Below are 115343 nucleotides of genomic sequence, written 5' to 3' on the forward strand. Positions count from 1 at the left end.
CGTACCCAACCCCTCCGACGTCGTCGGCGAACTCGCCCTGCTGGACGCCGAGCTGTTCGTGATCGTCGAACAGGACCTGTACCCCTGCGCACCCGAGGTACCGCTGCCCATCGCGCTGAGCACCCGTGAGCACCTGGCCGGCTGCGGCCTGACCGGAACCCGGCGCCCGACCCTCACCACCCCCGAACGGTGAGCCCGGTATGAGCATCGTGCGCATAGGGGTGATCGGCGCGGGCAACATGGGCGCCGACCATGTGAACACCCTGCACCGCCATGTCTCCGGCGCCGTGGTCACCATGGTCGCCGACCTCGACGAGGAGCGCGCCGCCGGCGTCGCCGGGGCCCTCCCCGACGCCCGCGCCACCGGTGATCCGTATGCCGTGATCGCCGACCCGGAGGTCGACGCCGTGGTCGTCGCCTCGCACGACACCACTCACGCCGATCTGTCCGTCGCGGCCGTACGGGCCGCGAAGGCCGTGCTGTGCGAGAAGCCCCTCGCCCCCACGCTGAGCGAATGCGTCCGCGTCGTACAAGAGGAGCGGCAGGCCGGCCAAGGCCTGATCTCGCTGGGCTTCATGCGCCGCTTCGATCCCGCGTACGTGGAGCTGAAGGAGGCCCTGGCCGCCGGTGTCTGCGGGGCACCGCTGCTGCTGCGCTGTGTCAGCCGAGGTGTCTCCTCCGCCCCCGGCGCCACCGACGAGTTCAGCATCACGGGGTCGGCCATCCATGAGTTCGACACCGTGCCCTGGCTGCTCGACTCCCCGATCACCGAGGTCAGTTGGCACGCGCCCCGCTCCACGACGGCGACCGGTCTGCGGGATCCGCAACTGATGCTGCTGCGCACCGCCGACGGCGCGCTGACCACCGTGGAGGTGTTCCTCAACGCCGGCTACGGCTACGACGTCCGCTGCGAGGTGGCCGGCGAGCGCGGCACGCTCGCCCTCACCAACCCCGCCCGCCTGGTCACCGACTCGGCGCGGGCCCGCTCCCTCGGTTACCCCGCCGACTGGCGTCCCCGGTTCGCCGACGCCTATCGCCTCGAACTCCAGGCGTGGATCGACGCCGTCGCCACCGGGAGTGCGTCTCCGCTGGCCACGGCACACGACGGCCTGGTGGCGGGCGCGGTGGCCAAGGCCGTCATCGTGTCCATGAAGAACGGGGGCCGGACGATCGCCGTCCAGGTCCCGGAGGTCTGAGCATGTCCGCCTTCCCCACCGCCCTGCCCGCCCCGCGCACCCCGGACCCGATGGCCGCTCCCGCACTGCGCTGGGGTGTTCTGGGCACCGGTTGGATCGCCGAACGCTTCGTGCGCTCCGTGCAGGGCCACACCGGCCAGCGCTTCACCGCCGGCCACCGCATCCTCCGCCCCGACCTGGCCGGCGGCCCCCTCCTCGACCTCGGCACCTACCGTTCCTATGGACTGAGCGGAAGTGAGCCCGCTCAGTCGCACGCCCCGAACGGTCTTGGGCGTACTGGTCCCCGGCGTACTCGACCCCGGGGCGGCGACACGGATCCTGTCCGTGGTCCGGGCCCGGGAGGCCAGTTCCCTGTACGACCTGGCCATGTGGGTACGGCCAGAGGCGACGGGGAGGCCCCGAACCATCACTCCGGTGGAGCAGGGGCCCCGCACGCTGACACCGCACCCGGCGTCCCAGATCGCACGATCACGCTGCCCCGGACGGCCCAGGACACCGCAAGCCCGGAAGCCGACCATCACACGATCGAGTTAAACCACCCCCGTGCACGCTCCCCGGCAAGCAGCTGACGCCCCTCTGTCCCTCATCACCTGGATCCTCGGCGCGCCGGCCGAAGTCCTGGCCTCCGCCCAGCCGCATCCCGCGGGCGTCAACGGCCAGACCTCCGCCCTGCTCCGCTACGCCGACGGCAGTCAGGGCATCGTCACCACCCTCTTCAGTGACACCCCCACCACGGCCACCATCGCCGGGACCCACGCCACCCTGAGCCTGCCCGGCCCCTTCTACCAGCCCGGCGACATCGTCCTCACCCTGACGGGAAGCGGCACACGACTGACGTACACCGAGCCGCACACCGCACACGACGCCCTGCACTTCGAGGCCGCGGAGGCGGCCAGGTGCATCACCGCCGGCCGGCTCCAGTCCCCGCTCCGCCCGCTGGACGACTCGCTGACCACACTCCGAGCGATGGACGAAATCCGCCGCCAGTGCGCCATCGCCTTTCCCGGAGAGACGGCACAGCACGTCGGTACCACCTGATCGCTGCCCCGGACGGCACTTGATCCGTCCGGGGCCGCAACGCCCTTCAGCCGTCCAGCGACGTCATCACGTGCTTGATCCGCGTGTAGTCATCGAACCCGTACGCCGAAAGGTCCTTGCCGTACCCGGACTTCTTGAACCCGCCGTGCGGCATCTCCGCAACCAGCGGAATGTGCGTGTTGATCCACACGCACCCGAAGTCCAGGGCCTTGGACATCCGCATCGCACGGGCGTGGTTCTTGGTCCACACCGACGACGCGAGCGCGTACTCGACACCGTTCGCCCACTCGACGGCCTGCGCCTCGTCCGAGAAGGACTGGACGGTGATGACCGGCCCGAAGACCTCCTTCTGGATGATCTCGTCGTCCTGCTTGACCCCGGAGACGACGGTCGGCGCGAAGAAGTAGCCCTTGTCACCGACCCGCTTGCCACCGGCCTCCACGCGCGCGTGCGCCGGCAGCCGCTCGATGAAGCCCTCGACCTGCTTGAGCTGGTTGGGGTTGTTGAGCGGTCCGTACAGCACGTCCTCGTCGTCCGGCTGCCCGGTCTTCGTGTCGGCGGCAGCCTTCGCGAGCGCGGCCACGAACTCGTCGTGGATCGCCTCGTGGACGAGCACGCGGCAGGCCGCCGTACAGTCCTGCCCGGCGTTGAAGTAGCCCGCCACGGAGATGTCCTCGACGGCCTTGGCGATGTCGGTGTCCTCGAAGACCACGACCGGCGCCTTGCCGCCCAGCTCCAGGTGGACCCGCTTGAGGTCCTTGGACGCGGATTCGGCGACCGACATGCCCGCACGCACGGAACCGGTGATGGACGCCATCGCCGGGGTCGGGTGCTCGACCATCAGCCGACCGGTGTCACGGTCGCCTGTGATGACGTTGAAGACGCCCTTCGGCAGGATCGCGCCGATGATCTCGGCCATCAGGACGGTCGACGCCGGGGTCGTGTCCGACGGCTTCAGCACCACGGTGTTGCCCGCCGCGATCGCCGGTGCGAACTTCCACACGGCCATCATCATCGGGTAGTTCCACGGCGCGACCTGCGCGCAGACACCGACCGGCTCACGGCGGACGATGGAGGTCAGCCCCTCCATGTACTCACCGGCCGAGCGCCCCTCGAGCATCCGCGCCGCACCCGCGAAGAAGCGGATCTGGTCCACCATCGGCGGGATCTCCTCGGAGCGGGTCAGCCCGATCGGCTTGCCCGTGTTCTCCACCTCGGCGGCGATGAGCTCCTCGGCACGCTCCTCGAACGCGTCCGCGATCTTCAGGAGGGCCTTCTGGCGCTCGGCGGGGGTCGTGTCACGCCAGGCCGGGAAGGCCGCGGCGGCGGCCGCCATCGCGGCGTCCACGTCCGCCTGTCCGGACAGCGGCGCGGTCGCGTACGCCTCGCCCGTCGCGGGGTTGACCACCTCGGTGGTCCGTCCGTCGGCGGCGTCCCGGAACTCACCATTGATGTAGTTGCGCAGACGACGCAGCTCGGTGCTCACTGCCGGCCTCCTGTCAGTCAGAACTGTCCATTCCTTGAGACATCCACCCTAGTCGGCCGTCCCACGTTTTCAACAGCCCTAATCGCGCCGCAGCTACGGAATCCGCAAGTCTCGACCACGTAAACAACGAATTTCATCAATTCGGCCTTGCGGAACTATCGAGACGTCGTGCACAGTGAGCCCGTGGCCAGTCGAAGCGCAGACCCCAAGGACTCCCGGGACTCCCGCGAGTCCAGGAACGGCACCACTCCGCATCTGGATGCCGTCTCCCTCGCCATCATCGAACAGCTCCAGGAGGACGGCCGCCGGCCGTACGCCGCCATCGGCAAGGCCGTCGGCCTCTCCGAGGCGGCCGTGCGCCAGCGCGTCCAGAAGCTGCTCGACCAGGGCGTGATGCAGATCGTCGCCGTCACGGACCCGCTCACCGTGGGCTTCCGCCGCCAGGCGATGGTCGGGATCAACGTCGAGGGCGACGTGGAGTCCGTGGCCGACGCGCTGACCGCCATGTCCGAATGCGAGTACGTGGTGATGACCGCCGGATCCTTCGACCTGATGGTGGAGATCGTCTGCGAGGACGACGACCACCTGCTGGAAGTCATCAACAGACGCATCCGGGCTCTCCCCGGAGTGCGCTCCACGGAGAGCTTCGTCTACCTCAAGCTCAAGAAGCAGACCTACATGTGGGGAACCCGATAACCGTGAGGACCCGATAACCGTGAGCAGCAAGGACCTCAGCCGCACCGCGTACGACCACCTGTGGATGCACTTCACCCGCATGTCCTCGTACGAGAACGCGCCCGTCCCCACCATCGTCCGGGGCGAGGGCACCTACATCTACGACGACAAGGGCAAGCGCTACCTCGACGGTCTCGCGGGCCTGTTCGTGGTCCAGGCGGGTCACGGCCGCACGGAGCTCGCCGAGACCGCCTTCAAGCAGGCGCAGGAGCTCGCGTTCTTCCCGGTGTGGTCCTACGCCCATCCCAAGGCCATCGAGCTCGCCGACCGCCTCGCGGACTACGCGCCCGGCGACCTGAACAAGGTCTTCTTCACCACCGGCGGCGGCGAGGCGGTGGAGACCGCCTGGAAGCTCGCCAAGCAGTACTTCAAGCTGGTCGGCAAGCCCACCAAGTACAAGGTCATCTCGCGCGCGGTCGCCTACCACGGCACCCCGCAGGGCGCCCTGTCCATCACCGGCCTGCCCGCCCTGAAGGCCCCCTTCGAGCCGCTGGTCCCCGGCGCCCACAAGGTCCCGAACACCAACACCTACCGCGCCCCGATCCACGGCGACGACCCGGAGGCCTTCGGCCGCTGGGCCGCCGACCAGATAGAGCAGCAGATCCTCTTCGAGGGCCCGGACACGGTCGCGGCGGTCTTCCTGGAGCCGGTACAGAACGCGGGCGGCTGCTTCCCGCCCCCGCCGGGCTACTTCCAGCGCGTCAGGGAGATCTGCGACCAGTACGACGTACTCCTCGTCTCCGACGAGGTCATCTGCGCCTTCGGCCGCCTCGGCACGATGTTCGCCTGCGACAAGTTCGGCTACGTCCCGGACATCATCACCTGCGCCAAGGGCATGACGTCGGGCTACTCCCCGATCGGCGCCTGCATCATCTCGGACCGGCTCGCCGAGCCGTTCTACAAGGGCGACAACACCTTCCTGCACGGCTACACGTTCGGCGGCCACCCGGTCTCCGCGGCCGTGGGCGTCGCCAACCTCGACCTGTTCGAGCGCGAGGGCCTCAACCAGCACGTCCTCGACAACGAGGGGGCGTTCCGGGCCACCCTGGAGAAGCTGTACGACCTGCCGATCGTCGGCGACGTCCGCGGCAACGGCTTCTTCTACGGCATCGAGCTGGTCAAGGACAAGGCGACGAAGGAGTCCTTCAACGCCGAGGAGACCGAGCGGATCCTCTACGGCTTCCTCTCCAAGAAGCTCTACGAGAACGGCCTGTACTGCCGTGCCGACGACCGCGGCGACCCGGTCATCCAGCTCGCGCCGCCGCTGATCTCCAACCAGGAGACCTTCGACGAGATCGAGCAGATCCTGCGGGAGACGCTGTCGGAGGCGTGGACGAAGCTGTAGCCCCGGCGGTTCGGCGGCCCGGGTACACCCCTCTCACCCGTACGAGTGAGAAGGGCGTACCCGGGCCGCGTACTGTCCGGCGTTCCCGCCCCGGATCCTTAGCGTGCCCTGTAACCGATCGGCCCTGCCTTCGTTCACCCGCACGGGGGATAGGCACAGGGAATTACGGATCTGAACGAGGTGTACGCCCATGGTGGCCCCGCCGGACAACGACGTGCTCTGGGCACGGTCGCTGCACTTCACCCACGACGACGGCTCGCCCGCCCTCGCCGGAGTCTCGCTCGGCGTCCGGGAGGGCGAGATCCTCACCGTCGGCGGCCCGCGCGGCAGTGGCAAGACGACCCTGCTGCGGTGCCTGTCCGGCCTGGCCCCCGCACAGCGCGGCGAGGTGTGGTTCAACAGCGTGCCGGTGCACACCATGGGCGCGACGGCCCGCGAACGGCTCCGCCGCGACCGCTTCGGCTGGATCGACCCGGCGCCGGTACTGGTCCCCGAGCTCAACGCCTGGGAGAACGCCGCGCTCCCCGTCATGCTGCGCGGCACGAGTCGCCGCCGCGCCAAGACCGCCGCCCTGGAGTGGCTGGAGCGCCTGGACATCGGCGAGGCCGCCCGCAAACGCCCGCACCAGCTGACTCAGTCCGAACGCCAGCGCGTCTGCGTCGCCCGGGCCCTGGCCCTCGCGCCGACCGTCCTCTTCGCCGACGAGCCGACGGCGCCCCTGCACCGCGCCGACCGCGCCCACGTCCTCCGTACGCTCACCACGGCGGCCCGCTCGCACGGCATCACGGTCGTGCTCGCCACCCACGACACGGACGCGGCAGCGCTCGCCGACCACACCATGACCCTCCTGGACGGACGGCGCGTCAACACCGTCCACCTCCCCCCGGTCACCGACACGGAAGGCCGGGCCGCGTGCTCGCTCTCCGTCTGACCCGCGGCGCCCACCCCGTCGTACAGCTGCGCCGCCTCCTGGTGGCAGCGGCGGCGGCAGGCACGGGCTTCCTGCTCCTGTGCGCCCTGGGCCACGCGATCGCCCACCCCGACTCCCCCGGCGGCTCGGTCCTCCGCCTGGCCTGGTGCCTCCCGCCGCTGGCCACCACGGTCTACTTCGCGGTGGCGGTGGCCCGCACGGACCCCGGTACCAGGCCACGCCCCGGCCTCTCCGCGATCGGCCTGGGCCCGGCCCGCGTCATGGCCTTCTCGGCCACGACAACGGCCCTGTCCTGCACCCTCGGCTCGATACTGGCCCTCCTCTTCTTCCTCCACCTCCGCGGCGACCTGACCGGCATGCCCTTCGACGGAGCAGCCGCGGATTTCCTCGCCGCGGACCGGCCCCTGCCACTCCCGGCAGCACTGACACTGCTGGGACTGCTCCCGGCGACTGCTTCGCTGGCGGTGGCGGTGGCACTGCGACCTCGGGAGGCGAGGCCCACTGGAGCGCGGACGGCGGCGAGGTCGTACGGCCGCTTCGGGGCGTATGGCAGGACGGGGGCGAGGGAGACGTACGGGAGGTTCGGGGCACAGCTACGGAACACCGCCGCGCCGTCTGCGGGCAGTCGTGCCGCTGGGGTGGCGCCCCTCCCACAAAGAGGCGGCACCCCGCAGGCACGGGCAAGCGACCCGACCCAGACGCCGGCCCCCACCCCGGGCACCCCTGAATCCAACTGGACCGAAGCCGTAGCCCACCACCCCACCCCGTCCCCGGACCCCACCCAACCCCCCACCCCCCGCACACCCCCCTCCGGCCTCCCCTGGAGCATCGCGGTTCTGACCGCAGGCCTGGCCGTAGAGGCCCACGCCAGCCGCGACACCACCGCCTCCGGCCTCACCATGCCCGCCGGCCTCGCAACCGGCCCCGCCACCGTCCTGGCCGGCTGGCTGCTCACCGCCCTCGGCCTCACCCTCGCCGCCCCCGGCCTCACCCACCTCTGCGGCCGCCTCCTCCAGTCCGTACGCCCCGGCGCCCGCCGCCTCCTCGCAGGCCGAGTCCTGATGGAAGAGGCAACCCGCATCGGCCGCCCCCTCGGCGTGGTCTGCGTGGTGGCCTCCGCGGCGTACGCCATGGCGACCCTGTCCTCCGGCACCACCGCCCCCTCCTTCGGCCCTCTCACCACCCTCGGCGCGACCTTGGTCACGGGCTGCACGGTGGCCACCCTCCTGACCGCCGCCGTGGAGGCGAAGCACGCGCGGGCCGACACCACTGCCGCCCTGCTCAGACTCGGCGCCCCGGCGACGATGCTCCGCAGTGCCGCCGCCCTGCGCGCAGGCGCGTTGCTGGCCATGTTCGGCCCGCTGACCCTGCTGGTGGCCGAGCTCGCGGCAGTGCCGCTGGCCCGCTGAAAAATCCGCACGAAAAAGACCACCGACCGGCGATGAGTTCCGCACGGAGCCCCGGTCTACCCCACCGAACAGCACGCACACCCGATGGGAGAGACCCCGATGACCTCGACGACGTACCAGCAGATGATCTTCGTGAACCTGCCCGTGAACGACCTCGACGCCTCGAAGAAGTTCTTCACGGAGCTCGGCTACACGATCAACCCGCAGTTCAGCAACGAGAACGCGGCCTCCGTGGTGATCAGCGACACCATCTTCGCGATGCTGCTCACCAAGCCGTTCTACTCGACGTTCACGGAGAAGGAGATCGCGGACGCCTCGAAGACCAGCGAGGTGCTGATCTGTCTGAGCGCCGAGAGCCGCGCGAAGGTGGACGAGCTGGTCGACAAGGCCGTCGCCGCCGGTGGCACCGCGTCGGACAAAGTCCAGGACATGGACTTCATGTACGGCCGCGCCTTCGACGACGTCGACGGCCACACCTGGGAGGTCGTGTGGATGGACCCGGCGGCCATCGAGGGCTGAGGTCCGCGTCGCGAAGTGGCGTGCCTAGCATGGGCGGGTGCAGACGATGCCCGCCCATGCGGCCCACCACAACGACCGTGAGATCGAGACACTCGAGGAGTTCGACGCGACCGTCTCGGCCCGCGGCACCCTCGCCGGATTCCGCGTCCAGGCCGTCGACCTGACGGACCGTACGCGCGAACTCCTCGCCACGGACACGGGCGGTGCCGTCTTCCTCGGCTGCCGGATGCGCGAGGACGCGGCCACGAAGGTCCGAGCGGACGGCGCCATGGTCTTCCCGCCGGTCCCGGACCTGCCCTTCGACCCGTACCGCGGCCTCGTCTACTCCCCTGACGAGCTCTTCGAGTCCTTGTCGGACGGCGGCTACGAGGCCACGCCCGACGCCCGCGCGTACGCCTGGTTCCAGCAGACCAAGGCCGACCACGACATATTCGCCTCGATGCTGCGCGCCGTCCACGACGACTCCGTCTCGGACGCGCTCGACGAACTCCTGCGCGGGGCACGGGTGGTGGGCGTGATGGGCGGCCACGCGATGGCCCGCGGCACGGAGGCGTACGCCGGTGCCGCGCGGCTCGGACGGGAGCTGGCCCGCGCCGGTTTCACGGTTGCCACCGGCGGCGGCCCGGGCGCGATGGAGGCGGCGAACCTCGGCGCGTACGCGGCCCCGTTCGACGACGAGATGCTGAGCGAGTCGCTCCAACTCCTCACCAAGGCAGCGAAGTTCACGCCCTCGATCACCGACTGGGCAACAGCCGCCTTCGAGGTGCGCTCCCGCTGGCCCAAAGGCGGCGCGTCCGTCGGCATCCCGACCTGGTTCTACGGCCACGAGCCGCCGAACGCGTTCGCCGGGCACATCGCCAAGTACTTCGCCAACGCCACCCGCGAGGACGGCCTGCTGGCCCGCTGCAACGCGGGCGTGGTCTTCCTGCCGGGCGCGGCCGGCACCGTACAGGAGATCTTCGACAACGCGACGCCGAACTACTACGAGTCGCGCGGCGAGCCCACGCCCATGGTCCTGGTCGACCGGGCGCACTGGACGGAGAAGCTGCCGACGTGGCCGCTGCTGCGGTCGCTGGCCCGGGACCGCTCGATGGAGTCCCATATCGCCCTGATCGACCGGATCGAGGAGGCGCCGGAGGCGTTGAAACGTCTCGGCGGTTAATAAGAGGGCAAAGCCAACGCCTGTAGGCTGCTTATGCGTTGACACTTCTTATGCGGCGCTTATAGACCTGTGAGACTCCCGGGGATGGTGATGTCCCATCGCCATCGCCTCAACCCCCCGCATTTGCGCAACTCGTAAAGGACAAACGTGTCCATAACTCGCCGTACTGCTGCACGTTCCGTGCGCATCCTCGGTGTTGCCACCGCCTCGGCCGCACTCTCGATCGCGCTCGCCGGCAACGCGCTCGCCTGCAACATCAATGAGTTCTCCGCCGAAGCCAAGTGCGACGGCGACAAGGGTGTCATCACGGTCACCGACGTGGACCCCACCGGCGTGCCGGCCACCGTCACCGTGTACCTGGAGAACAACGGCGCCGATGTGAAGAAGATCGGCGAGCAGGAGGTCAAGGGTTCGCGCGAGGGTGTCACCATCACCTTCGAGGAGAACTGGAAGCCCGACGCCGAGTACCGCGTCCACGTCAAGGCCGGCAACCAGGTCGACGAGGACATCAAGCCGAACCTGACCACGCCGTCCACGGCCTGCAAGAAGGAAGAGGAGAAGCCACCGGCCCCGTCGGACACCCCGACCCCGACGCCTTCCGACTCCGCCTCCACCCCGGCCGAGGACACCGACACCCCCACCCCCACCCCGTCGGAGACCAACGCCACCGCTCCGGCGGACAGCGCCCCGTCCCCGGCGGCCGGTGAGTCCAACCTCGCCGAGACCGGCGCGAGCTCCAAGACCGGCGTGATCGCCGGCATCGCGGTCGCCCTGGTCGCGATCGGCGGCGGCGCCGTGTTCTACGGCATGCGCCGCCGCGGCGCGAGCAACGACCGCTGACACACCGGACCGCCACGGCCCGTCCCCGTTCGCCGGGGGCGGGCCGTGACTCGTAGGGCAGGCGCGCTGAAGGGTGGACGCCAACCCGAACGACGGCCCCCGCCCCGGCTGCCGTCAGTCATACCGCTGGCGGCGCCCGTCCCAAAGAGAGCGGCACCCCGCCAGCGCGGGTGAGCGAACGCCCCTCGACCCCAGCCCCAACGCCGGGCACCTACAAGCCGACGGATGCCCCCCCTCAGCGCAGGGCACCCCCACCCCACGGTCCACCCACTCACCCCAGCACAACAATCTCCGCCCCGTCGAACTCCACCCCCACCACATCCCCCACGCCCGGCGCCTCCCGCAACGCACAAGCCGCCTCCAACCGCGGCGCCCCCTCCGCCTCCAACTGCACGGCGACATGCGTGCCCTTGAACGTCCGCGCCACCACCACACACCGCAGCCCCGAGTCGGCGGACACCAGCCGCACACCCGCAGGCCGCACAAGCAGCATCCGCACCCCCTGCACAGCCCCCGCAGGCACCGGCACCTTCCCCCACGGCGTATCCGCCGCCTCCCCCACGACCGTCCCCTCGACCACGTTGTCGAACCCGAGGAACCGCGCCACGAACTCGTCCGCAGGCCGCTGCCACACCTCCAGCGGCGTCCCGGACTGCGCGATCCGCCCGTCCCGCATCACCACCACCCGGTCGGCAAGCGCGAAGGCCTCACCCTGGTCGTGCGTCACGGCCAGCACAGTCGTCCCCAACCGCCCGAAGAGCTCCCGCAGTTCGACGACGAGCCGTTCCCGAAGCGACCGGTCGAGCTGCCCGAGCGGCTCGTCCAGCATCAGCAGCCGCGGCCGGGGAGCCAGCGCCCGCGCCAACGCCACCCGCTGCTGCTCACCCCCGGACAAGGAGGCGACGGCCCGCCTCCCAGCCCCCGGCAGCCCAACAAGGTCGAGCAACTCCCGTACCTGCCCGTCCTGTTCACCGCGCGAGGCGGCGCCGCGCATCCGCAGCCCGAACGCCACGTTCCCGCCCACATCCCGCTGCGGGAACAGCTGATGGTCCTGGAACATCAGCCCGACCCCCCGCCGATGCGCGGGCACCCCGCCCTGGTCCCGCCCGTCGAGCAACACCCGCCCGGCATCCAGGTGTTGCAGCCCGGCCACCGCCCGCAACAGCGTCGACTTACCGCTGCCGCTGGGCCCGAGCACACAGACGATCTCGTGCTCGGCGACCCCGAGGTCGACGGCACCAAGCACGGCCCGCCCCCCGAACCGCACCGTCGCGCCCTCAAGGCTCAGCAGCATCAGAACTCCCCCGTCCGATCGGTCCGCAGCCGCTCCAGCACCAGCAGGGCCACCGCACACACCACCATCAGCACCGTCGAAAGGGCCATCGCCTGCCCGTAGTTGAGCTCACCCGCCCGCCCCAGCAGCCGCGCCACGGCGACCGGCAGCGTCGGATTGTCGGGCCGTGCGATGAACACGGTCGCCCCGAACTCACCCAGCGACACCGCGAAGGCGAACCCGGCCGCGATCAGCAGCGCCCGCCGCACCATCGGCAGATCCACCTCCCGCCACACCCGCCACGGCGACGCCCCGAGCACGGCCGCCGCCTCCCGCAACCGCTCGTCCACGGCCCGCAGCACGGGCAGCATGGTCCGGACGACGAACGGCACCCCGACCAGCGCCTGCGCGAGCGGCACCAGGATCCAGGTCGCCCGCAGATCGAGCGGCGGCTCGTCGAGGGCGATCAGGAACCCGAACCCGACGGTCACCGCGGACACCCCGAGCGGCAGCATCAGCAGCGCGTCGAAGCCCCGTACGAACCGCCCCGCGTCCCGCCGGGTCAGCGCGGCCGCCGCGAGCCCGCCGATCAGCACGGCGATGACGGTGGCGACGACGGCGTACTCCAGCGAGTTGCCGATCGCCTCGATGGGCGCGACGAGGAAGACCCCGCCGTCCGCGTCGGTCAGCGCCCGGTAGTAGCCGAAGTCGGGCGCGTCCAGGGACCGTTGGACCAGGACGGCGAGGGGCAGCGCCAGGAGTACGACGATGCAGCCGACCACCCCCGCCAGCAGCCCCCACTGCCCCGCCCCGCGCGGCCGCCGGGCCGTCACGGAGGCGTCCACCAGCCGCAGGGCGGTCTCCCGCCGCCGTACGGTCCAGGCGTGCACGGCGAGGATCGCCCCCACCGCCACGAACTGGATGACCGTCAGCACGGCGGCCGTGGCCAGGTCGAAGATCTCGGACGTCTGCCGGTAGATCTCGACCTCCAGGGTCGAGAAGGTCGGCCCGCCGAGGATCTGCACCACACCGAAGGAGGTGAAGGTGAAGAGGAAGACCATGAGCGCGGCGGCCGCGACGGCCGGTGCCAGCGCGGGCAGCGTGACCTTCCGCCAGGCCGCCCACCGCGAAGAGCCCAGCATCCGCGCCGCCTCCTCCTGCCGCGGGTCGAGCTGCGCCCAGAGCCCACCGACCGTCCGTACGACGACCGCGTAGTTGAAGAAGACGTGCGCCAGCAGAATCGCCCACACGGTGGTGTCCAGCCGTACGCCCCACAGCTCGTCGAGCAGCCCGCCGCGCCCGACGAGCGCCAGGAACGCCGTACCGACGACGACCGTCGGCAGTACGAACGGCACGGTCACCACAGCGCGCAGGAACTGCTTGCCGGGGAAGTCGAAGCGGGCGAAGACATACGCGGCCGGCAACGCGACGAGCAGCGTCAGCCCGGTGGAGGCCAGCGCCTGCCAGCTCGTGAACCACAGGACGTGCCGGATGTCGGACTGCCCGAGCACGTCCGCGATCCGCCCGAACTGCCACACCCCGTCGACCTTCAGACCGCGCGCGACGATCGCGGCGACGGGGTAGGCGAAGAAGAGCGCGAAGAACGCGACGGGCACGGCCATGAGCCCGAGCCGCGCCGCCACGCCGCCACCTCTCTTCCTGGCGGCTACTTCAGTACGAGCGAGGTCCACGACTTGACCCAGTCGTCACGGTTGGCGGCGATCTTCGCCGGGTCCATGATCTCGGGGTTCTCGGCCTGCGGACCGTACTTCGTGAACTCCTCGGGCACCTGGGCGCCCTCCACCACCGGGTAGACGAACATGTTGAGCGGCATGTCGTCCTGGAACGTCCTGGTCAGCAGGAAGTCGAGCAGCGCCTTGCCACCCTCGGCGTTCTTGGCGTTGCTGAGCAGGCCCGCGTACTCGACCTGCCGGAAGCAGGTGCCGGTCGCCACGCCGGTCGGGGCGGTCGTCGGCTTCGGGTCGCCGTAGATCACCTCGGCGGGCGGCGAGGAGGCGTACGACACGACGAGCGGCCGGTCGGCCTTGGCCTGCTTGCCGCCGGCGGAACCGGAGAACTCCTCGTTGTAGGCCTGCTCCCAGCCGTCGACGACCTTGACGCCGTTGGCCTTCAGCTTCTTCCAGTAGTCCTGCCAGCCGTCGTCGCCGTACTTGCCGGCGGTGGCGAGGAGGAAGCCGAGGCCGGGCGAGGAGGTGGAGGCGTTCTCGGTGACGAGGAGGTTCTTGTACGCGGGCTTGACCAGATCGTCGAAGGAGGTGGGCGGGGTCAGCTTGCGCTCGCTGAAGTACGCCTTGTCATAGTTGACGCAGATGTCACCGGTGTCGACCGGCGTGACGCGGTCCTTGTCCTCGTCGGCCAGGTACTCAGCTTTGATCTTGTCGGCGCCCTTCGCCTCGTACGACTGGAAGAGCCCGTTGTCGAGCGCCCGCGACAGCAGGGTGTTGTCGACGCCGAAGAAGACGTCGCCCTGCGGGTTGTCCTTGGTGAGGATGGCCTTGTTGACGGCCTGCCCGGCGTCGCCGTCCTCGAGGACCTTGACCTTGTAGCCGGACTCCTTCTCGAAGGCGGCGAGGACGTCCTTCGAGACGGCCCACGAGTCATGGCTGACCAGGGTCACGGTCTTGGACCCGCCGGAGCCGGACGACTGATCGTCGTCGGACGATCCACACGCGGACAGCACTGGCAGCGTGACCAGGCCGAGCCCGACGGCCACGGCAAGGAACTTCTTGGTGGTGCTCACTGACTTTCCTCCTGGGATGGACCAGGAAGAGACGCGGCCCTGCCCGGGGGCTTCGGAACGTCCGACGGCTCCCGGGCAGGGCGCAACAGCTCGAGTGGTGACCGATCTCCCTACCCAGAATGACCTGGGCGAGGTTCAGAGGGTCTGCGGCCCGTGCCGCACTCTCAGCGCTGTGGCGCTCCCCTGTCGGAATATGAAGATGTAGGTACGGAGCTCAGACTACCGCTCGGTCGCCGCGAGCTGTCCGCAGGCCCCGTCGATCTCCTGACCACGGGTGTCCCGGACGGTGACCGGCACACCGTGGGCGGCGATGGCCTCCACGAACGCCTTCTCGTCCTCGGGCCGGGATGCGGTCCACTTCGACCCGGGCGTCGGGTTGAGCGGAATGAGGTTGACGTGCACGGGCTTGCCCTTGAGCAGCCGCCCGAGCCGGTCACCGCGCCATGCCTGGTCGTTGATGTCCCGGATCAGCGCGTACTCGATGGACAGCCGGCGCCCGGACCTGGCGGCGTACTCGAGCCCGGCGTCGAGCACCTCGCGCACCTTCCACCGTGTGTTCACCGGTACGAGGGTGTCGCGCAGTTCGTCGTCGGGCGCGTGCAGCGAGATCGCGAGTCGGCATTTGAAGCCCTCGTCGGCGAACCGGTGGATGGCCGGGACGAGTCCGACGGTCGAGACGGTGATCCCGCGCTGGGACAGCCCGAGCCCGTCCGGCTCCGGGTCGGTGAGCCGGCGGATGGAGCCGACGACCCGGTTGTAGTTGGCGAGGGGCTCGCCCATGCCCATGAAGACGATGTTGCTCAGCCGCGCCGGCCCGCCGGGGACCTCGCCGTCCCGGAGCGCGCGCATGCCGTCGACGATCTGGTGCACGATCTCGGCGGTGGACAGGTTCCGGTCGAGACCCGCCTGCCCGGTCGCGCAGAACGGGCAGTTCATGCCGCAGCCCGCCTGCGAGCTGATGCACATGGTCACCCGGTCCGGATAGCGCATGAGCACCGACTCGACGAGCGTCCCGTCGAACAGCCGCCACAGCGTCTTGCGCGTGGTGCCCTGGTCCGTCGACAGATGCCGTACGACGGTCATCAGCTCGGGGAACAGCTCCTCCCGGAGCCGGTCACGGGAACCGGCGGGGATGTCGGTCCACTGCTCCGGCGCGTGCGCGTACCGCGCGAAGTAGTGCTGCGAGAGCTGCTTGGCACGAAACGGCTTCTCACCGATCGCGGCGACGGCGTCCTTGCGCTCGGCGGGCGTGAGATCGGCAAGGTGCCGCGGCGGCTTCTTGGCTCCGCGGGGGGCGACGAAAGTGAGTTCTCCGGGCTTAGGCATGGCCGTACCAGTGTCGCAGATCTTTTGCTCGAACCTGTGCTCGAATAGCGGCCGGTGCACCGGGCACGCGGAAAGGCGCCGCCCTTTCCGCAGCGCCCGTCCGGAGAAAGGTTCCGCGCCTGGCCCTAGCCGCCGGTCCGCTCCAGCAGGTCCTTGAGCAGCTGTTCGTCGCGCGGCAGCTCCTTGCGCATCTGGGGGCGGACGACGAGAGGCACCAGGGCCCTGCCGAGGCCGTGCCCTTCGAAGTCGAGCTCTATCGTCACGCGGGAGCGCCGCCCGTCGTCGAGCGGCTCGATCTCACCGTGGGCGCGTGCCCTGACGGGGCCTTCGATGCCGTGCAGACCCCAGCTGTGCGGCGGGTCGAGTTCGGTGAACTCAACGGTCATCGGAATCTCCCTGGCACCGATGCGCCGGGTGACCCGGACGCGGGAACCGGGATGGATGGGCCCCTCGTCGAGCACCTCCGTGGCGACGGCACTCAACTGCCATTCCGGCAGATGAGAGGGGTCCGTGACATACGCGTAGACGTCTTCGGGAGTGCGGTCGACGTCGATGACTTCTCGGATGGTTGACATGGTGACCCCCTAGAAGGGCTTACACCCGAATCGTCCCACCAGACGGGCCAGGACACCATCGGCGGAAAGCCGAGGAGCCCCCGTCCTCGGAAGGGCAGGGGCTCCCACGCACTACAACAGCCAGGTCAGCCCACGAACAACACCAGCAGCAACCACACCACCGGCGCCGTCGGCAACAGCGAATCCAACCGGTCCATGATCCCGCCATGTCCCGGCAGCAGCGTGCCCATGTCCTTGATGCCCAGGTCCCGCTTGATCATCGACTCGCCGAGGTCGCCCAGCGTGGCGCTGGCCGCGACCGCGAGGCCGAGGAGCAGTCCCTGCCACCAGGTGCCGTCGTCGATCAGGAACTGCATGCACAGCGCGCCCGCCACCATCGCGAAGCTCACCGCGCCGAGCAGGCCCTCGCGGGTCTTGCCGGGGCTGATGCGCGGGGCGAGCTTGTGCTTGCCGAAGCGCCAGCCGACGGCGTACGCCCCGGTGTCGCTGACGACCGTCAGGAGCAGGAACGTCAGCACGCGCTGCGCACCGTCGTCGGCGGTGAGCATCATCGCGACGAACGTCGCCAGGAACGGCACGTAGAACGCCGCGAAGACGCCGGCCGTGACGTCCTTGAGGTAGCCCTCCGGCGGTTCCGTCATCCGCCAGACCAGGACGGCCAGCGCGGTCAACGCCATCGTCACCCAGGCGCCCTCGGCACCCCGGACGTATCCGGCGACGACCATCGCCGCACCGCCGAGCGCGAGCGGGACGAGGGGCGCCTTGATGCCCTTGCGCTCCTCGAGCCGACTGGTCAGCTCCCACAGCCCCACGACGACCGCGACCGCTATGACGCCGACGAACACGGCCTTGACGACGAACAGCGACGCGACGATGACCACGCCGAGCCCGACGCCGACCCCTATGGCCGCACCCAGGTCGCGCCCCGCGCTCTTCTTCTTCGGCTGGGGCGCCGGGTGCGGGACGTCGGGCATGGGCTCCGGATTCTGCGGCACCGCCCCGTAGGGCCGCGCCTGCGGCGTGTCGTAGGTCTGCGCCTGCGGCGTCTCGTCGCGGAACAAGGGACCGCTCAGCCGAGCGGCCCCCCGGTCGTCATCCTGGTCGTCGCCGTACTCAGGTACATCGGCTACGTGGGGAACGACGGGCATGGGGCGAGTCTGCCGCGCCTCAGGCGCATCGTACGCGGGGCCCGCCGGGGCAGACCCCTGGACAGGCCCCTGGTCGGACGGCCCCCAGTACCCGGTATGTGGCGGCGCGCCCCAGGAAGAGTCGTTCATCAGACCTCGAGCAGCTCCGCTTCCTTGTGCTTCAGGAGCTCGTCCACCTGGGCGACGTACTTGTGCGTCGCGTCGTCGAGATCCTTCTCCGCACGGCGGCCCTCGTCCTCGCCGACCTCGCCGTCCTTGATCAGCTTGTCGATGGCGTCCTTGGCCTTGCGGCGCACGGAGCGGATGGACACCTTGGCGTCCTCGCCCTTGCCCTTGGCGACCTTGATGTACTCGCGGCGGCGCTCCTCGGTGAGTTCGGGGAACACCACTCGGATGATGTTGCCGTCGTTGCTCGGGTTGACGCCCAGGTCGGAGTCGCGGATCGCCTGTTCGATGTTGCGCAGTGCGCTCTTGTCGAACGGGGTCACGACCGCCATGCGCGGCTCCGGCACGGAGAACGAAGCCAGCTGGTTGATCGGCGTCGGCGCGCCGTAGTAGTCGGCCACGATCTTGTTGAACATCGCCGGGTGCGCACGGCCGGTGCGGATCGCGGCGAAGTCCTCCTTGGCGACCACGACGGCCTTCTCCATCTTCTCCTCGGCCTCGAGGAGGGTCTCTTCGATCACCACTTGCTCCTGCGTGTCTTGAGTAGGCCCGGCTGCGGTTCCTTGGTGGGGGCGGCGGCCGGCTGCGTCGCGTCTTCTTCCTGCACGGTTCCCGACCGTCAGGACATTGTCCATCCCCCGGTCAGGGTCCGTCCCGTCCGTCCCCCGGACGGGGTTGTTGTCGGGTCGTCAGTTCCGGCTGCCCTGGTCACCCACAAGCGTGCCGATCTTCTCACCCCTGACGGCGCGGGCGATATTGCCCTCCGCCAGAAGCTCGAACACCAGGATCGGGAGCTTGTTGTCGCGGCACAGGGTGATCGCGGTCATGTCGGCGACCTTGAGGTCGCGGGTGATGACCTCGCCGTAGCTGAGCGAGTCGAACTTGACGGCCTCGGGGTTGGTCTTCGGGTCGGAGTCGTAGACCCCGTCCACGCCGTTCTTGCCCATCAGCAGGGCCTCGGCGTCGATCTCCAGGGCGCGCTGTGCGGCGGTGGTGTCGGTGGAGAAGTACGGCATGCCCATACCGGCGCCGAAGATGACCACGCGGCCCTTCTCCAGGTGCCGTACGGCGCGCAGCGGGATGTACGGCTCGGCGACCTGGCCCATGGTGATGGCCGTCTGGACGCGCGAGTCGATGCCCTCCTTCTCCAGGAAGTCCTGGAGGGCGAGGCAGTTCATCACGGTGCCGAGCATGCCCATGTAGTCGGAGCGGGCCCGGTCCATGCCGCGCTGCTGCAGTTCGGCGCCGCGGAAGAAGTTGCCGCCGCCGATGACGACGGCGACCTCCGCGCCGTCCCGCACGACGGCCGCGATCTCGCGGGCGATCTTGTGCACCACGTCGGGGTCGACGCCCAGACCCCCGCCACCGGAGAAGGCCTCTCCGGACAGCTTCAACAGAAACCGGCCGCGTACTTTGCCGTCGTCGCTCTTCTGGGCCTTGGTGGTCATGGGTTCTCGCCTCTTTAACGTGTCGCACATACGAAGAAGGCCATTGCCGCAGGGTGTTCGCATCCCATGCTCGGCAATGGCCTCCTCGTCAGATCTGCTGTCGTCCGCCACACGCGTGCGCAGCGGCGTCCGCGGAAGACTGCTGTCGACCTTATCGGGGTCGAGCGTCGATCGCGGTACGGACTCAGATGCCGACCTTGATGCGCGTGAAGCGCTTCAGGGTGACACCGGCCTCGTCCAGGACCTTCTGGACCGACTTCTTGTTGTCCAGCGCGTACGGCTGGCCGAGCAGCGTGGCGTCCTTGAAGAAGCCGTTGAGGCGACCCTCGACGATCTTCGGCAGGGCGGCCTCGGGCTTGCCCTCGGCGCGGGTGGTCTCCTCGGCGACGCGGCGCTCGGTCTCGACGACCTCGGCCGGCACGTCCTCCTTGGAGAGGTACTTGGGCGCGAAGGCGGCGATGTGCTGGGCAACGCCCTTGGCCAGGTCGGCGTCGGCCTTGTCCAGCTCGACCAGGACACCGATCTGCGGGGGCAGGTCGGGCATGGTGCGGTGCATGTAGGCGAAGACGAAACCGTCGGCGAACTGCGCGAAGCGGTCCAGGACGATCTTCTCGCCGAGGTTGGCGTTGGCCTCGTCCACGAACGCCTGGACGGTCTTGCCGGGCTCGATCTCGGAGGCGAGCAGGGCCTCGAGGTCGGCCGGGGCGCTCTTGGCGACGTGCTCGGCGATCGTGTTGGCGGCGGCCTGGAACTTCTCGCCCTTGGCGACGAAGTCCGTCTCGCACTTCAGCTCGACCAGGACACCAGAGGTGTTGTCGTCGGCGATGACGGAGACCACGGCGCCGTTCTCGGCGGAGCGGCCCTCGCGCTTGGCGACGCCCTTCTGGCCCTTGATGCGCAGGGCCTCGACGGCCTTGTCGACGTTGCCCTCGGCCTCGTCCAGCGCCTTCTTGCAGTCCATCATGCCGGCGCCGGTGAGCTCGCGGAGCTTCTTGACGTCAGCGGCGGTGTAGTTCGCCATGATCTGTGAATCTCTTCTCGGAGTTCGAAGTCTCGGAGGCGGCGGCCGCCGCCGCTCGTGGGGCGGGCGTCCGCCGAAGATCTACGGGCTACGAAGATCTAGGGGCTGTGGGTGAACGGCGGGTGGCGTGCTCGGCGCCACCCGCCGTCATCTCAGCCGTACGACCGTGAAGGTCAGGCCTGCTCGGCGTCCGCGGCCGGAGCCTCGGCAGCGGGGGCTTCGGCGGCAGGGGCCTCGGCGGCGGGCTCGGCGGGGGCTTCGGCGGCAGCCGGAGCCTCAGCGGCGGCCGGGGCTGCGTCCTCGGTGTCCGCCTTCTTCTCACCCTCGAGCAGGTCGCGCTCCCACTCGGCCAGCGGCTCGCCCGCGGCCTTCTCGCCCTTGCCCTCGGTGGCGACACCGGAGCGGGAGATGAGGCCCTCGGCGACCGCGTCGGCGATCACACGGGTGAGCAGGGTGACGGAGCGGATCGCGTCGTCGTTGCCCGGGATCTTGTAGTCGACCTCGTCGGGGTCGCAGTTGGTGTCGAGGATGGCGACGACCGGGATGTTGAGCTTCCGGGCCTCGCCGACCGCGATGTGCTCCTTCTTGGTGTCCACGATCCAGACGGCGCTGGGCACCTTCTGCATCTCGCGGATACCACCGAGGGTCTTCTCCAGCTTGGCCTTCTCACGCGAGAGGACCAGGAGCTCCTTCTTGGTCAGACCCGACGCGGCGACGTCCTCGAAGTCGATCTGCTCGAGCTCCTTGAGGCGCTGCAGACGCTTGTAGACGGTCGAGAAGTTGGTGAGCATGCCGCCCAGCCAGCGCTGGTTGACGTAGGGCATACCGACGCGGGTGGCCTGCTCGGCGATGGCCTCCTGCGCCTGCTTCTTCGTGCCGACGAACATGACCGTGCCACCGTGGGCGACGGTCTCCTTGACGAACTCGTAGGCACGGTCGATGTACGACAGCGACTGGAGCAGGTCGATGATGTAGATGCCGTTGCGCTCGGTGAAGATGAAGCGCTTCATCTTCGGGTTCCAGCGACGGGTCTGGTGACCGAAGTGGACGCCGCTTTCCAGCAGCTCCCGCATCGTGACGACGGCCATGGCCGTTCTCCTTGATTTCTCGGTTGTGCCGCGGAAGCCGGACGGCTTCCGCGCCTGACGCCCACATGCGCCGTGCCACGAAGGACCGAGGAGCGCTGACACCGGCCGGATAGCGGCCCGGTGTCGGGGCGTGCGAAGTCGACCCGGTGACCCGGATCGCCAGAAGAAGTGTACGGGACCCACAAGGCACCGGGTGACGCCGCTGTCCACAACCCGGGAGTTATCCACAGATCCCGGCCATGATCGCCGGGTGTGCGGCACGGTTCTCGCATGCGAGCGAAGCGATGCGTGGCTACGACGGTGGGGTGGCTGCTGGTCCTGACGGCAGCGGTGTCGATGCGACCCGGGTTCCGGGACATCCCGGCAGGCACAGAGGTACCCGCCTCAGTGCCGGCCATCGCCCGCTCCTGGCCCGTGGGCACACACCCCGGGGTCCTGCGCGGCTGGGATCCCCCGCCGACCCCCTACGCCCGCGGCCACCGAGGCGTGGACCTGGCAGCACCCCCGGGCACACCTGTACGGGCGGTGGCCCCGGGCCGGGTGTCGTTCGCGGGCCGGGTGGCGGGAAAGGGGGTCGTCTCACTGGAACTGCGAGAGACGGGCGACCCACCCCTGCGCACGACATACGAGCCAGTACGCCCGTCTGTGAAGAAGGGCGAGGAGGTGGAGGCGGGCGAGGTGGTGGGCATGGTGGAGCCGACGGCCACACACTGTCCCACGAGCTGCCTGCACTGGGGCCTGCTCAGAGGCAGGACGTACCTGGACCCACTGTCCCTACTGCCCCCGTGGCTCCTGCACAGGGGGCCGTCGAGGCTCCTGCCGGTACTGGGCGTGCCGTTGCCTGCCAAGTCGCCGTAGCTGCGGGCAGACGTGCGCTGGTGCTGCGCACTCAGGCGAACGCCACCGCGCAGCCCGCCCGGCCACGCCGACGTCAGCCCCGCACCCCCCGCAGAGCCATGGCCACAGCCGCATCGGTAATCGCCGAGGGCTCCTCCGCCGCCCCCAGCTCAATCCTCCGCACGGCCGCGTCAACAACCCCCTGAAGCAGCATCGCCGCCAGCCGGGGCTCCGCGTGCCCCATCTCCCCCAACGCCTCGACGATCATCGCCACCAGCCCGCCGTGCGCCGCCCGGATCTTCTCCCGGGCCCCGGCATCCAGCTCACTCGCCGAGATCGCCACCACGGCCCGATGCCGCCGGTCCCCGACCAGCGCCAGCTGCTTGCGCACATACGCCTCGACCTTGCCCTCGGCCGTGGACGCCTGCTCCATCGCCGCCGAGACCTCCGCCGCCCACACGGGGAAGTCGACCTCGCACAGCTCCTCGACCACGGCGGCCCGCGACCGGAAGTACTCGTACACGGACGACCGCGCGAGCCCCGTCCGTTCGGCGAGGGCCGGGAAGGTCAGTGCCTCCGTCCCACCCTCGGACAACAGGGAACGAGCCGCGTCCAGCAGGGCGGCTCGCTGCATCGACCGGTGCTCGGCCACGGAGGCCGCTCGAATCCTTGGCACGTCACCACTTTACGGACGCGCCACCCCCGGCGGGAGTCATCCCGCCGGACGGCTCCCCATTCGGCCAGGTCACCGACCGAAGCCGGCCAGTTTCGCCCGCAACTGAAGCACGGACTTGGTGTGGATCTGACTGACCCGGCTCTCGGTCACCCCGAGCACGTTGCCGATCTCGGCGAGCGTGAGCCCCTCGTAGTAGTACAGCGTGACCACGGTCTTCTCCCGCTCGGGCAAGGTGTTGATCGCCCGCGCCAGAAACCGCCGCAGTTCCCGGTCCTCGGCCACCTCCACCGGGTTGTCGGCGGCGGTGTCCTCCAGCGTGTCCATCAGGCTGAGCCGGTCCCCGCCCTCACCCCCGACGTGCAGCAGCTCCTCCAGCGCCACCACGTTCGCCAGCGACAACTGGCTGAAGACCGCGTGGAGCTCGTCCACCGCGATGCCCATCTCAGCGGCCACCTCCCCCTCCGACGGCGTGCGCCTGAGCCGCGCCTCGAGCGTTGCGTACGCCCGCTCCACGTTCCGCGCCTTCTGCCGCACCGAGCGCGGAATCCAGTCCAGCGCCCGGAGCTCGTCGATCATCGCGCCCCGGATCCGGGTGATCGCGTACGTCTCGAACTTGATCTCCCGCTCGATGTCGAACTTCTCGATCGCGTCGATCAGCCCGAACACCCCCGACGACACGAAGTCCGCCTGCTCCACATTGGGCGGCAGCCCGACACTCACCCGGCCGGCCACGTACTTCACGAGCGGCGAGTAGTGCAGGATCAGCTGCTCGCGCAGCCGCTCGTCACCCGTCGCCTTGTACGACCGCCACAGCTCGTCGAGCGTCGAGGGAGCGGAGGGCCGCACGCTGCCACCGTCGCGGGCGGCTGGGGGGATCGCCGCCCGGTCGGACCCGGAGGTGTGCTGGGGCATTCGTCGCCTTGTGCCGTTCTGCCGTGAAGTGGGGGCGCCTGGGGGAGCTGCCGGCCTGATGTCGGTGATATCGGTGATGTCGGTCTGGTGTCGCTGGTGGCGGTCTGCGTCGTAATCCTCGTGAGCGTAGCGTGACTGGAAGGTCGCGGTGCGCGAAGGGCGGAGCCCGGACCATGCGCAGATACGTTCCGCTGGACGCCCCGCCGGGTCACGATGATCGCTCTGCGTGATCACCGAAACCCGCCAACTGCGGGAATTCCCAAGGGCGTCCGGGTTCCCCCGGACGGCCGAACACGCTGGGTCAGCATCGACTCCGACCACCGCGAACGGAGATCATCGCCTGGCGTGTCAACTTCCAGCCGTCGCCGTGTCGTTCGACGTAACCAAGTGCTCGGAGTTCGTACAGTCTCGCGATCGCGTCGTCCTCGGCGGTCTGCGCGCCCCGCGCGATCTCGCCCACGGTGGCCGCCCGGCGCCCGGGCAACGCGGCCAGCACCCTTCGGGCGTCCGCCTCCAGCAGGTCCCGCGGCAGCACGGGCCCACGCCGGTCGGGCGCCAGCTCCCCCATGTCTCCCACCAGTTCGACGACCTCTGCGGCATCGGTGACCAGCACGGCCTCGCCCCGCAGGAGTTCATGCACCCCCGCGGAGAGCCCACTGGTCGCCGGTCCGGGCACCCCTATCGTGTGACGCCCCAGCCGCTGCGCCGCCCGGGCCGTGACCAGCGAGCCGCTCCGATGGGCGGCCTCGATGACCACGGTGCCCCGGGTCAGCGCGGCGATGACCCTGTTCCGCACGATGAACCGGCTGGGCGTCGGATGGTCCCCGGGCGGCAACTCCCCGACCACCAGCCCCTGTTCCGCGATCCGGCTGATCAACTGGGTGTGTCCGCGGGGATAGGGCCGGTCGACCCCGCAGGCGAGCACGGCGACGGTCGCCCCGCCGGCCCCGAGGGCGCCCCGATGGGCGGCCCCGTCGACCCCGTAGGCGCCGCCGGACACGACGACCCACCCCCGCTCGGCCAGCCCGCCGCCCAGCACGGCCGCCATGTGCGCCCCGTACTCGGTGCAGGCCCGTGCGCCGACGACGGCCACGGACCGGAGCGCCCACATCCGCAGACTGGGCCGCCCCCGAACCCACAGCCCCAGTGGCCGGGCATCCCCGAGATCATCGAGCTGCCCGGGCCACTCCCCGTCGTCGGGCCCCACGAACCGCACCCCGGCCTCCCGGGCAACGGCGAGATCCCTCTCCGGTTCGGCGAGCCGGGACCGCGCCGTCAGCCCCTCCCACCGCTTGTAACTCACCCCGGGCAAGGGCTCCGCCCCCGCCCGCAAGCGCCGTACCACTTCCCGGACCCCGTACTCCCTCAGCCAGCGCCCGCCGACCTCGTCGCCGGGTTCGACGACCCGGGTGAGGAAGACACGGTCGAGCAGCTCGTCCTCCGGATCGTCGCCGCCGTTCACGTCAGCGCCCCGATGGCCATGGGCACGCCGCGCGGTACGCCGGTGCGCAGTTGCAGGGCGAGGGCGACGTCCGTCGCGTCGGGCCGGTCGTGACCGACGAGGTCGGCGACGGTCCAGGCGACGCGCAGGACCCGGTCCAGCCCACGGGCGGTCAGGACGCCCCGTTCGAGGTTCCGTTCCGCCTCGTCCATGGCGCCGGTCGCCGCGTACCAACGGCTGCGCAGCTCCCGTCCGGGGATCTCACTGTTGGTGAGCCACGGTGTGCCGGCGAGGCGGGCCGCCGCCCGTTCCCGGGCCGCCCGCACCCGGTCGGCCACCGTCCGGGTGGACTCGCCCCGGGCGCCGCGCCCGGTCAGCTGGGCGCGGGTGACGCGGTCCACCTCGACGCGGAGGTCGACCCGGTCGAGCAGCGGACCGGACAGCCTGGCCTGGTAGCGGCGGATCGCCGAGGGCGGGCATTCGCACAGGTCGTCCGCCAGGGAGAAGCGGCCGCACGGACAGGGGTTGGCCGCCAGGACCATCAGGAACTTCGCCGGGAAGCGCACGACGCCCGCGCTGCGCGCGATCACGACATGCCCCGCCTCCAGGGGTTGCCGCAGGGCGTCCAGTGCCTGGCTGTTGAACTCGGGCGTCTCGTCGAGGAAGAGGACACCCCGGTGGGAGAGCGACACCGCGCCGGGCCGCGCGATGCCGGGGCCGCCGCCGACGAGTGCCTGCATCGTCGCCGAGTGGTGCGGGGCGCAGTAGGGGGCGACATCGATCAGAGGCTTGCCCGGTGGCAGCAGGCCCGCCACCGAGTGCACCGCCGTGACCTCCAGGGACTCCCCCCGGCTGAGGCGGGGCAGGATGGCCGGCAGCCGTTCCGCGAGCATCGTCTTGCCGGCGCCGGGCGGCCCCTCCAGGAACAGGTGATGTCCGCCCGCTGCGGCGACCTCCGCCGCGGTGCGCGCCGAGATCTGGCCCACGACGTCGGCGAGGTCATGGCCGCGGTCGGGATGTGCGGCGCCCATGCTGTGCATCCCCGTGGCCGCGCCGGTTCCCGGCACGCGCAGCCCGGCGAGGAGCGGGTCCGGCCGGCTCTGGTCGTCCGGTTCCTCGTCGGGTACCGGTTCGTCCGCGAGGACGGCGATCAGCTGGCGCAGACTGCGCACGCCCAGCACGGACACGCCCGGCACCAGCGAGGCCTCGGCCGCGGCGCACTCGGGCACGACCACCTGCTCATAGCCGGCCTCCGCCGCGGCCAGCACGCCGGGCAGGATGCCCCGGACGGGCCGCACCCGCCCGTCCAGGCCCAGCTCCCCGATCATCACGATGTCGGCGAGCACGCGCGGATCGATCCGCTCGGCGGCGCCGAGCACGGCGCACGCGACGGCCAGGTCGAAGCCGCTGCCGGCCTTCGGCACCGAGGCCGGGCTCAGCCCCACCGTCAGCTTCTTCGCCGGCCAGGCGGTCCCGGAATTGACCACCGCGGCCCGGACCCGGTCCCGGCTCTCCGTCAGGCTCTTGTCCGGCAACCCCACCAGCGTGAACGCCGCGACCCCCGGTTCGAGGTCCGCCTGGACCTCGACCACCACACCTTCGACGCCCACCAGCGCCACCGAGCACGTCCGAGCGAACCCCATTCAGGCCACCCCCCGCACGTGCTCGACCACGGGTGCGCCGCGCTGTGGCAGCACTACGCCGACCAGGTCGATACGGACGCCTCCCGGGGGTGCCCCGCCATGGGCGTGGAGCCAGCCCTCGGCCAGGCTCCGCAGGCGCTCCGCCTTCTCCGGTGTCACGGCCGCCATCGGATGCTCGAAGGCACCCGCCCGCCGCGTCTTGACCTCGCAGACCACCAGGACGTCCCCGTCCCGCGCCACGATGTCGATCTCTCCGGTCCTGCCGCAGCGCCAGTTGCGCTCCAGGACCGTCATCCCGGCCTCGACCAGCCGCCGCGCGGCCAGTGTCTCTCCGTACCTGCCGAGTGCGCTGCGTTGTGCGTTGCGGGTGTTCATGTCGGCACCACCTCCGGCGCCAACCGTCACGCACCCGCCGCCAAGAAGTGGATCTCGGTGGACTACTCAGCGGTTGTGGACAACTCCGTCACCCCTGCGGGTGACCATCGGTCGCCCGTCAGCTGCCCGGCAGCTCCAGGTCGCTCTTGTTCAGCTCCTCGATGTTCACGTCCTTGAACGTAAGCACTCGAACCTGCTTCACGAAGCGGGCCGGCCGGTACATGTCCCACACCCAGGCATCCGCCATGGACACCTCGAAGAACACCTCACCCTGGACCGAGTGCACCTGCATCTCGTAGTCATTGGTCAGGTAGAAGCGCCGCTCGGTCTCGATCACATACTTGAACAGACCGACGACATCGCGGTACTCCCGATAGAGCTTGAGCTCCATCTCGGTCTCGTACTTCTCGAGATCCTCGGCGCTCATGGCATGTTCCCCTTCAGCCGTGCGATCCCACCATTGTGCGCCAGTCCCGTCAGCCCCTAGACGATTTCCGGGTCAAGGGTCACGGGTCCGGCCGGGGGACCTTCGTCGAGCAGAGTACGCAGCAGCTCGGCGAGTCTGGTCGGATACACCGTCTCATGTGCCCGGGTCAGTTCCCGACACGTCCACCAGCGCGCTCCGGCGACACTGCGCCGCTCCAGCTCGGTGAGGCCCGTCGCCCGGGTCGCCGTCTGTGTCGTACGGGCCAGGTAGTACCACTCGTCCTGGTCCCAGCGGCGGCCCGCGAACGGGAACGAGCAGATCCGCCGCCACAGCACCGGCCCGAGCTCGACCTCGGTGATTCCGGTCTCCTCCGCGAGTTCCCGCAGCGCGGCCTCCTCGCGTGTCTCGTCGCCCTCGAGGCCGCCGCCCGGTGTGAACCACCAGTCGTCCGCCGGATCGTCCGGCTCATGGCCGTGCAGCAGCAGGACCCGGTCCTCCGGGTCGAGCAGCACGACCCGGGCGACCCTGCGCAACCCGCCCACATACGTGTCCGCCTCAGCGGCCACCCGCGGGCTCCGTCCCTGTACGGGACCGCCCGCCGAGCCGCTTGGCGACCGGACCGTACGCCCCGCCGCCCATCACCAGCACCGCACCGACGACGATCAGCGCCACGACCGTACGCAGCGGCCCCGGCGAGGACAGCGCGCCGAGCTCCTCGAAGCCCTCCGCACGCTCCAGCATGCCGTCCATGGGCCATACGACGGCGTCCACCCGGGCCGAAACAGCGCTGCGCGCCACCGTGCCGCTCGCGGCGTCCGCGAGGTGGGCAGTGGAGTCCAGGGAGCCGGACCGCTCGTCACCGAGCAGGAACAGCCGGCCCTTCGGGACGGTCACGGACGGGAAGTTCTGGATCTCGGCCAGGCTGTCCTTGGCGAGATACGGTTCGTCGATCTTCTTGCCGTTGACGGTCAGCTGGCCATCCGTGCAGCAGGCGACGGTGTCCCCGCCGACGGCGACCACGCGCTTGACCACGGGCGCGTTGGTCACCCAGGTCCTGTCGGTGAACACGACGACGTCACCCCGGCGCACTTCCCCGCCGTCGACGCGCTGCGCCAGCACCCGCTGCCCCGCGTCGATCGTCGGCGCCATCGAACTGGTAGGCACGGTGTACGGCCGGTAGACCACCGCTCCCCAGGCGAAGCCCCCGAGGAACAGCACGAGGCCCAGTGCGACGGCCAGTCCGGACAACCGCTCTCCGGTCCGGCTGCCCACCGGGCCCTTTCCTGCGCCGCCGCTCCGCGGGGCCGTACGTGTCGTGCTCTCGCCGCCCATGGGCACGCACCCTACCCGGCGGTACCTGACCCGGTCAGCCCTTCCACTGCGACCAAGGTCACAAGCTTTACCAGGGCATCAACAAGTCAAGACGTACGCCGGACAAGGTGCGTCCCGCACCGCCTCAGCGGGTCTCGGCCGCCGCGATCCGGCGCCGCCGCCACAGTGCCACCGGCAGGACGCCGGCGAGGGCGAGTCCCTGCGGCGCGACCGTCAGGGCGGCGGCCTTGGCGTTCAGGTTCTGGTCGAAGGTGTCCGGGACCGGCAGGGTGTCCCAGCGGTTGATCGGCCAGGCGATCACGATGGCGCGCCCGACGACCTTGTCCACGGGAACCATGCCGTTGTTCGCGTCGGACTGGTTGTAGCGCGAGTCCCGCGAGTTCTGCCGGTGGTCGCCCATGACCCAGATCTGGCCCTCGGGGACCTTCACCTTGAACTGGCCGCCCTGGTCGTCGACGCTGCACGGCGTGTTGCCGGGGTAGACGTACGACGTCTCGTTCAGCGCCTTGCCGTTGACCTTCAGCGGGCCCGTGCCCTTGCACTCGATCGTGTCGCCGCCGACGCCGACGACGCGCTTGATGAGGTCCTTCTCCTCCGCGGACGGCATCAGGCCGATCCAACTGAGGAAGGTCTGCAGGGCGTTCGGGTCGGTCGTGGGCTCGCCGGCCAGCCAGCTGTCGGGGTCGTGGAAGACGACGACCTCGCCGCGCTCGGGCTCGGAGCCGAACCAGGGGGTGAGCTTGTCGACCAGGACGCGGTCACCCTGCTGGAGGGTGTTCTGCATCGAGTCGGAGGGGATCGAGAACGCCTGCACCAGGAACGTCTTGATCAGCAGCGCGAGTACCAGCGCGATGCCGATCAGGATGGGCAGCTCCTTCCAGAAGGAGCGCGGCTTCTTCGGTGCGGGCTCCGCGTCGCCCGGCCCGTGGTCGTCGGGCCTCGTGCCGTCGTCCGCCCCTCCGGAGTCACTCCCGGAGGTCACGGCGCTGTCCGCGGCCGGGTCGGCTGCTCCCACGGGGTGTCCGCGGTGCTCCTCGCCGTCGTGCCCGGACCGTGCGCCAACCGCCACATCCCCCACGCCAACTCCTTATTCTGTGCCGCCGCCTGCCCCATACACGGCGCAGGCCCACTACTCCCATAACGAGCGGGAGTTCCGCAGGGCTCGGGAGCTGAACAGGTCCATTCGGATCGTCGGAGGCAACCCTATGCGACAGCTGGGGAGCAGCGGTCGACCCCGTCGCCGAGTCGGACACGGAAGCGTAGGTTTTCGGCTCGTCCAGGGTGTTCCAGTGGCCGAACGGCCAGGCGATGATCATGGCCTTGCCCACCACCTCCTCCTCGGAGACGGTGCCGCCGTAGTCGGTGTTCTGGTGTGCGCGGGAGTCCGCGGAGTTGGCCCGGTGGTCGCCCATCACCCACAGCCGTCCCTGCGGGACGGTGATGTCGAAGTCCGTCTGGGAGGGGGCGTTTCCGGGATACAGGTAGTCCTCTTGCAGGGGAACGCCGTTGACGGTGACCCGCCCTTGCGCGTCACAGCACTTGACCCGGTCGCCGCCGACGCCGACGACCCGCTTGATGAGGTCCTTCTCGTCGTCGGACGGCAGCAGGCCGATGAAGGTGAGCCCTTCCTTGACCTGTTTGACGACGATGGGGTCTTCCTTCTTGACGGTGGTCTGCTCGTCCTGCAGCCAGCCGCCGGGGTCCTTGAAGACGACGACGTCCCCGCGCTGGGGCTTGGAGCCGAACCACGGGGTGAACTTGTCGACCAGGACGCGGTCGCCGATCTGGATCGTCTGCTCCATGGAACCGGACGGGATCACGAAGGCCTGGACGAGGAAGGTCTTCAGGACGAGGGCTATCAGGACCGCGACACCGACGAGGAGGGGTATCTCCTTGATCGCGGAACGCCTGCGGCGCCGCTTGACCTTGCGCTGGAGCTTGCGCCGCTCCGCGCGCGTGCGCCCGCTGCCGGCCGCACCGGAGGCGCGCCGGGAGCCGGTGGGCAGCAGGTTTTCGGCCGCGCTGGAGGCGGCACCGCGCGGTTTACCACGGTTACCCATGGGCACCGTCCGCCGAGGGCACGCGCGCGTAGGCGCCGGAACGGTGCAGACGGGTGAGGTGGGCGGTGGGCCAGACGATCCAGTCGGCGCGGCCGATGACGTCGTCGACGGGAATCATGCCGCCGCCGGGCGAGCCCAGGTGGTCGCGCGAGTCGCTGGAGCGGCCGCGGTGGTCGCCGAGGACGAACAGGGTGCCGTCGGGCACGGAGACGTCGAAGGGCACCGTGGACGGGCTGTCACCGGGGTACAGGAAGGTCGACTCGTCGACCGACCGGCCGTTCACCTGGATCCTCCCCTCCCTGTCGCAGCAGACCACATGGTCTCCCCCCACACCCACGACGCGCTTGATGTAGTCGGCTTCTCCGAAATACCCAGTTCCGTCGAACACCACAACATCGCCGCGTTGCGGCTCGGCACCGAAACGGTACGCCAACCTATTTACGAGAACGCGGTCGCCGATCCTCAATCCACGCTCCATGGATCCGCTGGGAATCCGGAACGGCTGCAGCACGAAGGTGCTGAGCAGCAGGAGAAACAGCAGGCAGAGCAGCAGAGCCAGGGTGATGCGCCCGCCCGGGAGCCAGTCGGTGATCCGCGACACCAACGCGGAACGCGACCGTTCCTCCGGACCCTCTGTGTCCGGGGTGTCCCCGGATCCGGAAGGGTGGGAGGAGCGGTCGCGCTCCGTCGGCTGTGCTTCGGTGTCCATCGGGGCCAGATGTTATCCGGCCCCTCTGTGGGACCCCGCGCGCGATCAGTTGTCGCGCTTCTCCTTGATCTTCGCGGCCTTGCCGCGCAGGTCGCGCAGGTAGTACAGCTTGGCGCGACGCACGTCACCGCGGGTGACGAGCTCGATCTTCTCGACGATCGGGGTGTGCACCGGGAAGGTGCGCTCGACGCCGACGGAGAAGGAGACCTTGCGGACCGTGAAGGTCTCGCGGACACCGGCGCCCTGACGACGGATGACTACGCCCTTGAACTGCTGCACACGGGAGCGGTTGCCCTCGATGACGCGGACGTGGACGTTGACGGTGTCACCCGGGCGGAAGGCCGGGACGTCGCTGCGCAGCGACGCGGAGTCGACGGAGTCGAGCAGGTGAGACATTTCGTCTGCTTTCTTCGCTGATGCCACAGGTCATCAACGGGCGCTAGGTTTTCGAAAGGTTGCTGTCCGCGTCGGGGCGGGCGTCGTGTCCCCCTGTGGCAGGGGCGCACGCCGGACGGCGCACAACAGCGACCTATTCTTCCATGCCTTCTGGCCTGCACCAAAATCGGCCGTACGGTTCGCCCTCCGGATCGGGCGCCCAGCCCAGGATGGAGAGCATCTCGCGGTCCTTCTTGTCGAAGGCCTTGGGGTCGCAGCGCTCGATGAGGTCGGGCCGGTGCGCCGTCGTGCGCCGCAGTGCCTCGTCGCGCCGCCAGCGGGCGATCTTGCCATGATGGCCGCTGAGCAGTACGTCGGGGATCCCGCGGCCGCGCCACTCGGGCGGCTTGGTGTAGACGGGCCCCTCCAGGAGGCTGGCCATGGCGCCGGGCGCGAAGGAGTCGTCCCGGTGGGACTCGGCGTTGCCCAGGACGCCGGGCAGCAGCCGTGCCACGGCCTCCGTGACGACGAGTACGGCCGCCTCGCCGCCGGCGAGGACGTAGTCGCCGATGGACACCTCGTAGACCGGCATACGGGTCGCGTACTCGTCGATGACGCGCCGGTCGATGCCCTCGTACCGCGCCGGCGTGAAGATCAGCCAGGGCCGCTCGGAGAGCTCCACGGCGAGTTCCTGGGTGAAGGGGCGGCCGCTCGGGGTCGGGACGATGAGGGCGGGCGCGTGGGAGCTCGTCTCGTAGCCGTCGGCGAGGACCGAGTCCAGCGCGTCTCCCCAGGGGTCGGTCTTCATGACCATGCCGGGACCGCCGCCGTACGGAGTGTCGTCGACCGTGTTGTGGCGGTCGTACGTCCACTCGCGCAGGTCGTGCACATGGACGTTCAGCTGGCCACGCGCGCGTGCCTTGCCGACCAGGGAGACACTCAGGGGCTCCAGGTACTCGGGGAAGATCGTGACGACGTCGAGTCTCATGCGCTGTCGTCCCTCGACGAGGCACTGTGCCCTTCAGCGACTTCGTCGCGGGCCGCCTGGTCGTCGATCAGACCCGGCGGCGGGGTGATCACCGCGCGCTGCTCCTCGAGGTCGATCTCGGCGACGATCTCCTCGACGAACGGGATCAACACCTCGCTCCCGTCGGGCCGCTCGACGATGAAGAGGTCCTGGGAGGGCAGGTGCGAGATCTCGGTGATGCGGCCCACCGCCACGCCGTCCCTGGTCACGACGTCGAGGTCGATGAGCTGGTGGTCGTAGTACTCGTCCTCCTCCTCGGGCAGCTCGTCCGGGTCGATCTCGGCGATCAGGAGGGTGTTGCGCAGCGCCTCGGCGGCGGTGCGGTCGCGTACGCCCTCGAAACGCAGCAGGAGGCGGCCGCTGTGGACGCGGCCCGTCTCGATGGTCAGTGGACCGGCGGCGGCCGGTTCGGTGGCCAGGACGGCGCCGGGGGCGAGCCTGAGCTCCGGCTCGTCGGTACGTACCTCGACGGTGACCTCGCCCTTGATGCCATGGGCACGGCCGATCCGTGCGACTACCAGCTGCACTGTGCTTGCTCTCCTGTCATACGACTGCGGGCCGGGGACGGCCCAGTGGCCCTCCCCGGCCCGAGCCGGTGCTGCGTTTGACGTCAGCGGACGTGGTCGACGTCGACGAGGTCGACGCGGACACCGCGGCCGCCGATGGCGCCCACGACGGTCCGCAGAGCGCGTGCGGTACGGCCGTTGCGGCCGATCACCTTGCCGAGGTCGTCGGGGTGGACCCGGACCTCGAGCACACGCCCGCGACGCAGGTTGCGGGATGCGACCTGCACATCGTCAGGGTTGTCGACGATGCCCTTCACGAGGTGCTCGAGAGCCTCCTCGAGCATGCTCAGGCCTCGGTCGACTCGGACGCGGCGGCAGCCTCGTCCTTCTTCTCAGCCTTCTTCTTCTGGGTGATCGCCTCACCCTTGCCCTCGTCCTCGCCGCTGAGGGCCTCGAACGACGGGCGCGCGGCCTTCTCGGCCGGCTGCAGCAGCGGTGCCGGGGCGGGCTCGCCCTTGAACTTCTGCCAGTCGCCGGTCTTCTTCAGGATGGCGAGCACGGGCTCGGTCGGCTGGGCGCCGACGGAGAGCCAGTACGCCACACGGTCGGCGTCGACCTCCATGCGCGAGGGGTTCTGCACCGGGTGGTACAGGCCGATCTCCTCGATCGCACGGCCGTCACGACGGGTGCGGGAGTCGGCGACGACGATGCGGTAGTGAGGCGAACGGATCTTGCCCAGACGCTTCAGCTTGATCTTGACTGCCACGGGAGTGGGTTCTCCTGGAATTGACGTGGTTGGGCACGGCGAGATGGCCGCGTGGGGTTGCGGTACCCGAATGCCCGATGGACGCGTCAGCCGGAGGAGAGAGGGGTCCTATGCGGCTGTCGAGTACAGCTAGCCATTGTGCCACACCCCGCGGCTCACCTTGGACCGAGGCCGCGCCGAGGCATGCCTGATGGGCACCCGACGCCCACGGCCCGTACGTCGGGTGCGCCATCCGGCGTCAGCGCCCGGATGCGGCTGCCACGAGCAGCCGCATCCTCAGCTCGCCGCCGCGCCTACCACCTCGGGGATCCGGAACGGCTTCCCGCAGCCGCCGCACACGATCGGGGCCTGGGCCAGGACCGACGGGACGACCCGGACGTTGCGGCCGCAGTCGCACACGGCCTTCACGCGCACCCCTCCACCGGAGGAACCGTGGCGGGCCGCCGGGCCGCGGAAGGTGCGGCTGGTGTCCGCGGACGTCGCCGCGGTGTGGGCCTTCAGGGCGCGGTGGAGGCGGTCGATGGTCGGGCGGTAGCGGCGCTTGGCCTCGGGGTTGAGCGTGACCAGGGAGAAGCCGCTGCTGGGGTGCGGTTCCTCCGGGTGGTCCAGGCCCAGCTCCTCGGCGATCGCGAGGAATCTGCGGTTGTGGTAGCGGCCGGCACGGGAGGTGTCGCGGACGCCGCGCGCGGCGGCGATGCCATGGACTGCCTCATGCAGCAGTCGCTCGAAGGAGAGCTCGTGCCCGCACGCGGACGACGACTCTCCGATCAGGGACTCGGGCGCGGCAAGATCGGGCAGCTCGGGGTGGTACCGCTGAATGTCGGCCCACGCCTGCGCCAGCTCTGCGGCGAGAACAGGTGGTGTCTGTGTCGTGCTCACGTAATGACAACGAGCCGGAGTGCCCGTGTGTTCCGATTCCGGGCCATCCTAAATATTTTGCACGTACCCGTCAGTTGCGAATGATGCGCCCTGACGAGGGCGGGTGCGCTGATCTGCGGAGAAGCCTCACAGCTCGTACCAAGCTGGTGCGTAGTCCCACGTACGCCCCGGCATGTAGATCGTGTCCACGCGCCGGAACCCCTGTGGTCCGCCGGTGCACAAGGGGCGTTTCGGTCGCTCTCTCACCGGAGGGCGCTGCCTTGGTAAGCGCGCGCGACTACCGCGACGTTACCGGGCGCGTCGTCGGCGTCCGGCACCGACCCGTCCTCGGCGGCCAGACACCGTACGGTCACCGCCTGCTCGGCCGGTCGGGCCTCGCCTTCTCTTCGAGGATCGAGGGGAGCAGGTCTACAAGTGTGTCCAGGGCCGCCACCGGCTCCTTGTGCGGCCTGGATCTGGGCCAGCCGGGGCGGAACGCGGAGGCCGTCCCGGGCTCGCGGTGGTCACACATGGTGCGGGCCCATGTTGCGGGGATGTGAAATCTCTTCGCCCGCACAGGCAACCCACAAGCCGGGCCCCCGCAACCCCTGGACGCCGCGTCGGGTGCGGAGTTTCCTGGCATACGGGGGGAGTACGAGCGCACGTCACGGGGGCTATGGAATCGGGCACAGCGGCAACTCTCGGCGGATTGGGGCGCTTTACATGACACCTACGCTCGTGCGGCAGCACCTTCCTCACGCGGGCCATGCACCCCGCGTGGACCTGTGTGCACGCGCGCGTGACTGGTCCGAGATCCAGGAGCGGATGCTGGTCCCGCTCTACGAGGCCGTCTACGAGCGAGTGGAAGTGGGCCCAGGCACCCGGCTGCTGGGCCTCGGCTGCGGTTCCGGACTCGCCCTTGTGATGGCGGCCTCCAGAGGTGTCGCGGTCACCGGTGTCGATTCCACCTCTCCCGAACGGCTGGCGCTCGCACGGCAGCGCCTGCAGCCCGAGGCATGGGGTACACGCGCGCGTGCCGACACCCGGCTCGTCGACGGCTCGCCCGACGACCTGGCCGCCGCGGCCGACGCACAGCCACCCGCGTACAGCCTGGTGACCGCTTTCGAGCCCATCGGGTGCCTCGCAGGCGACTCGGAGGGGCTCGGCGAGCTGCTCATGGCAGCGACGCCGCTCGCCGAGCGGGGGGCGCCCGTGGTACTCGCCGGCTGGGGTCCGCCGGAACGCTGCACCACGTCGTCCGTGCTGCGGGTGGCCACGAAACTGGCCGATCCCTTACGTAGCACGGGCAGTTGGCGCCCCGCCCTTCGCGACGACCTGGAGGAGGTCGCCCAGCGCGCCGGCCTCAGGCCGGACGGCTCCGGGCGGGTCGCCTGCCCCTTCGGGTACGCCGACGCCGACAGCGCCGTACGCGGACTGCTGTCGACGGGCCTGTTCGACGCGGCGATCGCGGCCACGGACCAGGCACAGGTGGACAAGGAACTGGCGGAGTCCCTGCACCCGTATCAGCGGCGGGACGGAACGGTGTGGATGCCGAACGTCTTCCGGTACCTGATCGCACGCGTTCCCTAGACGTCCGCGTCCTTCGTCAAGCGCGTGACCCCCGCGATCCGGTACGCGTCCACCTCTTGCCAGTGCGTCCAACTGGCCGCGGTGGTCTTGGAGTTTGCGGCACGCCTCCTCGTGGCACTCGTCGACGATCCGCCGCGCATCTCCCCGTCGATCACATCCAGCGTCTGGGGAACCACGGCCAGCCCGTACGCCTGCCGGGGGTCATTGGGCAGCGCCGACAGCCGGCCCACCCGCTCACTCATCCCCCACCGCGCCACCAGGCCGAGCGCGATGTTGGTGACCTGCTCCAGGTCGTTCTCCGCACCGGTCGTGATCACGCCGTGCACCACCTGCTCGGCGGCCATCCCGCCCAGTGCGCCGATGATCCCTGCTCCGCAGGTACTCCTCCGTGCTTGCGCTTGACGGCGAGCAGGGCGGCCTCGTCGGCGAGGTTGGCCAGTTCCGCGCCGGTCATCCCCGGGGTCGTACGTGCCACCCGGCCCAGGTCCACGTCCTCCGCCAGCGGGATCTCCCGGGTGTGGATGGCCAGGATCGCCTCCCGCCCGCCCCGGTCCGGCGGCGACACGTTGACCACCCGGTCGAAGCGGCCCGGCCGGGCCAGTGCCGGATCCGGGACGTCCGCCCGGTTGGTGGCGGCGATCACGATCGACGGCGCCACCTTCCGCGCCTCCGCGACCAGTTCACGCACGCGTGAAGCGCCCACACCGACGATCATCTCGATGAACTCGGAGGCCGACGCCGAGAAGAACGGCACCCGCCTCCCCCGCGACCGCCGGCGCGAGCAGCGTCCTGCCGGTACTCGGCCGCCCCGCCAGCAGCACGCCCCGCGGCGTCCTCGCGCCCTTCCGCCGGTAGGCATCCGGGTTCTTCAGGAAGTCCACGACGTCGTTGGTGGCGTCACCCTCGGGTTGTCCTGGGCCTTCTTCAGCCGGCCCTGGATGGCGTCGCGCTTGGCGTAGATCTTGGTGACGTCGGCGTTGTCGACCTGCTTGCTGAACTCCGCGTACGAGATCGTCGTTTCCGCCCGCCCGACGGCGGCTTCGGCGGCTCCGCCGGGGTGCCCTCCGTACGCCAGGGCTGCTCGGGGGACTTGCGCGGCGGCGCAGGGTTGGCCATATCCGGACGTCACGACAGGAAAGACGTATCAGCATGTGCGCTTACGGCGCTGGGGGCGCCCCTCTCCGGAGGGGCGCCCCCAGCGCCGTACACGACGGATCGTCAGCCCATGAACTTCTTGAACTCGTCCGGCAGCTCGAAGTCCTGAGGAGCCTGCTGACCCGGCACGCCGAAGGCGTTACCGCCCTGGGCGGCGGCCTCGCGGCGGGCGGCCTCCTCCAGCTCCTGCTGCTTGCGCTTCATCGGGTTGCCGGAGCGCTGCTTGCCCTTGGCCTTCTTCGGCTGCTTCTTCGACCGGCCGGGGCCACCGCCCATGCCCGGGACGCCGGGCATCCCCGGCATGCCGCCGCCCTGAGCCATGCGGGACATCATCTTGCGGGCCTCGAAGAACCGCTCGACCAGGTTCTTCACCGCGCTGACCTCGACGCCGGAGCCCTTGGCGATACGGGCGCGGCGCGAGCCGTTGATGATCACCGGGTCCTGGCGCTCGCCCGGGGTCATCGACTTGATGATCGCGGCCGTGCGGTCGACGTCCCGCTCGTCGAGGTTGTTGATCTGGTCCTTGATCTGGCCCATGCCCGGGAGCATGCCGAGCAGCTTGGAGATGGAGCCCATCTTCCGGACCTGCTCCATCTGCGCCAGGAAGTCGTCGAGCGTGAACTCCTGGCCCTTCTTGGACGCCAGCTTGGAGGCCATCTTCTGGGCCTCTTCCTGGCTGAACGTCTTCTCCGCCTGCTCGATCAGGGTGAGCAGGTCACCCAGGTCGAGGATGCGGGAGGCCATCCGGTCCGGGTGGAACGCGTCGAAGTCGTCGAGCTTCTCGCCGTTCGACGCGAACATGATCGGCTTGCCGGTCACGGAGGCGATCGACAGGGCGGCACCACCGCGGGCGTCACCGTCGAGCTTGGAGAGGACCACGCCGTCGATGCCGACGCCGTCGCGGAACGCCTCGGCCGTGTTGACCGCGTCCTGGCCGATCATCGCGTCGATGACGAACAGGATCTCGTCCGGCGAGACCGCGTCCCGGATGTCCGCGGCCTGCTTCATCATCTCCTGGTCGATGCCCAGGCGGCCGGCGGTGTCCACGATCACGATGTCGTGGACCTTGGACTTCGCGTGCTCGATGGAGTCCCTGGCGACCTTGACCGGGTCACCGACGCCGTTGCCCGGCTCGGGCGCGTAGACCGCGACGCCCGCGCGGTCGGCGACGACGCTGAGCTGGTTGACGGCGTTCGGGCGCTGGAGGTCGGCGGCGACCAGCAGCGGCGAGTGGCCCTGTCCCTTCAGCCACGAGCCGAGCTTGCCCGCGAGGGTCGTCTTACCCGCACCCTGCAGACCCGCCAGCATGATCACGGTCGGCGGCTGCTTGGCGAAGCGCAGGCGCCGGGTCTCGCCGCCGAGGATCGTCACCAACTCTTCATTGACGATCTTCAGGACCTGCTGTGCCGGGTTCAGCGCCTTGGAGACCTCGGCGCCGAGGGCACGCTCCTTGACGTTCTTGATGAACGTCCGGACGACGGGCAGTGCCACGTCCGCCTCTAGCAGCGCGATGCGGATCTCGCGCGCGGTGGCGTCGATGTCCGCCTCGGAGAGCCGTCCCTTGCCGCGCAGGTTCTTGAAAGTCGCTGAGAGGCGATCGGAGAGAGTATCGAACACGGCGCTCGCGGTCCTCGGGGTCGGTGGCTGGCTGGTGAGTCGCCCTCCAGGGTATCTGGCCGCGTGTGGTTGGGTCTCCACCGCGTTCATACGAGGCCTCAGCCCCGCAGCGTCTCCTCCAGCTTCCGCGCCACGGAGGCCGCCTCCTCGCTGGGCAGCGGCGCGCCCTCCGGTCCGGTGACGTAGAAGGCGTCCACGGCGTTCGCGCCCAGCGTGCTGACGTGCGCACTCCGCATCCGCACCCCCGCGTCCTCCAGCGCCCGCCCGATCCGGAACAACAGCCCCGGGGCGTCCTGCGCGCGCACCTCGATCACCGTGGCCAGCCGGGACGCGGCCGGATGCACGGTCACCCTCGGCGGCGGCGCCACGACGCCCCGGCGGCGCGGATAGGCGGCGTCTCGCTCGGCGAGGCGGGCCGCGATGTCCAGAGAGCCGTCCAGGGCGCGTACGAGGTCGGCGCGCAGCCGGGCGGCCTGCGGCAGCGAGCCGTATTCCGCGGCCACCCGCCAGTTGAGCAGCAGCACCGAGCCCTCGACGCCGTCCGGGAGGTCCAGGGCGCGCAGCTCGGCGGTGCGGACGGTCAGACGGTGCATGGCCAGGACGCCGGCGACCGCGGGCAGCACGCCCGACTGGTCCGGTACGGCGATCAGCAGCTCGACGCCCAAGGGCTCCGGGTCGCCGGACGGCTGTTCCTCGGTCGGCGGCTCGGTCTGCGCGCGCAGCGCCAGCACGGGGCTGCCCGTGGCGACCGCCTCGATGGCGAGCCGTTCCTGCTCGGCGGTGGGCGCGGCGGCCTCGGGCTCGTCCGAGGCGTCTCCGGCGAGTACGGCTGCGACCCGCTTGACCAGGTCGGCGACCAGGGATCCACGCCAGGACGACCAGGCGGCCGGGCCGGTGGCCAGCGCGTCCGCCTCGGTCAGGGCGTGCAGCAGCTCCAGGGTGCTCTGTGAGCCGACCGCCTCGGCGACCGAGCGCACGGTGGCCGGGTCCTCCAGGTCACGCCGGGTGGCGGTGTCCACCAGCAGCAGGTGGTGGCGTACGAGGGTGGCGAGCACGGCCACGTCGTCACGGTCGAAGCCGATCCGGGCGGCGACGTCCTTGGCGATGATCTCGCCCGCGACGGAGTGGTCGCCGGGCCAGCCCTTGCCGATGTCGTGCAGCAGCGCGGAGACCAGGAGGAGGTCGGGGCGGTGGACACGCCGGGTGAACTCGGAGGCGCGCACGGCCGTCTCGATGAGATGCCGGTCGACAGTCCAGATGTGCACGGCGTTGCGCTGCGGGCGGCAGCGCACCCGTTCCCAGTCGGGGAGGAGACGAGTGATCAGACCCTCTGCCTCCAGTGCCTCCCACACCTCGACCGTCGGGTGGCCGGAACCCAGCAGCGTCACGAGCTGTTCGCGCGCCTCGGCGGGCCAGGGCGTGGGCAGGGGGCGCACGGTCGCCGCCAGGCGCCGTACGGCGTGCAGGGAGAGCGGAAGTCCGGCCTGTGCGGCGGCGGCCGCGGCGCGCAGGGGGAGTACGGGGTCGCGTTCAGGGCGCGCGGCACGGGCGAGCACCACCTCGCCGTCCTGCTCCACCACCCCTTCGGCCAGCGGGGAGCGCTCGGCGACGGGCTTCCCGCCCCCGAGCGCCCGCCCGTCGCCCACCACCGCCCTTCTAAGGAAGTCGCTTCGCTCCCCTACCAATTTGCGCAGACGCGGCCGCACGGCGCGCGATCGCAGCACGCGCCCCACTTCACGCCAGGTGACGTCGCTCGCATACGAAATGACGCGCGCCGCCTCGTACACCTGCCGCAGCAGCGTGTCGGCGTCGAGGAGTCCGAGCTCGGCGGCGACCTGGTCCTGCTCCTGGAGCGAGAGCCGGTCGGTCGCGCGCCCGGTCGTCAGGTGCAGGGCGTCGCGGACGTCGAGCAGCCGGCGCTTGGCGTCGTCGAGTCCTTCGCGCGGGGCGTCGGCCAGCCAGGAGGCGGCGACGGCACGCAGGATGGTGGCGTCGCGGAGACCGCCGCGGGCCTCCTTGAGGTCCGGCTCCAGCAGGTACTGCAGCTCGCCCTGGCGCTCGGCGCGCTCGGTGGAGAGCTCCTGGAGTTCGGGGAGGCGCTTGGGCGCCTGGTTGCGCCAGTCGGCCAGCACCGCCGTACGCAGTCCGGCCGTGAGGCCGAGGTCGCCCGCGATGTGGCGGGCGTCGAGGAGGCCGAGCTGGACCTTGAGGTCCTCACCGGCGGTCTTGCGGGCCTCGGCCGGTGTCCGCACGGAGTGGTCGAGGGCGAGGCCCAGGTCCCACACGGGGTACCACATGCGGTCGGCCAGGGCGGCCACCGCGCCGGAGTCGCCGCCGTCGTGCAGCAGGAGCAGGTCCAGGTCGCTGCGCGGGGACAGCTCACCGCGGCCGTAGCCGCCGACGGCGACCAGGGAGACCCCGCGCAGCCCGTCGGCGCCGGCCGCGAACAGGCCGGTCAGCCAGTCGTCCGTCAGTTCGGCGAGGGCCGCACGGCGCGGCGGCCCGGACCGCGCCCCCTCGGTGAGGAGGCGCAGCCGGGCCGCCGCGTAGCCGCTGGGTCCCGAGTCCTCTGCATCCTTGCGCACGTCCGTACTCGTCACCCAGCGACTCCTGTCCTTCTTCTTCTCTTAGAGCGCGTCCGGGCCGCGCTCGCCGGTCCGGACCCGTACGGCCGTCTCGACCGGCAGGGACCAGACCTTGCCGTCACCGATCTTGCCGGTGCGGGCGGCCTTGACGATGACGTCGATCAGCTGCTCCGCGTCGTCGTCCTCGGCCAGGACCTCGATGCGGATCTTCGGGACCAGGTCGACGGTGTACTCGGCACCGCGGTAGACCTCGGTGTGGCCCCGCTGACGACCGTAGCCGCTCGCCTCGGTGACCGTCAGGCCGTGCACTCCGAAGGCCTGGAGAGCCTCCTTGATCTCGTCGAGCCGGTGCGGCTTCACGACGGCAGTGATGAGCTTCATGCCTCCACCTTCTTGGCGTCAGCAGCCGGGCTGCTCTGGGCGGGTGAGATGTGCGAGGAGGCCGCGGAGCTGAAGTCGTATGCAGTCTCGGCGTGCGCGGCCTGGTCGATGCCGCTGATCTCGTCGTCCTCGGAGGCGCGGAAGCCGATCGTCTTCTGGATGGCGAAGGCGAGGATGTAGGTCACCACGAAGGTGTAGCCCATCACCGAGAAGGCACCGATGGCCTGCGACAGGAACTGGTCGCCGCCGCCCTTGCCGTCGATGGCGAGGAAACCGACCATCAGGGTGCCGAGGACACCGCCGACGAGGTGGACGCCCACGACGTCCAGGGAGTCGTCGTAACCGAGCTTGTACTTGAGGCTGACGGCCCAGGAGCAGACGGCACCGGCGACGACACCGATGAGCAGGGCGCCGAAGATGTTGACGTTGCCACCGGACGGGGTGATCGCGACGAGACCGGCGACGGCACCGGAGCAGGCGCCGAGCGTGGTGAACGCGCCGTGCCGGATGCGCTCGTAGATGAGCCAGCCGAGCATGGCGGCACCGGTCGCGACCTGCGTGTTGATCGCCATCTGGGCGGTGACGCCGTCGACGCCGAGCTCGGAGCCGGCGTTGAAGCCGAACCAGCCGAACCACAGCAGGGCGGTGCCGAGCAGGACCAGCGGCATGTTGTGCGGCCGCATCGGGTCCTTCTTGAAGCCGACACGCTTGCCGACCACGAGGACCACGGCGAGCGCGGCGATACCGGCGTTGATGTGGACCGCGGTACCACCGGCGAAGTCGATCACCGGGGTGTCGAGGCTGGCGAGCCAGCCGCCGCCCCAGACCCAGTGGGCGACCGGGAAGTAGACCACGGTGACCCACAGGCCGATGAAGATCATCCACGCGCCGAACTTGACGCGGTCGGCGATGGCGCCGCTGATCAGGGCCGCAGTGATGACGGCGAACAGCATCTGGAAGAGGGAGAAGGCGAACGTGGCGATCTGGTGCGCTTCGCCGTTCTCGTCCGTCACGAAGCTGGCCACCGTGCTGGCGGCGTCGACGCCCTTGAGCCCGATCATGTCCAGGTTGCCGATGAAGCCGCCTGAGTCACCACTGAAGGCGAGCGAGTGCCCGTACAGCACCCACAGCACGCTCACGATGCCCAGCGAGATGAAGGACATCATGAGCATGTTGAGCACGCTCTTGGAGCGGACCATGCCGCCGTAGAAGAGCGCCAGCCCAGGCGTCATCACCATGACGAGCGCTGCACTGATCAATACGAATCCGGTATCTGTGCCGTTCAATGCCGGTATCTCCTCGTCTTTGGTACGGCCCGTGCGGGCGAGCCCTGAGCGGATTTGAGGGGTGGGCCGGTTATGCGCCACGAGATTGACGCAGCACGGTTTCGGCAGACGCCCCTCGATGTTTCACCGCCGTGACGAAGACGCCTGGCAAGTTACACATCGATGAACTGCCTGATGTTCGGCAGTTGGATCGTTATCGTGGCGCAACCTTCCCCCGAGGGGAAGCAGACCGGCCGCGGGCGGCCTTCCGATGACCTGGCATGGGGGAGCCGAGTCGGGCAGTTCGCAAGGGCCGCCCGCGGCCGGGGTTCCGGGATTTCCGCGGGGCGTCAGACCGCGTCGGCGGTCTCGGGGAGCTCGATGGCGAGCTTGTCGGTGAGGTCGACGACCTCGGCCAGGTCCCCGAAGTCGCGCACGGCCGTGTCGACCGTCTTTCGAATACGAGTGTTGACACGCTCGGAGCGGACCTTCTTGGCGATCTGCATGGCCTGCTCGGCGAAGACCGTGCTCTGCTCGGGCTGGCGCTGGAGCAGGTGCACGGTGGCCATGCCGATCAGATTCAGTGCGTACGACCGCTGGTGCTCGTCGTCGTCGGCGAAGAGGTCCACGGCCTGCTGCATCACGGGCTCGGCCAGCGAGGCGTACGTCGGGCTGCGGCCGGCGACGTAGGCGAGGTCGCGGTAGGAGTGGCTGTTCTCACCGTAGAGCTCGGCTTCGGAGAAGAAGCGGTTCCAGTCGGGGTCCGGCTCGTCCCACTCGTCGGCCTCGCCGAAGGTGTCCTCGGCCATCCGGACCGCCCGCTTGCACTTGCCGGGCTGGCCCATGTTGGCGTACGCGCGGGCCTCCATGGCATACAGCATCGACTGGGTGCGCGGGCTCGCGCAGTCCCGGCTGCCGTACTGCGCGAGGTGCACCAGCTCCAGTGCGTCGTCGGGCCGGCCGAGGTGAATCATCTGGCGGCTCATGCTGGACAGGATGTACGAGCCGAGCGGCCGGTCCCCGGCCTCCTTGGCGGCGTGCAGCGCCAGGACGAAGTACTTCTGCGCGGTCGGCTGCAGACCGACGTCGTACGACATCCAGCCGGCCAGCTCGGCCAGCTCGGCGGCGACCTTGAACAGTCTGCGGTTGGTGGCCTCGGGCTGGGGCTCCTGGAGGAGGTCCGTCACCTCGTGCAGCTGGCCGACGACCGCCTTGCGGCGCAGGCCACCCCCGCACTGGGCGTCCCACTGCCGGAACATCACGGTGGTGGACTCGAGGAGGTCCAGCTCGGGCTTGGAGAGGCGGCCACGCGCGCGTGAGGACGGCGCCGGCTCGGGTTCGTGGTGCGGGGACTGGGGCGCCGGGACCAGCCAGCGCTGCATGGGCTCGATGAGGGACGGGCCCGCGGACAGGGCCAGCGAGGTCCCGAGGAAGCCGCGCCGCGCCAGCATCAGGTCGCTGCGCGAGAACTCGCTGAGCAGGGCCACCGTCTGCGGGCCCGTCCAGGGCAGGTCGACGCCGGACACGGACGGTGACTGGCGGGCGGCGCGCAGGCCGAGGTCCTCGACGGAGACGACACAGCCGAACCGCTCTGAGAACAGCTCGGACAGGATCCGCGGGATCGGCTCGCGGGGGTTCTCGCCGTCCAGCCAGCGGCGTACGCGCGAGGTGTCGGTGGAGATGTGGTTGGCGCCCAACTGGCGGGCGCGGCGGTTCACCTGGCGGGCGAGCTCGCCCTTCGACCAGCCGCTGCGCACGAACCAGGACGTGAGCAGCTCGTTCGGGCGCCTGTCAGCGTGCGCAGCGTTTCCACCAGCCGTCCCGCTTCCGCCGTTGCCGCTCACTGGAACGCCCCCATCCCTTGGACCACTTGTCACCGAGTGCGCCAAGCCCTATCAGAATGCCGGTGAGTACGGCCGCCCGTCCGGCAGTTCTCACCCTTAGGATGGAAAGCCGACTTGCCTCCGGCATACCCACAAGTGCATGTGCCCCCAGGACCAGTGAACTCAAAGTAATCCTACGATCACCCGTCCAGCCACGACGATCCCGAAATCGCCACCATTCGCCACCCCTTCGGATGAACTCACTGCGGCCTCCAGGCGATTCACTTGACATAGGACGACCGGGAGTGGGCGGACCGATGCACTCAGGGGCGCACACCACCGAGCGCACACCCCGGGGCGCTTCCGAGCGCCGTCTGGACCGCCCGGGGGCCGGGCAGTCCGGAACACACAGGGTCACGTTCCGCATCCGCGTCGTAACCACCGGCGCGTCGGACCCGTTGGAGGGGGCATGGGCTTCACGATCGGCGGCATCCGGGAGATCCGCTCCGGTACACGTCGGCGCGGCCGCTCCTCGGAGTGCACCGCCGTCGCCGAGTTCACCGGGCTGTGGGGCTGGGACGTGGTTCCCGGCGCGCGGGCCGCGGCGGGCGCCTGCTCGTGCGGCCGCTCGGACTGCCGCTCCCCCGGCGCCCACCCCCTCGGCTTCGCCCCCCAGGTCCCGGCCGGGGCCACGCTCGACGAGGTGACCAAGGCGTGGGCGGAGTTCCCCGGCGCCTCGGTGATGCTGCCGGTCGGCCAGGCGTTCGACGCGATCGAGGTGGCCGAGCCCGCAGGCCGCCGCGCCCTGGCCCGGCTGGAGCGCATGGGCCTCCCCCTCGGCCCGGTCACCGCCACCCCGGACGGCCGCGCCCACTTCTTCGTCGCCCCGGGTGCCGCAGCCGACCTCCCCGAACTCCTCTACCGCATGGGCTGGGACGACCCGACCTCCCTCGACCTGCGCGGCCTCGGCCCCGGCACCTACCTCACGGCACCGCCGTCCGACCGGGGCGGGCTGGGTCCGGTGCGCTGGCTGCGGCCGCCGGCCCTGGACACGGCGACGAAGCCGCCGGCGGCGCGGCTACTGCTGGGGACGCTGGCGTATGTGACGCACCGGTCGCGCGCATAGCCGTACATGACGAAGCGCCCGTCCCCCATTGCACCTCGGGGCGGGCGCTTCCTTGACCACATACGATTTTTCGTAGGTGGTGTCACTCTCCGATAAGGGCGTCAACGAACGCCTCCGGCTCGAACGGCGCCAGATCATCGGCACCCTCGCCGAGACCCACCAGCTTCACGGGTACGCCCAGCTCGCGCTGCACCGCGACGACGATGCCTCCCTTGGCCGTGCCGTCCAGCTTGGTCAGCACGATGCCGGTGATGTCGACGACCTCGGCGAAGACACGGGCCTGGACCAGGCCGTTCTGGCCCGTCGTGGCGTCCAGGACGAGCAGCACCTCGTCCAGCGGCGCGTGCTTCTCGACGACGCGCTTGACCTTGCCGAGCTCGTCCATGAGGCCGGTCTTGGTGTGCAGGCGTCCGGCGGTGTCGATGAGGACGACGTCGATGCCCATCTCCTTGCCCTCCTTCACCGCGTCGAAGGCGACGGAGGCGGGGTCGCCGCCCTCCGGCCCGCGCACGGTATAGGCGCCGACCCGCTCGCCCCAGGTCTGCAGCTGGTCGGCGGCGGCGGCACGGAAGGTGTCGGCGGCACCGAGGACCACGCTGCGGCCGTCGGCCACGAGGACGCGGGCGAGCTTGCCGGTGGTGGTGGTCTTGCCGGTGCCGTTGACGCCGACGACCATCACGATGCCGGGCTTGCTGGTCTCGGGCTCGGTCTTCACCGTGCGGTCGAAGTCGGTGCCGACCAGCTTGAGCAGCTCCTCGCGCAGCAGGCCGCGCAGCTCGTCCGGCGTGCGGGTGCCGAGCACCTTCACACGCTCGCGCAGCCCGTCGACCAGCTCCTGGGTGGGCTGCACGCCGACGTCGGCGGTGAGCAGGATGTCCTCGATCTCCTCCCAGGTTTCGTCGTCGAGGTGCTCCCGGGACAGGAGCGCGAGCAGGCCCTGGCCCAGGGCGCTCTGCGAGCGGGAGAGCCGGGCGCGCAGGCGGACCAGGCGGCCGGCGGTGGGCTCCGGGATCTCGATCTCGGTCGGCGGGAGCTCTTCGACGACGGGCGGTTCCTCGACGGCGACGGAGCCGTCGGGAAGGTCCACCTCCTCTATCGTGCGACGCGGTTCGTCGCGCGGTGTCTCGGCCTCGTCGCCGACGTGCGGCTCGGCCGGAGGGGCGGTGATGTCGGGCGCGGCGGGGGGCGGCGGGGGCAGCGACTTCTTGCGCCGGCTGCCGATCACGAGCCCGCCGAGCGCACCGAGCACGACCACGGCGATGACTACAGCAAGGATGAGGATTTCCATAACCCGTCCAGTATGCGCGACCCCTCCCCGCCGGGGCCGCCGCCCGCGCCTCCGAACGGGGCAGGCCGTACCCCTGGTTACCTGACGACCCGTCAGCTATGGTCCCTCCGCACCGGCACCCCACCCGCCCGGCGAAGGGGGCTCCCCCATGCCCGTCACGGTCGTCCGCTTCAACCTCGTCGAGCCCGGCGCGACCCCCGCCTCGCTCGGCGCCCGCTACCAGGCCGCCCTGGAGATGGCCGCGTACGCCGACCAGCACGGCGTCACCACCGTGCAGACCGAGGAGCACCACGGCGTCGCCAACAACTGGCTGCCGGCGCCGTTCGCCTTCGCGGGCGCGGTGTTCGGCGCGACCCGGCGCCTCGCGGTGACCGTCTCCGCGGTGATCGGCCCGCTGCACGATCCGCTGCGGCTGGCCGAGGAGATCGCCGTACTGGATCTGTTGAGCGGCGGACGGCTGGTGACCGTGGCCGGGATCGGGTACCGGCCCGAGGAGTACGCGCTGTTCGACGTGGCGTGGCGGCGGCGCGGGAAGCTCCAGGACGAGGTGCTGGAGACGCTGCTGAAGGCCTGGACGGGCGAGCCCTTCACCTACCGGGGCCGAACGGTACGGGTCACCCCTCGGCCGTATACCGAACCGCACCCCCTGCTCCTCGTCGGCGGCTCCTCCCAGGCTGCCGCCCGCCGGGCCGCCCGGCTCGGTCTGCCCTTCTTCCCCAGTGCGCATCTGCCGGAGCTGGAGGCCTACTACAAGGAACGGCTCGTCGAGTACGGCACCGAGGGCTGGACGATGATGCCCGCCGCGGAGACGCCGCTGCTGCACGTCGCCGAGGATCCCGACCGGATCTGGGCGCATTACGGCGAGCACTTCCTGCACGAGGCACGGACGTACGCCTCCTGGCAGTCCGGCGACATCCGGTCGGCGGTGAAGTCGGCGGCCACGACGGTGGCGGAGCTGCGCGCCGAGGGCGTGTACCGGATTCTGACGCCGGACGAGTGCGTGGGTCTTGGGCTGGACAACCTCGTACTGCATCCGCTGTCGGGCGGGATGCCGGTGGAGGAGGGATGGCGGAGTCTGCGGCTGTTCTGCGAAGGCGTGCTGCCCCGGCTCAGCGGGTGAGCCGGGGCAGCACGCCTTACGGGTGTCGAGGAGCGGGCAGCGGGGACTTGGCCCCGCTCCTCGAGTTCGAGGGCCTCTCTGCGAGGCTCAGCCCATCTCCTCCAGCGCCTTGCCCTTCGTCTCCGTCACGAACTTGAGGACGAACGGAATGGAGAGCGCGGCGAAGGCCGTGTAGATCACGTACGTCACGGAGAGGTTCCAGTCGGACAGCGACGGGAAGCTCGCGGTGATGGCCCAGTTGGCGATCCACTGTGCGGAGGCGGCCACGCCCAGGGCGGCGGCGCGGATCCTGTTCGGGAACATCTCGCCGAGGAAGACCCAGACGACCACGCCCCAGGACAGGGCGAAAAAGAGGACGAACACATGGGCGGCGACCAGGGCGATCCAGCCCTGGGTGGCCGGGAGCTTGCCGTCGACCAGGTCGAAGGAGAACGCCCAGGCCTCCAGCGCCAGGCCGATCACCATGCCGACGGAGCCGATGAGGGCCAGCGGCTTACGGCCGATGCGGTCGACAAAGATCATGGCGATCACGGTGCCGACGATGTTGATGATCGACGTCGTGAACGAGTAGAAGAAGGACTCCGTCGGGTCGACGCCGACCGACTGCCACAGGGCCGAGGAGTAGTAGAACGCGACGTTGATACCGACGAACTGCTGGAAGACCGAGAGGCCGATGCCGATCCAGACGATCGGCCTGAGGAAGAAGCTGCCGCCGAGCAGGTCCTTGAAGGTGGACTTGTGCTCGCTGTTCATGGCGTGCTCGATCTCGGCGACGCGGGCGTCGAGGTCGATGTCCTTGCCCTCGACCTCTTCGAGGATCTCGCGGGCACGCTCGTGCTTGCCTACGGAGATCAAAAAGCGCGGGGACTCGGGGATGGCGAAGGAGAGCAGGCCGTAGAGGACGGCCGGGACCACCATGACGCCGAGCATGACCTGCCAGGCCTCCAGGCCCATCAGGGTGCCGCGCTGGTCACCGCCGGCGGCGTTCAGCAGGCCCCAGTTGACCAGCTGCGACACGGCGATGCCGATGACGATCGCGGCCTGCTGGAAGGAACCGAGGCGGCCGCGGTAGGCCGGCGGGGCGACCTCGGCGATGTAGGCGGGGCCGATGACCGAGGCCATACCGATGGCGAAGCCACCGACGACGCGCCAGAGGGCGAGGTCCCACAGCGCGAAGGGGAGCGCCGACCCGACGGCGCTGGCCGTGAAGAGGACGGCCGATATCTGCATGCACCGGATACGGCCGATGCGGTCGGCGATGCGGCCGGCCGTCGCGGCGCCGACGGCACAGCCGATCAGGGCGACGGCGATGACCTGAGCCAGCGCCGCGGAGCCGATGTCGTAGCGGTCACGGATGGCCTCGACGGCGCCGTTGATCACAGAGCTGTCGTAGCCGAAGAGGAAACCGCCCATCGCGGCCGCCGCCGCGATGAAGATGACGTGCCCGAGATATTCGGGTTGAGCCGTCCTGGCTCCTGACTGGGGTCCCTGCGCTGTGCTGGTCACGTTCAACTCCTCGGGCCACGGATAACGTTGCAGACCCTATGCATTCAAGCTTCGAAGTCAACACGAGAGGAAGTACGAACATGCAACGCTTGTGTGCCCTAATTGTGTTCAAGAATTGAAGTGATCGACCGGAGCGCAGGTCAGAACAGAGTGCAGGTGGCACGCATTTAGCGCAGGCGCTGGGAGATGACCTTCGACACACCGTCGCCCTGCATGGAGACGCCGTACAGCGCGTCGGCGACCTCCATCGTGCGCTTCTGGTGGGTGATCACGATCAGCTGCGAGGCTTCCTGCAGCTCCTGCATGATGCGGATCAGCCGCTGCAGGTTGGTGTCGTCGAGGGCGGCCTCGACCTCGTCCATGACGTAGAACGGGCTGGGCCGGGCCTTGAAGATCGACACAAGCATGGCCACGGCGGTGAGTGAGCGCTCACCACCCGAGAGCAGCGACAGCCGCTTGACCTTCTTGCCGGGCGGACGCGCCTCGACGTCCACGCCGGTGGTGAGCATGTTGTCGGGGTCGGTCAGGATCAGTCGCCCTTCACCACCCGGGAACAGCCGGCTGAAGACGCCCTCGAACTCCCGGGCCGTGTCCCGGTAGGCCTCGGTGAAGACCTGTTCCACACGCTCGTCGACCTCCTTGACGACCTGGAGCAGGTCGGCGCGGGTCTTCTTCAGGTCTTCGAGCTGCTCGCTGAGGAACTGGTGCCGCTCCTCCAGCGCCGCGAACTCCTCCAGCGCGAGCGGGTTCACCTTGCCGAGCTGCTGGTACGCCCGTTCGGCGGCCTTGAGCCGCTTCTCCTGCTCGGCCCGGTGGAACTGCTTCGGCTGGTTGCGCGGATGCTCGGGGTCCTCCGGCAGCTCCTCGCCCTCGGCGGGCGGTGAGGGCGGTACGAGCTGATGCGGGCCGTACTCGGAGACCAGCCCCGCCGGTTCGACGCCGAGCTCCTCAAGCGCCTTGGTCTCCAGCTGCTCAATCCGGAGCCGCTTCTCGGCGCCGAGGACCTCACCGCGGTGGACCGAGTCGGTCAGCTTGTCGAGCTCGGCCTTGAGGTCGCGGCCGGTGCCGCGGGCGGCGGTCAGCTCCTGCTCGCGGCGGGCCTTGGCGGCCTCGGCGGCGCCGCGCTCCTCTTCCGCCCGGCCGAGCGAGACCTCGACGTGCGCGAGCAGCTGCCGCGCACCGGAGGCGACGGCTTCCGCCACGGCCGCCTCGTGCCGCAGCCGCGCCCGCCGCTGTTCCGCACGCGCGCGTGCCTCGCGTTCGGCGCGGGCGGCGCGGTCCAGCGAGTCGGCGCGTCCGGCGAGTCCCTTGACGCGTTCCTCGTGCGTACGGACCTGAAGCCGGGCCTCCATCTCGGTCTGCCGCGCGTTGGCGCCATCGGCGGCGAGACGGTCCCGTACAGACGTGTCGGGTTCCTCCTCGACCGGCATCTCCTCGGCGACGGCCAGCCGCTCGGCCAGCTCCTCCACGTCCTGCAGCGCCTTGTCGAGCGCCTCCTGGGCCCGCGCGGCCGCGGCGACGGACCGCTCGGCCTCACCGGCGGCACCCCGCGCCTGCCCCGCGAGCCGACCGAGCTGCTGGGCAACGGCCGACTTCTCCCGGTCGGCGGCCCGCCTCCGCTCCCCCAGCTCCTCGACGAGCGCGGCACACTCCTTGCGCCGCTCACCGGCCGCGTGCTGCGCCTCGGTGAGTTCCTCGCACCGCACGGCCAGCTCCTCCAGCTCGGCGGCGGCCTCGTCCACGGAGGCCTGCACCTCGAGCAGACTGGGCGCCCCGGCGGACCCACCGTGCGCGAAGTGCGCACCGAGCAGATCGCCGTCGGCGGTGACGGCGGTGAGCTCGGGCCGGGCGTATACGACATCCTCGGCGTCCTCGAGGCTGCCGACGACGACGATCCCGTGCAGGAGGCGTCGCACGGCGGGCATGAGCTCGGAGGGACCGCGGACGAGATCGGCGGCGAAGGGATGACCGCCGGCACAGCTCCTCGACGGGGTGCCGGCCGGGGCTTGGTCGTACGAGGCACCGGGCCCGTCCGCATGGGCCTCGGAGGTGGGTGCGCCAGAGGTGGGTGCGCCAGAGGTGGGTGCGCCAGAGGTGGGTGCGCCAGAGGTGGGTGCGCCAGAGACAACCGCTCCGGAATCGGGTGCGCCAGAATCGGGTCCGGCCGGGGCGGATGCGCTGGAGGCGGGTGTGCCCGGGGCGGGCACGCTGGAAGCTGCCGCGCCGAAGGCATGCGCGCCGGAATTCGGTGTGCCTGAATCGGGTCCGCCAGACGCAGGCACGCCCGAGGTGGGCACGCCAGACGCAGCCGCGCCGGAACCGGGCGTGCCCGAAACCAGTCCCTCGGGCCGCGGCCCACCACGGAAGACGCCCGCGGTCTCCAGCGAACCAGCACCGGCACCAGCACCAGCACCAGCACCAGCACCAGCACCAGCACCAGCACCAGCACCAGCACCAGCACCAGCACCAGCACCAGCACCAGCACCAGCACCAGCCGAGTTTGCCGTGCCCTCTGCCCGCGTCTCCTCCGGCGCCCCCGCCAACAGCAGCGCCGCCCGCCCCCCGTCCTGCTTGCGCAGGAGTCGGATGGCGCCGGCGGCGGCGGTCGGGCTCGTCACGGCGATCGCGTCCGCCGCCGCGCCGAAGGCGGCCGCCAGGGCGACCTCGTGGCCGGGCGTCACCGTCAGCAGTTCGGCGGCCGGGCCCAGGAGCCCGCTGAGACGATCCTTCGCTCCGAGCAGCGCGCCCGAGCCGTCCTTACGGCGCAGGCCCAGCGCCAGCGCCTCGTGGCGGGCCTGGGTCGCCGCGCGCCTGCGTTCCGTCGCGGTGGCCGCCTCGCGGGCCGCGGACAGGGCGGCCTCCGCCTCGGTGAGCTGCTGTTTCGCGGCTTCGTGCCGGCCGGCGAGTTCGGCGTCGCCGGCGTCGAGGCCGTCGACCTCCGCCTTCAGCACCTCGTACTCCTCCTGCGCGGCGAAGGCCCGCTCCTGGGCCTCGTCCCGGGCGGCGGCCAGCCGGTCGATCTCGGCCTGGGCGGACGCGGCACGCGAACGAGCCGCGTTGACCTGCCCGTTCAGCCGGGCCAGGCCCTCGCGGCGGTCGGCGATGGCGCGGGCCACGTCCTTCAGCCGACGTTCTTCGAGGGCGAGTTCGCGCTCCAGCTCGGCGCGGTGGGCGACCGTGTCCTCCAGGGCACGCTCGGCCGCCTCCAGGGCCGCTTCGAGCTCGGCCTCCTGCTCCCGGATCCGGGCGGCCTCGCGCTCCATGTCCTCGGGGTCGCGGCCCCGGCGCTCCTCCGGCGGCGCCGAAGTCGCGCTCTTCACGCGCGCGTCGGCGAGCGAGATCGTGCCCCGCACGCGTTCGGCGAGCTGGGAGAGCTCGTACCAGGTCTGCTGGGCGCGCTGGAGGCGCGGCGTGAGCTGCCGTACCTCGTCCTCCAGCAGGGCCTCCCGCTGGAGTGCCTTCTTGAGCTCCTGCTCAGCGGCTTCCTTGCGTTCCTTGAGGGCGGCCTCGTCGGCGATCTCGGCTGTGAGCGCCTCACGCATCCGTACGAGATCGTCGGCTAGGAGGCGCAGGCGGGCGTCCCGGAGGTCGGCCTGGATGACAGCGGCCCTTCTGGCGACCGCGGCCTGGCGGCCCAGTGGCTTGAGCTGCCTGCGGAGTTCGTCCGTCAGGTCCTGCACGCGCGCGAGGTTGGCCTGCATCGCGTCCAGCTTGCGGAGCGCCTTCTCCTTGCGCTTGCGGTGCTTGAGGACACCGGCCGCCTCCTCGATGAAGGCACGGCGGCCCATGGGGTCGGCGTGCAGGACGGAGTCGAGCTGGCCCTGGCCGACGATGACGTGCATCTCGCGGCCGATGCCGGAGTCGGACAACAGCTCCTGGATGTCCAGCAACCGGCACGTATCACCATTGATCTGGTACTCGCTGCCGCCGTTGCGGAACATGATCCGCGTGATGGTGACCTCGGCGTACTCGATGGGCAGTGCCCCGTCGGAGTTGTCGATGGTCAGGGACACCTCGGCGCGGCCCAGCGGGGGCCGCCCGGTGGTGCCGGCGAAGATGACGTCCTCCATCTTGCCGCCGCGCAACGACTTGGCGCCCTGCTCGCCCATGACCCAGCTGAGCGCGTCCACCACATTGGACTTGCCCGAGCCGTTCGGGCCGACGACGCACGTGATCCCCGGCTCGAACCGGAGCGTGGTCGCCGAGGCGAACGACTTGAACCCGCGGAGGGTCAGGGCCTTGAGGTGCACGCCGCTGGACTCTACCTTCCGCGGGTATCTCACTCCATGAACCCGCGGTTTCACCCTTGAACGTGCAGGGCACACCATTCGTTAAAGAGGGTGAAAAGATGCGGGGACAAGAAAGAAGGGACGCCGAAGCGTCCCTTGCAACTCTGACAACTTAGCGGTTGATACGGGCAGCCCAACCGCTGCATGTGCTGTCGCGGAGCGGTGCAGCGATCAGGTGAGCGCAGGCTCCGCCTGGTGTGCGTCGATGCTCTCCATGATCCTGTCGTGCGAAGCGGCAGCCGCGAGCGCGTCGTTCTCGGCCTGGATCCGTACGAGCTCGGATTCCAGGTCCTGGACGCGCTGCTGGAGCCGTCGCATCTCGGCGAGGAGTCGAGGGTCGGAGCCACCGACGTAACCGAGAAGCGCCTTTGCCATGATGGATGGTCCTCCACACTGAGTGACCGACCGAAGCGGTGTGGGTCGTGAGGGATTTCGCACCCGCGGTGCTTGACACTCTTGAGTTCGTGCTGCCGTTCATCCATGCCAAACAGCTAAGGTGCGCGGGGTGCTTTCAGCGTCTCACCAAAAAGTTTGACGGTCAACACGATCACGCCCCGTATTGGCGGGCAACCCTGGGGCGCGCGGCCGGAAAACGGCGGCGCGGCGACTCCTGCGGGCCCTCGGGGGGGTGGCGATCATCCTTACCTGGGGAGCCTGCCACGGCAAGCGGTTCTTGGCAACCACCAGGTCATTTCTGCTCCGGGCAACTGCCGGTGGCATGTCCGTCCACTTTCTCCTGGACTGTTTTACAGATCGGAGTCAGCGGATGGCGAAGCCGTCGTAGCCCCCGCGAGGTGTGTCCCAGATCTCGGTGACACCCTCCACGCGGCCGGGCGTGTCGTCGCTCTGGAGCCAGTCGAGGAGTCCCTGGCAGCCCTTGCGCGGCCCTTCGGCGACCACCTGGACCCGTCCGTCGTCCAGATTGAGAGCAAAACCACTCAGGCCGCCGATCTCCAGCGCCTTGGCCCGCGTGAACCAGCGGAAACCCACACCTTGAACCCGTCCACGCACCCAGGCGATCAACCGTACGTCCTCGCTCATGAGTGCAACCTAACGGGCCGAAGTCGCTCCTAGCACTTCCACCCCCGGCGTCATGCGGTACCGTCCCCACCCAATGAATCTCATACGAAATTCACTTGATCGTGTGAGTTTTGTGAGTTCGGTCCGATCACAGAGGACACATCGACCGCACAGGACGAGGAAGGCCAGGACATGGGACGCCACCGACGCTCCGCCGCCGGCCGCGCCGCCACGGGCCGCGCCACGGGGGTCACAGATACGGACGGTTCCTACCCGGGGAGCCACGACCCGCTGGACTCGTACGGGGGCGACACGGTGGGCATCGCGCCCTACCTGCACCCGGATGCGCACGCCGACGACTACGCGAGAAGCGACGCCTACCTCTTCGCCAGGGACGACGAACACGCCCTCGGCGCCGACACGGCGGTCTTCGCGAGCGACGGCTTCACGCCCGACAGCGGCCGGCGCTCAGGCTCGGGCCGACGCCGCAAGAAGCGGGCCATGAGGCCGGTGCGTACGGGGCTGCTCGGCGTCTCCGCCGCGGTCGCCCTGGGTACGGTCGCGGTCGCCACGGGTGTGGTGCCCGGCCTCGACAACTACCAGCTCGGCGGTGACAGCGGCGGGGACAAGGTGCAGGCCGCCGACACCCCGACGAACAGCCCCACCGAGCAGGGCGGCACGTCCGGCAACGCCGACAGCCGCGACGACGGTTCGCCGACGAGCCGCGACGCGCAGCGGGCCACGTCGCCCTCGCCGTCCCCGTCGACCTCGTCGGCCGCGCCGACCAAGGCACCGGAGAAGAAGAAGCCGGCCGCGACGCCCAGCGAGAAGCCGACGTCGACCCCGTCGCGTGCGGCCACGAAGGCTCCGGAGAAGCCCAGCGCCCCCGTGGTGACGGTGTCCGCGGAGACGGCCGCCGCGGCCGAGGTGCTGAAGCTCGTCAACGAGGAGCGCGCGAAGGTGGGCTGCAGCGCGGTCGCCGCGAACAGCGCGCTGGCCGATCTGGCCCAGGACTTCAGCGAGGACATGGCCGCGCGGGGCTTCTTCGACCACACCGACCCGGACGGGGCGAGCCCCTGGGACCGCGCCGCGAAGGCCGGCATAACCAGCCTCGGCGGCGAGAACATAGCCCGGGGCCAGGCCGACGCGGCCGCGGTGATGGATGCCTGGATGAAGAGCCCGGGCCACAAGGCCAACATCCTGAACTGCGACTTCAAGACACTGGGAGTGGGCGTGCAGTTCGGGTCCGGCGGGCCGTGGTGGACACAGGACTTCGGCTACTAGGAGCCGCAGGGCGCATCGGAGGCACTAACTTCTGGTTAGTGCAACCTGTTGGTTAGCGCTGCGTTCACGTACGCTTGGGATATGGACACCACGCAGGAACACAGCGAGGCGCTGGACCTCCCGTTCAACGTGTTCGCCAAGGCCTGTCCCTCGCGCATCACCCTGGAGCACCTCACGGGACGCTGGGGCGCGCTCACGCTCGGCGCCCTGTACGAGGGCTCGCTGCGCTTCAACGAACTGCGCCGTCGTGTCGACGGCGTGAGCGAGAAGATGCTGTCCCAGACCCTGCACGCGCTGGAGCGCGACGGCCTGGTGCACCGCGAGGCCCAGCCGACGAACCCGCCCCGCGTGGACTACGAACTGACCCCGCTGGGCCGCGAGGTCGCCAAGCGCCTGATCGGCCTCATCCACTTCGTGGAAGGGCACATGGCCGACGTGCTCGACGCCCGCCGACGCTACGACGAGACCCGCGGCGCCCTCTGACACTTCGGGCAGAAGTAGCTGGACCGGTTCATCCAGAGGCGCCGGCGCATCGGCGTACCGCACCTCTTGCACGGCAGTCCCTCGCGGCCGTACGCGTCGAGCGAGCGGTCGAAGTAGCCCGACTCACCGTTGACGTTGACGTACAGGCTGTCGAAGCTGGTGCCGCCGACGGCGAGCGCGGCGTTCATCACGTCCCGCACGTGGCCCAGGAGTTCGGCCGTGCGCGGGCGGGTGAAGGTGGCGGTGGGGCGGTCGTAGTGGATGCGGGCGCGCCAAAGGGCCTCGTCCGCGTAGATGTTGCCGACGCCGCTGATCAACGACTGGTCGAGCAGGGCCCGTTTGATGGTGCTGCGCTTGCGGCGCAGGGCCTGGTGGAACGCCTCGTCGTCGAAGAGCGGGTCGAGGGGATCGCGGGCGATGTGCGCGATGACGTCGGGCAGACCGTCGGGGGTGTTGTCGTGCAACGACAGGCCGCCGAAGGTGCGTTGGTCGACGAAGCGGAGTTCCGTTCCCAGGGTGTCGGCGAAGCGGATGCGGATGCGCAGGTGTTTCTCGTCCGGTGCCGCGTGCGGCTGGACCAGGAGCTGGCCGCTCATGCCGAGGTGGGCCAGGACCGACTGGTCGGTGTCCGTCAGGGGCAGCCACAGGTACTTGCCGCGACGGCTGGGTGTGCCGATGCGGTGGCCCTTGAGGCGATGCGCGAAGTCATCGGGGCCGGCCAGGTGACGGCGTACCGCGCGCGGGTGCAGCACCTCGGCGTCGGCGACGGTGCGGTGGGCGGCCCACCGCTCCAGGCCGCGCCGGACGACCTCGACCTCGGGCAACTCGGGCATGGGACCCCCGTGACTACCGGTGGATGAACCGAGCGCCCGCCCCGGTGGGGACGGGCGCTCGGCATGCGCTGTTCGGTCAGGCGGAGACGGACGTCGGGTCTTCGTCGTCGTCCTCGGCGGCCTTCTCGGCCACCGCCTTGGCGCGCTCGTCCGCCGCGGCCCGGATGGACCGCCACGCGGATTCCGCGGCCTGCTGCTCCGCCTCCTTCTTGCTGCGGCCGGTGCCGGTGCCGTACGAGACGCCTCCGACGCGGGCGGCAGCAGTGAAGGTCTTCTCGTGGTCGGGGCCGGTCTCCGTGACCAGGTACTCGGGCACGCCGAGCCCCTCGGTCGCGGTGAGCTCCTGGAGACTGGTCTTCCAGTCCAGGCCGGCTCCGAGGTTCGAGGACTTCTCGATCAGGGGGTCGAACAGGCGGTGCACCAGCTCCGCCGCCGAGTCCAGACCCTGGTCGAGATAGACCGCACCGATCACCGCTTCCAGGGTGTCGGCAAGGATGGACGCCTTGTCCCGGCCGCCCGTGCCCTCTTCACCGCGGCCGAGCCGGATGAAGGAGCCCAGGTCGAGCCCGCGGCCGACCTCCGCCAGCGCACGCGAGTTGACCACCGCGGCCCGCAGCTTGGCCAGCTGGCCTTCGGGCAGGTCGGGGTGGGTGCGGTACAGCGTGTCCGTGACCACGAGGCCGAGGACGGAGTCCCCGAGGAACTCCAGGCGCTCGTTGGTCGGCAGGCCGCCGTTCTCGTATGCGTACGAACGGTGGGTCAGCGCACGCACCAGAAGGGCGGACTCGAGCTTGTACCCGAGCCGCCCTTCCAACAGCGTGTGGGACGAGGCCTGGCTGTCCGCCGGTCCGCTCCCGCTCACACGGGGGGACTGCTTCTTTGGCGTGGACACAGTGCCTCTCACCAGCCGCTCAGACCTCGAGTACCTGGCGCTTGTTATAGGTGCCGCAAGACGGGCACGCGATGTGCTGCTGCTTGGGCTCGTGGCAGCGCTCGCACGCAACCAGGGTGGGGACCGCAGCCTTCCACTGCGACCGGCGGTGGCGCGTGTTGCTGCGCGACATCTTCCGCTTCGGAACAGCCACGGCTACTTCTCCTGCTTCTCGTCGGCGCGTGCTGATCGAGGCGCGCCGCCGCTCATCTCGTCCTTCTCGCCGTCTCCGAGTGAACCGGCGAGTCCCTGCAGTGCCGCCCAACGGATGTCGACGGCGTCATGGTGGTGGTCCGGATCGTCCGCAAGGCGGGCACCGCACTGGGCGCACAGTCCTGGGCAGTCTTCCCGGCACACCGGCTGCATCGGCAGTGCGAGCACCACCGCGTCACGCAGCACGGGTTCGAGGTCGAACAGGCCGTCCTCGATGAAGAGCCTGTCCTCATCTTCCTCGGCGTCGTCGGCCGGCTCCGCCTTGGGGCGGCCCCGGTCGTCGGCGTCAGGGTACGAGAACATCTCCTGGAAGTCCGCTTCGAGTTCGAGCTCGAGCGGCTCCAGACACCTTACGCACTCCCCCTCGGCCTGTGCACGGGCGGTGCCTGTGACAAGCACCCCTTCCATGACCGACTCGAGCCGGAGTTCGAGCTCCACCGGGGCGCCTTCCGGTACTCCGATCACTCCCTGGATCCCGAGATCCTGGGGAGCGGCGATCTCGCGGGTCAGGCGCTGCAGCGCGCCAGGACGCCGCCCCAGCTCGTGTGTGTCGAACACGAGAGGGTTGCGGTGGTCGAGGCGGGCGTTCAGAGCCATTCCTGCTTTCGATCTTCTGAGCTCAGGCACGCCGCCCTTCGGTGTTCCCGGGCAGCGTTGATCGCGGACGTACGCGCGACCGAAGAGCCAGGATACTGGACCTTTCGCTCACGGCCCAATCCGGTGTGCGCTCCCGGTCGGCACCTGGGCTTCAGCCGTTGCCGCGCCCCTGTTCGTACGCCCTCAGCTGCTCCGCGCTGATCATGCTCGTGTCGAAGAGGCTGGTCTCGTCGAGGGCGTATCCCGGAGCGCCCTGCTGGGCCTGCTGCGGGTTGTCCATGGCCGCGGTCTGGTCGTACGGCGCCTGCTGGGCGTCGTAGCCCTGGTAGGCGTACGGGTCGGCCTGCTGGTAGCCGTACGGGTCCTGCTGGCCGGCGTACTGCTGCTGGTAGCCGCCGTAGGGGTCGGGCTGCTGCTGGTAGCCGTAGGCGGGCTGCGGGTCGTACTGCGGCTGGGCGGGCTGCTCGGCCGGGGCCGTCGGGGCGGCCGGGTTGTCGGCCTCCGCAAGGGCGGCGAGGTCGGCCAGGTAGTCGGCGTCGCTGGAGTGCTGGACGGTCGAGATGTCGTCGGCGAGAGCGCCGAGGTCGTCCGTGGCGATCCGGCCGTGCAGCTTCTGGCGGCCGCGGCCGACGGCCTCCAGGGTCTTGGCGAGGACCGCCTCGAAGGCGCCGAGCTTCACGTCGACGTACTCGTCGGCGCTGCGGCGCAGGGTCTCCGGGTCGTGGCTGCGCTCGGGGACGTCGTCGTCTTCAGGGTCCACGTAACCCTGCTCGTCGACGCCCGGGCCGGTGCCGAGGAGCTTCTCGCGGCCGCGGCCCACCGAGCCGAGGGTCTTGGTGAGGACGACCTCGAAGTTGGCGAGCTTGGAGTCGACGTAGTCGTCGGCCTCGGCGCGGACGTCCTCGGCCTCCTTGCGGGCCTCGGCGAGGATCCGGTCGGCCTCGGCCTGGGAGCGGCGGGCGACCTCTGTGTCGGAGATCAGGGAGCCGCGCTGGGCGTGCGCGTGCTCGATGATCCGCTCGGCCTCCTGGCGGGCCTGCTCGACCATCTGTTCGCGGTCGCCGATCAGCTCCTGGGCCTGCGCGAGGGAGCCGGGCAGGGCCTGGCGCACCTCTTCGAGCATCGCGAGCAGTTCGGCGCGGTTGACCACGCACGAGGCCGACATGGGCATCGACCGGGCACCGGAGACCGCGGACACGATCTCGTCGAGCTTGTTCTGCACGTCCACCTGTGCTCGCCACTCTCTACAGCTGTTTTCGGAGACGGACGGGACGACTGTAGCCCGTTCAGCCTTGGCGCAGACGCTGGTTGAGAGCGTCGAGAACCACCGGCGGCACCAGGTGGGAGACGTCGCCGCCCCAGGTCGCGACCTCCTTGACCAGGGAGGAGGAGAGGAAGCTGTAGGTGGGGTTGGTCGGCACGAAGAGCGTCTCGACACCCGACAGGCCGTTGTTCATCTGGGCCATCTGCAGTTCGTAGTCGAAGTCGCTCACCGCGCGCAGGCCCTTCACGATGGCCGGAATGTCGCGCTGCTTGCAGAAGTCGACGAGGAGGCCGTGGAAGGCCTCGACCCGGACGTTCCCGTACTCGGCGGTGACCTGGCCGATCAGGTCGATCCGCTCGTCGATCTCGAACAGGCCCTTCTTGGCCTTGTTGATCATGACTGCGACGTAGACCTCGTCGTACAGTCTGGAGGCGCGGGAAATGATGTCTAGGTGTCCGTTGGTGATCGGGTCGAATGACCCGGGACAGACGGCGCGGCGCACTTGAGATCCCTCGCTCTCCGGTCCGGTCATCGTGCGTCTTCGCACGTAGAGGCGGCGCGACCGTACCAAAACGTGCCCTCGCCGTAGCGGCGGGCCCGGATCGCGTCGAAGCCGTCAGGCCAGCGGAATTCGCCGCCTCTGGTGCTGCGCTCCACGGTGACGAGCGCATCGTCCGCGAGCCAGCCTTCCGTACGGAGTGTGAGCAGGATCTCCCGAAGATCGTCGTCCGAGACGGCGTACGGGGGGTCGAGGAAGACGATGTCGTACGGCTGTGTCGGCGCCGACGTCCGGATCACCTGCTCGGCCTTGCCGGCCCGCACCTCGGCGCCGGGCAGGCCCAGGCTCTTCACGTTCTCCCGGACGATACGGGCGGCTCGGGCGTCGGCCTCCACGAGGAGGGTGTGGCCGGCACCGCGGGACAGTGCCTCCAGCCCGACGGCACCGGAACCGGCGTACAGGTCGAGCACCCGCTCGCCGTCCAGGGGCCCGCCGAGCAGGGCCTGCCAGGTGGAGAACAGCCCCTCCCGCGCCCGGTCGGAGGTAGGGCGGGTGCCGTTCCCCGGCGGAACGGCCAGCCGACGTCCACCGGCCCGTCCGGCGATCACGCGGGTCATGTCCTGGGTCCTTGTCGGTGTGCGTGGTTGGGATGGAGTGGGGGTGTGTTGGGGTGGTGCGGGGGCGGTTCGAGGTTCTGCGGTGTGGTTCGGGGTGCGATGGTTCCGGGCGGTGCGGTTTCGGTGCCCGGGTGGGGCTCGGGCAGGGCTCGGGGTTGCGGTGCCCGGGTGGTCACCGCTGGGATGAGCCTCTCTGGGCGGCTGCCGGGGGGGCGAGGTGCCCAGGTGGCTGCCTTGCGGGCGGTTGTTTCGGTGGCTGCCCTGGCGCTGGTGCCCGGGCTGCCTCGGGGCGGGTGCCCTGGCGGCTGCCGAGTGGGTGGTCGCCAGGGTGGCTGCCGTTCGGGCGGGGTGCGCCTCCAGTCTCTCAGCCTTCGCCGCCTGACGGCCGCCTGGTGTCCACCGGGGCGGGCTTTGGCTCCCCGGGGGCCGGTCCGCCGGTCTGCGTGCCTTGCCTCGCGCACCTACCCCCGCGCCCGGCCCCCGGCGCGTGGACCGCATCGCCGATTCACGGCCCATCTCGCCGGTCGGCAGCCACGTCCAGCTTCCGCTCGGCCCATGTGCTCCACTCAGCCCCTCGGCAGCGAGCCCACACCCCGCCCCCCTCACCCCTTGTCCAGATACTGCTCCCTCTCCTCGTCCAGCAGAGCCTCCAAAGCCGTGCGCAACCCCGGCAGGCAGTCCAGTTCGGGGTCCGCGGCGACCACTGTCGCCGCCTCCTCGCGGGCCTCGGCGATGATTTCCTCGTCCTCGATGACCGCCAGCATGCGCAGCGACGTGCGGGCGCCGGACTGGGCCTGGCCGAGGACATCGCCCTCGCGGCGTTGTTCGAGGTCGATGCGGGAGAGCTCGAAGCCGTCGAGGGTGGACGCCACGGCGTTCAGGCGCTGGCGGGCCGCGCTCGCCTCCGGCATCTCGGTGACCAGGAGGCAGAGGCCGGGGGCCGAGCCACGGCCGACTCGGCCACGCAACTGGTGGAGCTGGGAGACGCCGAAGCGGTCGGCGTCCATGATCACCATCGCCGTGGCGTTGGGCACGTTGACGCCGACCTCGATGACCGTCGTGGCGACCAGGACGTCGGTCTCGCCGACGGTGAAGCGACGCATGACCGCGTCCTTGTCGTCGGGGTGCATACGGCCGTGCAGGACCTCGACCTTGAGGCCGGTCAGGGGGCCCTTGGCCAGTTGGTCGGCCACGTCCAGGACCGCGAGCGGCGGGCGCTTCTCGGCCTCGTCCTCGGGGGATTTCCTGGCCTTCTTCGGGTCGGCCGGTTCATCGATGTCGTCGCCGATGCGCGGGCAGACGACGTATGCCTGATGGCCGTTCTCCACCTCTTCGCGCACGCGCTCCCACGCGCGGGCCAGGAAGTGGGGCTTGTCGGCGGCGGGGACGACATGGCTGGCGATCGGCGAACGCCCGGCCGGGAGCTGGTCCAGGACCGATGTCTCCAGGTCGCCGAAGACGGTCATGGCGACCGTGCGCGGGATGGGCGTCGCGGTCATGACGAGCAGATGGGGCGGCTGCTTGCCCTTGCCGCGCAGGGCGTCGCGCTGCTCGACGCCGAAGCGGTGCTGTTCGTCGACGACGACCAGGCCCAGGTCGTGGAACTGGACCTTGTCCTCGATCAACGCGTGCGTGCCGATCACGATCCCGGCCTCGCCGGTGACCAGGTCGAGCAGCGCCTGGCGGCGGGCGGCCGCGCCCATGGAGCCGGTGAGCAGCACCACCTTGGTGGCGTTGTCCGCCCCGCCCAGCATCCCGCCCTCGGCCAGCTCGCCCATCATCTCGACGACCGACCGGTGATGCTGCTGGGCGAGCACTTCGGTGGGCGCCAGCATCGCGGCCTGTCCGCCCGCGTCGACGACGGCGAGCATGGCGCGCAGGGCCACCATCGTGTTGTGGGTGACGGTGAAGTGGTCGGTGATGTAGGCGTGGCTGGGGTGGGCGACGCTGATGCACTGAACAGGCTTCCGCCCCACGCGCTCGACCGCCCGAATTCCGCGCCGAAATGTACTGTATTTCGGCCGATCCTGCACACGGTCGGCCTTGCGGGTGAGCCGGAACGGAGCGTACTCGTCGGGCAGGGCCACAGAGACGTTGAAAGCGTCCTTCTGCGTCAGGACCCGCGCCCGGCCGCCGAGCGAACGCACGAGCCAGGCAACATCGTCCGCAAGCCTGCGCGAGGCAGAGCAGAGCGAGATGCTCATGCCATCCCTCTGGATGGTGCCATCGGTGTCAAGTAGTCCTTGCAACAGGGCGAGACGGTTCTTGATCGAAGTGTTTTTGAATTCCTCGGGAACGAATTTACCGTGCGATGTCACGCCCCAAAGACTCAGTTTGCGCAGCGCTTGAATCACGTCACGGATCTCGTCGTCCACGGTGGCGAGACGCAGGTTGTACCGGAATGATCCGCCTCCCAGAAGGAGACCGAACAGGTACGGATCAAGGGGCAGTCCGGAATCGTCTCCCAGATCAACCGGAGTGGCCGCCGGGAGGTACCACTTCGAGTGTCCGTCCGTATTGAAGAGGTCGAGACGAATCTCCCGAGTCGTCATGACCTTGGGGGCCTGACCACTGTGCCACCCGCAACTCGTACCGACGATCCAGAGATGCTCGTCGTCGCACTCGACCGAGCTGCCATCGGACAGCACCAGCCGCCAGACATCACGCTCTCCTTGCGGGAAGACGCCGTCGATCAGCGCGATCTCCCCATCCGGCACGACAACCTCGTCTCCCACCCTCAAGTCCCCCATACGACGGAAACCGGTGGGTGCGAGCACGAGCGAATCGAGCGGCTGGGCCTTCCCCGAACCCACCTCTCCCTGGAGCAGGCGGTGCATCGGATGCTCCGTCGCCAGATCGTCGAAGATCTCCCTGGAGACCTTCTGCTGGCCGTCGGTGAGGGTGAAGGGCAGGCGGTCGTCGAAGGCGGTGAGGAGGCCGTCGGGCTTGCGTTTTCGGGCCACCGCCGGGAGTTGGGCGTCGGCATGACGGCGGCGGGCGAGGGCGACCTGGAGGACGAAGGCCTCGTCCCACTTGAGGCGGGCGCGGGCGTCCTCGATGTCCGCCTTGGTGTGCGGGCGGTGGATCTTGAGGAGGGCCTCGGGGAGGGCGACCAGGCCACGGCCCTCGCGCAGGGAGTCCGGGAGCGGGTCGATGGCCTCCTGGGCGCTGGGCAGGACCGTCTGGACGGCCTTGCCGATCTTCCAGGACTCCAGCTTGCCGGTGGCGGGATAGATCGGGATCAGGGCGCCGGCCCAGGTCTCGACCGTCTCCTCGGCGTCGCCGCGCAGCAACTCGTACGCCGGGTGCGCCAGTTGCAGGCGGCGGTTGAAGACGGAGACTTTGCCCGCGAACATCGCGCGCGTGCCCGGCAGGAGCTCCTTGTGGGGCTTGTGCACGCCGTGGCCGAAGAAGACCAGTTGGAGGCGGCCGCTGCCGTCCGTGATCGTGACTTCCAGGCGCTGGCCCTTGCCGCGCGGGGCCTTGGCGGAGGCGAAGGTGTGCAGGCGGGCGTCGGCGACCATGGCGACCACCGTGACGTGTTCGTCCATGGGGAGGTCGGCGAGATGGGTGAGCTGGCCGCGCTCCTCGTATCTGCGCGGATAGTGGTGCAGGAGGTCGCCGACGGAGTGCAGGCCGAGGTGCTCGGCCATCACCTTCGCGGTGGCGGGGCCGAGCACTGACTTGAGCGGTTGTTTCAGTGGTTCTTCCAGTGCGGGCACGAGATCCATTGCACACCACGACACTGACAATCCCGTATACGTCTCGGGAAACCCCTGGTCAGACGGCTGGTTCGAGCCCTAGGATGGCGCGCTCCGGCCATCCTTCCGCGGTCACCGCCCCACCGGGACCGCCCGACCCCGCGCCGTCGACCTCCCCCACCCGCGGCGCTGTGACGATGGATTCCCAGACCTCACAGTCATCTCAGGCACCACAGTCACCTCATACGTTCCAGGTCGACCTGCGTGGTCTGGTGGACCTGCTCTCCCATCACCTCTACTCCAGCCCCAAGGTCTATCTGCGCGAGCTGCTGCAGAACTCGGTGGACGCCGTCACCGCCCGGCGCGCCGAGGAGCCGGGCGCCCCGGCCGTGGTGCGGCTGCACGCCGAGGGCGGCGCCCTGCGCGTCGAGGACTCCGGGATCGGGCTGACCGAGTCCGACGTGCACAACCTCCTTGCCACGATCGGGCGCAGCTCCAAGCGTGCCGAGGGGCTGCAGGAGGCGCGCTCCGACTTCCTGGGCCAGTTCGGCATCGGTCTGCTGGCCTGTTTCGTGGTCGCCGAGCGGATCCGGGTGGTCAGCCGCAGCGCCCGTACGCCGCACGCGCCGCCCGTGGAGTGGACGGCGACGGACGACGGTTCGTACACCGTGCGGACGCTGCCGGACGACGCCCGCACCGAACCGGGCACCACCGTGCACCTGGTGGCGCGGGCCGGCGCCGCCGAGTGGCTGGCCGAGGAGCGGGTGCTGGCGCTGGCGCGGGACTTCGGGTCACTACTGCCGTACGACGTGCGGGTGGGCGGCGAGGCGGTCACCGATCTGCCGGCACCCTGGGACCGGTCGTATCCGAGCCCCGCCACCCGGAGGGTGGCCCTGGCGCGGCACTGTCACGACCTGTTCGGGTTCACGCCGCTGGACTCGATCGAGCTGGACGTGCCGCTCGCCGGGATCCGCGGAATGGCGTACGTCCTGCCGTCGGCGGTCAGCCCGGCCCAGCGGGCGGGTCACCGCGTCCACCTCAAGGGCATGCTGCTGACCGAGCGCGCCGAACAGCTGCTGCCCGACTGGGCGTTCTTCGTGCGCTGCGTCCTCGACACGGACAGCCTGCGGCCCACGGCGTCGCGCGAGTCGCTGTACGAGGACGAGACGCTGGCCGCCGTACGGGAGGCGCTGGGCGAGCGGATCCGGGCCTGGCTGACGGGGCTGGCGGCCGGGGATCCGGAGCGGCTGGCGGCCTTCCTGGACGTGCACCACCTGGGGGTCAAGTCGCTGGCGCGGCACGACAAGGAGATGCTGCGGACGATGCTGCCGTGGCTGCCCTTCGAGACGACCGACGGGCGGCTGTCCCTGGAGGAGTTCGCGCAGCGGCACCCGGTGGTGCACTTCACGCGGACGGTCGAGGAGTACCGGCAGGTCGCGCCGATCGCGTCCGCGCAGGGCGTCGGGGTGATCAACGGCGGTTACACGTACGACAGCGAGCTGGTCGAGGCGCTGCCGTCGGTGCGGCCGGGGACGGTGGTCGCCGAGCTGGACGCGGACACCGTGACCGCCCACCTGGACGCCGTCGATCCGGCCGAGGAGCTGGCCCTGTCGGGCTTCCTGGCGGCCACGCGGGCGAAGCTCGACCCGCTGGGCTGTGACGTCGTCCTGCGCGCCTTCCATCCCCTCTCCGTGCCCGCGCTGCACCTGGACGACCGGGCGGCCCGGCACGAGCAGGCCCGCGCGGAGGCCGAGGCGCAGGCCGACGACCTGTGGGCGGGCATCCTGGGCTCGCTGCGCGGCAGCGCGCCACGCGCGCGTCTCGTGCTCAACCATCTCAACCCGCTGATCCGCAGGATCAGTTCACTCGGTGACCCGGAGCTGATCGGCACCGCCACGGAGTCCCTGTACGGGCAGGCGCTGCTGATGGCGCAGCGGCCGCTGAGGCCCGCGGACTCGGCGCTGCTGAACCGGGCCTTCATCGGCCTCCTGGAGTGGGCCACGAACGGCGAGGAGGGCCGTCGATGAGCGAGATCACGGACTTCGACTCCTTCCGCCAGGCGATGGCGGAGAACGCCGAGCAGCCGGAGGGTCCGGCCCGCAACGCGCGCGCGGAGCAGTTGCTCGCCGAGGCCGAGAAGCTGAACATCCCGCTCGCCGTGATCGAGGCGCTCGGACACCAGCTGAAGGTCTACAACTACAGCTCCGAGAAGGACAAGATGTTCGTCCCCTTCGCGCGCCTGCTGCGCATGTGGGACGAACGGCCCGAGGACTTCGACGAGTACGAGACCCACTCGCTGCACTGGGTCTTCAAGTGGATGTCGTCCGGCATGCTCGACCAGCCGCACGTTCCGCTGGCCTCCGTCGAGAAGTGGCTCGGTGAGATGGAGCACCGCTACCGGCTCGCCGGGCACTCCGAACGGGCCGTGCGCAGCGCCGAGTTCAGTGTCGCCGCGCATGTCGGTGACATGACTCGGGCCGAGCGGGCGTACGCCGCCTGGCTTGCCGCGGACCGGGACAACATGGCCGACTGTCACGCGTGCGAGCTGCACGGGCAGGGCTGGTGGCAGGCGGAGCGGGGCCGGGACACCGAGGCGCTGGAGCTCTGGGGGCCGGTCCTGGAGGGCGAGTTCACGTGCGCGCACGAGCCGCACACCGTCCTCGCGTCCTCCCTGGTGCCCCTGCTGCGGCTGGGCCGCCCGGACGACGCGCGCGCCAACCATCTGCGGGGCTTCCGGCTCGTACGGTCCATGGAGAGCATGCGCGGCGCCTACGCGGACCACGTGGAGTTCTGCGCGCTGACCGGCAACGAGGCGCGCGGCCTCGAGCTGCTCGCGGAGCGGCCGGCGTACTTCACGGACACCGGGCATCCGCGCAGCAAGCTGGAGTTCATGGCCGTCGTTGCGCTGCTCATGGAGCGGCTGACCGAGCTCGGGCTCGGCGAGCAGCGGGTGCCCGGACCGGCCGACCGCACCTGGACCGCGCGCGAACTCGCCGCACACGCGCGTGCGGAGGCCTTCGCGCTGGCGGGACGCTTCGACGAGCGCAACGGCACACCGCACGTCAGCGAGCGGGCACGCGCGCGTATGGCGCAGCGCCCGCTGGTGGAACGGCTGCCGCTGGGCGTACGCGCGGCGCGGCCGACGCCGGCAGCGGCGGCCACGCCTCCGGCCCCTGCTCCGGAGGCGGACCTGCCCGCGCTGCTCGCCGAGGCACGGCGGCTGTCGGACACGCTGCAGCCCAACGCCGTCGAGGCGTGGGCGGCCGTCTCCCGGGCCGCCGAGGGCGCCGAACTGGCCGCCCGCGACCGCGCGGAGATCGCCGACCACCGAGCGATGGACCTGGGCCCCGAGGGCGTCGAACTCTTCGAACACGCCGCCGAGCTCTACGCCGAGGCGGGCGACCCCGGCGAAGCGCTGGCGGCACGCACGCGTGCGGCGTACGTACGCGCCCTCACCGGGCACGTGGCGGACGCGGTCGCGGCGGTCGAAGAGCCGTACGACCAGGTCCTCGCGCTCCACGCCGAGGAGGGCACCGGCGTACGGCAGACCGCGTCGGTACTGATGGGCCGGGCGCGGATCCTGATGCGACGGGTGCATGAGGCCGGAGAGACCTCGGGAGGAGCGGCCCCTGCCGACGCCCCTGCGGACGACACGGCCACGGCCGACGGCCACTCCGGCGACCTGCTCCCGGACGATCACTTCCCCAGGGACGCCGCCGCCCTGGGCAGCATCGATTCCGCAGGGGACGCAGACGGGTTCCCTGGCGACACAATCCCGGCCGGCCGGTCCACCGGGGACGCAATCTCGGGCGGTACGCCCGCAGGCGGCACGATCGCGCCCGACGGCTCCCCAAAGGGCGCCACCCCAGCCGAAGCTCCCTCGGGCGACACAGAAGCCACGGCTGACAAGTCCCCCGAGAGCGCCATCCCGGCCCAGACCTCCTCGGACGGCACAGCCGCGGCTGACAGCGCCCCTGGCAACACGCTCCCGGCCGACCCCTCCCCCAGGAACGCCATCCCGGGCGATGCCTCCCCGGGCGACGCAGTCGCGCCCGACAGCTCCCCCGACTCCGCTCCCCCGACCCACCGCCCCTCCCCCACCGGAGCCCTCCAGGACGACGTCTCCGCAGGGAACCCCGTCCCGATCACCCGACTCCCCCATCGACACCGCACTGGCCCACGCCGAGGCAGCCGTGCGGGAAGTGCTCGCGTTGGTCGGCGGGTACGCCGGGGACGACGTCCGGCTGGTCTCGCGGGGTGCGGAGGCGCAGGCGATGCTCGCCGAACTGGCTGCGCTCGCCGGGGAGCTGGAGACGGCCGCGGAGTTGTTCGGGCGGGCCGCGGAGGCGTTCGTGAGGGCGGAACTGCCTTGGTTCGCGGTCGAGTACGAGGCACGGCTGGCCGGGCTCGCGCATCATCTCGGCGACATCGCCGGGGCCGAGCGGGCGCTGCGGGCGGCCCTGGAGCACGGCGGGCCGCATCTGGAAGCGGTCGGGCGGGCCCAGCTGCACCTGCAGCTCGCCGAGGTCGTCGGCGGCCGGGGACTGTCCGAGGAGGCCGCCGAACACGCCCTGGAGGCCGCCCACTGGGCCGACGAGGCCGGTGAGGGGCCGACGCTCGGGGCCTGGGCGCGGCACCAGCTCGGCGGCTTCCTGCTCCGGCAGGGACGATGCGCCGAGGCCGCCGAGGTACTGGAGTCGGCGCTGCCCGACCTGAGCGCCGAGACGCACGGCGATGGAGCCGTCGTACAGACGCAGTGGTGGCTCGGCGACTGTCTCAGCGAGCTCGGTGAACACCGCGCGGCCGCCGAACGGCGGTTGCAGGCCGCGGAGATCGCCCGGCACTGGCCCGAGCAGCACGACCACGCGACACTCGCGCACCTCGCCGCCGAGTCCCTCGGCCACGCCGGCCTGCACGCCGACGCCGACCAGGCGTACGCGCGCGCGGGCGAGCTGTGGCGCACCCTCGGCAACGTCCACGGCCTGGTCCGTTCCCTGCGCGCCCGCGCGTGGCTGGCGCTGCGCACGGAGGACGGGACCGACGCGGCACGGGAGTTGATGGCGGGAGCCGTGCGGGAGTGCGCGGCGGCGCTCGACGCGGCGGCCGACGAGGAGATGCAGGAGCGGCTCGTCGCCGAACTCGGCCATACCCACCGGCAGTTCGGCGACCTGCTCGCCCGTACCGCCGCGGAGGACGACGAGGACGACTCCATCCGGGCCGCACTGGAGGAGGCCCTCGCCCAGATGACGGCGGCCGTCACCGTGTTCGCCGCCCTCGGGGACGACGCCCTGCACGGCCGCACCGGTGCCGAACTCGCCGCCGGCTGGCTGGAGGCCGACCTGAGCCGCCCGGCGGCAGCGGCGGTACGCGCGCGTGCGGTGCTGGCGGCGTACGACGGGGCCGGCCACGAGGACGAGACGGCCAGGGGACGGCGGGCGGAGGCCGAACAGATGCTCAAGGTCGTGGCGGAGCAGAAGGACCAGGAGGACTGAGGGGGTCTACTCGACCCCGATGAGCAGCAGCGCCCCTTGGCGGCCGCCCCGGTACACCACCGTGTCGACGGCGAGGTACGACTCACGCACGCGTGCCTCGAGGTGCTGGGCGATGGACTCGGGCGCCTCGTCGCCGAGGACCAGCGTCACGAGTTCGCCGCCGGCCGCGAGCATACGGTCGAGGACCATCTCGGCGGTGGCGGTGACGTCCGCGCCGATCACGGCCACATCGCCCTCGATGAGGCCGAGGACGTCCCCGGCCTGGCAGATGCCGGCCATGGTCCAGGACTGGCGTTCGGCTACGGCGACCTCGGCGTAGCGGGTGGCGCCGGCCGCCGAGGTCATCGACACGACGTCCTCGTCGAACCGCCGCTCGGGCTCGTGCACGGCGAGCGCGGCGATGCCCTGGACCGCGGAGCGCGTCGGGATCAGGGCCACCCGGATGCCCTCCGCGCGGGCCTGCTCGGCCGCCGCGGCCGCGGTGTGCCGCAGGTCGGCGTCATTGGGCAGCAGCACGACCTCGCGCGCGTGGGCCCGCCGTACGGCGTCCACGAGCTTCCCGCTCGCGGGCAGCTCCCCGGGGCGCGCGAGCACGGTGGTCGCGCCGGCCTCCGTGTACAGCCCGGCCAGCCCCTCGCCCGGTACCACGGCCACCACGGCACGCTGGGCGCGCTCCCGGGGCGGCCGCTCGCCGCCGGTGGTGTGCACGTCGCCGAGCCCGAAGTGGGTGATCCGGATCCGGTACGGCCGCCCGGCCTCGACGCCCGCCTCCACGGCGGCCCCGGCGTCGTCCACGTGCACATGCACGTTCCACAGCCCGTCGCCGCCGACCACGACGAGCGAGTCTCCGAGGGCGTCGAGCCGCTCCCGCAGCCGGTCCACGGCCGCGTCCTCGGCCTCCAGGAGATAGATCACCTCGAAGGCGGGCCCACCCGTCTCCGAACCTGCCGGACTGTCAGCACACTCATCGAGGGCTGCCGCCGCTTCCGCCGCTCCCCCACTCACCCGGGACACCTGACCATGAACGGGACCGGCGACAGACGCCACCGCCCGCGGCGCCTCCCCCGTGAACGTCTCCACCAGTGCCGCCAGCACCGCCACCAGCCCCCGCCCGCCCGCGTCCACGACCCCGGCACGCTCCAGAACGGCCAGCTGCCCCGGCGTAGCGGCAAGGGCCGCGCGCGCACCCTCATAGGCGGCCCGTGCCACGGTCCCGCAGTCGCCCTCGGCCCCGCCGGCCGCGTCGGCGGCGGCCGAGGCGACGGTGAGGACCGTGCCCTCGACGGGATGGGCCACGGCATGACGAGCGGAGTCGGCGGCATGCCGCAGGGCCAGCCGCAGACCCGAATCGTCCGTATGAGGCGTCTCGCCGTCGGCGGCGAGCACCTGAGCCATCCCCCGCAGCAGCTGCGCCAGGATCGTCCCGGAGTTCCCCCGGGCCCCTATCAGCGCCCCGTGCGCCATCGCCCGTACGGCATCGGCCAGCGTCGGCTTCCCGGCGGCCCCCACCTGCACGGCGCCGACCTCATGGCCCGCGAACACGGCCTCCACCGCCGCGACCGCCGACTCCACCGTCAGATAGAGGTTCGTGCCGGTGTCCCCGTCGGCCACGGGATAGACGTTGATCGCGTCGATCTCCTCGCGCGCCCGCCCGAGCGCCTCCAGCGCGAGACCGCACCAGGTGCGCACCGCGAGAGCATCGAAGAATGTCTGCGGCACCTGCGCCACCTGCGCCTCCTTGAGCTGCTGGACGTGGACGCAGCGTAGACCCAGGGTCCCTGTCCGCCGGAAGAGGGCCGGGCGCGGGCCCCTGAGCAGGCATGGTAGTTTCGTTCTACTGGCGCAGTCGTTGTATGCTGCTCCGGTTGCCCGATCCAATCGGGCCATTCCCCCTGGCAACGCCACTCAGATCTCTGATCCTACGATCTCGATCCCGGCCTGCCGGGATCAACCGTAAGTGCATCTGAAGTCTTTGGAGTGACCCGTGGCTGCCAACTGCGACGTCTGCGGCAAGGGGCCGGGCTTCGGCAACAACATCTCGCACTCTCACCGCCGTACGCCCCGTCGCTGGAACCCCAACATCCAGCGCGTCCGTACCGTGGTCGGCGGGACGCCGAAGCGCGTGAACGCTTGCACCTCGTGCATCAAGGCCGGCAAGGTCTCGCGCTGACGCACAGCTAAGCGCGCGGCCACTGCTGGTTCGCTGCACTAAGCCGGTCCACCTCGTGTGGACCGGCTTTTTGCTATGCATGATCATCGCCAGTCTGATCACCGTCAGGCCCGGAACCGCCACCCGTGATCCACCGGCCCGATCCCCCCGCCGAGCGCGAACCCGGCCGCGATCGCCCCGGTGACGTACTCCTTGGCCGCCGTCACCGCCTCCGGCACGGACCGCCCCTTCGCGAGCTGCGACGCGATCGCCGACGCGAGGGTGCAGCCGGTGCCATGGGTGTGCCGGTTGTCGTGACGAGGAGAACGCAGCCAGTGCTCCTCGGAGCCGTCGGTCAGCAGGTCGACAGCCTGGTTCCCACCCACCCGCCCTGCATCCCCGGCGAGATGGCCGCCCTTGATCACCACCCACCGCGGGCCGTACGCCAACACGGCCGCCGCGGCCCGGCGCATCTGCGCCTCGGACTCGACGTGCACCCCGGTGAGTTGCGCCACCTCGTCGAGGTTCGGCGTCGCCACGGTCGCGACCGGCAGCAGCTTCGTGCGTACGGAGTCCAGCGCGGACGCGGCGAGCAGCGGGTCCCCGTGCTTCGACACGCCCACCGGGTCGACCACGGCGGGCGCGTCCGTCCCGGCGATCAACTCGGCCACCGTCTCGACGAGTTCGGCCGAGGCGAGCATGCCGGTCTTGACGGCCCGCACCCCGATGTCGTCCACGACACTGCGGTACTGCGCCCGCACCGCCGCCACCGGCAGCGGCCAAGCGCCCTGTACGCCGAGGGAGTTCTGGGCCGTGACCGCGGTGATCACGCTCATGCCGTGCACACCGAGCGCGAGCATCGTCTTCAGGTCGGCCTGAATCCCGGCCCCGCCACCGGAGTCGGAGCCGGCGACCGTCAGCACACACGGCGGGGCGCTCATGACTCGATGTCCCCGAAGTGGTCCCAGCCGCCCTTGCTGGTCCAGGGCGCCCCGTCCACCGTCACCTGGGGCAGCGCCGACGGGTTGAGTACCTCGCCGATCACCTTCCACCGGGCGGGCAGCTTCACGTCCGACGGGAACGTCGCCACGATCGCGTGGTCCTCTCCCCCGGTCAGCACCCACTGCATCGGGTCGACGCCGACGGCCTGCCCGATGTCGTTCATCTGGGACGGGATGTCGATCGCACCGGAGCGGATGTCGATGCGGACCTTGCTGGCCTCGGCGATGTGCCCGAGGTCGGCGATCAGCCCGTCGCTCACGTCGCACATGGCGGTGGCGCCAAGACCGGCGGCCGCGGGGCCGGCGTGATACGGCGGCTCGGGACGCCGGTGGGCCTCCACGAAGGCGCGGGGCGAGCGGAACCCGCGGGACAGGACGGCGAACCCGGCCGCGGACCAGCCCAGCCAGCCGGTCACCGCGACGATGTCGCCGGGCTGCGCGCCGCCCCGCGTGACGGGCTCCTGGTTGCGCAGATCGCCGAGCGCGGTGATCGACACCATGATCGAGTCGCCGCGTACGACGTCTCCGCCGACCACCGAAGCGCCCGCGACCTGGCACTCGTCGCGCAACCCGTCCATCAGCTCGGACGGCCAGGTCACCGGGAGTTCGGCGGGCACGACGAGGCCGAGCAGCAGCGCGGTCGGTACGGCACCCATGGCGGCGATGTCCGCGAGGTTCTGCGCGGCGGCCTTGCGACCCACGTCGTAGGCCGTGGACCAGTCGCGCCGGAAGTGCCGGCCCTCCAGCAGGATGTCGGTGCTGGCGACCACCCTGCGGTCGGGTGCGGCCACCACCGCGGCGTCGTCGCCGGGGCCGACCCGGACCGCCGGGGTGGTGGTGAGACGGGAGGTGAGCTCCCTGATGAGCCCGAACTCACCGAGCTCACCAACAGTGCCCTTCATTGCCCTTACGCCCCTTCTGTCCCTGTTCGCACCCGGTCGCGCGTCACTACTGTCCTCGATACCGTCGAGGTGTACGTCAACTTCTGTCGTGCCTGCACCCCGGCGCGCAAGCCCCGGTCGCCGCAGGTCTCCCCGCGGCGAGCGGCGACGCGATACCGTGGCGTTCCTTTTCCCCACATGATCCTCGTGGCCGCCCTGGAGGTTCCGTGGTACAGGCGTACATCCTGATCCAGACGGAGGTCGGCAAAGCGTCGACCGTCGCCGAGACGATCAGCAAGATCCCGGGAGTCATCCAGGCTGAGGACGTGACAGGACCGTACGACGTCATCGTGCGCGCCCAAGCCGACACCGTCGACGACCTCGGCCGCATGGTGGTCGCGAAGGTCCAGCAAGTGGACGGCATCACCCGCACCCTGACCTGTCCGGTCGTCCATCTGTAGTCCCCGTCTACCCTTGGCCGGTGAACTCTTTCCGTCACCGGCACCGCACCTTCATCGGGCTGCCCGCACTCGCCCTGCTGATCACCGCAACAGGCTGCTCATCAGCAGACGACACCACATCGACGCCGGTTCCCAGCCCGGACGCGAAGGTCACCGAGCTGTGCCAGAACCTGGACAAGGTCCTGCCGGCCGAGGTGGACGGAGAGAGCCGTGAGGATCCCGAGCCCGCATCCGCGCTGACCGCGGGCTGGGGGAACTCGGCGATCATACTGCGGTGCGGTGTCGAACAGCCGCCGAAGATGGTCGACCCGAAGGTGGCCACGGGCAATGACCCGGAGGCGATAGGGGGCGGTGTGAACGGCGTCCGCTGGCTGATGGAGACCGCCACCGACGGGGACGCCGGGGCCGTACGGTTCACCAGCGCCCTGCGCAGGGCCTACGTCGAGGTGACCGTGGCGAAGGGCGGGAACACCTCGACCGTGCTGGTTGATCTGGCGTCGGCCATCAAGAAGGCGATCCCCGAAGGAATCGCCAACTGATCGGTACGAGTCTCAGCAGTCCGGTACGAGGCTCAGCGCAGTCCCGTCGGCCTGCGCAGTGCCGCCTGGATCAGCTTGTCCACCAGCTCCTCGTAGCTGATCCCGCTCGCCTGCCACATCGCCGGGTACATCGAGATCGGTGTGAAGCCGGGCATCGTGTTGATCTCGTTGATCACGAACTCGCCGTCTTCCGTGAGGAAGAAGTCGGCCCGCACGAGCCCCTCGCAGGACGCCGCCTCGAACGCGTCCACCGCGAGGCGCCGCACCTCCGCCGTCTCCTCGGACGTCAGCGGCGCCGGGACGATGCCGGGCGTGGAGTCGATGTACTTGGCCTCGAAGTCGTAGTACGCGTGCGTGTCCGGCGGCGGGATCTCGGCGGGGACCGAGGCGCGCGGGCCGTCCTCGAACTCCAGGACGCCGCACTCGATCTCGCGGCCCCTGAGCGCCGCCTCGACCAGGATCTTCGGGTCGTGCCGCTGGGCCTCGGCGATCGCCTCGTCCAAGCCCGAGAGGTCGTCGACCTTGGTGATGCCGATCGACGAGCCCGCGCGCGCGGGCTTCACGAAGAGCGGCCAGCCGTGCTCGCCGGCGAAGTCGACGATCTTCTTGCGGGCGGCCGACTCGTCCGGCTGCCACTCACGCGGCCGGATCACCACGTAGGGGCCCACTTTGAGCCCGAACGACGTGAAGACCCGCTTCATGTACTCCTTGTCCTGGCCGACGGCCGAGGCGAGCACGCCCGAACCCACGTACGGGACGCCGGAGAGCTCCAGCAGGCCCTGCAGGGTGCCGTCCTCGCCGTAGGGGCCGTGCAGGACGGGGAAGACGACGTCGACGTCGCCGAGCGCCTTGGGTACCGATCCGGGCTCGCTGTAGACGACTTCGCGGTTCCGGGGGTCGACGGGGAGCACCACGCCGCCCTCGCTCGAGTCGGCCAGCTCCTCGACGCTGGGCGTACGGCGGTCGGTGATCGCCATGCGCTCCGGCTCGTCGGCGGTCAGCGCCCAACGGCCGTCCTGGGTGATGCCGATCGGCAGGACGTCGTACTTCGTCCGGTCGATGGCACGCAGCACCGCGCCGGCGGTGACCACGGAGATTCCGTGTTCGCTGCTGCGCCCGCCGAACACGACGGCCACGCGCGGCTTGCGAGGCGACTGCTCAGGGCTCTGGGGGAGGTTCTCGGTGCTCATATCGCGTTGAGAGTACCCGTTGGTAGTGCCCTGATACAGCGTGCCCGGCGAGTGAGCCGGAGGGCGCGCCGGTGTCGAGGGCGCGAACGCGCGGAGGCCCGAAGGGCTGAGCACGATCGCGCCCTCGACACCGGCTGAAGCGCCCGTAGGCGAACGAGCGAAAAAAGAGGGCGGGCGTTGCTCAGCGTCGTTCGGGCTTCGCGCTGCGCGACATCAGCTCCTTGAGCGCGACCACCGGAGGCTTGCCCTCGTGCACGATGCCGACGACCGTCTCGGTGATCGGCATGTCGACACCATGCCGGCGGGCCAGATCCAGCACGGACTCACAGGACTTGACGCCCTCGGCGGTCTGCTTGGTGACCGCGATGGTCTCCTCCAGCGTCATGCCCTTGCCGAGGTTGGTGCCGAAGGTGTGGTTGCGGGACAGCGGGGACGAGCAGGTCGCCACCAGGTCGCCCAGGCCGGCGAGTCCGGAGAAGGTCAGCGGGTCGGCGCCCATCGCCAGACCCAGCCGGGTCGTCTCGGCGAGACCACGCGTGATCAGGGACCCCTTGGCGTTGTCGCCCAGGCCCATGCCGTCCGCGATGCCCACGGCGAGACCGATGACGTTCTTCACCGCACCGCCCAGTTCGCAGCCGACGACGTCGGTGTTGGTGTACGGCCGGAAGTACGGCGTGTGGCAGGCGGCCTGGAGGCGCTGGGCGACGGCCTCGTCGGTGCAGGCGACCACGGCGGCGGCCGGCATGCGGGAGGCGATCTCCCGGGCGAGGTTGGGTCCGGTGACCACGGCGATGCGGTCGGCGCCGACCTTGGCGACGTCCTGGATGACCTCGCTCATCCGCATGGTCGTACCCAGCTCGACGCCCTTCATCAGGGAGACCAGGACCGTGTCCGGCGCGAGCAGCGGCGTCCACTGGGCGAGGTTGGCGCGCAGCGTCTGCGAGGGCACCGACAGGACGGTGAAGTCGGCGCCGGCGGCGGCCTCGGCGGGGTCCGTGGTGGCCCGTACGCGCTCCGGGAGTTCGACACCGGGGAAGTAGTCGGGGTTCGTGCGGGTGGAGTTGATCGCTTCCGCGACCTCCGGGCGGCGCGCCCAGAGAGTGACCTCGCACCCCGCGTCCGCGAGCACCATGCCGAAGGCCGTGCCCCACGAACCGGCGCTGAATACGGCCGCCTTGACAGGCTTGCTCACGTGCCCTGCCCCTCTTCCTGTTCCACCTTCGGCTGTGTCTGCGAGCGGGTCTTGCGGCGCTGCTCGATCCGCTCACGGCGCGGGTCGTACGGCGTCTCGGGCGCCTTCTCGCCGCGGATCTCCTCCAGCTGGCGAGTGACGGCGGCCATGATGACCTCGGTCGCCTCCTTGAGGAGTTCCGGGGTCATCTCCTTGTCGTAGAAGCGCGCGAGGTCCACGGGCGGGCCCGCGAGCACGTGGTGGGTCTTGCGCGGCAGGAGGTCGGGCTTCTTGGCGTACGGCGCCAGCAGGTGGTTGGCGCCCCACTGGGCGACCGGAATCACCGGGCACTTGGTCTGCAGGGCGACCCGGGCGGCGCCCGTCTTGCCTGTCATGGGCCAGCCGTCCGGGTCGCGGGTGAGGGTGCCCTCGGGATAGAAGGCGACGCATTCACCGCGGTCCACGGCGTCGATCGCGGCCCGGAAGGCGCTCAGCGCGTCCGTGCTCTCGCGGTAGACGGGGATCTGCCCGGTGCCCCGCATCGCGGCGCCGACGAATCCCTCCCGGAAAAGCCCGCTCTTCGCGAGGAATCGAGGAACGCGGCCGGTGTTGTACTGAAAGTGCGCGTACGCGAAGGGATCAATGTGCGAATTGTGGTTCACCGCGGTGATAAATCCGCCCTCGGCCGGAATGTGCTCCATTCCGCGCCAGTCCCGCTTGATCAGAACCACCAGCGGCGGTTTGCAGAGGACCGCTGCGAAGCGGTACCAGAACCCGATTCTGCGGCGGGGCACGCGGACACCTTCCTCTAGGGCCTGGGGGGCCGCACAAGTGTCGCCCCAGGCCGCCGGTCTGTCGAGAACACCGTACGCCCCGCCACGGACACCGCCAGATGGCCCACATGACGACTGAGTGACAATGGCCGCGACAAGAGAGGGACGGAACGCTGGTGCAGTGGACCTTGGTCGTACCCCTGAAGCCCCTGGCGCGGGCCAAGAGCAGGCTCTCGGACACCGCCGCCGACGGGCTGCGCCCAGGCCTGGCCCTCGCGTTCGCACAGGACACCGTGGCAGCCGCGCTGGCCTGCCCGGTGGTCAGGGATGTGGCAGTCGTCACGGACGACGCCCTGGCCGGCCGTGAGCTGGCCGCACTGGGCGCCCTGATCGTCCCGGACGAGCCCGGCGGCGGCCTCAACCCGGCGCTGGCACACGGAGCGGCGGCCGTAAGGGCGGCCCGCCCCGAAAGCGCCGTGGCGGCCTTGAATGCCGACCTTCCGGCGCTGCGCCCCCTGGAATTGGCCCGGGTACTCGACGAGGCCACGCAATTCCCCCGCGCTTTTCTCCCCGACGCCGCCGCAATCGGCACCACTCTGCTGGCCGCGACAGCCGGCCGGGAATTGCTCCCGGCATTCGGCACGGATTCCCGTGCACGCCACCGCACATCGGGCGCGGTGGAACTCTCCCTCACCGACGTGGATTCAGTACGCCAGGACGTGGACACCGGCGACGACCTGCGCGCGGCCCTGGCCCTGGGTGTAGGCCCACAGACGGCCGCCGCGGCGGCACGGCTACTGATAAAGGGGCAGTAGCTGGAGCGCCCACCAAAGAGGACGCGGCCCCACCAGCGGAGCGCACAGGCATAGGCTGGCGACCATGCATGCGACCGCTTACACCTACGACGCCAACACCCGCAGCGGCAGTGTGCTGCTGGACAACGGCACCCCCGTCCCCTTCGACGCCCCGGCGTTCGACGCGGGCGGGCTGAGGCTGCTGCGGCCCGGCCAGCGGGTGCGTATCGAGACCGAGGGCGAGGGCGAAGGCCTGCGGATCACGCTGGTGACGTTGCAGACGCTCTGAACGGCGTCTGAACGCGCCGCGGGCCGGACTCCCGACGGAGTCCGGCCCGGCGCGTGAGTACCCCTGCGCTCTTACCTCTTGCGGGCGGTGGTCTTCTTGGCGGTGGTCGTGCGCGCCGTCGACTTCTTGGCCGGGGCCTTCTTCGCCGGGGCCTTCTTGGCTGCCGTCTTCTTCGCGGTGGCGGCCGTCTTCTTGGCGGTCGTCTTCTTGGCGGCCGCGGTCGTCTTCTTCGCGGGCGCCTTCTTCGCCGTGGTCTTCTTCGCGGCGGCCGCCCTCTTCGTCGGTGCCGCCTTCTTGGCCGTGACCTTCTTCGCAGCCGCCTTGGTGGTCTTCTTCGCGGCGGCCTTCTTGACCGTCGCCGCGGCACCACCGGTCAGGCTGCCCTTAGGCGCCTTCTTGACCGCGACCTCGCCACCACGCGGGAGCTTCTTCGACCCGCTCACCAGGTCCTTGAAGCCCTGGCCCGCGCGGAAGCGCGGCACGGAGGTCTTCTTGACCCGGACCCGCTCGCCCGTCTGGGGGTTACGGGCGTAACGAGCCGGGCGGTCGACCTTCTCGAACGACCCGAAGCCGGTGACCGAGACCCGGTCCCCCGCGACGGTCGCGCGGACGATGGCGTCCAGGACCGCGTCGACAGCGTCGGCGGCCTGCTGGCGGCCGCCGAGCTTGTCGGCAATCGCTTCTACGAGCTGCGCCTTGTTCACGTCTTCCCCTTCGGAGACATTGCCAGAACGAAAGTGTTCAAGCTTTTTCGCACGTTAGGCAGATATATACCGCAAATCAAACACGAAACGGGCTTATCACCCTTGTGCCGCAGCGGACTCGACTGTCTTGGACTTGTTTCAGCGTTCCTCTTCGGAGAATCGACCCGCGTCGAGGTCCGCCATGAACCGCTCCAGACGCCTTGTCGCTTCGGCAACGTCGTGCTTGGCCGCGGCCGTAATGACCAGCAGCTTCCGGGTCAGCGCCATCCGTACGCCCTCCGGGACTTGCAGTGCGCGCACCCTTGCGTGCGCTTCCTTGAGTTGGTCCGCGACTGCCGCATAGAGCTCGAGTTGGCCGTCGTGTTCCATGCACAGATTGTGCCATCTGGGGCGAGTTGTCGCCTGCTCAGGGTGCAACTCCGGCCTCAAACGGCCTTCCGGGCACTTGCGGAAGCCACGGCTACATGACTCGCGTACCCCGCCAACACCCGGCGTAACGTGGGAAGTTGGGGACGATCGACCGGCCGGGCAGGGCCGTTCGGGTGCAGACACAGCAGTACCCCCGATCGGGCTGATCGGGGGTACTGCGAGGGTGTTGTGGTGGCCGAAACTCGACTTGCGCAGGGCCGCCTGGGAGGCCCTCGTGTCAGGTCTGGAGCGTCCGCGGCTTGAACGACGGCCGCTTGGCCTCGTACGCGGAGATGTCGCCCTCGTTCTGGAGCGTGATGGAGATGTCGTCCAGCCCGTTCAGCAGCCGCCAGCGGGCGTTCTCGTCCAGCTCGAAGGCGGCGGTGATGCCCTCGGCGCGCACCTCACGGGCCTCCAGGTCGACCGTGATCTCGGCCTGCGGGTCCTTCTCGGTGAGCTCCCACAGCGCGTCCACGGTCTTCTGCTCCAGAACCACCGTGAGCAGGCCGTTCTTGAGCGAGTTGCCGCGGAAGATGTCGGCGAACCGGGAGGAGATGACGGCCTTGAAGCCGTAGTTCTGCAGCGCCCACACGGCATGCTCACGGGAGGAGCCGGTGCCGAAGTCGGGGCCGGCGACCAGGACGGTCGCGCCCTTGCGCTCGGGCTGGTTGAGGACGAAGGAGGACTCGTTCTTGCGCCAGGCCTCGAACAGCCCGTCCTCGAACCCGTCCCGGGTCACCTTCTTGAGCCAGTGAGCAGGGATGATCTGGTCGGTGTCGACGTTGCTGCGGCGCAGCGGGACGGCCCGGCCGGTGTGCGTGGTGAATGCTTCCATGACTCTCAGACTCCAGCGGGCGTACGGGTCTCGACGTCGGACAGGTCGGCCGGGGAGGCGAGGTGGCCCAGCACCGCCGTAGCGGCCGCGACCTGCGGCGACACCAGGTGCGTACGACCGCCCTTGCCCTGCCGGCCCTCGAAGTTGCGGTTGGAGGTGGACGCCGAGCGCTCACCGGGCGCCAGCTGGTCCGGGTTCATGCCCAGGCACATCGAGCAGCCCGCGTGCCGCCATTCCGCGCCGGCCTCCTTGAACACGACGTCCAGGCCCTCGGAGACGGCCTGCAGACCCACGCGCGCGGAGCCCGGGACGACCAGCATCCGTACGCCGTCGGCGACTTTGCGGTCCTTGACGATCTCGGCGGCGGCGCGCAGGTCCTCGATCCGCCCGTTGGTGCACGAGCCTACGAAGACGGTGTCCACCTTGATGGAGCGCAGCGGCTGGCCGGCCTCCAACCCCATGTATTCCAGGGCCTTTTCGGCGGCGAGGCGCTCCGAAGCGTCTTCGTACGAAGCAGGGTCGGGGACGTGCGCCGAAAGCGGTGCGCCCTGGCCCGGGTTGGTGCCCCAGGTGACGAACGGCGACAGTTCGGCGGCCTCGATGACGACCTCGGCGTCGAACTCGGCGTCCGCGTCCGTCTTCAGCGTCTTCCAGTACGCGACGGCCGCGTCCCAGTCCTCGCCCTTGGGGGCGTGCGGGCGGCCCTTCAGGTACTCGAAGGTGATCTCGTCGGGGGCGATCATGCCCGCGCGGGCACCGGCCTCGATCGACATGTTGCAGATGGTCATCCGGGCCTCCATCGAGAGCTTCTCGATGGCGGAGCCGCGGTACTCCAGGACGTAGCCCTGGCCGCCGCCGGTGCCGATCTTGGCGATGATCGCCAGGATCAGGTCCTTGGCGGTGACGCCGTCGGGCAGTTCGCCGTTGACGGTGATGGCCATCGTCTTCGGGCGGGCCATGGGCAGCGTCTGGGTGGCCAGCACGTGCTCGACCTGGGAGGTACCGATGCCGAACGCGAGTCCGCCGAAGGCGCCGTGCGTGGAGGTGTGGGAGTCGCCGCAGACGACGGTCATGCCCGGCTGGGTCAGCCCGAGCTGCGGACCCACCACATGCACGACACCCTGCTCGACGTCACCGAGCGGGTGCAGGCGCACCCCGAACTCGGCGGCGTTCTTGCGCAGCGTCTCCAGCTGGATCCGGGAGACCGGGTCCGCGATGGGCTTGTCGATGTCGAGGGTCGGGGTGTTGTGGTCCTCGGTGGCGATGGTCAGGTCGAGCCGCCGCACCGGGCGACCGCTCTTACGGAGGCCGTCGAAGGCCTGCGGGCTGGTCACCTCGTGCAGCAGGTGCAGATCGATGAAGAGGAGGTCGGGCTCGCCCTCGGCGCGCCGGACGACATGGTCGTCCCAGACCTTCTCCGCGAGTGTCCTACCCATCGCTTTCCCTCCGGCCGGCAAGCGTCCACCGGCCCAACTAGAGATCTTGAGGAGGCGGCTGCCCAGCGCCCCTGATTCCGGGCGTCCGCCGCCAGGCCCTTTTTTGGTTACGGGCCCCTGTGCCTTCGTCTCTTCCAGAGTGGCGCGTTCCACGGAAAATTGAACTTGCGTTTCACAGAGTGAGACGTGAGTATCGTTGCATGGACAACAGTAGCGGCGTCGGCGTTCTGGACAAGGCAGCCCTTGTCCTGAGCGCCCTGGAGTCCGGTCCGGCCACCCTCGCGGGCCTGGTCGCGGCCACCGGACTCGCACGACCCACGGCCCACCGGCTCGCCGTGGCTCTGGAACACCACCGCATGGTGGCGCGCGACATGCAGGGCCGTTTCATTCTCGGGCCTCGGCTGGCAGAACTCGCAGCGGCCGCGGGTGAGGACCGCCTCCTCGCCACCGCCGGCCCGGTACTCACCCACCTCCGGGACGTCACCGGCGAGAGCGCGCAGCTCTACCGCCGCCAGGGCGACATGCGCATCTGCGTCGCCGCGGCAGAGCGCCTGTCCGGCCTGCGGGACACGGTCCCGGTCGGCTCGACGCTCACGATGAAGGCGGGCTCCTCGGCCCAGATCCTGATGGCCTGGGAGGAGCCGGAGCGCCTGCACCGCGGCCTCCAGGGCGCCCGTTTCACGGCGACGGCCCTGTCGGGCGTACGTCGCCGGGGCTGGGCCCAGTCGATCGGCGAGCGCGAGCCGGGCGTCGCGTCGGTCTCCGCGCCGGTGCGCGGCCCCTCCAACCGTGTGGTGGCCGCCGTGTCGGTCTCCGGCCCCATCGAGCGCCTGTCGCGCCACCCGGGCCGCATGCACGCCCAGGCGGTCATCGACGCCGCCGCCCGCCTCTCCGAGGCCCTGCGCCGCACGGGCTGACTGGTCACGCCGTACGCCGGGAAGAGGCGGCCTCAACGCCGCGGCAGCCTGTTCCCGACGATCCGGTGACCGACTGTCGACGACGTCTCCCTCGGCCGCACGATCCGGATGGGCGCGGCGCTGTGGGCCCGGCCGCAGGTTCCCGAGCCCGACGAGGAGGACGAGTACGTAGAGGGCGCGCGCGGCGAGGTGGAACAGTTGCTGGAGCGGCTCGGCTGGTCGAACGCCCAGCCCCTGAGCACCATGTCCCCCGCGTACCGCTCCCTGGTGATGGGGCTGGCCGTGTTCCGGCGGCTCGGCTGTGCCTGGCCCATCGAACTGACGCTGCCGTACGCGCAGTTGATGCACCAGGTGACCGACCTGGACCTGGACTTCGCGGAGACCCGTCAGTCGGAGGAGCAGAAGGTGGAGGTCGCCGTCCTGGGCACACGAAAGGCCCCCCACTCGCGTGGAGGGCCTTCGTTCTCTGTACCCCCGACCGGATTCGAACCGGCGCTACCGCCTTGAGAGGGCGGCGTGCTAGGCCGCTACACAACGGGGGCCTGGACACTGCGTTTCCGCAGGTCCGAGCTGGTCTACCTGGACTCGAACCAAGACTAACTGAACCAGAATCAGTCGTGCTGCCAATTACACCATAGACCAATGTGGTTTAGACCAGTCAGTACCCCCGACCGGATTCGAACCGGCGCTACCGCCTTGAGAGGGCGGCGTGCTAGGCCGCTACACAACGGGGGCCCTAGCGATCCCGAGATGATCAGGATCCGTACCCCCGACCGGATTCGAACCGGCGCTACTGCCTTGAGAGGGCAGCGTGCTAGGCCGCTACACAACGGGGGCTTTGCAGATGAGCTCTGCGAGCTGGCCTACCTGGACTCGAACCAAGACTAACTGAACCAGAATCAGTCGTGCTGCCAATTACACCATAGGCCACCGGAACGCAAGCCCCTGAGGGGATCTTGTTCTAGTTTGCCCCGTCGGTTCCGGCCTTTTCGGCCCGCTCCCCGGCGGCGCAGAAAGAACATTACCCGAAGGTGGACGGGGCTCCAAAACGGGTATCCGAGCCGAGCACGCTGGGCAGTTCGGCGAGGGTCGCGATCCGGTGCCGCCCGGAGGGGGCGTCGGCGGTGGCGTACACGCCGTCACGGTCGACCCAGACGGACAGCAGACCGGCCTCGGCGGCGCCCCTGCCGTCGATCTCCGGGTGGTCGCCGACGTACGCGACCTGGTGCGGGGCGAGTTCCAGGGCGGCGCAGGCCGCGTGGAAGGCGCCGGCCTCCGGCTTGGAGACGCCCAGCTCGGCGGCGCACAGCACGGACTCGAAGCGGTCGCGGACGCCGAGGACGCGCAGCTTGTGGTCCTGGACGTGGATGCTGGAGTTGGACAGCACGCCGTGGCGGTGGCTGGCCGCGAGGGCGTCGAGGACGGGCAGGACGTCCGGGAAGAGCGCCCAGGCGGCCTCGTAGTGCGCCAGGTACCGCTGGAACCAGTCGTCGGCCTCGGCGTCGGTCAGCTCCTCGCCCAGGAACACCCGTACGCGGTCCCGGCGCTGCCCCTCGAAGGACGCCTCCCCCGCCGCGAACCGCGCCCACTGCGCGTCGGTGACCGCCCGCCACCGGACGAGGGCCTGCTCGACGGTCTCGCGTCCCCCGAGCAGGCCCTCGGTCACCAGGTGCGCGCGCATGCCCTCGCGGTCGGCGTTGGTGTAGTCGAAGAGGGTGTCGTCCACGTCCCACACCACGGCGCGAATGCTCATGATCCGACCGTACCCGTCCCGGACGCGCGTGAGGGGCGGCACCCGGAACATCCCGGGTGCCGCCCCTCACGTGTGCCTGCCCTGTCTGCCCTGTCTGCGCTATGCCGCCAGCTTCGCCAGCGCCGCGTCGATGCGGGTCAGGGTCTTCTCCTTGCCCAGGATCTCCAGGGACTCGAAGAGGGGCAGGCCGACCGTGCGGCCGGTGACGGCTACGCGGACCGGGGCCTGGGCCTTGCCGAGCTTGAGGCCGTGGGTCTCGCCGGCGGCCAGGACGGCCTCCTTGAGGGACTCGGGGGAGGTCCAGTCCGCCGACTCCAGCTTCTCGCGGGCCGTGCGGAGCAGGGCGTCCGAGCCCTCCTTCATCGCCTTCGTCCAGGACGGCTCGTCGAAGACCGGCTCCGACAGGAACAGGAAGTCGACGTTGTCCGTGATCTCGGAGAGGACCTTGAGGCGGGTCTGGGCGTGCGGGGCGATCGCCTGCCACTTCGTCTCGTCGAAGTCCTCCGGCGCCCAGGGCGCGAAGGGGGCCTTCAGCCAGGGGGCGCAGCGCTCCGTGAAGTCCTTCACCTCGAGGAGGCGGATGTGGTCGCCGTTGATCGCCTCGCACTTCTTCAGATCGAAGCGGGCCGGGTTGGGGTTCACGTCGGCGATGTCGAAGGCCGCGATCATCTCGTCCATCGTGAAGATGTCCTGGTCGGCCGAGAGCGACCAGCCGAGGAGGGAGAGGTAGTTGAGCAGGCCCTCGGGGAGGAAGCCGCGCTCGCGGTAGAGGTTCAGCGACGACTGCGGGTCCCGCTTCGAGAGCTTCTTGTTGCCCTCGCCCATCACGTACGGCAGGTGGCCGAAGTGCGGGATCTGCTTGGCGATACCGAGCTCCATCAGCGCCTTGTACAGGGCGATCTGACGGGGCGTCGAGGAAAGCAGGTCCTCGCCGCGCAGGACGTGGGTGATCTCCATCAGGGCGTCGTCGACCGGGTTGACGAGCGTGTAGAGGGGGGCGCCGTTCGCGCGGACGATGCCGTAGTCCGGGACGTTCTCCGGGGTGAACGTCAGCTCGCCGCGGACCAGGTCCGTGAAGGTGATCGTCTCGTCGGGCATACGGAAGCGGACGATCGGGGCGCGGTCCTGGGCCTGGTACTCCGCGACCTGCTGAGCGGTGAGGTCGCGGCAGTGACCGTCGTAGCCGGACGGCTTGCCGGCGGCGCGGGCGGCCTCACGGCGGGTGTCCAGCTCCTCCTGGGAGCAGTAGCAGTAGTAGGCGTAACCGCCCTCGATCAGCTTCTGCGCGACGTCCTCGTACAGGTCCATGCGCTGCGACTGGCGGTACGGCGCGTGCGGGCCGCCGACCTCGGGGCCCTCGTCCCAGTCGAAGCCCAGCCAGCGCATCGAGTCGAGCAGCTGCTGGTAGGACTCCTCGGAGTCACGGGCCGCGTCGGTGTCCTCGATGCGGAAGACCAGAGTGCCCTGGTGGTGCCGGGCGAACGCCCAGTTGAACAGGGCGGTGCGGACCAGGCCCACATGGGGGTTACCGGTGGGCGACGGGCAGAAACGTACGCGGACGGGTGCGCTAGCCACGCTTGACAACCTTGTTGGTGAGAGTGCCGATGCCTTCGATGGTGACGGCGACCTCGTCGCCGACGGTGAGCGGTCCGACGCCTGCCGGGGTGCCCGTGAGGATCACGTCGCCGGGGAGCAGCGTCATGGCCTCGGAGATGTTGACGATCAGATCCTCGATCGGGTGGATCATCTCGCTGGTGCGGCCGAGCTGACGCTGTTCGCCGTTGACCGTGAGCTGGATGGTCAGGTCGGACGCGGCTTCGAGGTCCAGATCCGTCTCCACCCAGGGGCCCAGCGGACAGGACGTGTCGAAGCCCTTGGCCCGGGCCCACTGCTTCTCGCGCTTCTGGACGTCGCGGGCGGTGATGTCGTTGGCGCAGGTGTAGCCGAGGATGACGTCCTTGACGCGCTCGCGCGGGACCTCTCGGCACATGCGGCCGATGACGACGGCCAGTTCGGCCTCGTGGTGGAGGTCCTCGGAGAAGGCGGGGTACTGGATCTCGTCCCCGGGGCCGATCACCGAGGTGGACGGCTTGAAGAAGGCGAACGGGGCGTCGGGCACCTCGTTGCCCAGCTCCCTGGCGTGCTCCGCGTAGTTGCGGCCGAAGGCCACGACCTTGTTGGGGAGCACCGGCGGCAGCAGCCGTACCTTGCTCAGCGGCACCTTCGTACCGGAGAGCTCGAAGTCCGCGAACGGGATGCCCTTGATGATGTCGAGCACGAGCTCGTCCGGCTTGTCGCCTTCGACCGCGCCGAAGGCGACGTTCCCGTCGATGGAGAACCTGGCGATGCGCACGGGATCCTTGCGCCCCTCACTGAGCTGACTGGAGTCTGACGCTCCAGGCTAACGCCGTCAGGGGTGAGTACCTCGCGCATTCGGTGAGCGGTCGGCGGCCCGGGCGCGTACTACTCCGCGGCGGCGGTGGTGGCGGGGATCTCCATGAGGATGGTGCGCCTGGGGTTGGCGGTCTGGGCCGGAAGGTCGGCGGAGTGCTCCGGCTGCTCGGGGGTCTGCAGCTCGTCGGCGTCCTCGAGGTGCACCAGCGTCGTGCGCCGCGGGTTGGCTATCGTGCGGAACATCATCGTCGTCTTCACTGTGGTGATCGACCCTGTCATGTGCGGGCGCCGCGGGAGGTCGGAGGACTTCGGTGCGGGCGCGGGTTGGCAGAAGCTTCCCTGGTGTAAAGCGCCAGGCTAAACATGCGTTTCCCGCCCGAAGAGCTTCAGACCCCTTGATCCGCATGTGAGTTTGCTCACGAATCCATGGGCAAATCGGTCAATCCAGGCCCGCAACCCACCTCTACGAAACAGACATTACGGGCCTGAAGCCACCATTCCGCTCCTGATCATGGCGACTGGGACACCCGTTGCGTGGCGATGACTTGCGGCTTTACATCCGCTTTATGGGAGATCTCCTTCTACGTCCCGTAACCCGGCACTCACGAGGTGTCACGTAGGTCACGGCTCGGCCTACGGGCCTTGTTGGAGATCCTGCACTGTGCTGGAATTCCACGGACCGCCGCAGGATCGAGCCGGCGCACAAGGGGCGCACCGAGCGCCGTGTGGCGGCGAGAAGGGGGAGCCCGCGCCGGTCACTCACGACCACCCGGGGTGCGCATTTCAGGGCGCTCCCCAACACGCCGACACCGTCCTTCCGTTCACGCGGAGGGGCGCCTGGTCCAGAGGTTGCGACGCTAGTGCAGGGACGTTTCAAGAGGGATGGCAGCGCTTCGGCAGAGTCGGAGCCGCACGGCGGGACTGGCCCCATTGCCGGCAGTTCCTCGCCCCAGCACGCCCAGAACCCGGGCCCGGCCCCGTCGGGTGAAGGCGGGCAGCTCGGCGCGGCCGCGTCCACCGGTGCGCCCGGTGCCGCCGCGCCCAAGGTGAAGCCGCCCAAGGGCCCCGTCGGCCCCGGCTCGCGCATATCACTGCGCAACTGGCGTATCTCCACGCGTCTGGTGGCGCTGCTCACGCTCCCCGTGGTCGCGGCCACCTCGCTCGGTGCGGTCCGCATCAGCGACAACATGGACGACATCCAGCAGCTCGACAACATGAAGCTGCTGACGGACATGACCAAGCGGGCCACCGAGCTGGCCGCCGCCCTCCAGGAGGAGCGCGACCAGTCCGCCGGCCCGCTGGCGCACGGCTCCAGCGCGACCGACTACACGGTCAAGGGCTACCGGGACAAGACGGACCGCGCCGCCAAGAACTTCAACAACGCCGCCGAGGAGATCGACGCCTCCAGCAAGGACGGCAACCTCCAGGGCGTCCGCGACAGCCTCGTGGGTCTCGTCGGCGAGCTGAACGACATCGCGAAGGTCCGCAATGTCGCCTACGAGTCGAAGAACAACTCCACGCAGACGGTCGAGGCCTACCACCGCCTCATCACCCACCTGCTGGACCTCTCGCAGGACATGGCCCAGGCGACCAGCAACCCGGAGATGATCCAGCGCACGCGCGCCCTGTCGGCCTTCTCCTCTGCCAAGGAGTACGCGTCCGTCCAGCGCGCCGTCCTCGCGGCGGCCCTGCCCTCGGGCGACGCCACCTTCGGCACCCTCTCCGAGAACGACCGGCTGTACGGCCAGTCGGCGCTGGAGAGCCAGAAGTCGGAGATCAGCAGCTTCCGCAGCATCTACGGCAACGACGGTGCCGAAGAGCTCCTCAAGCCGATGGGCAACAAGAACCCGACCATCAAGGCCGCCGACACCTACGCCAGCCGGGCGCTGAACCAGCCCAAGGGTCTGGAGTCGCTGGACAAGCGGTCCTACCGGGACTGGGTCGACGACAGCACGACCAAGATCCAGCAGATGCGCAACATCGAGAACACACTGCTCGAGGACATGGAGCAGAAGGCGCGCGAGCTCCGCAACGAGTCCGAGCGCGAGGCGATCATCTCCGGTGCGCTCATCCTGCTCGTGCTCGGTGTCTCGCTGGTCGGTGCCTTCGTCGTGGCCAGGTCCATGATCCGGTCGCTGCGCCGTCTGGAGGAGACCGCCACCAAGGTCGCCCAGGACCGGCTGCCCGAGCTGGTCAAGCAGCTCTCCGAGTCCGACCCGCAGGACGTCGACACGTCCGTCGAGTCGGTCGGTGTGCACTCCCGGGACGAGATCGGCCAGGTGGCCGCGGCCTTCGACGACGTGCACCGCGAGGCGGTCCGCCTCGCCGCCGAGCAGGCCCTGCTGCGGGGCAACGTCAACGCGATGTTCACCAACCTCTCGCGCCGCTCCCAGGGTCTGATCCAGCGCCAGCTGTCGCTGATCTCCGAACTGGAGTCCCGCGAGGCCGACCCGGACCAGCTGTCCTCGCTGTTCAAGCTCGACCACCTCGCGACGCGTATGCGCCGTAACGGTGAGAACCTCCTCGTCCTCGCCGGTGAGGAGCCCGGCCGCCGCTGGACCCGCCCGGTCCCCCTGGTCGACGTGCTCCGCGCCGCCGCGTCCGAGGTGGAGCAGTACGAGCGCATCGAGCTGGCCGCCGTGCCGACCACCGAAGTGGCCGGCCGTGTGGTCAACGACCTCGTGCACCTCCTCGCCGAGCTGCTGGAGAACGCCACCTCGTTCTCCTCGCCGCAGACCAAGGTCAAGGTCACCGGTCACGCACTGCCCGACGGCCGCGTCCTGATCGAGATCCACGACACCGGCATCGGCCTCTCCCCCGAGGACCTCGCAGCGATCAACGAACGGCTCGCGTCGCCGCCCACCGTGGACGTGTCGGTCTCCCGCCGCATGGGCCTCTTCGTGGTCGGCCGGCTGTCGCAGCGGCACGGCATCCGTATCCAGCTGCGCCCGTCCGACTCCGGTGGTACGACCGCGCTGGTCATGCTCCCCGTCGACGTCGCCCAGGGCGGCAGGAAGCCGGCTCCGGGCAAGTCCGGCCAGGGCGGTGGCACCGGCGGTCCGGCCGCCGCGCAGGCCGCCGCCGGTGTGGCCGCGGCCCGTCGGCAGGCCCAGTCCGGTGGCGGTGCCCTCGGCGCCGGTACGCCGTCCGGTGGTCTGCTCGGTGCGGGTCAGGGGCCGCGGGCCGCGCTGCCCGGGCGTGACGGAGGCGGCCGTCCGGGTGCGCCGGGTGGTGCGCGTGGACCGCAGGGTCCGGGTGCGCCGTCCCAGGGCCGGCCGGCTCCGGCCGGTGCGGGTGCCGGGTTCGGCGGCCAGGCGCCGGGCGCGCCGCAGGGACTGCAGGCCGCGGGTCCGGGTGCGGACGCCTTCGGTGCGGATGCCTTCGGTGCGGACGCCTTCGGTGCGGATGCCTTCGGTGCGGACGCCTTCGGGGGCGGCCGTGGTGCCGTACCGCCGCAGTCGCAGTCGGCCAACGCCGAGCAGGGACGTGGCCGTGGGCGTCAGCCGCAGCTGCCGCCGCGCGGTGGTCCGCGTGCCGAGCTGCCCGGCGGCAACCAGCCGCCCCGCACGCCGAGCTGGGGCGACGAGAACGCCCAGCCGCCGGTGCCGCGCGCCTCGCTGGACACTCCGCGCGGGCACGACGAGCAGGATCCCGCACAGACTTCCCGGATGCCGCGGATCGACGACCGGCAGGGCCCGGGCTCGACGGCGGAGATCCCGGCGGTGCCGCACTACGACGGCCGTCAGGGACCCGGTGCCAACGCCGAGTTCGGCCGCCCCGACTTCGACGCCCCGGCTCCCGGTGCGTACGACCCGCAGGACACCGGCCAGTACCCGCGCCCCGGTGCGAACGGCCAGCAGAACACGGGTCAGTTCGTCCGTTCCGACGTCTTCGGCGCTCCCGGGCAGAACAACCCGTCCAGCACGGGCCAGTTCGCCGCCCCGCAGGCGTACGACGACAGCTCGACCGGGCAGCACTCCCTGCCGGGCCGGCAGAACCCGCCGGCGCCGCAGAACACCGGCCGGTTCGAGCGTCCGCAGGCCAACGGCACCCACCGCGGCGACGCGGACTTCGGTGCCGGACGGCCGCCGGTCCCGCCGCGTCCGCAGCAGCGGCCCGCACGCCAGGATCCCGAGGCGCTGCCGCCGGCGGGTCCCGGTGACGGGCGTACGCCGCTGTACGACACGCTCGAGACCAACTGGTTCCACGGCCAGGGCGGCCAGCAGGAGCGCCAGCCGGGCAGCAGCAACGGCTCTGCCCCCGCTCCGGCCCCGCAGCAGCCGCAGGCTCCGGCTGCCCCACAGTCCTCTGCCGCGCAGCGGCCCGCCACCAGTTCCTGGCGCAGCTCACCGAACGACGACCTCGTCCGGCAGGCAGAGCGAGTCCGACAGCCGGCAGCCGGCGGTGTCACCACCTCTGGCCTGCCGCGCCGGGTGCCACGGGCGAACCTCGTTCCGGGCACGGCTCAGCAGCAACAGCACCAAGCCGGTCCGCAGGTCTCGCGTGCGCCTGATGACGTACGCGGCCGGCTGACCAATCTCCGTCGGGGTATCGCGCAAGGTCGACAGGCTGGTACTGATACCGGTCAGACCGGCAGCTTCCCGAGCCCCACTCACCAGCAGGAGCGTTAGTTGAGCCAGATGAGCCAGGCGGCACAGAACCTCAACTGGTTGATCACCAACTTCGTGGACAACACCCCAGGGGTGTCCCACACCGTCGTCGTGTCCGCCGACGGCCTTCTGCTGGCCATGTCCGAGGGCTTCCCGCGGGACCGTGCCGACCAGCTGGCGGCCGTCGCGTCCGGACTGACCTCGCTGACGGCCGGAGCCTCCCGGATCTTCGAGGGCGGCAGCGTTGCGCAGACGGTCGTCGAGATGGAGCGGGGATTCCTCTTCCTCATGTCCGTCTCGGACGGCTCGTCCCTGGCCGTCCTCGCGCACCCGGAATGCGACATCGGCCTTGTCGGCTACGAGATGGCACTGCTGGTCGACCGTGCGGGCGCGGTACTCACGCCCGATCTGCGCGCCGAACTGCAAGGCAGTCTGCTCCACTGATCGCCACGGATCCACCCGTCTCACCAAATCACCGTCCGGCCGCCACAATCCCCCCCACCGGCCCCCACCCTGACGGCTTGACTGACCGACTTGCTGTCCCCGCCCGGAGGATTCATGACCCCGCCCACCGCCTCTCATGATCCGTACGCGGAGCCGTACGAGGATGAGGGCGACCAGCCGCTGGTACGTCCGTACGCGATGACCGGCGGCCGGACCAGGCCGCGCTACCAGCTGGCCATCGAGGCCCTGATCAGCACCACGGCCGATCCGGCGGCGCTGATGGGACTGCTCCCTGAGCACCAGCGCATCTGTCATCTGTGCCGTGAGGTGAAGTCGGTCGCCGAGGTCTCGGCGCTGCTGTCCATGCCGCTGGGTGTGGCCCGGATCCTCGTCGCGGACCTCGCGGAGGCCGGTCTGGTCGCCATTCACCAGCCGGGTGGCGACGAGACCACCGGCGCCCCGGACGTGACACTGCTCGAGAGGGTGCTCAGTGGACTTCGCAAGCTCTGATCCGGGACGGTCGACCACCTCCGCGAAGATCGTGGTCGCGGGCGGCTTCGGCGTGGGCAAGACCACGTTCGTGGGTGCCGTCTCGGAGATCAACCCCCTGCGCACCGAGGCCGTGATGACGTCCGCGAGCGCGGGCATCGACGACCTCACGCACACCGGGGACAAGACCACCACCACGGTGGCGATGGACTTCGGCCGTATCACCTTGGACCAGGACCTGATCCTGTACCTGTTCGGTACGCCGGGTCAGGACCGCTTCTGGTTCATGTGGGACGACCTGGTGCGCGGTGCGATCGGTGCCGTGGTCCTGGTGGACACCCGGCGCCTGGCCGACTGCTTCCCGGCGGTCGACTACTTCGAGAACAGCGGTCTGCCGTTCGTCGTCGCGCTCAACGGCTTCGACGGGCATCAGCCGTATGCTCCCGAGGAGGTACGCGAGGCGCTGCAGATCGGTCCGGACACCCCGATCATCACGACGGACGCCCGGCACCGCTCGGATGCCAAGAGTGCGCTGATCACGCTGGTCGAGCACGCTCTGATGGCACGTCTGCGGTAGGTCATCAAGTCGGAAGCGCCATACGGCAGTTGTCGTAGATGTACCGGAGCCGGCTGTGTCTTTTGACACGGTCGGCCCGGGTGTTCATAACGTTTCGGCAGAGGAATCGGGTGGTACGGCCACGCGTCGCGGTCAACCGGTCTCGCTGTGCTCACAAAGGCCCCGTCTTTTGACGGGGCTCGCTCTTTATGACCGTTTTATCTGGGGCTTACATCACATGGAATCCACGCGTTCCACTGTTTGGAAGAGCGCTGGTCGTCGTGCTGGAATGCCTGAACTGCCCAATAGTCAATGACGTACTCACCCGTCGATGGCGCCCTGGGCTCTGAGAGACTGCGGCACGACGACAGGTGCCGACCCCGCCGGAAGGTTGTTGGTCGAGTGAGGCGAAGCAAGAACGGTCCCGAGCCGTCGGCCCGGGGCAACTTCACCCCGCCGCCGCGCGGAGCGGCGCCCGCCCCTGTGCCCGGATCCGAACCGACGGCCGCGCCGGCGTCATCCGGCGGCCGTCTCTCCCCACGCAACTGGCGCGTGCCGACCCGGCTGAACGCCATTCTGCTCATACCCGTGATCGTCGGCCTCGTCATGGGCGGCTTCCAGGTGAAGGGCTCGATCGACACCTGGCAGGAGGCCGAGGACGCGGAGAGCACGGCACGCCTGGTGCGGGCCTCCCTGAACTACGCGGACGCCCTCTACAACGAGCGTGACGCCTCCGCCGCCCCCCTTCTGCAGGGCAAGGGCCAGGACGACAGCACCGTCACCGCGCTCCACGACGACACGGACAAGGCGGCTGACGCCTTCGACGAGGCCGCGCAGGGCATGCCGGCCAAGCCGGGCCTGGAGCGCCGTCTCGACCTGTTCCGCAAGGTCGAGCCCAAGCTCACGAAGCTGCGCGAACAGGCGTACACCGACCTCAAGGGCGTGGACACCGAGCAGGGCTACATCGATGTCGCGCACCCCCTGACGGAGTTCGCCAACGAGCTGGGCCTGGGCACCGGCAACATCACCAGCTACGGCCGCACCGTCTACGCCATCGAGCTGACCAAGGCGGCCCTGTCGCTGCAGCGCTCCATCGGCATGCACCTGCTGATCAAGCCGGGCCCCGGCACCGGCAGCTTCGCCAGCCAGCGCGTCGCCCTCACCTCGTACGCATATCTCGAGGGCATCGCCGTCCAGGAGTACATCGGCGGTGGCACCGAGGCCGACGAGCAGAAGCTCGAGGACGCCAAGAAGGACATCCAGGCCAAGGGCGTGGCGATGGCCACGGAGGCCAAGGCCAAGGACCCGGACTACGTGGCCCCGCCGTCCAACCCCACCGACATGGTCACGCTGCTCGCCGGCATCAAGTCGACGGACCCCAGCGAGCGTGCCGCGCTCGCCCAGAAGGGCGTCACCGCGCAGAACTGGTGGGCGGTCACCACCCTCAAGTACAACGCCTACCGCCAGATCGAGACGGACCTCGCCGACAAGGCGGTGAGCGAGGCCTCGAGCATCGCCGACGACGCCAAGCGCGACGCCCTCATCACGGGTGCCGCCGTCGTCGTCGCCCTGCTGCTGGCCTTCATCCTGGCCGGTGCCGTGGCCCGCCAGATGTCCCGCTCCATGCGCCAGCTGCGCAACGCCGCCTTCGGCATCGCCGAGCAGCGCCTGCCGATGCTGGTCGACCAGCTCTCGCGCACCGACCCGGGCCGCGTGGACACGCGCGTGCAGCCCATCCCGATCACCACCAGGGACGAGATCGGCGAGGTCGCCCGCGCCTTCGACCAGGTCCACCGCGAGGCCGTCCGGCTCGCCGCCGAGCAGGCCCTGCTGCGGGGCAACATCAACGCGATCTTCACCAACCTGTCGCGCCGCAACCAGTCGCTGATCGAGGGCCAGCTGACCCTGATCACCGACCTGGAGAACAACGAGGCCGACCCGGACCAGCTGGAGAACCTCTTCCGCCTGGACCACCTCGCGACCCGTATGCGCCGCAACGGCGAGAACCTCCTCGTCCTCGCCGGCGAGGAGCCGGGCCGCCGCTGGGACCAGCCGGTCCCGCTGGTCGACGTGCTGCGCGCCGCCTCCTCCGAGGTGGAGCAGTACGAGCGCATCGAGCTGTCCGGCGTCCCGGAGGCCGAGATCCACGGCCGCGCGGTCACCGACCTCGTGCACCTGCTCGCGGAGCTCCTGGAGAACGCGACGACGTTCTCCTCCCCGCAGACCAAGGTCCGCGTGACCGCGACCCGTCTCCCCGACGGCCGCATCATGATCGAGATCCACGACAAGGGCATCGGCCTCACCGCCGAGGACTTCGCGGACATCAACCACAAGCTGGCCAACCCGCCGACCGTGGACGCCGCGATCTCCCAGCGCATGGGCCTCTTCGTGGTCGGCCGGCTGTCCGACCGGCACGGCATCCGCGTCCAGCTGCGCCCCTCCGGCGAGCAGGCCGGCACCACCTCGCTGGTCATGCTGCCCGACGCGATCACCCACGGCGGTGGCGGCGACCAGCAGCCGGCCCACGACGAGTTCACCGTCTCGCAGATCATCCCGGAGCAGCAGTTCCAGGGTGAGAACTTCAACGGCCAGCAGATGCGCACGGCCGCCGAGCTCGGCTTCGACGACAGCCGTTACACCGAGGTCCCGGACGACATACGCGAGCTGGACCCGGTGGGCCGCTCCCTGATGCGCGAGGAACGCCGCGCGCAGCTGGAGTCCCAGAACCAGGACCAGCCGCCCGCCCTGGAGAGCCCCGAGGCTCCCGCGTACGGCGACGACTTCAGCCGCCAGGACGAGTTCGGCCGGCCGCAGGGCTACGACAACGCCCAGAGCGGCTTCCCGGAGCAGCCCGCGGCGTACGACCGTCAGCAGGCGGCGTACGAGCAGCAGCAGCCGTCGTACGACGACCAGTACTACGCGCCGAACGGCGGCCTGCCGCAGAACGACGGCTTCTCCCCGAACGGCGGCTACCCGGAGCCCTCGTATCCGGACCCGGTCCAGGAGGAGCCCGCCGCCGCCCCGGAGCCCTTCCCGGCCTTCGAACAGCGCCGCCACCAGGACGACTGGCCGCAGCCGGACAGCTACCAGAACGGGTACCCGGAGCAGTACGCTCCTGCCGCGGAACCGGAGCGGGCCGCTGACGTCGGTGAGCGGGACCGCGCAGGCTTCGAGCGTCCGGGCCTGGCCCCCTCCGCCAGTCACGATCTGACCAACGCGGGGCTCCCCCGCCGCGGAGCCACCGCCGGCGGCACGGGCGCCGCGCGGCACGTGAACCAGGAGCCGCCGGCCACCGCGCCGGAGAGCAACGGCACCGGCGACTGGCGCTCGGCCAACGACGAGCGCTGGCAGCAGGCCTCCCAGCTCCGGAAGCCCAAGGCGGGCGGGGTGACCTCCTCCGGTCTGCCGCGGCGGGTTCCCAAGGCCAACCTGGTCGAGGGGGCCGCCGAGAACACCCCCCAGGGGGGCCCACAGGTCTCCCGCGCTCCCGAGGACGTCAGGGGCAGGCTGAGCAACCTGCGCCGCGGTGTCCAGCGGGGCCGCAGCGCGGGAAGTGAAACGAACGGCCAGGCCACTAGGAATCAGCACAGTGGTCCTGACAGCACCTACAACCAGGAGCGTTAGTGTGAGCCCGATGAGCCAGGCGGCACAGAACCTGAACTGGTTGATCACCAACTTCGTGGACAACACCCCCGGGGTGTCTCACACGGTGGTGGTCTCCGCCGACGGACTCCTTCTGGCGATGTCCGAAGGCTTTCCGCGCGACCGCGCCGACCAGCTCGCGGCGGTCGCCTCCGGTCTGACCTCGCTGACCGCCGGTGCCTCGCGCATCTTCGAGGGCGGTAGCGTGAACCAGACGGTTGTGGAGATGGAGCGGGGATTCCTCTTCATCATGTCCATTTCCGACGGTTCGTCGCTCGCGGTACTCGCACATCCGGAAGCCGACATCGGCCTCATCGGTTACGAGATGGCTCTTCTGGTCGACCGTGCCGGTACGGTCCTTACGCCGGACCTTCGTGCGGAGCTCCAAGGGAGCCTTCTCAACTAAGAGATGGACGGTGCTTTTTGGCGTCCCGTGGCCGTAAGGTTTCGGGACGCGGCTCCACATGATGGGTGCCAGGCACAGTCGGAGGAGGAGAGAAAGTGGCAACACCCCCAGACGGTTCGTCATCGGGCAACTGGTCGTACGGCCCTGCCCAGGGCCCGAACGACGGTTCCCAGAACCGGTACAACTTCCCCTCCTCGCCGAGCCAGCGGCCTCAGCCGTACGCGCCGCAGGGCCCCGGGCCCTCGCCGTACGACCAGCCGCCCGCGCCGCGCATCCAGCCCGTGCAGCCGCATCGCCGCGCCCCTGAGCCGGCGCCCGCCGGGGCATCGAACAACCCCCTGGTGCGCCCGTACGCCATGACGGGCGGCCGCACCAGGCCGCGGTACCAGCTCGCCATCGAGGCGCTGGTGCACACCACCGCGGCTCCGCACCAGATGCAGGGGCAGCTGCCCGAGCATCAGCGGATCTGCAACCTCTGCCGAGAGATCAAGTCAGTCGCCGAAATCTCGGCACTGCTGACCATCCCTCTCGGCGTGGCCAGGATCCTCGTCGCCGACTTGGCGGAGGCGGGCCTGGTCGCCATCCATCAGCCCGGCGGCGACGAGAGCGCCGGCGGCCAGCCAGACGTGACACTGCTCGAAAGGGTGCTCAGTGGACTTCGCAAGCTCTAGCGGCGGTCCTTCCCGCTCCACCACCTCAGCGAAGATCGTGGTGGCGGGTGGCTTCGGCGTGGGCAAGACCACGTTCGTCGGGGCCGTTTCGGAGATCAACCCGCTGCGCACAGAGGCCGTGATGACGTCAGCTTCGGCGGGCATCGACGACCTCACCCACACCGGGGACAAGACGACCACGACGGTCGCCATGGACTTCGGACGCATTACGTTGGACCAGGACCTGATCCTGTACCTCTTCGGTACACCCGGCCAGGACCGCTTCTGGTTCATGTGGGACGACCTGGTGCGCGGCGCGATCGGTGCGATCGTCCTGGTGGACACCCGCCGTCTCGCCGACTGCTTCCCCGCGGTCGACTACTTCGAGAACTCGGGTCTCCCCTTCGTGATCGCCCTGAACGGCTTCGACGGCAACCAGCCGTACAACCCGGACGAGGTGCGGGAAGCTCTGCAGATCGGGCCGGATACGCCGATCATCACGACGGATGCGCGGCATCGCGCGGACGCGAAGTCGGCGCTGATCACGTTGGTTGAGCACGCGTTGATGGCTCGTTTGCGGTAGGCGGACTTTGCGGCCACTGGGCTGCCTCGGGCGGTTGTATGCCGTCTGCGGCAGCCCAGTGGCCGTTGGCGCCCACGCGGCGGAGCCGCTCGATACAGCCCCGCGCCCCTTCGGGCGCGCGAAGAAGGGCCCCTCTTTTCAGAGGGGCCCTTCTTCGTCGTACTGGGTCAGCGCCAGCTGTGCGGTGCGCGGAAGCCGGGCTCGCGCTCAAGGCGGCGCCAGCCTGCCTTGGCGCGGCCTCGGTGGGCCGGGGACTCGGACGGCTGGGCGGCGGCGCGAGCCAGGAGGATCGCCGTGATGGCGGCGACTTCCTCGGGCTCGGCGTGGCCCTTCTCGACGCGAATGTCAGGGAGGTTCATGGGTGTCAGTCTCCGTGAGAGAGGTTTCCGCAGCGGTACCTGTGGGTTACTGCGGGGGATTGCCGTGCTTGCGGGAGGGCAGGTCCGCGTGCTTCGACTGGAGCATCGCCAGGGAGCGGATCAGCACCTCGCGGGTTTCCGCGGGGTCGATGACGTCGTCCACCAGGCCGCGCTCCGCCGCGTAGTACGGGTGCATCAGCTCGGACTTGTACTCCTTGACCATGCGGGCCCGCATGGCCTCGGGGTCTTCGGCCTCGGCGATCTGCCGGCGGAAGATGACGTTGGCGGCACCTTCCGCACCCATTACGGCGATCTCGTTCGTCGGCCAGGCATAGGTGAGGTCCGCACCGATGGACTGGCTGTCCATGACGATGTAGGCACCTCCGTACGCCTTGCGCAGGATCAGCGAGATCCGCGGCACGGTCGCGTTGCAGTAGGCGTAAAGGAGCTTCGCGCCGTGGCGGATGATGCCGCCGTGCTCCTGGTCGACGCCCGGGAGGAACCCGGGGACGTCCAGGAAAGTGACGATCGGGATGTTAAAAGCGTCACACATCTGGACAAAGCGCGCAGCTTTTTCCGACGCCTCGATGTCCAGGACCCCGGCGAGGGACTGCGGCTGGTTGGCGACGATGCCGACGACCTGGCCGTCCAGACGGGCCAGCGCGCAGATGATGTTGCGGGCCCAGCGCTCGTGGACCTCGAGGTACTCGCCGTCGTCGACGATCTCCTCGATGACCTTGGCCATGTCGTACGGCCGGTTGCCGTCCGCCGGGACCAGGTCGAGGAGGACGTCGCTGCGGCGCTCGGGGGCGTCCGTGGACTCCACGCGCGGCGGGTTCTCACGGTTGTTCTGCGGCAGCAGCGAGAGGAGGTAGCGCACCTCGGCGATGCACGTCTCCTCGTCGTCGTACGCGAAGTGGCAGACGCCGGAGGTCTCCGCGTGGACGTCGGCGCCGCCCAGGCCGTTCTGCGTGATCTCCTCGCCGGTCACCGCCTTCACCACATCCGGGCCGGTGATGAACATCTGCGAGGTCTCGCGGACCATGAACACGAAGTCCGTCAGCGCCGGGCTGTAGGCCGCGCCGCCGGCGCACGGGCCGAGCATCACGCTGATCTGCGGGATGACCCCGGACGCCTTGGTGTTGCGCTGGAAGATGCCTCCGTAGCCGGCGAGCGCCGAGACGCCCTCCTGGATCCGGGCGCCCGCGCCGTCGTTCAGCGAGACCAGGGGCGCGCCCGCCGCTATGGCCATGTCCATGATCTTGTGGATCTTCGTGGCGTGGGCCTCGCCCAGCGCGCCGCCGAAGACACGGAAGTCATGGGCGTAGACGAAGACCGTACGGCCCTCCACCGTGCCCCAGCCCGTGATCACACCGTCCGTGTACGGCTTCTTGGTCTCCAGACCGAAGCCGGTCGCGCGGTGCCGGCGCAGCTGCTCGACCTCCCGGAAGGAGTCCGGGTCGAGGAGAAGCTCGATGCGCTCCCGCGCGGTCAGCTTGCCCTTGGCGTGCTGCGCCGCGGTCGCCTTCTCGCTGGGGCCGGCCACGGCCCGCGCACGGATCTCGTGCAGCTCCGCCACGCGCCCGCGGGCGTCGGTCGGCTCACCCGGTGCCTCATCCAAAACGGTCATGTAGTGACCTTACGAAGGACACCAAGGAAAGCGAGCCGTTGACTCCGTACAGTCTCCGGCGCGTTTTCCTGGTAGCCCTGAACAGAACCTCGACGCCATGCAGCCGTTCCGACTGCTCAGAGGGCCGAAGCGTTGTAGAGGTGACACAAAGGCGTCAGCTGAGAGCCACCTCACATCCATGGCTCGCAGATGCCATCCCCGGAGTGACACGGAGCCGCAGCCGGCGGCCGGTGGCGGTCACCTCGACCGTGTCGTCCGCCCGCAGCACCCGACGTACGGGGTGGTCCCAGATGATCTCCAGCGGCTCCCCCGTGCGCGGCGGCTCGCTCACCCGGAGGGTAACCGTACGGCCCCGGCGGCGGAGCAGCACGCTCGCCCCGGCGGAGGCGGTGAGGGCGCCCGCGGTGGCGGGCTCCCAGAAGTTGGCGGCCGTCAGGCCGAGGGACGGGACGTGGACCGCCTGGCGGGCGGAGTCGTTGGCGAGGATGGACAGCCGGCGGGGGTCGGCGGCGCGGGCGGCGACCTCGTGGCGGGCGGCTCCGGGCAACAGGACGTAGGCGTACGTGGCGTCCGTCGGGTCGGTGCCGTGGTCGAGCCAGAGGGTCTGCCAGCGGCGGGTGCGCCGTTCCGTCGTGCTGGTGGTGTTGATGTCGGACCAGGCTCCGGTGCGGTCCTCTCGGAGGGTCCGCAGGCTGTCGTCGAGGACCACCCAGCCGCCGTGGCCCTCCAGGTGGGCCCAGCCGGGTCCGCGTACGAAGGCCGGGGTGCCGCCCTCCCCCAGGTTGCGGTTGTCGACGACCGTCTCGACCGGGACGCCGTCGGCGCAGGTGATCCCGGCGCCGAGGCAGATCACGCCGTCCGCGACGCAGAACCACGACTTGCGGGCCTGGAGCGTCGAGCCGAGCCCCTTGAGGTGCTGCCCGACCGCCGCGAACTCGCCGTCCGTCACGCCCCCGACCCACCGCACGTCCGGCTTGGGCTCGCCCCACTCGCCGCCGGCGCGGTCGGGAAGGCGGACGGTGGAGACGGTGGTCCCCGGAAGCCGGTACCAGTCGACGGTCGGCCAGAACCAGTCTGTGTATTGATCGGCCTGATCGGCCTGATCGGCCTGATCGGCCCACCAGTAGAGCATTCCGGCGCCCGTGTGCCAGCCGCGCGGGTTCTCGCCGTTGCCGGCCTCGTAGTACGCGATCCGGTCGCTCGCCATGGCGATGTTCGCGGTGAAGCCGGGGCGGCGGTGTACGGCGCGGTCCATGGCGGCGAAGAGGCGGTGGCCGACGGGGTCGGGCGCGGCGGGGACCGGCGAGCCGGCGACGGCGTGCAGGCGGGCGAGGTCGGCGACGCCGAACTGAGGTGCCGTCAGGATCGGTGACACGGTGTCCCGTTCGATCCAGCCCTTGATACGGCCGTACCAGCGCTCGCGTTCCGCCGTGCTCGCGCCGCCCGCGAGCAGTGCCATGGCGGCGATGATGCCCTGCCCGTGGAAGTGGTCGCCGCGCAGGACGTGCCGCGGGTCGCCCTTCAGGTAACCGCGGCTGATGGCACGGCCGTTGACGCTGTCCATCATCAACCCGTCGTGGATGAGGGGCGCGTAGGCGTGCTCGACGCTGTCGAGGATGATCTGGCGGTTCGGGTCGGTCACCGCCCACTCGGACCCGGCGAGCAGGGCGAAGAGGCGGCCGAGGCCGTCGAGGAGGACCTGGCCGTAGGTGCCGGAGTAGGCGACCCAGGTGTGCTGGACGAACGAGCCGTCGGCGTAGAGGCCGTCGCCCTTCGTGACGTACGGGAAGACCGGCGAGAGCGCGTCGCGGGCGAGGGCGATCTTGGCGGGCGTCCGGCCGAGGATGCCGCGCAGGGTGACGGAACGGCACAGGTCGACGCGGTTGGCGCCGGTGGACGTGCCGGAGTAGTCGGTGAGCATCGTGTCCGGGACGAAGTGGTCGACGGCGGCGCAGGCGGCGGTCACCTGGGCGTCGGCGAGGTGGTCGTACAGGGCGGCCGTGATGTCCATCAGCAGGCGGGGGCTGCCGATCTGCCATTCCCACCAGTTGCCGTAGCGGGTGGTGGAGGGGTTGTAGACCGTGGCGGCGAGGTGGTCGAGGCCGCGCAGGACGTCGGCGAGGAGGGCGGGGTCGCCGGTGGAGCCGGTGCCGGGCTGGACGTAGGCCTGGGTCATGGTCCACAGGCGGCTGTAGCTCTGGGTGATGCCGGAGGGCGGGTCGTAGGGGTGGGTGGGCCAGAGGGAGGTGGGGGCGGGGGCCATGGTGGCCCGGTAGCCGCGGGCGAGCGTGCCGGCTTCGGTGAGGCGGGCGGCGTACGGGTCGGCGGTGGGGTCGTAGCCGGTGCCGAGGGCGATGTCGAGCCAGCGGCGGCGGAGGGCGGCGTAGGGGTCGACGGCGGCTGCGGCGCCTTTGGCGGGAATCGCGGCCAGGGTCGCGGCGAGGGCGGCGGCGTACAGGAAGGCACGGCGCGTAGAGGTCATGCTCATGCCTTACCCGGTGACGGTCCGTACTGTCACCGACACGCTCCGGATGATGTTGAATATTGAAGGGAATAGGTCTACGGTGGGTCGCGTTGAGTAGTTCAAGATTCAACAACGTCCCCCAAGGAGCACGTCATGGGTATCTTCGGCCGCAAGAACACCACCGTCGAGACCGCCACGGCCCCCGCCGCCGTGAACCCCGACCTCGCCGCGCTGACCGGCGAGTACACGATCGACCCCGCCCATTCCACGCTCGGCTTCGTCGCGCGGCACGCCATGGTCACCAACGTCAAGGGCAAGTTCCTCGACTTCAGCGGCTCGCTGCAGCTGGACGGGTCCGACCCGGCGAAGTCGACGGCGTCGATCGACGTGAAGATGGAGAGCATCGACACCGGTTCCGCCGACCGCGACGGGCACCTGAAGAGCGCGGACTTCTTCAAGGCGGACGAGTTCCCGACGATGACGTTCCGCTCCACCAAGGCGGAGGCTCTCGGCGGTGACGACTACCGCATCACCGGTGACCTGGAGATCCTCGGCGTGACCAAGCCGCTCACCATCGACCTCGAGTTCAACGGCTCCGCGAAGGACCCCTTCGGCAACGAGCGCATCGGCTTCGAGGGCAAGGCGGAGATCCTGCGCTCCGAGTGGGGGCTGACGTGGAACGCGGCCCTGGAGACGGGTGGCGTCCTGGTCTCCGACAAGATCAAGCTGAACTTCGACATCTCGGCGATCAAGAACGCGTGACGCCTGTCGTCCGACGGTTCGGCCGTCTCCTGAGCGCGCCCGCCCGCCCTCCCGCTAGCGGGAGGGCGGGCGCTCGGCATTTCCGGACTCTTCTTCAAGCCGGGCGATCACCGCGTCCAGCCTGGCGGCCCGGGTCCGTGCCGTGCGTGCCTGGAGCAGGCCGAGGATCACCTGGTACCGGTCCGTCCTGCCGAGCCGCTCGAACACCGCTCCGGCGCGTGGGTTCTTCTTGAGCGCTGCCGCCAGATCCTCGGGCACGTCGGCCTCCCGCTGCGACGCGTACGCCCCCGCCCACCGCCCGTCCGCCTGCGCGGCGGCCACCTCCGCGAGGCCGGTGGGCCGCATGCGTCCGGCGGCCGTGAGCTCCTCCAGCCTCCGCACATTGACCATGGACCAGAGGCTGCCGGGCCGACGCGGGGTGATCTTCTGCAGGAAGTGCGAGGCGTCGAGGCCTTTGCGTTGGCCGGTGATCCAGCCGTGGCAGAGGGCGACGTCGTTGACCTCGGCGGCGGTGACGGAGGGGATGCCCGAGCCCTTCTTGGCGACCTTGACCCAGAGGCCGGGGTGTGGGGCAGGGTGGGTGCTCAGCCAGGTGTCGAGGTCGGCGGCGGAGACGAAGGTCTGGGAGGCGACGGCACCGAGTGAGGTCATGAGGGAACCGTAGGGAAGAGGTAGGTCAGAAACTGTCCTCGATACAAGTCCAGCGGTCAACTCATCCTCGGAGCAGTCGGTGATCTTGTGTGACAGGAGTTTCACAGACGCGTCCCGGTTGGGTACCGCCCGACGACTGGCCGAAATCCGACGGCTAGCCTGACCGGGCTCGAGACGTCCGAGGGGACGTCGGCAACATCCGGGCGAAACGGGGACGGGGAACCGACATGGGCGGACGTGACGAGCACGCGGTGTCACGCAGGCAGGCACTCAGGCTGGCCGGAACGGGGCTCGGGCTGGCCGTGCTGGGGGCAGGCGCATGGGGGTGCACCCCCGAGGAGGAAACAGTCGCATCGGACGGCAGCACAACTCCCGGCGGAGGCAAGGGCGGTGACGCCAACAAGGGCGGTGACACCTTCACCACCCCGCCCCCGGGCACCGCGCCCAAGCCGCTGTGGCAGCAGAAGACAACCAACGACAACCCGACCGGGATCCACGCGCTCGCGGTCATCGGGGACACGGTTGTGGTGTCGGGTGACCCGCTGGTGGGGCGTGACGTCGTCAGCGGCAAGGAGAAGTGGTCACGGCCGGGCGTCGCCATTCCCGGCGCCAAGCTGATCACCGGCGGCGGGACGCTCTATCTCGCCAGCGCCGAGTACAACGGTGACGTGGTGGGGCTCGATCCGGCCACGGGCAAGGAGACCTGGCGCAGCCGCCTGGGCAAGGAGTACGAGCAGCCGCGCCCCATCGCGGCCGACGACCGACACGTCTACGTCCTCGCCGGGATCCTGGAGGAGGACTTCTCGACCCCGACCAACGTGATCGCCGCGATCGACACCACCTCCGGCAAGATCGCCTGGCGTGAGCAGCGTGACAAGGGGACCGAGGAGTCCGGCATCACCGCCGCGGTCGTCGGCGGGCGCCTCGCGTACACCGATTTCCGGAAGAACGTGACCGTCCGCGACACGACGACGGGCCGGCAGCTCTGGACGAAGAAGATCGGCAGGTCCAACTACTACCGCTTCGCCGTGCACAAGGACCTGATGATCGTGCCGGACGGGCAGCGGCTGCGGGCGTTCGCGCTGGCCTCCGGCACGGAGCGCTGGTCGCTGGCAAACGAGAAATTCACCTGGTTCAACGATCCGCAGGTCCTGGACGGGGTGCTCTACGCCTCCGACAGCGCGTACGGCATGTGGGCGGTGAACCCCGGAACGGGCAAGCAGATCTGGCACAACAAGGACCTGGTGGGCTCGGCGGCGGAGGCGTGGCAGTTCGCCAAGGTGGGCGGCACGCTGTACGGCGCGACCGAGCACGACAAGAACGGCGGCGTGCACGCCTTCGACGCGGCGACCGGGAAGCTGCGCTGGACGTACAACGACAACACCGGTGAGATCCAGAAGTGGTACGTGGTCGCGGCGGGCAAGCGGCTGGCCGCGATGCACGCCAAGCGGCTGTACGCGCTGCCGGCCGTCTGAGCGGACGGGAGCGGCGGGTAGCGCGGTGGCGGGAGCCCGACCTGGGGTCCCGCCCGAGGCCGGGGCGGAGACGAGGAGCAGCTGGACGTCCAGTTACCGGCGACCGCGGTCCTTGCCGAGGTGACTCGCCGAGGCGACCCGCACGCCGCCCTTCGCTGTCCGAGTCGGCATTCACCGCTGCCGCCGAGACTTACGGCCAGGCCGGTGCCGCCGAAGAGGCCGCACCGGCCCGCCGCACGCGTCCCGAGTGGGTCGTCGTCGCCTCGTACGCGAACACTGCCGGCCGTCCGCTGCCCCTGGCCGCCGTGTGCGCTTGACTGCGTGAGCGCGGGATCGACTGGATGCCGTTCGTGACGGACGAGGTGCGCGTCGATCTCGCGTGCGGGCCGGGGAGCGACGGGCGCTGGCGGGGAGGCATCACCGTCAGCGTGGACGGTGATGCCCTGCGGCGGCTCGGCCTGCATCCGAGTCAGCCGGCCGCCGTCGTCGACGGGCCCTCGCCGCCGGGGTGGTGGCATGCCGCCGGGGAGCGGTACGCCCTCCGGCGTCACTCACGTGGCTGAATCATGCCCCTTGTGCGAGCGCTTACGGCGTTCACATAATCCACCAACAGAATTTGTCCTGCCCATGCCAACAAGGGATTCTTTCTTTTGCCCACTCCATTGTCATGGGCGCGTCAATTCTGCGTTTCCGTCACATGAAGCGCCATGTCAACCCCCCACGGAAGGCATCACGTTGAAGAGACTCCTCACGGCCCTCAAGAGATGCGCCGTCATCGGCGCCACCGCTCTCGCGGTCGTCAGCCTTCAGCCCGTCTCGGCCTCGCAGGCCGCCCCGCAGCCCGTCGTCGGCGGCAGCCGTGCCGCGCAGGGCGAGTTCCCGTTCATGGTGCGGCTCTCCATGGGCTGCGGCGGGGCGCTGTACACCCAGCAGATCGTGCTCACCGCCGCACACTGCGTGGGCTCGACCGGCGCCAACACCAGCATCACCGCCACCGCCGGTGTCGTGGACCTCCAGTCCACCAGCGGCCGCGTCCAGGTCCGCTCCACGTACGTGTACCGGGCCCCCGGCTACAACGGTGACGGCAAGGACTGGGCGCTCATCAAGCTCGCCCAGCCCATCAACCTGCCGACGCTGAAGATCGCCACCACCACGCAGTACAACACCGGCACCTTCACGGTCGCCGGCTGGGGTGCGAACCGCGAGGGCGGCGCCCAGCAGCGCTACATGCTCAAGGCCACCGTGCCGTTCGTCAGCGACGCCACCTGCCGTTCCTACAGCGGCTACAGCGGCCTCATCCCGAGCGAGGAGATCTGCGCCGGCTTCCCCTCGGGCGGCGTCGACACCTGCCAGGGCGACTCCGGCGGCCCGATGTTCCGCCGGGACGCCAACAACGCCTGGATCCAGGTCGGCATCGTCAGCTGGGGCATAGGCTGCGCCCGGGCCAACGCGCCCGGCGTCTACACCGAGGTCTCGACCTTCGCCTCCGCCATCGCCTCGGCCGCGGCGGGTCTCTGACACGTATCTGAGCACGCGATGGGCCCGGCGCCGCCCCGCGCCGGGCCCGTTCCCGTGCGGTCCCACGGACCGCCTGCGGCTCAGAAACCTCCGCCGAAGTCCCCGCCGCCACCGAAGTCGCCGAACCCGCCGCCGAAGTCCCCGGAGTCGAAGTCCGCGCCGGACATGTCGCCGCCCTCGTAACCGCCGCCGGCATCGCCGTAGCCGTACCCGGCGCCGTAGGCGGACGCGTAGGCCGACGTCGCCATCATGTTGCCCAGCATCGTGCCGACCAGCAGGGCGGGGAGGAGGCCACCGCCGAAGTAACCGCCCGCCCAGGGGCCGTACGCCGGACCGGCGTCCCAGTACGGACGGCGGCCCTCAGGGGTGGCGACCTCGCGGATCAGGGGCTCCTCACCTGCGGACAGCCGGGCCCGGTCGACCGCGCAGACCGGGACCTCGCGCGGGGTGCCGCCGTCCGAGGGTGCCCAGGTCACGTCGGCCACCGAGGGGCCGTGCCGGGGGTCGAAGAAGCAGGACGGACGGCGCTCGGGGACCGGCTCGCCCTCGCGGCGTGCGGCCAGGCGTGCCAGCGAGTAGCGGCCGTCCGCCAGGGCCTGGGTGACGGCCCGGACCTCTTCCGGCTTCTGCGCGGCGTCCATCAGCCGCTTGGCCTTCTCGTAGGCGTCCAGCGCCTGCTCGTAGTCCGTGCGCATCGTGTCGTCGGCGCCCGTCTCGCCCGGATGGAAGTCCAGGCGTTCCAGTTCCTCGCCGAACGCGGTGATGTCCTCGTCCACCACGACCCGCAGCTTCTCCAGCGCGGCCCGCTGTTCCTCTTCCTTGCGGCGCCGGTTCCGCCGGACCAGGGCGTACGCGGTCGCGCCGCCCGCCGCCAGCACCGCGCCGAAGCCGATCAGCCCGCCGGCGTCCACGCCGTCGCCGCCCTCGCTCCAGCCGGCCGGGGCGGACCCGCCGACGTTGCGCAGCGCGGCATCGACGAAGTCGTTCAGCTGGGCCTTGGGATCGCCGGCGCTCTGCACGGACGCGACCAGGTTGGACACGCCCTGCTCGGACAGGACGGAGGAGTCCGCCTGCGCGTTGAACCGGTCACCCAGGCGGATGGCGTACAGGCCGGTGATGCCGGTCTCCGTGCGGAGGTTCCGGAAGAGGTTCTCGGTCGGATAGTCGGCCGGGAGTACGGCCACGAAGACGGGTTTGCCCGCGTCCTCGATCTTGTCGGCGAGCGCCTCGGCGTCCGACGACGACAGCAGGTTGGACGCGGCGGGGTCCACATAGACGGGACCTTCACGCAGCGCCTCGGCGACCTTCGAGAGGTCCGTGGCCGCATACGCGCCCGGCATGCCGGCCAGGAGCACCGCCAGCAGCGCGGCGACCGGCACGACAGCCAACCGTATGAGGCCACGGACAAGCGCAGTCCTCATACCCTCGACGCTACCTGATGGGACAGCCGAACGGGCATCCGTCGCGGCGGGTATCTGCACCCACCGCGACGGCCGGACGGGCTCACCCGGCCCGGTACGCCTCCCTCAGCCTCGCCACCGCCGCGCCGTACCTGCCGGTGAGCAGCAGATGGTCGGCCTCCGCGAAGGGTTTCGCCAGGCCCGGCGTGATCGTCTTCTGCTGGACGATCAGCCGCGCCTTGCCGACCAGCGCGCGGTCGGCCTCCGCCGACCCCGTCTTCTGTGCGGCCGCCGCCGCGATGCCGAGCGCCTTGAGCGTCGTGTCCCCGCCCGTTGGCCGTCAACGCCCCGCCCGGCGCCCGGTTCACTACTCGGCCGGTTCGACTCCCGCCCGCAGCAGCCCGTACGTGTACGCGTCCTCGAGCGCCTGCCAGGACGCGGCGATGACGTTCTCCGCGACGCCCACCGTGGACCACTCGCCCGTGCCGTCGGACGTGGCGATCAGGACGCGGGTCGTGGACTGGGTGCCGTGCACGCCCTCCAGGATGCGGACCTTGTAGTCGACCAGGTCCAGCTTGGCGAGCTGGGGATAGATCTTCTCCAGGGCCACCCGGAGGGCGCGGTCCAGGGCGTTGACCGGGCCGTTGCCCTCGGCCGTGGCGACGATGCGCTCGCCCTTGGCGTAGAGCTTGACCGTGGCCTCGTTGGCGTGGGTGCCGTCGGGGCGGTCCTCGACGATCGCGCGCCAGGACTCGACCTGGAAGTACTTGAGGGGCTTGCCCTCGACCTCGGCGCGCAGGAGGAGCTCGAAGGACGCGTCGGCCGCCTCGAAGGTGTAGCCCTTGAGCTCGCGCTCCTTGACGCGTTCGACGACCCGGCCGACCAGTTCGCGGTCGCCGCCGAGGTCGATGCCGAGCTCCTTGCCCTTGAGCTCGACCGAGGCGCGGCCCGCCATGTCGGAGACCAGCATCCGCATGGTGTTGCCGACCTGCTCCGGGTCGATGTGCTGGTACAGGTCGGGGTCGACCTTGATCGCGGAGGCGTGCAGGCCCGCCTTGTGGGCGAAGGCGGAGACGCCGACGTAGGGCTGGTGCGTGGACGGGGTGAGGTTGACGACCTCGGCGATGGCGTGCGAGATGCGGGTCATCTCGCGGAGCTTGCCCTCGGGGAGGACCTTCTTGCCGTACTTGAGCTCCAGGGCGGCGACCACCGGGAACAGGTTGGCGTTGCCGACGCGCTCCCCGTAGCCGTTCGCCGTGCACTGGACGTGGGTCGCGCCCGCGTCCACCGCGGCGAGGGTGTTGGCGACCGCGCAGCCGGTGTCGTCCTGGGCGTGGATGCCGAGGCGGGCGCCGGTGTCGGCGAGGACCGTGGAGACGACCGCCTGGACCTGCGCGGGGAGCATGCCGCCGTTGGTGTCGCAGAGGATCACGACGTCCGCGCCGGCCTGCGCGGCCGTACGGACGACGGATTTCGCGTACTCGGGGTTGGCGCGGTAGCCGTCGAAGAAGTGCTCGCAGTCGACGAAGACGCGGCGGCCCTGGTCCTTGAGGAAGGAGACCGTGTCGCGGACCATCTCCAGGTTCTCGTCCAGCGTGGTGCGCAGGGCGAGCTCGACGTGCCGGTCGTGGGACTTCGCGACCAGCGTGATCACCGGGGCGCCCGAGTCCAGGAGCGCCTTGACCTGCGGGTCCTCGGACGCCTTGGCGCCGGCCCGCCGGGTGGCGCCGAAGGCGACCAGCTGGGCGTTCCTGAAGTCGATCTCCTGCTGGGCGCGGGCGAAGAACTCGGTGTCCCGGGGGTTGGCGCCGGGCCAGCCGCCCTCGATGAAGCCGACGCCGAACTCGTCCAGGTGCCGTGCGATGGCCAGCTTGTCCGCGACGGTGAGGTTGATGCCCTCGCGCTGGGCGCCGTCGCGCAGGGTGGTGTCGAAGACGTGGAACGAGTCGTCGAGCTCGCTGGTTTCCGTCATGGTCTGAAGGCTCCTGTATTGGATCTCGGTCTACCGGAATGACCGGCTCCACCGTCCCCACATGGTCCCTCGCGCTCTCGCCTCCGGCTGCGGGTGGGCCAGAAAAAGCGAAAAACCCCTCGCGGGTGCGAGAGGTCTGCGCGCGGGTCGAGGACGACGGTGTCCGCCCGTACCTGGTCGTACGTGGCGGTCACTGCGGACCGGCGCGCCTGCTGCCAATAATCATGGCGAACGAGAGCACGGAGGCAGTCTGGCACAGACCGCCCCCGCGCTCACCGTCCGTCTCAGGATGCGAGCACTCGGTTGATCACCGCAGGTGGCGGACGAAGGCGTCGGTGCCGCCCCGCGACGACGGCGTACCGGCCGTCCGCCGTGGCCGAGGAGGCCCGCCCCTCGGCCACGCGCCGTGTTCGCCCCGTACGGAGGTCGTGGGCGTACACGCCGCCCTCGGCGTTGAAGAGGACACGACGGCCGTCCGCGGTGATGCGCAAGTCCGCCCTGGCCGAGACCCGCGTCGACCTGGGTCCGCTCGCCCGTCGCCCGGTCCTTGACGAAGACGTCGTTCGGGTCGTCCTCGGTGGTCCCCGCGACCTGGTGGGCGACCCGCTCGCCGTCGCCGCTCACCGAGGCCCCGCGTTTTGAACCATCCTCGGCCGGTGAGATCAGTTCGTCGGTGCCGGTGGCCAGGTCGTGGACGTACGGGAGCCGGGTGCCCTGCGGGCCGTGGCGGTTGCCGATGGTGTACGCGACGTGCGTGCCGTCCGGGCTGATCGACTGCACGCCGCCCAACTCGTTGGAGTCGGGCGGGTTCTCGGGCCACAGCCGCTCCGACCGGCCCGTGACCCGGTCGTGAACGTACAGGGGCCGCGAACCGGGTGCTTGCGGAGAATCCTACGATCCGCCCGTCCGCGCTCACCGTCGGCGAGCTGTACGTGCGACCGGGGCCGAGGTCGATCGCGGTGAGCTCGCCGGTGGCCAGGTTCTTCACCCGCATACACATGAACGGCGCGCAGCCCAGGCTCGCCGCCGTCGACGTGAACGCGACGGTCCGGCCGTCGGCGCTGAGCGCGGCCTCGTACGACGGGCCAACGGCCTACGTGCCGTCGGAGGCCGTGCTCACGCGCTGCCGTCTGTCGGTCGCGGTCGGCGGGCCGGCGTACCTGCTGCTGGCGAGCCGCGAACGCGTCAGGGCCGCCGCGGACATCGATCCGGGCGGCCCTGAAGGCAACTACCGACGCTCAACCCAGCTGGTGCATCCAGCCGTGTGTGTCCTCGGCCGTGCCGCGCTGGATGTCGAGGAGGGCCCGGCGGAGCTTCAGGGTGACCTCGCCGGGCTCGCCGCCCGACTGCTGCCACTCGACGCCGGTGCGCTTGACGGTGCCGACCGGGGTGATCACGGCGGCCGTGCCGCAGGCGAAGACCTCCTTGAGGGTGCCGTTCTCGGAGTCGCGCTGCCACTGGTCGATGGAGACGCGGCCCTCCTCCGCCGCGTAGCCGAGGTCGCGGGCGAGGGCCAGGAGGGAGTCACGGGTGACGCCCTCCAGGATCGAGCCGGTGAGGGTCGGCGTGACGATCTTGTCGTCGTACACGAAGTACAGGTTCATGCCGCCGAGTTCCTCGACCCACTTGCGCTCGACCGCGTCGAGGTAGCAGACCTGGGCGCAGCCCTCGGCGGCGGCCTCGGCCTGGGCAAGCAGGGACGCGGCGTAGTTGCCGCCGGTCTTCGCGTCGCCCATGCCGCCCGGCACGGCGCGGACGTGGTCCTCGGAGACCCAGATGGAGACGGGCTTGACGCCGCCCGGGAAGTAGGCGCCGGCCGGGGAGGCGATCACCATGAAGAGGTACTCGTTGGCGGGCTTGACGCCCAGGCCGACCTCGGTGGCGATCATGAACGGGCGCAGATAGAGGGACTCCTCCCCGCCGTGCGCCGGGACCCACGCCTGGTCCT

The 115343-nt window shown here is 70.2% G+C and carries 103 protein-coding genes, 5 tRNA genes and 3 pseudogenes (1 of these 111 running past the window's edge); 37 read left to right on the forward strand and 74 right to left on the reverse strand.

What is annotated here, in order from left to right; translation table 11 throughout:
* The 3 genes and pseudogenes from AQJ91_RS27630 to AQJ91_RS27640 all read left to right on the forward strand — a co-directional run.
* A pseudogene (locus AQJ91_RS27630) lies at positions 1-193 on the forward strand (2-keto-myo-inositol dehydratase); the annotation flags it as partial.
* A gap of 7 nt (positions 194-200) precedes the next feature.
* On the forward strand, positions 201-1196 hold the full coding sequence (locus tag AQJ91_RS27635) for a Gfo/Idh/MocA family oxidoreductase (RefSeq protein WP_067026895.1): 996 nt from the start codon (positions 201-203) through the stop codon (positions 1194-1196).
* Between the two features lie 543 nt (positions 1197-1739).
* Positions 1740-2234: a Gfo/Idh/MocA family oxidoreductase gene (locus AQJ91_RS27640; protein ID WP_199848043.1), complete on the forward strand. Its 495-nt coding sequence runs from the start codon at positions 1740-1742 to the stop codon at positions 2232-2234.
* Between the two features lie 46 nt (positions 2235-2280).
* Here the strand turns inward: AQJ91_RS27640 and AQJ91_RS27645 are convergent, their stop codons facing one another.
* Positions 2281-3720 carry a gamma-aminobutyraldehyde dehydrogenase gene (locus tag AQJ91_RS27645; protein ID WP_067026897.1) on the reverse strand — a complete coding sequence of 480 codons (1440 nt, stop codon included), beginning with the start codon at positions 3718-3720 and terminating at the stop codon, positions 2281-2283.
* 168 nt (positions 3721-3888) lie between these two features.
* On the opposite strand from AQJ91_RS27645, the gene AQJ91_RS27650 reads away from it, so the two are divergent.
* The 7 genes from AQJ91_RS27650 to AQJ91_RS27680 all read left to right on the forward strand — a co-directional run bounded on the left by AQJ91_RS27650 (position 3889) and on the right by AQJ91_RS27680 (position 10661).
* Entirely contained in the window at positions 3889-4416 is a 528-nt protein-coding gene (locus AQJ91_RS27650; RefSeq protein WP_067026899.1) for an Lrp/AsnC family transcriptional regulator, read from the forward strand.
* A 19-nt stretch (positions 4417-4435) separates the two neighbouring features.
* Positions 4436-5800, forward strand: coding sequence for an aspartate aminotransferase family protein (locus tag AQJ91_RS27655; RefSeq protein WP_067026901.1), 1365 nt, complete (start codon positions 4436-4438; stop codon positions 5798-5800).
* A gap of 190 nt (positions 5801-5990) precedes the next feature.
* Entirely contained in the window at positions 5991-6731 is a 741-nt protein-coding gene (locus AQJ91_RS27660) for an ABC transporter ATP-binding protein (protein WP_067026902.1), read from the forward strand.
* Positions 6713-8140, forward strand: a complete 1428-nt coding sequence (locus AQJ91_RS27665) for a hypothetical protein (RefSeq protein WP_067026904.1) — start codon at positions 6713-6715, stop codon at positions 8138-8140. Before AQJ91_RS27660 ends, AQJ91_RS27665 begins: the two co-directional genes overlap by 19 nt.
* Before the next feature lie 99 nt (positions 8141-8239).
* Positions 8240-8659 (forward strand): VOC family protein, encoded by a 420-nt coding sequence (locus tag AQJ91_RS27670; RefSeq protein WP_067026906.1) that lies wholly within the window; start codon positions 8240-8242, stop codon positions 8657-8659.
* 37 nt (positions 8660-8696) lie between these two features.
* Entirely contained in the window at positions 8697-9821 is a 1125-nt protein-coding gene (locus AQJ91_RS27675; RefSeq protein ID WP_067026909.1) for an LOG family protein, read from the forward strand.
* Positions 9822-9968: 147 nt separating this feature from the next.
* Positions 9969-10661 (forward strand): LAETG motif-containing sortase-dependent surface protein, encoded by a 693-nt coding sequence (locus AQJ91_RS27680; protein WP_067026911.1) that lies wholly within the window; start codon positions 9969-9971, stop codon positions 10659-10661.
* Positions 10662-10932: 271 nt separating this feature from the next.
* Here the strand turns inward: AQJ91_RS27680 and AQJ91_RS27685 are convergent, their stop codons facing one another.
* The 10 genes from AQJ91_RS27685 to rpsB all read right to left on the reverse strand — a co-directional run bounded on the left by AQJ91_RS27685 (position 10933) and on the right by rpsB (position 21466).
* Positions 10933-11955 carry an ABC transporter ATP-binding protein gene (locus tag AQJ91_RS27685; RefSeq protein WP_067026913.1) on the reverse strand — a complete coding sequence of 341 codons (1023 nt, stop codon included), beginning with the start codon at positions 11953-11955 and terminating at the stop codon, positions 10933-10935.
* A complete protein-coding gene (locus tag AQJ91_RS27690; protein ID WP_079085230.1) occupies positions 11955-13625 on the reverse strand; it encodes an ABC transporter permease in 1671 nt (556 codons plus the stop codon). The genes AQJ91_RS27685 and AQJ91_RS27690 overlap by 1 nt, the downstream gene beginning before the upstream one ends.
* A complete protein-coding gene (locus AQJ91_RS27695; RefSeq protein ID WP_067026915.1) occupies positions 13601-14695 on the reverse strand; it encodes a thiamine ABC transporter substrate-binding protein in 1095 nt (364 codons plus the stop codon). Before AQJ91_RS27695 ends, AQJ91_RS27690 begins: the two co-directional genes overlap by 25 nt.
* 219 nt (positions 14696-14914) lie before the next feature.
* Complete coding sequence (gene rlmN, locus AQJ91_RS27700; protein ID WP_067026917.1) at positions 14915-16021, reverse strand: dual-specificity RNA methyltransferase RlmN; 1107 nt, start codon at positions 16019-16021, stop codon at positions 14915-14917.
* 125 nt (positions 16022-16146) lie between these two features.
* Positions 16147-16596 carry an SRPBCC family protein gene (locus tag AQJ91_RS27705; protein ID WP_067026919.1) on the reverse strand — a complete coding sequence of 150 codons (450 nt, stop codon included), beginning with the start codon at positions 16594-16596 and terminating at the stop codon, positions 16147-16149.
* A 125-nt stretch (positions 16597-16721) separates the two neighbouring features.
* Positions 16722-17873 (reverse strand): phosphatidate cytidylyltransferase, encoded by a 1152-nt coding sequence (locus AQJ91_RS27710; protein ID WP_067026921.1) that lies wholly within the window; start codon positions 17871-17873, stop codon positions 16722-16724.
* Entirely contained in the window at positions 17873-18430 is a 558-nt protein-coding gene (gene frr, locus AQJ91_RS27715) for a ribosome recycling factor (RefSeq protein ID WP_067026923.1), read from the reverse strand. Before frr ends, AQJ91_RS27710 begins: the two co-directional genes overlap by 1 nt.
* A gap of 168 nt (positions 18431-18598) precedes the next feature.
* A complete protein-coding gene (pyrH, locus tag AQJ91_RS27720; RefSeq protein WP_067026925.1) occupies positions 18599-19357 on the reverse strand; it encodes a UMP kinase in 759 nt (252 codons plus the stop codon).
* Positions 19358-19541: 184 nt separating this feature from the next.
* On the reverse strand, positions 19542-20378 hold the full coding sequence (tsf, locus tag AQJ91_RS27725; protein WP_067026927.1) for a translation elongation factor Ts: 837 nt from the start codon (positions 20376-20378) through the stop codon (positions 19542-19544).
* Positions 20379-20551: 173 nt separating this feature from the next.
* Positions 20552-21466 carry a 30S ribosomal protein S2 gene (gene rpsB / locus AQJ91_RS27730; protein WP_067026929.1) on the reverse strand — a complete coding sequence of 305 codons (915 nt, stop codon included), beginning with the start codon at positions 21464-21466 and terminating at the stop codon, positions 20552-20554.
* A 270-nt stretch (positions 21467-21736) separates the two neighbouring features.
* Here rpsB and AQJ91_RS27735 point away from each other — a divergent pair, with 270 nt between their 5' ends.
* Positions 21737-22324, forward strand: a complete 588-nt coding sequence (locus AQJ91_RS27735) for a M23 family metallopeptidase (RefSeq protein WP_079085231.1) — start codon at positions 21737-21739, stop codon at positions 22322-22324.
* A gap of 73 nt (positions 22325-22397) precedes the next feature.
* On the opposite strand, the gene AQJ91_RS27740 is transcribed toward AQJ91_RS27735, so the two are convergent.
* The 17 genes from AQJ91_RS27740 to AQJ91_RS27820 form a co-directional block, all read right to left on the reverse strand.
* The gene (locus AQJ91_RS27740) at positions 22398-22955 is read right to left on the reverse strand and encodes a TetR/AcrR family transcriptional regulator (protein WP_067026931.1); all 558 of its coding nucleotides are present in this window, start codon (positions 22953-22955) and stop codon (positions 22398-22400) included.
* A gap of 93 nt (positions 22956-23048) precedes the next feature.
* Complete coding sequence (gene whiG, locus AQJ91_RS27745; protein WP_067026933.1) at positions 23049-23891, reverse strand: RNA polymerase sigma factor WhiG; 843 nt, start codon at positions 23889-23891, stop codon at positions 23049-23051.
* Between the two features lie 301 nt (positions 23892-24192).
* On the reverse strand, positions 24193-25353 hold the full coding sequence (gene dprA, locus AQJ91_RS27750) for a DNA-processing protein DprA (protein WP_067026935.1): 1161 nt from the start codon (positions 25351-25353) through the stop codon (positions 24193-24195).
* Positions 25350-26975 (reverse strand): YifB family Mg chelatase-like AAA ATPase, encoded by a 1626-nt coding sequence (locus AQJ91_RS27755; protein ID WP_067026937.1) that lies wholly within the window; start codon positions 26973-26975, stop codon positions 25350-25352. The genes dprA and AQJ91_RS27755 overlap by 4 nt, the downstream gene beginning before the upstream one ends.
* Entirely contained in the window at positions 26976-27350 is a 375-nt protein-coding gene (locus tag AQJ91_RS27760; RefSeq protein ID WP_067026939.1) for a YraN family protein, read from the reverse strand.
* 118 nt (positions 27351-27468) lie between these two features.
* A complete protein-coding gene (locus tag AQJ91_RS27765) occupies positions 27469-27777 on the reverse strand; it encodes a DUF2469 domain-containing protein (RefSeq protein WP_005311352.1) in 309 nt (102 codons plus the stop codon).
* A 56-nt stretch (positions 27778-27833) separates the two neighbouring features.
* Complete coding sequence (locus AQJ91_RS27770; protein ID WP_067026941.1) at positions 27834-28343, reverse strand: NUDIX hydrolase; 510 nt, start codon at positions 28341-28343, stop codon at positions 27834-27836.
* Positions 28333-29109: a signal peptidase I gene (gene lepB / locus AQJ91_RS27775; RefSeq protein WP_067026943.1), complete on the reverse strand. Its 777-nt coding sequence runs from the start codon at positions 29107-29109 to the stop codon at positions 28333-28335. The genes AQJ91_RS27770 and lepB (AQJ91_RS27775) overlap by 11 nt, the downstream gene beginning before the upstream one ends.
* 124 nt (positions 29110-29233) lie before the next feature.
* Positions 29234-30187: a signal peptidase I gene (gene lepB / locus AQJ91_RS27780; RefSeq protein WP_079085232.1), complete on the reverse strand. Its 954-nt coding sequence runs from the start codon at positions 30185-30187 to the stop codon at positions 29234-29236.
* Complete coding sequence (lepB, locus tag AQJ91_RS27785; protein WP_067026947.1) at positions 30075-31169, reverse strand: signal peptidase I; 1095 nt, start codon at positions 31167-31169, stop codon at positions 30075-30077. Before lepB (AQJ91_RS27785) ends, lepB (AQJ91_RS27780) begins: the two co-directional genes overlap by 113 nt.
* The gene (gene lepB / locus AQJ91_RS27790) at positions 31162-31878 is read right to left on the reverse strand and encodes a signal peptidase I (RefSeq protein WP_067026949.1); all 717 of its coding nucleotides are present in this window, start codon (positions 31876-31878) and stop codon (positions 31162-31164) included. The genes lepB (AQJ91_RS27785) and lepB (AQJ91_RS27790) overlap by 8 nt, the downstream gene beginning before the upstream one ends.
* A 45-nt stretch (positions 31879-31923) precedes the next feature.
* Positions 31924-32274 carry a 50S ribosomal protein L19 gene (rplS, locus tag AQJ91_RS27795; protein WP_067026952.1) on the reverse strand — a complete coding sequence of 117 codons (351 nt, stop codon included), beginning with the start codon at positions 32272-32274 and terminating at the stop codon, positions 31924-31926.
* Positions 32275-32407: 133 nt separating this feature from the next.
* A complete protein-coding gene (trmD, locus tag AQJ91_RS27800) occupies positions 32408-33241 on the reverse strand; it encodes a tRNA (guanosine(37)-N1)-methyltransferase TrmD (protein ID WP_067026954.1) in 834 nt (277 codons plus the stop codon).
* The gene (gene rimM / locus AQJ91_RS27805; protein ID WP_067026956.1) at positions 33238-33807 is read right to left on the reverse strand and encodes a ribosome maturation factor RimM; all 570 of its coding nucleotides are present in this window, start codon (positions 33805-33807) and stop codon (positions 33238-33240) included. Before rimM ends, trmD begins: the two co-directional genes overlap by 4 nt.
* An 83-nt stretch (positions 33808-33890) precedes the next feature.
* Positions 33891-34130: an RNA-binding protein gene (locus AQJ91_RS27810; RefSeq protein WP_003973401.1), complete on the reverse strand. Its 240-nt coding sequence runs from the start codon at positions 34128-34130 to the stop codon at positions 33891-33893.
* Positions 34131-34132: 2 nt separating this feature from the next.
* On the reverse strand, positions 34133-34552 hold the full coding sequence (gene rpsP / locus AQJ91_RS27815; protein WP_067026958.1) for a 30S ribosomal protein S16: 420 nt from the start codon (positions 34550-34552) through the stop codon (positions 34133-34135).
* Positions 34553-34828: 276 nt separating this feature from the next.
* Positions 34829-35431: a hypothetical protein gene (locus tag AQJ91_RS27820; protein WP_067026959.1), complete on the reverse strand. Its 603-nt coding sequence runs from the start codon at positions 35429-35431 to the stop codon at positions 34829-34831.
* A gap of 702 nt (positions 35432-36133) precedes the next feature.
* On the opposite strand from AQJ91_RS27820, the gene AQJ91_RS27830 reads away from it, so the two are divergent.
* Positions 36134-37000: a type 1 periplasmic-binding domain-containing protein gene (locus AQJ91_RS27830; RefSeq protein WP_079085233.1), complete on the forward strand. Its 867-nt coding sequence runs from the start codon at positions 36134-36136 to the stop codon at positions 36998-37000.
* Here the strand turns inward: AQJ91_RS27830 and AQJ91_RS27835 are convergent.
* The 6 genes and pseudogenes from AQJ91_RS27835 to nsdA form a co-directional block, all read right to left on the reverse strand.
* Positions 36997-38116 (reverse strand): annotated as a pseudogene (locus AQJ91_RS27835) (AAA family ATPase). The gene AQJ91_RS27830 and the pseudogene AQJ91_RS27835 sit on opposite strands and share 4 nt — an antisense overlap.
* A gap of 102 nt (positions 38117-38218) precedes the next feature.
* Positions 38219-39772, reverse strand: coding sequence for a signal recognition particle protein (gene ffh, locus AQJ91_RS27840; RefSeq protein WP_067026965.1), 1554 nt, complete (start codon positions 39770-39772; stop codon positions 38219-38221).
* Between the two features lie 98 nt (positions 39773-39870).
* A complete protein-coding gene (locus AQJ91_RS27845; protein WP_067026967.1) occupies positions 39871-42372 on the reverse strand; it encodes a [protein-PII] uridylyltransferase in 2502 nt (833 codons plus the stop codon).
* A 27-nt stretch (positions 42373-42399) separates the two neighbouring features.
* On the reverse strand, positions 42400-42738 hold the full coding sequence (locus AQJ91_RS27850; RefSeq protein WP_003997576.1) for a P-II family nitrogen regulator: 339 nt from the start codon (positions 42736-42738) through the stop codon (positions 42400-42402).
* The gene (locus tag AQJ91_RS27855; protein ID WP_067026969.1) at positions 42735-44024 is read right to left on the reverse strand and encodes an ammonium transporter; all 1290 of its coding nucleotides are present in this window, start codon (positions 44022-44024) and stop codon (positions 42735-42737) included. Before AQJ91_RS27855 ends, AQJ91_RS27850 begins: the two co-directional genes overlap by 4 nt.
* A gap of 329 nt (positions 44025-44353) precedes the next feature.
* The gene (gene nsdA, locus AQJ91_RS27860) at positions 44354-45847 is read right to left on the reverse strand and encodes a transcriptional repressor NsdA (protein ID WP_067026971.1); all 1494 of its coding nucleotides are present in this window, start codon (positions 45845-45847) and stop codon (positions 44354-44356) included.
* A gap of 448 nt (positions 45848-46295) precedes the next feature.
* Between nsdA and AQJ91_RS27865 the strand changes: the two genes are divergently transcribed.
* A complete protein-coding gene (locus AQJ91_RS27865; RefSeq protein ID WP_067026973.1) occupies positions 46296-46952 on the forward strand; it encodes a bifunctional DNA primase/polymerase in 657 nt (218 codons plus the stop codon).
* A gap of 82 nt (positions 46953-47034) precedes the next feature.
* On the opposite strand, the gene ftsY is transcribed toward AQJ91_RS27865, so the two are convergent.
* A complete protein-coding gene (gene ftsY, locus AQJ91_RS27870; RefSeq protein ID WP_067026975.1) occupies positions 47035-48240 on the reverse strand; it encodes a signal recognition particle-docking protein FtsY in 1206 nt (401 codons plus the stop codon).
* A gap of 148 nt (positions 48241-48388) precedes the next feature.
* On the opposite strand from ftsY, the gene AQJ91_RS27875 reads away from it, so the two are divergent.
* Positions 48389-49360: an LLM class flavin-dependent oxidoreductase gene (locus tag AQJ91_RS27875; RefSeq protein WP_067026978.1), complete on the forward strand. Its 972-nt coding sequence runs from the start codon at positions 48389-48391 to the stop codon at positions 49358-49360.
* 87 nt (positions 49361-49447) lie between these two features.
* Here the strand turns inward: AQJ91_RS27875 and AQJ91_RS27880 are convergent, their stop codons facing one another.
* The 4 genes from AQJ91_RS27880 to AQJ91_RS27895 form a co-directional block, all read right to left on the reverse strand.
* On the reverse strand, positions 49448-50866 hold the full coding sequence (locus tag AQJ91_RS27880) for a sugar porter family MFS transporter (RefSeq protein WP_067026980.1): 1419 nt from the start codon (positions 50864-50866) through the stop codon (positions 49448-49450).
* Between the two features lie 167 nt (positions 50867-51033).
* Positions 51034-55116: an AAA family ATPase gene (locus AQJ91_RS27885; protein WP_067026982.1), complete on the reverse strand. Its 4083-nt coding sequence runs from the start codon at positions 55114-55116 to the stop codon at positions 51034-51036.
* Between the two features lie 210 nt (positions 55117-55326).
* Positions 55327-55530, reverse strand: a complete 204-nt coding sequence (locus AQJ91_RS27890) for a hypothetical protein (protein WP_016432419.1) — start codon at positions 55528-55530, stop codon at positions 55327-55329.
* A 384-nt stretch (positions 55531-55914) separates the two neighbouring features.
* Positions 55915-56196 (reverse strand): acylphosphatase, encoded by a 282-nt coding sequence (locus tag AQJ91_RS27895; RefSeq protein ID WP_067026984.1) that lies wholly within the window; start codon positions 56194-56196, stop codon positions 55915-55917.
* 171 nt (positions 56197-56367) lie between these two features.
* Here AQJ91_RS27895 and AQJ91_RS27900 point away from each other — a divergent pair, with 171 nt between their 5' ends.
* Both AQJ91_RS27900 and AQJ91_RS27905 read left to right on the forward strand, forming a co-directional pair.
* A complete protein-coding gene (locus tag AQJ91_RS27900) occupies positions 56368-57459 on the forward strand; it encodes a CAP domain-containing protein (protein ID WP_067026985.1) in 1092 nt (363 codons plus the stop codon).
* An 81-nt stretch (positions 57460-57540) separates the two neighbouring features.
* Complete coding sequence (locus tag AQJ91_RS27905) at positions 57541-57942, forward strand: winged helix-turn-helix transcriptional regulator (protein ID WP_067026987.1); 402 nt, start codon at positions 57541-57543, stop codon at positions 57940-57942.
* Here AQJ91_RS27905 and mutM read toward each other — a convergent pair.
* From mutM to AQJ91_RS27945, 8 genes are all read right to left on the reverse strand, one after another.
* Positions 57915-58775, reverse strand: a complete 861-nt coding sequence (mutM, locus tag AQJ91_RS27910) for a bifunctional DNA-formamidopyrimidine glycosylase/DNA-(apurinic or apyrimidinic site) lyase (protein WP_067026988.1) — start codon at positions 58773-58775, stop codon at positions 57915-57917. The two genes, AQJ91_RS27905 and mutM, sit on opposite strands and share 28 nt — an antisense overlap.
* Positions 58776-58851: 76 nt before the next feature.
* On the reverse strand, positions 58852-59679 hold the full coding sequence (gene rnc / locus AQJ91_RS27915) for a ribonuclease III (protein WP_067026990.1): 828 nt from the start codon (positions 59677-59679) through the stop codon (positions 58852-58854).
* Positions 59680-59686: 7 nt separating this feature from the next.
* Positions 59687-59860: a 50S ribosomal protein L32 gene (gene rpmF / locus AQJ91_RS27920; RefSeq protein WP_003951102.1), complete on the reverse strand. Its 174-nt coding sequence runs from the start codon at positions 59858-59860 to the stop codon at positions 59687-59689.
* 2 nt (positions 59861-59862) lie between these two features.
* Positions 59863-60516, reverse strand: coding sequence for a YceD family protein (locus tag AQJ91_RS27925; protein ID WP_067026992.1), 654 nt, complete (start codon positions 60514-60516; stop codon positions 59863-59865).
* 151 nt (positions 60517-60667) lie between these two features.
* The gene (locus tag AQJ91_RS27930) at positions 60668-61744 is read right to left on the reverse strand and encodes an ATP synthase F0 subunit B (RefSeq protein ID WP_067026994.1); all 1077 of its coding nucleotides are present in this window, start codon (positions 61742-61744) and stop codon (positions 60668-60670) included.
* A gap of 58 nt (positions 61745-61802) precedes the next feature.
* Positions 61803-62282 (reverse strand): pantetheine-phosphate adenylyltransferase, encoded by a 480-nt coding sequence (gene coaD / locus AQJ91_RS27935; RefSeq protein ID WP_067026996.1) that lies wholly within the window; start codon positions 62280-62282, stop codon positions 61803-61805.
* 26 nt (positions 62283-62308) lie between these two features.
* Positions 62309-62896: a 16S rRNA (guanine(966)-N(2))-methyltransferase RsmD gene (gene rsmD / locus AQJ91_RS27940; RefSeq protein ID WP_067026998.1), complete on the reverse strand. Its 588-nt coding sequence runs from the start codon at positions 62894-62896 to the stop codon at positions 62309-62311.
* A 602-nt stretch (positions 62897-63498) separates the two neighbouring features.
* Positions 63499-66627 (reverse strand): helicase-related protein, encoded by a 3129-nt coding sequence (locus AQJ91_RS27945; RefSeq protein WP_067027000.1) that lies wholly within the window; start codon positions 66625-66627, stop codon positions 63499-63501.
* Between the two features lie 167 nt (positions 66628-66794).
* Here AQJ91_RS27945 and AQJ91_RS27950 point away from each other — a divergent pair, with 167 nt between their 5' ends.
* Entirely contained in the window at positions 66795-68624 is a 1830-nt protein-coding gene (locus AQJ91_RS27950; protein WP_079085241.1) for an HSP90 family protein, read from the forward strand.
* Complete coding sequence (locus AQJ91_RS56065) at positions 68621-71203, forward strand: ATP-binding protein (RefSeq protein ID WP_234383023.1); 2583 nt, start codon at positions 68621-68623, stop codon at positions 71201-71203. The genes AQJ91_RS27950 and AQJ91_RS56065 overlap by 4 nt, the downstream gene beginning before the upstream one ends.
* Positions 71204-72095: 892 nt before the next feature.
* Here AQJ91_RS56065 and AQJ91_RS27965 read toward each other — a convergent pair.
* Positions 72096-73817 (reverse strand): DAK2 domain-containing protein, encoded by a 1722-nt coding sequence (locus AQJ91_RS27965; RefSeq protein WP_067027004.1) that lies wholly within the window; start codon positions 73815-73817, stop codon positions 72096-72098.
* Positions 73818-74073: 256 nt separating this feature from the next.
* Between AQJ91_RS27965 and rpmB the strand changes: the two genes are divergently transcribed.
* Positions 74074-74259: a 50S ribosomal protein L28 gene (rpmB, locus tag AQJ91_RS27970; protein ID WP_004924906.1), complete on the forward strand. Its 186-nt coding sequence runs from the start codon at positions 74074-74076 to the stop codon at positions 74257-74259.
* Positions 74260-74363: 104 nt separating this feature from the next.
* On the opposite strand, the gene thiD is transcribed toward rpmB, so the two are convergent.
* On the reverse strand, positions 74364-75179 hold the full coding sequence (gene thiD / locus AQJ91_RS27975; protein ID WP_067027006.1) for a bifunctional hydroxymethylpyrimidine kinase/phosphomethylpyrimidine kinase: 816 nt from the start codon (positions 75177-75179) through the stop codon (positions 74364-74366).
* A complete protein-coding gene (locus AQJ91_RS27980) occupies positions 75176-76141 on the reverse strand; it encodes a thiamine-phosphate kinase (protein ID WP_067027008.1) in 966 nt (321 codons plus the stop codon). Before AQJ91_RS27980 ends, thiD begins: the two co-directional genes overlap by 4 nt.
* Positions 76142-76347: 206 nt before the next feature.
* Here AQJ91_RS27980 and AQJ91_RS27985 point away from each other — a divergent pair, with 206 nt between their 5' ends.
* Both AQJ91_RS27985 and AQJ91_RS27990 read left to right on the forward strand, forming a co-directional pair.
* On the forward strand, positions 76348-76581 hold the full coding sequence (locus AQJ91_RS27985) for an Lrp/AsnC family transcriptional regulator (RefSeq protein WP_003997603.1): 234 nt from the start codon (positions 76348-76350) through the stop codon (positions 76579-76581).
* A gap of 20 nt (positions 76582-76601) precedes the next feature.
* Positions 76602-77120, forward strand: a complete 519-nt coding sequence (locus AQJ91_RS27990; RefSeq protein WP_067027010.1) for a DUF3515 domain-containing protein — start codon at positions 76602-76604, stop codon at positions 77118-77120.
* A gap of 32 nt (positions 77121-77152) precedes the next feature.
* Here the strand turns inward: AQJ91_RS27990 and AQJ91_RS27995 are convergent, their stop codons facing one another.
* The 3 genes from AQJ91_RS27995 to AQJ91_RS28005 form a co-directional block, all read right to left on the reverse strand.
* Positions 77153-78310, reverse strand: a complete 1158-nt coding sequence (locus AQJ91_RS27995; protein WP_067027011.1) for a D-alanine--D-alanine ligase family protein — start codon at positions 78308-78310, stop codon at positions 77153-77155.
* 181 nt (positions 78311-78491) lie between these two features.
* Entirely contained in the window at positions 78492-79502 is a 1011-nt protein-coding gene (locus tag AQJ91_RS28000; RefSeq protein WP_067027013.1) for an NAD(P)H-dependent glycerol-3-phosphate dehydrogenase, read from the reverse strand.
* Entirely contained in the window at positions 79499-80275 is a 777-nt protein-coding gene (locus AQJ91_RS28005; RefSeq protein WP_067027015.1) for a lysophospholipid acyltransferase family protein, read from the reverse strand. Before AQJ91_RS28005 ends, AQJ91_RS28000 begins: the two co-directional genes overlap by 4 nt.
* Before the next feature lie 155 nt (positions 80276-80430).
* On the opposite strand from AQJ91_RS28005, the gene cofC reads away from it, so the two are divergent.
* Positions 80431-81069, forward strand: coding sequence for a 2-phospho-L-lactate guanylyltransferase (cofC, locus tag AQJ91_RS28010; RefSeq protein ID WP_067027017.1), 639 nt, complete (start codon positions 80431-80433; stop codon positions 81067-81069).
* Positions 81070-81133: 64 nt separating this feature from the next.
* Positions 81134-81337 (forward strand): hypothetical protein, encoded by a 204-nt coding sequence (locus AQJ91_RS28015; RefSeq protein ID WP_067027019.1) that lies wholly within the window; start codon positions 81134-81136, stop codon positions 81335-81337.
* Positions 81338-81408: 71 nt separating this feature from the next.
* Here AQJ91_RS28015 and AQJ91_RS28020 read toward each other — a convergent pair whose 3' ends face one another.
* The 4 genes from AQJ91_RS28020 to leuC all read right to left on the reverse strand — a co-directional run bounded on the left by AQJ91_RS28020 (position 81409) and on the right by leuC (position 84720).
* Positions 81409-82041, reverse strand: a complete 633-nt coding sequence (locus AQJ91_RS28020; RefSeq protein WP_067027021.1) for an HU family DNA-binding protein — start codon at positions 82039-82041, stop codon at positions 81409-81411.
* Positions 82042-82179: 138 nt separating this feature from the next.
* A complete protein-coding gene (locus AQJ91_RS28025) occupies positions 82180-82410 on the reverse strand; it encodes an SCO5555 family protein (RefSeq protein ID WP_067027023.1) in 231 nt (76 codons plus the stop codon).
* Positions 82411-82687: 277 nt separating this feature from the next.
* Positions 82688-83284, reverse strand: coding sequence for a 3-isopropylmalate dehydratase small subunit (gene leuD / locus AQJ91_RS28030; protein WP_067027024.1), 597 nt, complete (start codon positions 83282-83284; stop codon positions 82688-82690).
* Between the two features lie 5 nt (positions 83285-83289).
* Positions 83290-84720 carry a 3-isopropylmalate dehydratase large subunit gene (leuC, locus tag AQJ91_RS28035; RefSeq protein ID WP_067027026.1) on the reverse strand — a complete coding sequence of 477 codons (1431 nt, stop codon included), beginning with the start codon at positions 84718-84720 and terminating at the stop codon, positions 83290-83292.
* A 200-nt stretch (positions 84721-84920) separates the two neighbouring features.
* Between leuC and ndgR the strand changes: the two genes are divergently transcribed.
* A complete protein-coding gene (gene ndgR, locus AQJ91_RS28040; RefSeq protein WP_067027029.1) occupies positions 84921-85637 on the forward strand; it encodes an IclR family transcriptional regulator NdgR in 717 nt (238 codons plus the stop codon).
* A gap of 469 nt (positions 85638-86106) precedes the next feature.
* On the opposite strand, the gene AQJ91_RS28045 is transcribed toward ndgR, so the two are convergent.
* The 9 genes from AQJ91_RS28045 to AQJ91_RS28085 all read right to left on the reverse strand — a co-directional run bounded on the left by AQJ91_RS28045 (position 86107) and on the right by AQJ91_RS28085 (position 90042).
* Positions 86107-86179 (reverse strand) — tRNA-Glu (locus AQJ91_RS28045).
* Positions 86180-86207: 28 nt separating this feature from the next.
* A tRNA-Gln gene (locus AQJ91_RS28050) sits at positions 86208-86279 on the reverse strand.
* A gap of 20 nt (positions 86280-86299) precedes the next feature.
* Positions 86300-86372 (reverse strand) — tRNA-Glu (locus AQJ91_RS28055).
* 29 nt (positions 86373-86401) lie between these two features.
* Positions 86402-86474 (reverse strand) — tRNA-Glu (locus tag AQJ91_RS28060).
* Between the two features lie 21 nt (positions 86475-86495).
* A tRNA-Gln gene (locus AQJ91_RS28065) sits at positions 86496-86567 on the reverse strand.
* A gap of 91 nt (positions 86568-86658) precedes the next feature.
* On the reverse strand, positions 86659-87390 hold the full coding sequence (locus tag AQJ91_RS28070) for an HAD family hydrolase (protein ID WP_067027197.1): 732 nt from the start codon (positions 87388-87390) through the stop codon (positions 86659-86661).
* A gap of 99 nt (positions 87391-87489) precedes the next feature.
* Positions 87490-88974, reverse strand: a complete 1485-nt coding sequence (gene gltX / locus AQJ91_RS28075; protein WP_079085236.1) for a glutamate--tRNA ligase — start codon at positions 88972-88974, stop codon at positions 87490-87492.
* Positions 88958-89743: a fumarylacetoacetate hydrolase family protein gene (locus AQJ91_RS28080; protein WP_067027032.1), complete on the reverse strand. Its 786-nt coding sequence runs from the start codon at positions 89741-89743 to the stop codon at positions 88958-88960. Before AQJ91_RS28080 ends, gltX begins: the two co-directional genes overlap by 17 nt.
* A 110-nt stretch (positions 89744-89853) precedes the next feature.
* Positions 89854-90042: a hypothetical protein gene (locus AQJ91_RS28085; protein WP_067027034.1), complete on the reverse strand. Its 189-nt coding sequence runs from the start codon at positions 90040-90042 to the stop codon at positions 89854-89856.
* 602 nt (positions 90043-90644) lie between these two features.
* Between AQJ91_RS28085 and AQJ91_RS28090 the strand changes: the two genes are divergently transcribed.
* The 8 genes from AQJ91_RS28090 (at position 90645) to AQJ91_RS28125 (ending at position 101164) form a co-directional block, all read left to right on the forward strand.
* Positions 90645-94415 carry a nitrate- and nitrite sensing domain-containing protein gene (locus tag AQJ91_RS28090; protein ID WP_067027036.1) on the forward strand — a complete coding sequence of 1257 codons (3771 nt, stop codon included), beginning with the start codon at positions 90645-90647 and terminating at the stop codon, positions 94413-94415.
* Between the two features lie 9 nt (positions 94416-94424).
* Positions 94425-94838 carry a roadblock/LC7 domain-containing protein gene (locus AQJ91_RS28095; protein ID WP_003993189.1) on the forward strand — a complete coding sequence of 138 codons (414 nt, stop codon included), beginning with the start codon at positions 94425-94427 and terminating at the stop codon, positions 94836-94838.
* A 114-nt stretch (positions 94839-94952) separates the two neighbouring features.
* Positions 94953-95348 (forward strand): DUF742 domain-containing protein, encoded by a 396-nt coding sequence (locus AQJ91_RS28100; protein ID WP_030943001.1) that lies wholly within the window; start codon positions 94953-94955, stop codon positions 95346-95348.
* Positions 95329-95904 carry a GTP-binding protein gene (locus tag AQJ91_RS28105; RefSeq protein WP_067027038.1) on the forward strand — a complete coding sequence of 192 codons (576 nt, stop codon included), beginning with the start codon at positions 95329-95331 and terminating at the stop codon, positions 95902-95904. Before AQJ91_RS28100 ends, AQJ91_RS28105 begins: the two co-directional genes overlap by 20 nt.
* A gap of 381 nt (positions 95905-96285) precedes the next feature.
* The gene (locus AQJ91_RS28110; RefSeq protein ID WP_067027040.1) at positions 96286-99507 is read left to right on the forward strand and encodes a nitrate- and nitrite sensing domain-containing protein; all 3222 of its coding nucleotides are present in this window, start codon (positions 96286-96288) and stop codon (positions 99505-99507) included.
* Positions 99508-99517: 10 nt separating this feature from the next.
* Positions 99518-99931, forward strand: coding sequence for a roadblock/LC7 domain-containing protein (locus AQJ91_RS28115; RefSeq protein ID WP_004983065.1), 414 nt, complete (start codon positions 99518-99520; stop codon positions 99929-99931).
* Positions 99932-100026: 95 nt separating this feature from the next.
* Positions 100027-100602, forward strand: a complete 576-nt coding sequence (locus AQJ91_RS28120) for a DUF742 domain-containing protein (RefSeq protein WP_067027042.1) — start codon at positions 100027-100029, stop codon at positions 100600-100602.
* Positions 100583-101164 carry a GTP-binding protein gene (locus AQJ91_RS28125; protein ID WP_026248371.1) on the forward strand — a complete coding sequence of 194 codons (582 nt, stop codon included), beginning with the start codon at positions 100583-100585 and terminating at the stop codon, positions 101162-101164. Before AQJ91_RS28120 ends, AQJ91_RS28125 begins: the two co-directional genes overlap by 20 nt.
* Before the next feature lie 167 nt (positions 101165-101331).
* Here AQJ91_RS28125 and AQJ91_RS28130 read toward each other — a convergent pair whose 3' ends face one another.
* From AQJ91_RS28130 to AQJ91_RS28140, 3 genes are all read right to left on the reverse strand, one after another.
* Entirely contained in the window at positions 101332-101523 is a 192-nt protein-coding gene (locus AQJ91_RS28130) for an acyl-CoA carboxylase subunit epsilon (protein ID WP_067027044.1), read from the reverse strand.
* Positions 101524-101569: 46 nt separating this feature from the next.
* Entirely contained in the window at positions 101570-103153 is a 1584-nt protein-coding gene (locus AQJ91_RS28135) for an acyl-CoA carboxylase subunit beta (protein WP_067027046.1), read from the reverse strand.
* Positions 103154-103307: 154 nt separating this feature from the next.
* A complete protein-coding gene (locus tag AQJ91_RS28140) occupies positions 103308-105641 on the reverse strand; it encodes a polysaccharide lyase 8 family protein (RefSeq protein ID WP_234383024.1) in 2334 nt (777 codons plus the stop codon).
* Between the two features lie 129 nt (positions 105642-105770).
* Here AQJ91_RS28140 and AQJ91_RS28145 point away from each other — a divergent pair, with 129 nt between their 5' ends.
* Positions 105771-106379, forward strand: coding sequence for a YceI family protein (locus AQJ91_RS28145; protein WP_067027050.1), 609 nt, complete (start codon positions 105771-105773; stop codon positions 106377-106379).
* 54 nt (positions 106380-106433) lie between these two features.
* Here the strand turns inward: AQJ91_RS28145 and AQJ91_RS28150 are convergent, their stop codons facing one another.
* Complete coding sequence (locus tag AQJ91_RS28150; protein ID WP_067027052.1) at positions 106434-107030, reverse strand: YdeI/OmpD-associated family protein; 597 nt, start codon at positions 107028-107030, stop codon at positions 106434-106436.
* A 227-nt stretch (positions 107031-107257) separates the two neighbouring features.
* Here AQJ91_RS28150 and AQJ91_RS28155 point away from each other — a divergent pair, with 227 nt between their 5' ends.
* The 3 genes from AQJ91_RS28155 to AQJ91_RS28165 all read left to right on the forward strand — a co-directional run bounded on the left by AQJ91_RS28155 (position 107258) and on the right by AQJ91_RS28165 (position 110023).
* Entirely contained in the window at positions 107258-108505 is a 1248-nt protein-coding gene (locus AQJ91_RS28155; RefSeq protein ID WP_067027054.1) for a PQQ-binding-like beta-propeller repeat protein, read from the forward strand.
* 341 nt (positions 108506-108846) lie between these two features.
* Entirely contained in the window at positions 108847-109068 is a 222-nt protein-coding gene (locus tag AQJ91_RS28160; protein WP_067027056.1) for a hypothetical protein, read from the forward strand.
* A gap of 172 nt (positions 109069-109240) precedes the next feature.
* Positions 109241-110023, forward strand: a complete 783-nt coding sequence (locus AQJ91_RS28165) for a serine protease (RefSeq protein ID WP_067027058.1) — start codon at positions 109241-109243, stop codon at positions 110021-110023.
* Between the two features lie 80 nt (positions 110024-110103).
* Here the strand turns inward: AQJ91_RS28165 and AQJ91_RS28170 are convergent, their stop codons facing one another.
* The 3 genes and pseudogenes from AQJ91_RS28170 to cimA all read right to left on the reverse strand — a co-directional run bounded on the left by AQJ91_RS28170 (position 110104) and on the right by cimA (position 113395).
* Positions 110104-111444, reverse strand: a complete 1341-nt coding sequence (locus tag AQJ91_RS28170) for a hypothetical protein (RefSeq protein WP_067027060.1) — start codon at positions 111442-111444, stop codon at positions 110104-110106.
* 82 nt (positions 111445-111526) lie between these two features.
* Positions 111527-111760 (reverse strand): annotated as a pseudogene (locus AQJ91_RS56070) (hypothetical protein); the annotation flags it as partial.
* A 30-nt stretch (positions 111761-111790) separates the two neighbouring features.
* Positions 111791-113395: a citramalate synthase gene (gene cimA / locus AQJ91_RS28175; RefSeq protein ID WP_067027063.1), complete on the reverse strand. Its 1605-nt coding sequence runs from the start codon at positions 113393-113395 to the stop codon at positions 111791-111793.
* 483 nt (positions 113396-113878) lie between these two features.
* Here cimA and AQJ91_RS53840 point away from each other — a divergent pair, with 483 nt between their 5' ends.
* The gene (locus tag AQJ91_RS53840) at positions 113879-114037 is read left to right on the forward strand and encodes a hypothetical protein (protein WP_159054676.1); all 159 of its coding nucleotides are present in this window, start codon (positions 113879-113881) and stop codon (positions 114035-114037) included.
* 596 nt (positions 114038-114633) lie between these two features.
* Here AQJ91_RS53840 and AQJ91_RS28180 read toward each other — a convergent pair.
* Positions 114634-115343, reverse strand: the 3' portion of a protein-coding gene (locus tag AQJ91_RS28180; protein ID WP_067027065.1) for a branched-chain amino acid aminotransferase. The gene runs 379 nt beyond the window's last position; only the last 710 of its 1089 coding nucleotides appear in the window; its start codon lies off the right edge, out of view — the gene reads right to left on this strand; it ends in the stop codon at positions 114634-114636.

This window comes from Streptomyces dysideae (genome assembly GCF_001514305.1).
Lineage (GTDB): Bacteria > Actinomycetota > Actinomycetes > Streptomycetales > Streptomycetaceae > Streptomyces > Streptomyces dysideae.

Excerpts from the sequence above, each read along its gene's own strand:
- AQJ91_RS27850 (WP_003997576.1), bottom strand. The coding sequence starts at position 42,738 with ATGAAGCTCATCACTGCCGTCGTGAAGCCGCACCGGCTCGACGAGATC.
- AQJ91_RS27755 (WP_067026937.1), bottom strand. The coding sequence starts at position 26,975 with ATGGGGTTCGCTCGGACGTGCTCGGTGGCGCTGGTGGGCGTCGAAGGT.
- rplS (WP_067026952.1), bottom strand. The coding sequence starts at position 32,274 with ATGTCTCACCTGCTCGACTCCGTCGACTCCGCGTCGCTGCGCAGCGAC.
- mutM (WP_067026988.1), bottom strand. The coding sequence starts at position 58,775 with ATGCCCGAGTTGCCCGAGGTCGAGGTCGTCCGGCGCGGCCTGGAGCGG.
- AQJ91_RS53840 (WP_159054676.1), top strand. The coding sequence starts at position 113,879 with ATGCGCAAGTCCGCCCTGGCCGAGACCCGCGTCGACCTGGGTCCGCTC.
- lepB (WP_067026949.1), bottom strand. The coding sequence starts at position 31,878 with ATGGACACCGAAGCACAGCCGACGGAGCGCGACCGCTCCTCCCACCCT.
- ndgR (WP_067027029.1), top strand. The coding sequence starts at position 84,921 with ATGGACAACAGTAGCGGCGTCGGCGTTCTGGACAAGGCAGCCCTTGTC.
- trmD (WP_067026954.1), bottom strand. The coding sequence starts at position 33,241 with ATGAGACTCGACGTCGTCACGATCTTCCCCGAGTACCTGGAGCCCCTG.
- AQJ91_RS56065 (WP_234383023.1), top strand. The coding sequence starts at position 68,621 with ATGAGCGAGATCACGGACTTCGACTCCTTCCGCCAGGCGATGGCGGAG.
- AQJ91_RS27995 (WP_067027011.1), bottom strand. The coding sequence starts at position 78,310 with ATGAGCACCGAGAACCTCCCCCAGAGCCCTGAGCAGTCGCCTCGCAAG.
- AQJ91_RS28135 (WP_067027046.1), bottom strand. The coding sequence starts at position 103,153 with ATGACCGTTTTGGATGAGGCACCGGGTGAGCCGACCGACGCCCGCGGG.
- cimA (WP_067027063.1), bottom strand. The coding sequence starts at position 113,395 with ATGACGGAAACCAGCGAGCTCGACGACTCGTTCCACGTCTTCGACACC.
- AQJ91_RS27865 (WP_067026973.1), top strand. The coding sequence starts at position 46,296 with ATGGGCTTCACGATCGGCGGCATCCGGGAGATCCGCTCCGGTACACGT.
- AQJ91_RS27685 (WP_067026913.1), bottom strand. The coding sequence starts at position 11,955 with ATGCTGCTGAGCCTTGAGGGCGCGACGGTGCGGTTCGGGGGGCGGGCC.
- AQJ91_RS28015 (WP_067027019.1), top strand. The coding sequence starts at position 81,134 with ATGCATGCGACCGCTTACACCTACGACGCCAACACCCGCAGCGGCAGT.
- AQJ91_RS27890 (WP_016432419.1), bottom strand. The coding sequence starts at position 55,530 with ATGGCAAAGGCGCTTCTCGGTTACGTCGGTGGCTCCGACCCTCGACTC.
- AQJ91_RS28100 (WP_030943001.1), top strand. The coding sequence starts at position 94,953 with ATGACCCCGCCCACCGCCTCTCATGATCCGTACGCGGAGCCGTACGAG.
- AQJ91_RS28145 (WP_067027050.1), top strand. The coding sequence starts at position 105,771 with ATGGGTATCTTCGGCCGCAAGAACACCACCGTCGAGACCGCCACGGCC.
- AQJ91_RS28155 (WP_067027054.1), top strand. The coding sequence starts at position 107,258 with ATGGGCGGACGTGACGAGCACGCGGTGTCACGCAGGCAGGCACTCAGG.
- AQJ91_RS27905 (WP_067026987.1), top strand. The coding sequence starts at position 57,541 with ATGGACACCACGCAGGAACACAGCGAGGCGCTGGACCTCCCGTTCAAC.
- AQJ91_RS28095 (WP_003993189.1), top strand. The coding sequence starts at position 94,425 with ATGAGCCAGGCGGCACAGAACCTCAACTGGTTGATCACCAACTTCGTG.
- AQJ91_RS27710 (WP_067026921.1), bottom strand. The coding sequence starts at position 17,873 with ATGAACGACTCTTCCTGGGGCGCGCCGCCACATACCGGGTACTGGGGG.
- tsf (WP_067026927.1), bottom strand. The coding sequence starts at position 20,378 with ATGGCGAACTACACCGCCGCTGACGTCAAGAAGCTCCGCGAGCTCACC.
- rsmD (WP_067026998.1), bottom strand. The coding sequence starts at position 62,896 with ATGACCCGCGTGATCGCCGGACGGGCCGGTGGACGTCGGCTGGCCGTT.
- AQJ91_RS28115 (WP_004983065.1), top strand. The coding sequence starts at position 99,518 with ATGAGCCAGGCGGCACAGAACCTGAACTGGTTGATCACCAACTTCGTG.
- AQJ91_RS27735 (WP_079085231.1), top strand. The coding sequence starts at position 21,737 with ATGCGAGCGAAGCGATGCGTGGCTACGACGGTGGGGTGGCTGCTGGTC.
- AQJ91_RS27660 (WP_067026902.1), top strand. The coding sequence starts at position 5,991 with ATGGTGGCCCCGCCGGACAACGACGTGCTCTGGGCACGGTCGCTGCAC.
- AQJ91_RS27670 (WP_067026906.1), top strand. The coding sequence starts at position 8,240 with ATGACCTCGACGACGTACCAGCAGATGATCTTCGTGAACCTGCCCGTG.
- AQJ91_RS27925 (WP_067026992.1), bottom strand. The coding sequence starts at position 60,516 with ATGGCTCTGAACGCCCGCCTCGACCACCGCAACCCTCTCGTGTTCGAC.
- leuC (WP_067027026.1), bottom strand. The coding sequence starts at position 84,720 with ATGGGTAGGACACTCGCGGAGAAGGTCTGGGACGACCATGTCGTCCGG.
- AQJ91_RS27895 (WP_067026984.1), bottom strand. The coding sequence starts at position 56,196 with ATGAGCGAGGACGTACGGTTGATCGCCTGGGTGCGTGGACGGGTTCAA.
- AQJ91_RS28025 (WP_067027023.1), bottom strand. The coding sequence starts at position 82,410 with ATGGAACACGACGGCCAACTCGAGCTCTATGCGGCAGTCGCGGACCAA.
- thiD (WP_067027006.1), bottom strand. The coding sequence starts at position 75,179 with ATGAGCGCCCCGCCGTGTGTGCTGACGGTCGCCGGCTCCGACTCCGGT.
- AQJ91_RS28150 (WP_067027052.1), bottom strand. The coding sequence starts at position 107,030 with ATGACCTCACTCGGTGCCGTCGCCTCCCAGACCTTCGTCTCCGCCGCC.
- AQJ91_RS27950 (WP_079085241.1), top strand. The coding sequence starts at position 66,795 with ATGGATTCCCAGACCTCACAGTCATCTCAGGCACCACAGTCACCTCAT.
- AQJ91_RS27900 (WP_067026985.1), top strand. The coding sequence starts at position 56,368 with ATGGGACGCCACCGACGCTCCGCCGCCGGCCGCGCCGCCACGGGCCGC.
- rpsB (WP_067026929.1), bottom strand. The coding sequence starts at position 21,466 with ATGGCCGTCGTCACGATGCGGGAGCTGCTGGAAAGCGGCGTCCACTTC.
- lepB (WP_067026947.1), bottom strand. The coding sequence starts at position 31,169 with ATGGGTAACCGTGGTAAACCGCGCGGTGCCGCCTCCAGCGCGGCCGAA.
- AQJ91_RS27830 (WP_079085233.1), top strand. The coding sequence starts at position 36,134 with ATGACACCTACGCTCGTGCGGCAGCACCTTCCTCACGCGGGCCATGCA.
- lepB (WP_067026943.1), bottom strand. The coding sequence starts at position 29,109 with ATGGGCGGCGAGAGCACGACACGTACGGCCCCGCGGAGCGGCGGCGCA.
- AQJ91_RS28160 (WP_067027056.1), top strand. The coding sequence starts at position 108,847 with ATGCCGTTCGTGACGGACGAGGTGCGCGTCGATCTCGCGTGCGGGCCG.
- AQJ91_RS27810 (WP_003973401.1), bottom strand. The coding sequence starts at position 34,130 with ATGCTCGAGGAGGCTCTCGAGCACCTCGTGAAGGGCATCGTCGACAAC.
- leuD (WP_067027024.1), bottom strand. The coding sequence starts at position 83,284 with ATGGAAGCATTCACCACGCACACCGGCCGGGCCGTCCCGCTGCGCCGC.
- AQJ91_RS27765 (WP_005311352.1), bottom strand. The coding sequence starts at position 27,777 with ATGAGCGCCGAGGATCTCGAGAAGTACGAGACCGAGATGGAGCTCAAG.
- AQJ91_RS27945 (WP_067027000.1), bottom strand. The coding sequence starts at position 66,627 with ATGGATCTCGTGCCCGCACTGGAAGAACCACTGAAACAACCGCTCAAG.
- whiG (WP_067026933.1), bottom strand. The coding sequence starts at position 23,891 with ATGCCCCAGCACACCTCCGGGTCCGACCGGGCGGCGATCCCCCCAGCC.
- AQJ91_RS27635 (WP_067026895.1), top strand. The coding sequence starts at position 201 with ATGAGCATCGTGCGCATAGGGGTGATCGGCGCGGGCAACATGGGCGCC.
- AQJ91_RS28070 (WP_067027197.1), bottom strand. The coding sequence starts at position 87,390 with ATGAGCATTCGCGCCGTGGTGTGGGACGTGGACGACACCCTCTTCGAC.
- AQJ91_RS27875 (WP_067026978.1), top strand. The coding sequence starts at position 48,389 with ATGCCCGTCACGGTCGTCCGCTTCAACCTCGTCGAGCCCGGCGCGACC.
- AQJ91_RS28130 (WP_067027044.1), bottom strand. The coding sequence starts at position 101,523 with ATGAACCTCCCTGACATTCGCGTCGAGAAGGGCCACGCCGAGCCCGAG.
- AQJ91_RS27705 (WP_067026919.1), bottom strand. The coding sequence starts at position 16,596 with ATGTCAACCATCCGAGAAGTCATCGACGTCGACCGCACTCCCGAAGAC.
- AQJ91_RS27980 (WP_067027008.1), bottom strand. The coding sequence starts at position 76,141 with ATGAAGGGCACTGTTGGTGAGCTCGGTGAGTTCGGGCTCATCAGGGAG.
- AQJ91_RS27760 (WP_067026939.1), bottom strand. The coding sequence starts at position 27,350 with ATGAACACCCGCAACGCACAACGCAGCGCACTCGGCAGGTACGGAGAG.
- AQJ91_RS28140 (WP_234383024.1), bottom strand. The coding sequence starts at position 105,641 with ATGAGCATGACCTCTACGCGCCGTGCCTTCCTGTACGCCGCCGCCCTC.
- rlmN (WP_067026917.1), bottom strand. The coding sequence starts at position 16,021 with ATGCCTAAGCCCGGAGAACTCACTTTCGTCGCCCCCCGCGGAGCCAAG.
- ftsY (WP_067026975.1), bottom strand. The coding sequence starts at position 48,240 with ATGGAAATCCTCATCCTTGCTGTAGTCATCGCCGTGGTCGTGCTCGGT.
- AQJ91_RS28170 (WP_067027060.1), bottom strand. The coding sequence starts at position 111,444 with ATGAGGACTGCGCTTGTCCGTGGCCTCATACGGTTGGCTGTCGTGCCG.
- pyrH (WP_067026925.1), bottom strand. The coding sequence starts at position 19,357 with ATGACCACCAAGGCCCAGAAGAGCGACGACGGCAAAGTACGCGGCCGG.